Source organism: Marinobacterium sp. MBR-109, from assembly GCF_040547565.1.
Lineage (GTDB): Bacteria > Pseudomonadota > Gammaproteobacteria > Pseudomonadales > Balneatricaceae > Marinobacterium.
The window spans coordinates 1-115,343 of record NZ_JBEPPZ010000011.1 but is presented as its reverse complement, the minus strand read 5'-3'; the positions used below and the strand labels follow the sequence as shown (position 1 = coordinate 115,343).

Sequence of the window (115,343 nt, the reverse complement as noted above, 5' to 3'; positions counted from 1 at the left end):
GCGTTATGCAGATGGCGCTGAGACGGATGGTTTTACCTTTGATGCAACCGCCGGTACATACAGCCTTATCGGTGGTCAGGGCAATGACGAGTATCGCCTTGAAGATGGCTCCAGCCTGCAGGCCGTAACGGATTCGGATGGTGCGGACAAGGCTGTATTTCTCAATGCGGTTGCCCCGGTCACCATTGCCCGAAATGTAGATCGCAGCACCAGTGTCAGTAATCAGGGCAGCTATGACCTGTCTGGCATAGAGGCTCTGACCGGGCATATCTCATTGGGCAACAGCATGGTTGCCGAGCTGGCCCAGAGCCTCAATGGCTGGAGCAATCTGGTTCAGGAATTGCTCAATGATTCGGTACTTTCGGCTGAGCTGCCGCTGCTGGGCCTGTCAGTAAGTGATGTACTGGCCAAGGGGTTCAGTGCGGACCCGCTGAGCACTGCAGATGGCGCTGCAACGGCCTTTCTGAATGACTTGTTGACCATCAGCAACGATACCCTGTCGGGCATTACAGACCTTGGTGCATTGGCAGATGCAGTTGCACTGGAGCTGAATGGCCTTGTCTCCGGTGACTTGTTTACGGTTGAGGCGGGTGTTCATGATTGGGACGAGTTGAGACTCGATCTTTCATTTGATGCGCTCAAGACCCTGACGGCCACTCCTGAACTGGATGAAAGCCTGAGTGCTGATCTTGCTGCAGCCGGTCTGGAGCTGACGGCACTGTCTGATATCGACCTGCAGGCATGGATCAAAGGCGCGGCCACGCTGGGTATTCAACTGGATGAGCTGGATACTCTGGATCCGGTTGATGCAGCCGGCAGCGGTTTTATCCGTATGCAGCCTTTTGCGCTGGGTGTTTCGGCCAGTGCCGACAGCCTGGATGTGAGTGTCGGGCTGAGCGAGGATGTGTTCGGTTCTGCGGCCACCATAAGTGTTACCGAGGGGCAGCTTTCACTGGAAGCTGAAGCGGGCTTCGCAATTGACCAGTCTCTGCTGGACTCACAGCAGCGCGCAGAGGTGGGTTCGGCGCTGACTCTCGACAGCTGGAGCAGCGGTTCCCTGAATGTGGAGTTGCCGCTGAGCGCAACCCTGGGCAGCTATGACCTGTCTTCACTGGGCACGCCGCGTCTGGTGCTGGAAACGGATAAACTCTTTGTCTACCAGCAGGATATCCTGCTGGTTAACATCCCTGATATCAGTTTTGACATCGAGCTGAGTCAGTCACTGGCAGACGATATCCTGACGGCGCTGGATCGCCTCAGGGATAGTGGCGACTTTGTTCTTAACAACGCGTTCTTTACCACCCAGCTGCCGGGCCTGGGAGCCTCTCTGGCCGACCTGTTTTCCGTCGATGATGGCAGTACGAACACGCTGAACCGCATCTTCAATCTGCGTCAGGCCGCACAGGCCTATTTTGACACTACCACACTCAATGCCGGCACTGAGGCCGCCACCGTGGGCGGGCTGGTTGATGCGCTTAACCAGTATCTGCTGTCAGCCGCGGCCATGCCGTTCGATCCTGCTCAGGCGGACTGGAGCGGGGCGATGTTGGCATATACCGATTTTGCCGGTCTGGATTTGAGCGGTTTCGATTTCAGCGGAGCTGATTTGCGTGGCGCCAACTTTGTTGGCGCAGACTTGAGCGATGCCAATTTTGCCGGTGCCAACCTTGAGGGGGCGGTGTTCAGTGATGCTAACGGCAAGGCTGTGGCCCGCAACGCCAACTTCACATCGGCCAGCCTGGTGGATGCCATTTTGTCCGGGCTGGATCTGAGAGGTGCGGTTTTCGCCTCAGCTGATTTGAGCGGCACTGATCTTGCTGCTGCGTCACTGGTGGCGGCCAACTTTACGCGCTCTTTGGTGAGCAGTACGACCCGTCTTCAGAATGCGATTGTGTCGAAATCGGTCGCTGAACTTGAGGCCGCAGACGGCTTTGGCGATATCGTTGAGCTTACACGGGCATCCGTCGATCTGAGCGGTGCTGACCTGTCCGGTTTTGACCTTTCCGGGCTGGATTTGAGCAATGCTGTTCTTGTTGGCGCCAATCTTGCGGCGGCCAACCTTCAGGGCAGTGATCTGCAGGGTGCGGTCCTTACCAACGCGGTGCTTGATAAGGCATTCGTGTACGGTACCCAATTTGATACTGCACTGGGTGTCGCCGCAGACGCGCTGGCATTTGCCGAGAATGTCGATACTTCAGACTTGACCACAAACGATCTGAGCGCAGCGCTTGTGCTGTTGGCACAAGGCTCCAGCCTTGCCGGTTACGATCTTTCCGGTGCCGATCTCAGTGGTCTGGACTTCACCGGTATCGATCTCAGTGGCGCACTGCTGACGGGTGCCAACCTGAGCGGTGCATCGCTGGCCGGTGCCACCCTCAGTGCAACCACCGACTTCACCGGCGCGTCGCTTGAAGGCGTGGTTGACCTGCCTGCGGAACTCAACGGTATTTTCGCACGCGCGTCCCTCGCGGGTGTCGATCTGACCGATACGGTACTGGATGGCCTGAACCTGGCTGGAGCGGATCTGACCGGTGCGGTTCTGACCGGCGCAACGCTGGTCGGTACTGATCTGCGGGCTGCCATTATCAATGATGTGACAGCGGTCGGTGCCGATGCGGCTTCCATCCTTGATGCCGTTACGGCGGCATTGAGCGGTGCGCTATACGACAGTCTGACGGCGATGAACGAAGTCTCTCGGGCGGTCTATGAAGCGGCCATGGCACCGTTCGCACTGGACGAGGTGTTCACTGAGGGTGCCTCCGGTCCACTGTTTGCGTTCCAAGGGGGCCTGAGCTTCTCAGCTGACGGTATGGGCCTGCTGTTCAACCTGCAGGTCAATATCGACAAGCAGGTGGCGCAGGACTTCACCTTGGACAACGCCAGCCTTCCGGTCGAAGCCGGTAACCTGGCCCCCGAATTCGAGCTGGCTGCCACCGCTGTTGCCCGTTTGGTAGCGGCACTGAATACCGATCTTGGCGTCGATATGATCGCCAATGGCGGCGGCTTCGATACTGAAGCCTGGTTACGCCTTAACCGTTTGGATGTCGGTGCGCGTCTGGCATTGACCGGGCTGGATGCCAGCCTGTCACTGGCGGGCATTGCTGAAGCCAAGGTGCATGAGGGCGTGATTGACCTGCGTGCAGCCGCTCAAATCACCTTGGATGACCCAGACAACACGGACGGTCTGAACCGCATTACCGCAGCTGAAATTACCGCTGCCGGCGGCATCACCGAGCTGGCCGAACTGACCGCCACGTCTAACCTACGCGGCAGTCTCTTGCTGGATGCAGAAGGTGCTGGCTTCAGCCTGAACGACTTTGGCATGCCGACGCTTATTTTCCGCGCGCCGGAGCTGATCTCTCAGAACCCTGAGACCGGGGAGTGGGAGCTTGCGACACCCGAAATGTACCTGGATGTCCGCATTACCGAAACACTGAAAAACAGTATTCTCGATCTACTTGGCAGCATCGATGCCAGCGGGAACTCGGCACTGGACAATGCGGTTCTGAATGGCAAGATCCCGGGGTTGGACAAGAGTGTCAACGAGCTGCTGGGCTTTGACAGCGACAGCAGTGATGCGGCCAATATCGATGTGTTCAAGCTTCAGGATGTGGCCGCAGCCTATCTGAACGATTTCAGCTATACCACCGAGTTTCCGTCCCTGTCGGGTCTTGTGGAGGCATTGAATCTCGCGCTGTCGCGTGACCTGAGTATTCCATTCAGCACCAGCCAGATGGACTGGAGCGGATACGATCTGTCCGGCTTCGATTTCAGCAAGCTGGGCATTGATGCCCTGCGCAACTTCGATTTCAGTGGTGCGAACCTGGCCGGTGCCGACTTCCGAGGCCTTGACCTGTCGGGCGTGGACTTCAGCGGTGCCAACCTGGCCGGTGCATTGTTTGATGGCAGCAGCTTGCTGCGCAAGGCCAGTTTTGATGGCGCGATTCTGACCGGTATTGACTGGAGCGGTATCGACCTGCGAGGCCTGAACTTCTCCGGGGCAGATCTGCGTGGGGCGAACTTCAGCGGCTTTGATTTATCACGCATCAATCTGAGCGGCGCCAACCTGAGCGGTGCCAATTTCAGCGGCGCCAACCTGCGCTGGGCCGATCTGGTGGGCTCGAACCTGTCCGGTGCCAATCTGTCCTACGCACTGGCGCTGGATGTGGACTGGTCCAGCTGGTTCAGCAGGGACCTGCGCTTTGATGCCAGCACCAACCTGACCGGTATGGTAGTGGATGTCGATCTGCGCAGCCTGTTTGGCTCGCTGGCTTCCGGCGTAAGTCGCTTGAGCAGCGGACTGGACCTGTCCGGCTGGAGCAGCAAGGACTGGAGCGGCTGGGATCTGTCCGGCATCGACTTCTCCGGTGTCGATCTGAGCGGTTTCAATCTGTCCGGTGCCAACCTGCGGGATGTCGTTTTCAACAGTGCGAATCTGCAGGGTGTGAACCTGTCCAGTGCTCTGGCGCTGGATGTAGACTGGAGCGGTGTGACCGGTACCTTGGCCGATATCAGCGGCCTGTTGTCCCGTATCTCTTCGGGGTCTTTGCCGACTGCCACTACCGGGTCTGCAATCACCTGGAACAGCGGCATCAACCTGAGCGGTTTCGATTTCTCCGGCTGGGACCTGAGTGGGCTGGACTTTAGCGGCATCAATCTGGGTAACCTGAAACTGAGCGGGTCCACATTGACCAATGTGGACTTTACCGGCGCGACCTTTGGTGCGGTGGACTGGACCGGTTCACGCTGGTCTGGCGTGACCCTGCCCAGCGGAACGCTGTCAGGCATTTTCCGCAATGTCGACTTTGGTGATTTCAGCTTTAACAGCAACATTGACTGGTCGCTGAGTGGTGCCGACTTCGTCGGGATCGATCTGACCGGTGTCAGCGGCATTGGGGACTTCCTCACCAATATCAATACTGCCTGGACCTCCAGTGGCAGCTCATCACCAGTGGACTTTGGCTGGGTCGATTTCTCCGGTCTGGATCTGTCTGCCCTGACCTCTTTGAGTGCCGACCTGTTCCAGTTCGGCAGCTTCCGTGGTGCCGATTTCAGTGGCGTCAGTCTGTCGAATATCGGCGTCAACTGGAACTTCTCGGGTCTGGATCTCTCGCTGGGTAACTGGGATGGTTTGACCGTTGGCGGTGGCTACAAGCTTAATCTTGATGGTGCGCGCCTGCTGGGTGCCGCACTGGATATCGGTGATTATATCGGTTCTGCTGCGGGTGCTTTCTATGATGCCCTGACCAGCTTTGGCACCGCGACCGCTGCATTCATCACCAGTCTGGAGATGGATGAGGCGGTACTTGATAACGTATTTGGTGAGCCGCTCGATGGGCCCCGCATTGCGATCAGCCCGATTTTCGATACCAGCGGCAGCGAGGTCATTCTTGGCTTCAATCTGATCAGCAATATTGATCAGCTGCTCAACTTCGGCTTTGACTTCGCGTTGGGTGATGTTCTGACCCTGGGGGCCGAGGGGCTTGGCCGTTTTGTGCTGGCACTGGATCTGGATGCCGGTATTGCCGTTGCCACCCGTACCGGTTCGACCCCAGTGGGTGATATTCCGCTGCCAGAGCCGGGTGATTCGGATATTTTCTTTAACTTGAACCGCTTTGATACTGGGGTTGCGCTGGACCTGTTCAATATTCAGGCCGTGCTCAGTGCCGCTGATTTCGCCAATGCCGGCATCACCGATGGCGACTTCAATGTGCGCGTAGCCGCCAGCATCACAGCGGAAGATCCGAATAACAGTGATGGCAAGGGGCGTATCACTCTGGCCGATCTGGGTACTGCCGGATTTGACGCCGTTTTTGATCTGACGCCTGCGATGTCGCTGGATGGCCGCTTTGTGTTGGGTGGCGATCTGGGTGGTTTCAATGTGTCAGACTGGGGCAACCCGGTACTGACCATTACCTCCAACATCGTCAATGGTACTTTCTCGCCTGAATACTTCTTTGATGTCAGCATTGATGCGACAACCGTACGCACCAATCTTGAAGAACTCTTTGCTCAGGTGGCGACAGTCGGCGGTGTGCTGGATGGTTCCGGTTTCCTTGATGCCATACTGCCGTTCCTGGATACCAGTCTGGGCGATATGCTCAAGAGTGAAGATGGTCGCACCCTGGGTGATGTACTGTCCTTCCAGCGTGTCAGCCTGGATGCTTCCGGCAACGAAGTGCGTACCAGTGTGCTGGACGATTACTATGCCAGTGCCGGTGATCACACCTACAGTGGTCTGGTGAGTTGGCTGCGTGACTTCCTGGGTGCGACGGGTGTCTATTCCGATCTGGAGGCCCTGCTGCCAAGTCAGTACGGTGAGTCAGAGCAAGGGCCGTTTACCATTGGCGGCGGCTTGTTTATCGATGATCAAAACGAGATTCAGCACCTCAGTATTGATGCTACCGGCGGCAGCTATACCCTGAACTTTACTCAGGGCGGTGTGGATTACACCACCGCGGATATCGCCTTTGATGCAGATGCAACCACTGTCCAGACGGCACTGAGGGCTGTATTGGGTCCGATGTTTGCAGACGTCACCAATCTGACCGTAACCGATGAGGGCAACGGCATACTGGCGATTGCATTTGCCGGTCAATGGGCGGCTACCAATGTTTCCCAGCTGCGTGTGGACAGCAGTAACCTCACCGGTCAGGCGAAGGTTCTCACGGCCCAGCAGGGCGGCAGCCGTGGTCTGTCACTCGATCTTGGGCTGAACCTCGGAAAGATGCTGTCGTTGCCGTTCAACCTGGGAAGCGGGCTGGACGAATTGGGCTTTGCGCTCAAGGGGGACGGCACACTCGATCTTGAGGCGCTGCTGAACCTGGATCTGTCCTTTGGGCTGGCGTTTGACAGTCTGTCTGATCTTGCGGCAGGCAGTAGTTACTTCTTCCAGGCGCGTGACATCTCTGCTCAGGTCATGGCCGGCACTGACAGTTTCAATGCCGGTGTTTCCCTCGGTGTGCTGGATGCCGAAATCGACAACGGCAGTGTTCACTTCGTGGCTGATGCCGGTGTTACCTTCAAGGACAGCGCCGCTGCTGATGCGATGGGCCAGCGCGTATCACTGGCTGACTTTGCTGCAGCGGCAAGTGTATCCGATTTGATCGATGCGGCTGCAACGATCTGGGCAGAGGCGGACTTCCCGCTGAAGGCCAATCTGTTCGGTGGCGATCTCACTAAACTGACCGGTGGCGATCAGCCAAGCATTGAGGTCTATTGGGGCAGTGAAGCGCTGCCGATCGACATGGATCTGATCACGCAGACCGATCCGGTTATCGTGAAGAAAAACCTGACCAATCTGGCCAGCCTGTCCAATATGACACCGGCCATGATGGTGCAGATGCTGGTGAATATCGGCGACTTCCTGAATCAGTTCCGTGACTCTGAGGTGTTCCAGATTCCGATTCCGTTCACGGGAACCGACCTTGGTGATGCCTTTGACTTTGCGTATGGCTGGACCCAGGTGCTTAACGAGAAGCTGCAGGGCGTTCTGAGCTTTGACCTGACCAGTGAAGAGATTGTGTCGCCCCGCCTGACAGACGATCTCGCGTTTGACCTGGTGCTGCAACGTCCGGGTGACCTTGTGCCCAGTCTCTATACCGTAACGCTGCTGCAAGCAGACACGGCCGGTTTTACCCATATCAATGAGCTGGCAGATTATATCAGCGGCCGCATTTCCACAGCGACGAACGGCGCTCTGCAGCTGCAGGACAGCTTGCCACAGTGGGTGAGTGAAACCACCGATACGGACACGACCAATACTGACACCAATAACGACAGCAGTGCCGCTGTAACCGGTACCGCAGCCAATGTCCGTCAGGAACAGGCGGGTGGCGTGCCGGTAAACGCCGAGCTGCGTTTTGAATTGGGAACGGCCACGGGAACACTCTCACTTGCCTACAAAGGGGGTGCCAGCCAGAGTCTGACGTTCACTGCAGACATGAGCGATATTGAAATTGCGACCGCTCTGGCAGGCGCTTTTGCGTCTGCAGCAGGTACTGTTGCAGACAATATTCAGGTGACGGGGAGCCGTGGTGAAGGCTTCCGGATTGAGTTTGGCGGTGCTGTGTCAGGCCGTGCATTTGTGGCCGATGACTTCACTTACAGCATGAACGTGCCCTCGACTGCAACGTCTTCGGTGACTGAGACAGAACTCAGCACCATCGGTGGCAGTGAAGAGCAGGTGCTGGCGTTCAGCGGTTATGCTTCTGGCACCTTCGAGCTGCAGCTGATGGGGCGTACCACCGACCCGATCCGTTACATCGCAGACCCGACCGGTACCCTGCAGGCCAAGATGATCCGTCAGGCACTGGAGAAAATTGCCGGCGTTGGCAATGTTGATGTGACTTTCCCGCAGAAGGACCCGCTTGATCCGACAGGGCAGAAAGCGAATTACGGCTCGGCCCCCAAGTTCCTGATTAAATTCAAGGGTGACCTGGCCAATCAGGACATCCCGGACATGTCGGTGTACTACGGTAACCTGAAAAATGGCACCTATGTGCCGGCCGGCGAGACCCGTGGCGTGACCATCCATGAACTGACACCGGGCCAGAACGCATCGGGTGAAGTGCAGACCCTCAGTGTCAGTGCTGCGACCGGTTCTCCGGCAAGCTTTGACCTGACCTGGAGTTATGGCGGCAGCACGTGGACTACACCGGGCTCACTGTCCAGTGACATGGGCGCATCGACACTGCGTGCGGCGCTGCTGAATGCCACCTCCGGCCCGAACCGCTTGGGTGACATTGAAGGCCTTGATATTCAGGTACGACAGGTGGCCTCCGGCAGCTGGAAAATTAGCTTCGGCGGTATCTTGGCCGGTCAGGACGTGGCCGAACTGGCGGTGACCAACCTGTCCAATGCCACCACACCTGATGTTTCGCTGGGTACGATTCGCGAAGCCTATCTGCGCAACGAAGTTCAGGATATTCTGCTGGGTGCCTCGGTCGGTGAGTATCGTGTTCAGTTGGGCGAAAACGGTACGCTGTCAGACAGTTTTGCCGCTACTGCCTCGGCTGCCGAGCTGCAGGCTGTACTTGAGGGAATGGCTGAAATCGGTGCCGGCAATGTGAAGGTGACCGGAGAGCCTCAGCGCTGGACCGTTGAGTTTACGGGTCGACTGGCAGGGCAGAATTTGCCCCTGATGCAATTGAGTCCGCTTCAGTCCATTGCGCTTGAGCCTTACACGGCGGCCAGTGGCGAAACCGTGACTCAGATGGTTGAGATCAAGTTTGCTGACGAAAGCGCGTATACGGTCAGTGTTGATATCGCCAATATGAGCATTGCCGAAGCGCAACTGGCACTGCAGACCGCACTGGAACAGCTGGATGGTGTCGGTACAGGCAACGTCAGTGTGGTTGCGGTCGATACGCCCGAAGGTGACAGTCAGCGCTGGGATGTGCTCTTTACCGGTGAGTTGGCCGGTAAAACGGTACAGGCACTCAACCTGAATGTGACGCTTGGAATTACCACTGGTGGTGTCACTCAAACCACCACTGAGCAGATTGAAGGACAAGAGATCCGTGCCAGCCTGATACAGGTGGGTACCTCTGAGCAGCGCCTGATGTCCGGTGGCTTGACATGGGGCAAGCTCAATATTCGCCCTGTGAACGTGGATGACTTCACCTACGTCGCCATCATTCCCAGCACGGGTGTTCTGGTGGAAGGCATTCAGGTTGGCAGTGCCGCAACGGGACTCAACGAAGTGCAGCGCCTCACAGTCAGCGATGCGGCTTCGGGCAGCTATACCTTGACGCTTTCGCTTGCCAGTGGTGATACCTTCACAACAGCCGCCATCGCAGCCGGAGCGGATGCCGCAACTGTCCAGACGGCCCTCAATGATGCGCTGGATGTTGCGGGCAGTGTCACCGTTGCTCTGGAAAACGAGCAACAAAGCAACGTATTTGAAATTACCTTCAGCGGTGCCCTGGCCCGGACCGATGTGCCGTTGCTTACGGCTGATTTTGCAGGTTTGCGCGCCTATGAAGGCGCTGAGGCCGTCACGTATACGCTGCAGGAGGGCCGTTCCGAAACGACCGACCAGGTGGGGCGTGATGAAGTACAGCGGCTGACGTTCAATAATGTCAGCGGCGGCATGTACTCGCTGGTGATGCAGCTTGATGGCAGCTACTACACCATGCAGGAGCCGCTTGAAGTGCTGCCGAATGAAGCGGCGTTGGATACCTGGTTGACCAGTCGTGAGATCGATATCACGGGGCTGAGCCTGCATGAGAAACGTGCAATCGAACTTGAAAGTGCACTTCAGCTTGCCTTCAAGAGCGGCGATCGTGCCATCGCGGGTGCGGATGTTACGGTGGTGGCTGTGCCGGGCGAAACGGCCAACGCTTTCAGTTACGACATTCAGTTTTCCGGAGCGCTCGGCGAGCGCAACCTGCCGACTTTACTGACGTTCCACCGCCTGCAGGCGGTCGACACCACTTCCAGTTACGGTAATGGCAGTGAAGCGCTGGGCTTTGGCCTTGGTGGCCGACAGGCTGAAACCGAGATCGGACCCAAGTTCAATACACTGGAAGATTTTGCATCGGTGTTGGCTGATGCGATCAATGAACTGTTGCCCAGTGGTGAAACCTTTAATATCGCGGCCCGTTTTGATCCGGTGGCGATGGACTTCCTGTTTGATGTAAGTCTGTCACCCTCGCTGCCGGCCCTGGAGCTGCCGATTGGTCTGAGTATTGATGACCTTGATCCGCTGGCGTCGCTTGATCTGTCAGGCGTGCTGGCGATCAATGGTGGCGTTGATCTGTTCACAACCATCGGCCTGGATTTCAATCGTCCAGAGGACTTCCAGATCAACGGCGGCGTGTTGATGTCCGCAGAGGTGCTGGGTGCCAAGGCGGGAGGTGTTGATACAGGATTTGCACGCTTCCTGCAGGATCCGGCCAAGCCGTATGACTCCCGTGAGCAGATTCAGGACGGGGTAGATGCGAATGATGACCCCATCATGGTTGACAACCCGGACTACAACCCGGCTGTTGATACCAGCTTCAACGTCAATTTTGATGGTGACAGCTACACCGTTACCATCAGTGCCGCTTCGCAGAATGACAACAGCAACCTGAATGATCTGCTGACGGATATTCGGACTGCGCTCACTGGTGTGGCGGTGCACGCCAACAGTGCCTTGAGTCGTCTGGGCTACCAGAATCTGGCTCAGGCGGTGGATGTGGCGCTGGCTCAGGACGATAACAACAATGCCCAGCTGGCATTGACGTTCTATGGCAAAACAGTTGGCCAGGCGGGTGTTTCGGCCAGCGGAGCCTTCTCCAGTGTCTTTGGTGTTACCAGCCTGACGGCGCCGATCGAGATGTCATCCCTTGGGCTGCCGAACTCGCTGACCTTGAGTAACGGCAGTGCCTTTGACCTGATCATCGATGGTGCTGATGACCTGGTCAGTGGAGGCAACACGGCTGCCACTGCGGATAACCGCATTACCGTCGGTATTGCATCCGGTACGTATAGTCCCGAGTCGCTGGTGACCGCCCTGAACGCTGCATTGGCGGGAATCAGCGGCAATGCGCTTGGGCCATTGCAGGGCAAGGTCAGTGATCTGGGCGAAGCACTGAAATTCAATTTGAGCACTTTGCCAGATGGCTCCCCAGTGCTGACCTTGAATACCCTGGGCCAGCATATTGCCTCGCTTAACTTTGCCGCGCAGGGGCATGACCCGCTGATCCGTCACTTCGGCTTTGTTGCCGATGCGCTCAACAAAGCCGGTGGCGTGTCCATTTTCCTTGAAGATACGCTCATTGGCGCTCGTCTGACGGCCGGTGTTGAACAGTTCCAGGGGAGTGCCTCCATTGGCTTCGTTGATCTCTCCATGGATAACATGCTGGCGCAGATCAATGCTGGCGTGAATGTTCGTCTTCTGGACGGGCCCGATGGTAACCCGGGTGGGCGTGTCTATCTGGATGAACTGATCGATGCTGCCACACTGACGGATAATCTGTTGGGTATGCGTGGTGCCGTAACCGTAACGGCAGGCGGCAGCGAGGTCCTGATTGCAGCCCCTCGCAGCGATGCCCCCGGGGTGATTTCTGAAGATGTGGGCCTGACCATTACGCTTGATGGCGATACGCTGAACGATGGCAAGCCGATAGAACTTGATGTGAAGCTGCTGGCCTCGTCAACACTGAACAACAGCAGCGTAGCGGATCTGGCCAGTGATCTGAACACGGCGGTGGATACGGCGATTGATCGCTGGAATTCGGAGCACAGCGGTAAGCTGACTGCGGCGCAGTTGGCCGATCTGAAATCCCATACTTGGGTCACCGCCGGTGATCTTGTGCTGTACGACATCAGCACCAAAACATCGACCACCACCGTTGCCGGTGCGCTGCAGTTTGTTGCACCTGCCGTGGCCAGTGTTCGTGTTGAGGGCCGACGCCTGATCAACGAATACATGAGCCCGGTGACCTTCAGTGACAGTAACTACACCATCGGCAGCCAGCCGATGGCCAATCTGATCATAGACGGTATCAACCTGGATGCCGGTGGTCTGAGTCTGTTGCCGCCTGATGTCGATCCGCGTATTGAGATCAGTGTACCGATTATTGATGTCTGGAACGGCGTTCTGTCTCTGTCTGAAGCCGTTGATGTGCGTGTGATCGGTGCGGATGCGCTAACCGGTTTTGGTGATCTCTCCTGGGTACAGATTATCGAAGGCCTGCGCATGGCATCGAGCCTGCTCAGTCAGTTCGAGACCTTCAGCTTCCTCGATCAGGATATTCCGGTCATTGATCTCAGCGTCAATGACATGTTTGATATCGCCGTTGAGCTGGCGCGTGCTGTTGAGGAGGTGGGGAACAACCCGGCTACTGGTGTGGGCCAGTTGCAGGAAGTGTTGGCCGACAGCTTTGGCTTGCCGATCTACGATCCATCGCGCCCCGATGTATTTGGTGTCAGCCTGGACTATGACGCGGCATCAAACGCCGTGATGCTGAATATTCCCTATGAGATTGACCTGCTCGACAAGAGCTATCCAATCTCCATTGATCTGGCGACGCTGGGCGAGTTGATTGGTGGTACGGCACTGCAGGACCTGATGGGGTCCGTTGGCAGTATCGTTGACGTGGGCGGCAGTGCGCTGGTGAACCTGAAGTCCTCAGCCATGGTGAATATTGCGCTGGGTCTGGATCTGGCGTCCGGTGCCATGTTTGTGTACGACTATTTCGATGGTGGTACCGCGGATAACCTGGATGACGATACCGGTACTTTTGCTCGCTTGGGCATGGAGGTCAACGGCACCTCGCTGGCGTTTAACGCATCCCTGGGCCTGTTCTCGCTGGATGTGAAAAACGGCACGGCGGATATTCTGGCCCAGGCCGGTCTTTACTTGGGCGATGATCCCGACGGTGTTGCCGGTCAGGGCGACGGCCGACACTATCTTGGTTCGGCCATTTCGGTCAAAACCCTGCAGGAGGGTGAAAGCGTTGCTCTGATCTGGGATGAAACGACCGTTCCGACCGGTTTCAACATCACCGGTCAGGGCACGACGGCGGATAACTGGACGCTGACGGGAGATGCTGATGAGGCTTTCCGCCTGCACTTTACCGTTGCCGGGGTGGACTATTTCACTCAGTCGCTGGTGCGAGGCTATGAGGCCGACACGGTTCAGGCCTATGTAGAGGAAGCGTTGCTGCACGGCCCGACGGCCCTGCGAGGGGCGGTCAGTGTTGAGCAGATCGATGCGGACGACCCTGCCAAAGGCTGGAAAATCGTGGTTAGCGGTGCGGGCTTCGATGGCAAGACACTGGAATTGGGTGTTCAGCAGCTGCGTACCGAGGCCGATGGTGGCCCGCTGGGCGAACTGAATGAGATCCAGTGGGTCAGCATCCCGTCCGGCTCCGGTGGCACGTTCACACTGACGGCCGATATCGACGGTCGTCGCTATACCACAGGCAATATTGCCTGGAACGCCAGTGCTTCAGCCGTGGCAACGGCCCTGCGCACGGCATTGACCAGTGGTGCACATGCCATTGCCGGTGCCGATGTCAGTGTGACGCTGCACAATGCTGCCAAGCCGCAGGATGGCTGGCACATCGAATTTACAGGTACTCTGGCGGGTCGAGGCATCGCCCAGCTCGAGGCCGAAAACAGTGCGTTGACACATGAAGGTGCTGTAGTGGCCGTTCCGGTTGTCGTCAGCAACTCGCCGGGTGTGGTTAACCAAACCCGCGTCATGCTGGTGGCCGCGACCGATGGCACCTTCGATTTGAGTTTCACATACGGCGCGACAACCAAAACGCTGACCAATCTGGCCTGGGATATCACCGCAGAAGAGCTGCAAGCCGCTCTCAATACCGCCATGGGCGGTGGTTACAGTGACATTCTGGCTGTAAATGATACCGATAACGGCGGCTTCCTGATCAGCTTCGATGGCGACCTGCTTACCGGCAAGGGAGTCACCGTCAGCGTTGATGGAACCAACCTTAAGGCATCGCCATTTGGTGCGCTTTATCGTGATGTGGCGGTCGACTTTGAGGGCACGGCCAATGTGCTGTTGCCTGGCTATGTCACTCTGCCCAACGAGATTTTTGCCCTTGGGCGCGAGCTGGGGCTGATCGACACCAGTCTCAGAAATCCGATCTACATCGGCGATATAGAGCTGCAGGTCAACAGCCTGGGCGACCTGATGGACGGGCTGATTGCTGGCGACACCGTCAGCTCCATCATGATCAGCGAGCCGGGGGTATACAACGACGCCTATACCCTGAACTACCGTCTGCCAGATCTTGGCGGCATGTTTGATCTGTTCAAACTGAACAACCCGTTGATCCGTTTGATCCGCGACCCATCCGTGATCATTGATGGCATCGATTATGCGCTCAAAGGCATTCAGCAGTCACTGGATGCCATCGCCTCTCTGCCGCTGCCGTTGATCGGAGATCAGCTGGCCAAGGGCGCGCAGTTTATCAGTGATTTCCGCGGCAGTGTCATTGCCGAGATTCAGGAGTTCATCGACAGCTCACTGGATACCTACGGCGGAATGGAAAACGCTCTGCGTATGACACTGTTCGATGTATTCACTGCGGACAGCAATAACGATGGTTTGATCAATCCGCTGAGCATGGATCAGTGGATTGAGGCTGAAATCAATGAGGTTGATATCGCTGATCGTGGCGGTGATAACCCGTTCCTCAACTACCTCAAGGATTACAACGGGGACGGCATTGTCACGGCTGACGATATCGTGGTTGAGTATCTGGCGTTTGGCTCCCTGTCCCCGGCAGGTGTGGCGGCGGGTACCCGTTTGGGTTACACCCTGGCGGGTCGTACTTCAGATGTGCGCGGTGACAAGAACGGCGGCGATATCATCGCCGGAGATGGCTATGATCCGCTGGCTGAAGCGGGAGCGCTCCAGTTCCGCATGAATCTGGGGCAAAGCCTGCTGTCCCGTGAAGTTGACCTGTCCTTTGATATTGGACTGCCGGGCCTTAATCTGGACGTGGATGGCGGTATCGGGCTGGATCTGGGCTGGGACTTCTTCTTCGGCTTTGGCGTGAATATCCAGGAAGGCCTGTATCTGGTCTCTGAAATGCCGGGGAATGCGGGTCTTGATGATGCCGACTACACCCGGACCAGCTTTGATCTGATTACGCAAAGCGCCACGTTACCGTCTCACAGCTTGCAGGAAACCACGCGTATCAGCCTGGCCAAGCCTGACGCTGCCGCGGGTACGTTTGATATCAGCTTTGCTGCTAACGGCAGTAACTGGACAGCGGCTGGGTTGGACAGCAGTACGCTGGATGCCACCACGCTGCAGCAGTTGCTCAATGAGCAGGTTGAAGCGGGCTATACCGGCATCCAGGTCACGGAGAATGGTGGCAACTGGATTATCGATTTCGGTGGCAACACCCTCATGGGGTCGGTTGTCACGCTGACGAATACGCTTGGGCTGGCCGTTTCAACGCTGAGTCAACCCACGGATCCCTCTACGGTGGCGTCACAGATCTATCTGACGCCTCCGGTCAGCTCTCAGGGCACCTTTGATCTGAGCTTCTCAGCGGGAGGTAACAGTTGGGGACTGACCGGTGTCAGCAACAGTACGACAGCGTCCGAACTGCAGACATTGCTGAATAAGGAAATTTCGGCCGAGTATACCGGCATTACCGTGGTTGAGCAGGGTGATGACTGGCTGATTACCTTTGGTGGCGCTGCCTTGTTGGGGCAGGATGTCACGCTAACGGGACGCGCTGAGGCGATTCAGGACCCCGCGCTTAACCCGTTGATCGAAAACCCCTGGGAGCTGCCGGGCACCAACCCGGCCGTCAACGAGCTGAGTATTGTATTCGATGCGTATCTGGCGGGTAATCCGGCTTCGGTCACCGCAAACATCTTCTTTGTAGCAGGTACTCTCACGGATTATTTGGCCGGTGACACCGTGGTGGATCAAAACGGTAATGATGTCAGCAACTACTCACCCTTTGGTGATGAAGTGGGTGCTCGTACATTCTTCCGTGGCGAGTTCGCCATCGATATGGTTGATCGCAACTCGGATGGTCGCCTGACCTACGCTGAAATGACGGCTGGTAAATTCTCTGACAATTTCCGCCAGAGGTTTACCGGTGCCGCTCAGGCCAACTTCCACATGGAGCTGTCGATTCCGAATACACCGTTGCCGCGTATCATCGGCGACTTCCACATGACCTGGGCGCTCAACACCGACTCAATTCCGGTTGGCTACGGCGATATGTTCTCCGTTCAACCGCAGGTATGGATTACCGATCTGGCATTGGATGTCGGCAGCCTGCTGTCGGATTTCCTGGGGCCGATAATCTCCGAGATCCAGAAGGTTACTCAGCCTCTGCAGCCGGTGATTGATGGCCTGACCATGCCGATTCCGGGACTGTCAGAGCTCGCCGGGCGTGACTACACGATTCTTGATCTGGCTGAACAGCTTGGTAAAGGCAAGGTCAACATTGGCTTGATCAAGAACCTGGTCTATATGCTGGATCTGTTCAATGCGATTCCGACTGATGCACAGGGTCTGATCATTCCCATTGGACGGGTGTTCAGCTTCGGCGGCAATCTTCAGGACAGCAAGAGCAGTAAAAACGCGTCCCTGAGCGGCAACGTCAACAGTACCGATCAGGCAATGAGTTCCAATACGTCTGGTTCAACTGCTGGTACGCAGTCGTTCATGGACAAAATGAAGAATCCGAACAATGCGTTCAAGATTCCGATTCTGACCGATCTGTCGCTGGTGCTGGATTTGATCATGGGCAAACCGGTCGATCTGGTCACCTTCACGCCCCAAAATCTGAGCGTGGATGTTCAGATTGATGTCGGTTCCTGGGTCTATCCCGGGGTGAAGGCCGGTATTCGTGGAGGGGTGGCCATCGATGTGGCCCTGACACTTGGCTTCGATACCTACGGTATTCTTAAATTCTTTGACAGTGAAAACCCACTGCATATTCTCGAAGGCTTCTACGTCAGTGATAACTTCGTCAACGGTGTAGACAAGCCAGAGGTAGTATTGAATGCCTTCCTTGAGATCTACGCTGAGCTGAACGCCCTGGTTCTTCGGGCCGGTGCAGCCGGTGGTATTTCGCTGACCGGCGAGCTTGATTTCTGGGATGAGAACGGCCCGGGTGCCCGTGATGGCAAATTCCGTGCGCTGGAAATTCTTAACCAGTTGCTGTGTGAACCCTTTAATCCGCTCAACCTGGTCGAGGCCAACCTGAGAGCTGATGCCTACGCCCGTGTTTATGTGGACGTCAACACATTGCTGGCAGGCTGGAAGAGCGTCTACAAACAGACGATTTTCAATATCGAACTGTTTGAGATTGTCTGGAAGCCCAAACCCTGCATGCCGATTCTGGCATCAGATGACAACGGCGATGGCACGTTTGTCCTCCATATGGGCACCAACTCACTGCTGCCATCCGACACGGTCGTGGACTTCAATATCGCGGCGATGATGGAAGGCAAGGGCGCAGTGGATCGCCAGTACCGCAATATCGATGATGGTGACGAGAAATTTATTCTTAAACAGATCGGTAACGGTGAGGTCGAAATCACCGCGACGCTTAACGGCACCGAATACACCGTGGTGTACACCGGCGTGAAAAAAATCGTCGGCTTTACCGGTAAGGGTAATGACACGGTAGACGCTTCAGGTCTTAGCAGCATCGATGTGGTGCTGTTGGCAGGTGAGGGTACCGATACGCTGATTGGTAGCCAGATTGATGACGTGCTTATTGGTGGCAGTGGCAGCTCCAGCCTCAAGGGTGGAGAGGGCGATGACCTGTTGATGGTACGTGCCGGAACAACCGCAATGGAAGGCGGCAGCGGAGCTGATGCCTATCGCTTCATCGGCAATTGGGGTGTGGCGACTATCAATGACAAGGATGTGCGTGGCGATGCCAACGTGCTCGACTTCTCTGACCAGAGTGGTGGGCTGGTGTTGGATACCTACACCGGTACGGTCACTCAAGGCAGCAATCGGGTAAGCTGGGACAGCAAGACCGAAATCGGTCTCATTGCCGGTGGCAGTGGCGATGACATTGTGGATATGTCCTACGAGACGACAAAGCTTCATATTCAGGTCGCGGACGTGTATCCCGATATGGCCCTGATTGAAGCCAGCCTGAATACCAATGCCCAGTCTCGCCTGAGCGATACCGACGCGACCGCACTAAATGACGGCATTATCACCGGCATCTCCAGCGGTGCGGTCAACAACGAGGATGCCCCGGTATCCACTTATGGTGACCGGATTCTGCGCTTCGTCGGTTTTGAAAACCTGATTGGTGGTGGACAGAGCGATATCTTTGCGTTCGAGGACAAGGCCGCCATCAGTGGCAGTGTCTATGGTGGCTCTGCCAGTGGTGTAGGCCTGAACGCTTCCTATGAACGGGAAGGGGTGCGCAATACCATCGACTTCTCCGATTACGCGACTGCTGTCAGCATCAATACCAGTGGCAGCGCATACACCCTGCCGACGGGGTTCACGACCATGGCCGGAGCCGCTACGGTGGCATCGAGCAGTCGTATTAATGCCAATGCCGGTAACGTCACGATCCGTGGCTTCCATAACATCATTGGTGGTAAAGGCAACGATGTGCTGGTCGGCGATAACCGCCAGAACCAGATTTTCGGCATGCAGGGTAATGACACACTTGTCAGCATCAGCGGTGGTGATCTGCTGGTGGCGGATACACTGATCGTTGAAGCAACCGGCAATACCATCGAGTCCAAATCCACCGCCCTGGTAACGCGTCCGGCATGGACACAGCTGCCTTCACGTGAATGGACCTGGTTCGATGCCAGCATTCACAGCACCTCCATGAACGGTACCGGTGAAGTACTGATCGGTGGGTTGGGTAATGATGTTCTCATGGGCTCACTGGGTCTCGACAGACTCTATACCGGTGCCGGCAACGATACCCTGGCTGGTGATCTGGCTCGCATGAGCTTTGATTCCACCGGTGCGCTGGTCAGTGCAGAAGTGGATGAAATTACCGATGCCGGTTTTGGTGAGGCAGACTATATCGAAGGCCTCAACGGTGACCATGTGGTAATTGGTGGTGCCGGTGCGGATGAGATTCTGCTGGGCGATGGTGACAACCTGGTGCTGGCGGATGAAGGTTACCTGGTACTGGATCCATTCACCCGTCGTGCTCTGGATGTTGCCACCTGGAACAGTGGTTACGGTGCCGGCGATACAGTCACCTTGGGCACCGGCAGCAACATTGTTCTGGGCGGTGCCGGTGGTGACAGTATTACGGCGACCGACCCGGATGGCGAGCGCAACATCATTTTGGGTGACCACGGGCGCATCCAGTTTTCACTGGCCGAACCTGACGACCACCGCCTCAGCAGTCTGACATCGCAGACCAGTGTGACAACCGGCGGTGACGATATCATCACGTTGGGTACCGGTAATGCGGTTGTCATTGGCGGCCGTGGTGTGGACAGCATTACACTGGCGGCCACCGGAGGCGATGCCAGCGGCAACTCCGAGCGTCTCCTGGCCGGTGATCATGCCGATATCCTGTTCGATGCCTTGGGTGCAATGACCGCATTCCGTTCAACCGACACGACAGCCGCCACGGCAGGGGCCGATCAGATCCGGGTCGGTACGGGCAATGACACGCAGGCTCGCAATCTGGGACGCAACTTCATTATTGGTGGGCTGGGCAACGACAGGGTTCTGGTGTCGGCGCATGTGGATACCGATGGCCGTCTTGTGCGCGGTGAAGCCGAAAGTGAAGATGTGATTCTGGGCGACAATGGCGAAATTCTGCGCAGCGCCTCGACTGTATCACGTCCAAATATGATGCTGAGTGTCATCAGCACTGAAACCGACAAGGGCGGCAACGATCAGATCATTTCCGCCAACGGTAACAAGCTGGTGATCGGCGGCTTCGGCGCCGATACCGTCAACCTGTTTGACGGTACGCACCTGGTGATGGGGGACAACGCAGCCTTCCTGTTTGATGCCGTTGCTGCAAACGGTGTACTGCGTTCGGCAACCACGACCAGCACCGTATTGGGCGGGGCTGACACCATTACCCTGCGCGAAGGCTATAAGCTGGTGGCCGGTGGCATTGGTGCCGACAGCATCAAGATCAATGCGACGACTACGGCTGAAGCCAGTGGCAGCGGCTGGAATACCGGCGGTGAATTTATCGGCGGCACCAGTTATCTGGCAGGTGTGGTCGGTATTGCGGCGGTGTTGCCGTCACCTGCGACCACGTCTGGCCAGATTGAAAACCGAGGTCGTCACGGTCGCTTCATTGCAGGTGATAATGCCGAATTCCTGTTCGACAATCGCGGCGGCTTGACCACCCAGCGTACGCTGGATCAGATCGCGGCGACCGGCGGTGATGACACCATCACCATCGGTGCCGACAACACCACGGCCACGCTGGGGTTTAACCTGATGATGGCGGGTATGGGGTCCGATACGGTCGAGGTTGGGCGAGGCTCACTGAGCGAAAGCGTCGTACTGGGTGACAACGGTGAATACCTGCGTCAGCCGCAGAGCTACCTGCTCAGTGCCGTCCGATCCACTGTGACCGGCGCCGGTGGTATGGATAACATCCTGCTGGGCTCGGGTGCGCACACGGTGATTGCGGGTATGGGGGCTGATACAGTCGACATCCGCTCCAGCGATGCGCGCGCGGCTCTGGACGGCCTCGTCAACCGCCATCTTGTAGCCGGTGATTCCGCTGAACTGACCTTCAGTTCAGATGCGCTGGTCAGCATGGCCAGCCTTGCGACCAACAGTGGTGGTGATGACAGGCTGACGATTGGTGAAGGTGATTTGGCGTTGATAGGCGGCTTTGGTCGTGATCTGGTGAGCATTAACGCCAATACCACGGCTTTCCGCGCGCTGGCGGGCGATAATGCTCGCTTCGAGTTTGCTCCGACCGACCAGGTTGCAGATCAGGCGGAAAGTCTGACGCGCATGGTGACAACCGATCTGCAGGCCGCGACCGGTGGAGATGATGAGATTCGGGTTGGTATTGCCGGTTCAATTACCGGTGATCTGGGTGAAGTGCTGGCGATTGGCGGTATCGGGGCAGACCGTATCAACATCAATGGTGCCCGTGCACGTACCACCATGATCGGTGACAACGGCGAGATACAGCGTCTGGCCGGTCTGACAGAGATGGGAGGTGCTCAGCGCCAGTCCGTCAGCAGCTTTGATGTCACGCTCGGTGCGGATGATATTCTGACAACGGTCGCCGGCGATGCCGTGATCATTGGTGGCAGTGGCAGTGATGATATTCGATCAGGGCGTGGCAATACGCTGGTGGCCGGTGATCATGCCCGCATGCTGTTCAGCGCTGATGGTGCGATTCAGCTGATGACCAGTCTAGGCACCAGCATTGGAGGCAACGACACCATTCAGATCGGTGGCGGCGACCCAACTCTGGCGGATGGAGACAAGGTTGTTATTGGTGGCTTCGGTGCTGACAGCATTACGCTGAGCGCGGATGTGGCTGCTGCCGGTGAAAGCCGAGAGCGGACCATCGCCGGTGACAACGCTAACATCGCATTTGATGTTCAGGGCAGGTTGCTCAGCTTTGCCACTCTGGATGGGGATCAGTCTACCGGGGGGAACGATGCCATTACCCTCACGCTGTCCGGCGATGACCAGAATGCAGGTGCCATAGCCGAGTATCAGGTGGTCGCCGGTGGTGTCGCTGATGACACTATTCGGATTCAGTCCGGTGTCAGAACCGGTGATGTAATATCCGGTGATAACCTGGACTACCGTCGCATGATTGCTGCCGACGGCGTGCGTCAGCACCTGTTCGCTGGTGTCACTCAGCCAACCCTGGGTGGTAATGATCAGATCGTGACCGCGGCGGGTGACAAGCTGGTCTTCGGCGGTGCCGGAAACGACAGCCTCACCGCCTTCACCGGGGCTGCAGATCACTCTGTTGTCTTCGGTGATGCAGGAGATGCCGTGTACGAGGAGTACCTCAACGGAGATGACTTCGAGCGAACTCGCCTGCAGCAGTTGATGACGACATCGCCGCAGTCAGGTGATGTGGATAACATAGTGCTCGGTAGTGGTGATGCGGCGGTGTTCGGTGGGTCGGGTGCGGACCAGATCCGCATCAGCTCGGTTGACCAGAGTCGCCGCCTGATCGCGGGCGACGAAGCGCAGGTCAATTATGACCTGGGCGTTCCAGTATTAATGCAAAGCACCGATACCAGCTCTACCCCCACCGGAGTGGCGGGTAACCAGTTTATTCTGCCGGATACCGGGACCAACTTCCTGATCGGGGGGCTGTCGATTGATACGCTGGTGGGCAGTATTGGTGACAGCCATCGTTTGCTGCCGGGAACCGGCTCGATCAACCTGCTGAGCAAAGTGGTCAGTGTTGTGGTGCTGGGTGATGCCGGTGAAATGGGCATCTTTGCCGACCGTGAATATGCATCCGGTGCCAGCGATGAACTGCTGATCTCGGGTGCCACCCTGGTTCAGGGCGATACCGGGGGTGGTCCAGGGGGTGGCGACAGTTACACCTACTTCGGTGAGGGCAGTGTGACCGAAGAGTTGAGTAACAGCACCTCTGGCCGTATCGCGTACCCGTCACTGACGGGAGGTTTTGCGACCTTCAACAGCGCGGCCAACAGTCAGCAGGGTCAGTACGGCTACCTGACCGTGTTCGAGAACGGCGGCTGGCGCTATGATCTGGGCCATGATGCCAACGGCTTCAGTGAGGCCGTCAATGCACAGGCGCAGGGACTGAAAGACGGCGATCAGCGCGTCGAGTATTTCACCGTCAGCACTACAGATGGCAGCACCACGACGGTGACGATTGACGTGCTGGGGCGTACCGATCTGCCGGGTTCCGTTACAGCGACTCTGACTGAGGACGATGGTCTGGTCAGCACCGTATCCGGTCGTCTGACCGATAGCGAAGACCCGGAGCTGAGAACGCGCTACCTGAGCATGGATACTCAAACGGACTTTGGTCGATTTACATTGACCGATGACGGCCAGTGGCAGTATGTGATCAACAACGGTGCAGCCGCCGTGCAGGCGTTGCGTGCAGGGGAACGGGTGACCGATACCCTGACCGTCACCACGCTCGATGGCAGTTCGGCAACGGTTGCGATTGAGCTGGTGGGTACCAATGACGCTGCCGTGATTGGCGGGGCTGAGCCGACTCAGGCTACAGTCGTGGAAGAGGCGGATAACGCCGCCGTTGATCAGTGGCTGAGTGCCAGTGGACAGCTGTCCATAAGCGATGCCGATGCCGGTGAAGCGACCTTTGCCGGTCAGGTCAGCATACTGACTGCTGATGCGTTGGGAGAACTCACCATTTCTCCGGACGGCAATTGGAATTACGTAGTGCGCAATGGCGCTATTCAGTATCTGACTGCCGGCGAAACCCGCATCGAACGATTTGAAATCAGCAGTGCCGATGGCAGTGCAACGCGTACGCTGGAAATCCGGATTGAAGGACGCAATAACAGTGCGGTGATCTCCGATCCGGGTACCCTGCAGGTGGTCGAAGATCAGCAGACACAGCTTAACGGCGTACTGAGCGTGACCGATGCCGATGCTGGCCAGTCACTGTTTGTGGCTCAGGACAACAGTTCGGCCTACGGTCGCTTTGTGCTGGCAACCGATGGCAACTGGAGTTACAGCCTTGATAATGCCTCGGCAGCCGTGCAGCAGCTGACTTCGAATGACCAGCTGAGCGACAGCTTTACGGTGGTAACGGCTGACGGCAGCAGTCGCAGCTTCAATATCTCGATTCAGGGCAGTGATGACCAGCCTGTGATTACACCGGCATCCGGTGATGGTGCCCTGGCGATCCTGACTGAAGATCAGCAACTGTCCGCTAATGGCGCGCTTACGATTGTTGATGCTGATGCCGGTCAATCCCTGTTCGTGGCTCAGGACAGCAGCTCAAGCTATGGCCGCTTTGTGCTGAGTACGGATGGCAGCTGGAGCTACGCCCTTGATAATACCGCCACGGCCGTGCAGGGGCTGATCTCGGGTCAGCAGGTCACGGACCAGTTCACGGTCGAGACGGCCGATGGCACCACCGAGACCTTCAATTTCACCATCCAGGGCAGCGATGACCAGCCGGTGATCACTCCCAATACGGGTACACTGGCTTCACTGACTGAAGACCAGCAGCTGTCGGCCAGTGGTGTATTGGTGATCAGTGATGCTGATGTAGGTCAGGCTCAATTCGTGGCACAAGACAGCAACTCAAGCTATGGACGCTTTGTCCTGAGCACGGATGGCAGCTGGAGCTATGTACTGGATAACAGCGGTGCAGCCGTGCAGGGGCTGGTATCCGGTGAGCAGGTCACCGATCTGTTCACGGTCGTGACCGCTGATGGCACAACCTCAACCTTCAACTTCACCATTCAGGGCAGTGATGATCAGCCGGTTATCACGCCTGCGGCCGGTGATGGCGCACTGGCAGTGCTGACTGAAGATCAGCAACTGCTGGCCAGTGGTGTGCTGGCGATCAGCGATGCTGATGCGGGTCAGGCCCAGTTTGTTGCACAGGACAGCAGCTCCGCGTTGGGCCGCTTTGTCCTGAGCACCGATGGCAGCTGGAGCTATACCCTTGATAACAGCGCTGCCGCCGTGCAGGGTCTGGTGTCCGGTGAGCAGGTCACGGATCAGTTCACGGTAGAGACGGCTGACGGAACTACTGAAACCTTCAGTTTCACCCTTCAAGGCAGTGATGATCAGCCGGTTATCACGCCTGCGGCCAGTGATGGCGCGCTGGCGGTACTGAGTGAAGATCAGCAACTGCTGGCCAGTGGTGTGCTGGCGATCAGTGACGCCGATGCCGGTCAGGCTCTGTTCGTGGCGCAGGACAACAATTCTGCCTACGGTCGCTTTATCCTTGATGCCAACGGCAACTGGAACTACACCCTGGACAATGACAGCGCTGCAGTGCAGGCACTGGCAGCGGGTGTCAGCGTGACAGACCGCTTCTCGGTTGAGACAGCGGACGGAACCGTACAGGAGTTCGGCTTCACGATTGATGGTCGCAACGATACCCCGGTGATTACACCAGACCCGACCACAGGACCTGTTGCCAGCGTGGTGGAAAGTCTGGTTATGACTCAGAGTGGTCGTTTGCATATCAGTGATGCCGACCAGGGTGAGTCCACTTTTGCGGCACTGAACCAGACCACGGCTTATGGCACGTTGACCGTGGATGCCGCCGGCAACTGGACCTATCAGCTGGACCCGCTCAGTGAGGCACTGGCTGATCTGGCGCGTGATCAGAGTGTGGTGGAAAACTTCACCCTGACGACCGCCGATGGCACTGACGTTCTGATTTCGGTTCGTATTACCGGCTACCTGAACGTGAGTCAGAACCAGGCAGGGTTCGAGCTCAGTGCGGCCCCGACCGTGATCCAGCCTGTTCAGACGACTGCAGGCACTGGTGATGGCACGTCTGATAGCCTGCTGGACATGATGCAGAACGGCAGTATGCCCGTAGAGCAGGACGAGTCATCGGATTCAACACAAACCGTTGCGTTCAGCTTGACCACACTGGGTGATGATCTCTTTATGCCGACGCAGAGTGGTGTTCCGGCTACGTTAGAAACCACACTGGGCGAGAGTGTAGAGACGGCTCCTGGACTGATGGAGTCCGGTGTCAAATTGAATACAGGTTCTAACGTTGGCCTGCCGTCTGAGCCTGAGTCCGAGTCAGTCAATGGCGCCGCTCAGACTGAGAGCGAAAACCTGGTGCCTCAAGCTGATGAACAGGCTGCCGAGACTGCACAATCACTGGTCGGATCTGAGTCGCTGCTCGGAGCGGATGAGGACGAAGATGACGACGACAAGCGCAAGCTAAGCGCTGAGGCTGATGATGCTGGCTCTGAGGGTGCAGACACCGATGGTGGGGCAGACGAAGCCGTGGCAGCGGGCGGTGCTGTTCCTGACGGGGAAGCGCAGGCCGGTGCTGAACCGGAGGCTGCTGCTGAGGGTGAATCGTCCGAGAACGCACCTGAAACTGAACCCTCCAATGAAACCGAAGCTGGTGATACGGAGCAGCCTGAGAGTGCTGGTCTGAACGTTTTGGAAGGGGTGGGTGCAGCATCCAGTCTGCTTGTTGCCCGCTCAGATGCGGCGAAAGCAGGTGGACGTATTCGATGGGACTGGGGGCGGGCCGAGGCCTGAAAACAAGAATGAATGCTGATGTGATTTGCAGAGCAGACAGGTACGACACATTGAAACTGAAATCTGAAACACCGTTTGGCAACGCCTGCGAGGTAAAGCAATGAAGTCTGTCAGAGCAGGCATGAAACCGCTCGTTTCGTTTACTACGACTGTTATCGCAGTCGCGCCCATGTGGCTTTTGGCGCAGGGTGTTAATACCGAGCCTCAGCTCGTGAGCCTGTTTGCTCAGTCAGACAATCAGGGTGCCACCAACCCGGCCACCGATCCGATGCAAATTCCTGATCGCGTGAAAGGGAAGATGGTTTTGCGGGCACCTGCAGCTGCTCCAAAGATTGATCCAGCGATTGAACCGCCACCGGTTGATCTGACCCAAAGAACCTTCGCAGTTGATGCTATACCCGTGCTGGAAGGGGCCGATGTGAATGTTGAGCACCTTGCTCAAGTGATGGAGCCCTGGAGTGGCAAGGCGCTGAGCTTTGATGAGTTTCAGTTGGCAGCCAATGACCTGCTCAGTTTCCTGCGTGAAAATGGTCATCCGGATGCTGTGTTGCGCTTTTCTCAGATGCAGTTTATGGAAAACCAGCAGGTCGCTGTGGCGATCGAGGGCCTGGAGCCAGTCACTCCCTATCAGGATGCTACTCCGAGAATTCAGGTGGCCGGGTTTGATGTCCATGGTGTGACCCTGTTGACTGAAGCTGAAGTTGCGGAGCATATGGCGCAATGGTCAGATCGTGAACTGACTGTTGAAGAGCTGGGAGAGGCGACAGAGTCTCTTGCTCGTCTGTTGCGTGATCGTGGTTATGCACTGGCACAGGCCTGGCTGCCGCCTCAGGAAATCAGCGATGGTGTCGTGCGCGTTGAAGTGCTTGAAGGCGTCGTGGACGAAATGTCCGGTGAAAATGGTCTGACGGTGGCGGGCAATGATGCCCGCCTCAAGACGGACGTAGCATCGGCCTATCTGGCGCAAGCGGTCAAGCCAGGCGAGCCGCTCGATGTGGTCGCTCTGGAAGAGCAGGTCCGGTTGCTGAATGACTTGCCGGGGGTGAAACGCGTTCAGACCGATCTGAAACCGGGTAGTCAGCCGGGAACCACACAGGTAATGGCTCAGGTTGAAGACGATGATCTGGTGAATGTGCTTGTTACGGCTGACAACCACGGCAGCGAATACGCCGGTGCCGAGCGTGTGAGTGCCAATATCAACCTGAACAGTCCGAGTGGTCACGGTGAGCAGCTTTTTCTTAACGTGACTGAAGCTGAGGCGTCCCGCAGCTACAAGGTAGGTGGACATGTACCGGTTGGCTACTCAGGACTCAGACTGGGCCTGTCTTATGCTGCCATGAATGTTGACTTTGACCTGAGCCAGGGCTTTTCTGTCCCGATCAATATTGCCAGCGACTCCTCGGCGGCGTCTGCTTTTGCCAGTTATCCGCTCAAGCGCAGCGCTCAGACCAATATGGATCTGTATGCCAGCCTTGATTTCAAGAATTACCAGAACTCGATTTTGTATGGCGCGGTTGAGAATGATCGTGATATCACATCGGCCAGTCTGGGCTTCAGCGGTGATCATATTGATCGGTTCAGCGGTCAGACTCGCTGGGGACTGACGCTTACGCAGGGCAGTGTAGGCCTGGAAGAGGGCAGCAGTTATCAGTTCAACGATGCCCAGGGCGCCCAAACCGAAGGCAGCTTCACCAAGCTGAACTACTCGTTGCAACGTTACCAGTCACTGCCACTGGAGGGTCTCTTCTTCAATGCATCTCTGAACGGTCAGTGGGCCAGTGGCAACCTCGACAGTTCAGAGAAATTCCAGCTCGGCGGGCCGGATGGCGTGCGTGCCTGGCCTGTGGGTGAAGGGATCGGAGATAACGGCTGGGTTGCCAATCTTGAACTGCGTCAGATTCTGTCGCGGCCTGATTGGGGGCGTGTAGAAGCCTTCGGGTTTTACGATATTGGGGGCATCACTCAATATGCTGACCCCAACCCCGGCATCGTGTACGACGGGCCCAACGACTATACCCTCGATGGCTACGGTGTGGGTGTGAGCCTGACCTATGGGGAGAGTGGAAGTCTGCAGCTTGTGTATGCACACAAGGGCAAAGACAACCCAAACCCGACGCCTGAAGGCACTGACAGCGATGGCAAGAACGACCAGGGCCGTATCTGGCTTACTGGCAAGATTCTGTTTTGAGGAAGAGGTCCGGAATGACCAAGCATAATGAACGGGTGAATACTGCACCCACTTTCAACCCCAGGCTTCTTTCGCTAGCGGTGGCTTCCGTCTGTTTTTCAATGCAGGTGCAGGCTGCGCCCGCAGTGGACGAACTGCCATCCGGTGCTGTTATTCGCCAAGGCCAGGCGGTGATCACACAAGCTGATAATGTGATGAACATCCAGCAGAACAGCTCACGGCTGGTGACAGACTGGAATACCTTCAATATCGGCTCCGATGCGATCGTCAATTTCTTGCAACAACGCTCTGACCTTGCGCTTAACCGAGTCTTGTCTGGTGATCCATCCCAGATTCTGGGCCAGATCAATGCTCAGGGCGGTGTGATCATCGCTAACCCGGCGGGTGTTCTGTTCGGCAGCAGTGCGCGCATCGATGTCGGAAGCCTGGGTGTTCTGGGTCAGATGCCGGACAGCGAAGAGTTCATCAACGGCTCTTTGTTACTGGAAGACCTGGCGGCAGGCGGTAATGTCATCAACCAGGGACAGATCACGACCCGTACGGGTGGCTTCGTTGTATTGGCGGGTAAAACGGTTGAAAACAGTGGCACCATCACGGCAGAAGCAGGACAGGTTGCCTTGCTGGCCGGTGATAATGCACGTCTTGAGCTGACAGCGGATGGTCTGATCGGGGTTGAGATGGATGGCGTCAGTGCCGAAGCGGCCATCGCCAATAGCGGTGCCATTGTCGCGGATGGAGGCAAGGTTCTGATTCAAAGCCGGCATGCCGGTGGTGCACTGTCCGCTGCAATCAATCAGACAGGTATTGTGCGGGCCAATACACTGGCCATGGCCGGTGACGGCACTATCCGCATTGATGCGGGCGAAGGCGCGGCGATGATTGCTGGGACCGTGGAAGCCAAAGGTGATAATGCAGGCGAAGCAGGTGGCCGAATTCTGGTTACTGGCGCTGATGTGGAGATCACTGGCAGCCTCAATGCGGATGGTCAGGCCGGTGGCGGTACGATCCATGTCGGTGGCGGTTGGCAGGGTGATCAAACCGAGATTGCAGAAGCAGGTCGTGTCACGGTGGCGCAGAGTGCCGATATCAGTGCGGATGCCACAACGGACGGTGATGGTGGAGAGGTCGTGTTGTGGTCGGCAGATCAGACGCGGCATGATGGCGCTATCAGTGCCACCGGGGCGGGTGAAGGTCGTGGCGGTGACGTTGAAACTTCCAGCCGTGGTGCACTGGGTGTCAGCGGCAGCGTCGATGTTTCGGCAGAGTCCGGTGAGGGTGGCAACTGGTTACTGGACCCGACCAACCTGACCGTTAATACGGCAGGTGGTACAGCTGATACTGTCAGCAATACGTCTATCGAGTCCAGCTTGAATGGTGGCGCAAGTGTCACGCTTCAAGCGGATCAGGACATCAGCATTGAAGCATCGATCGCCAAAACCACAGGTGCCGCCGCTACACTGACCTTTGATGCCGGCAACGATATCGTGCTGCATACGGGCGTGGATATTACCTCAAGCGGTGTTGGTAACCAGCTCAACCTGATTTTCGGTACCGCACCGAGCGATACCGGCACAATCTCCATCTTTGGCCAGCTGGCGACGAATGGAGGTGATGTAACCTTTAACAAAGAAACCTATCTGCGCCACGAAACCCCTGTCAGTACCAAGGTGACCCAGAGTGTGGGTGCCGGTGTACCTTCCGGCGATGTTCTGTTCGCAAAAGATGTGTATCTGGCTGATGATGGCTACAGCGTCACCATCAATACACAGGGCTCGGATTCCGGCGGTGTCTACAACAATGTTGGTGGCAACATTCAGTTTGACGGCCAGGTGCTGAGCGCAGCCCCGGTCATTTCCTCGACCGATACTACGCTTCAGACCCAGTCACCGCAGAACCTGACACTGGATACGACCGGTTTGACCGGCGTCGGTGTCACGGCAGGCAAAATCATCTTTAATGCGGATATAGGCAGTGTGGCCGATCCGCTGCGCAGCCTGACGTTCAATGGTGCCACGGATATTGATTTTAATGCCTCAACTCTCAACCTGAGCAACACCTCGGGTCCGGTAATTACCGCCAGTACCAACTTCGCGGATAAACCGGTACTGAATCTGCTCAGCAGCAATGCAACCATCAACATCACAGGTGGTGCAGTACCGGGTCTGACGGCAGGTTATACCAGCTATTTGCAGGACAGCTTCGATATTCATGCGGCGTTTGCCGGTGAGCAGACCCTGACCATCAACTCCGACCAGTCGATCAAACTGTCGGGCGTCAGTATTGATGCCGATAATACCGGTATATTCAACCTGCTGTTCAACCCGAACGTGGCGACAGGCTCAGGCCAGGGTGCCGTGGTTATGTCCAACGTGAATATCAGCACAGAGGGTGGTGACATCAGTTTGGGCAGTGCCGGCAACTATGCCGAGGGTGTGGCGGGCGATACCGATGGCAGTGACGGTATTCGCCTTCACAACACGCGTATGGAAACGGCGGGTGGTGACCTTTCCATCTATGGCCGTACAGCCGATAGTACTCAGGCGTCCGACACGTCCGGTGCAGGGGTACGAATTACAGGTGCTGCTACCTATCTGGGCACCGAAACCGGCCAGTTAAGTGTGCGTGGCCAGGTGTTGAACCAGACCGACAGTGGTAATAAAGATGCCATCATCATCGGTGAAGGCGTTTCCGGTACCGCATCGTTGGTGACCACCAGCGGCAACATCCTGATCGATGGTGATGCCAGTGCGGTGGGTGACAGCGTAACCGGTGGTAACCGCTATATTGGTGTGCTGTTGGCCAACAGCGCCCTGGTACAGAGTGACAGCGGCGATATTGTGGTCCGTGGTCAAGGCGGCGGCGGCAACCAGAACTCTGTTGAGCAGAACCACGGTATCCGTCTGCAGGGCAACGGCACCAGCATCCTCAGCAGCAGCGGCGACATTCTGTTGCACGGCACCTCCGGTGGTCGTTTGGATGATGCGGGCGAGAACAGCTTCGGCATTTACGCCACCGGCAACAGCATCTATGTGGGCCGTGATGCCACCAAGAGTGCGGCAACCGGCGATATCATCTTCGTAGCCGACTCGATGGAGTTCGTCAACAGCTCCTCTTCCCGCCTGCAGGTGTCCAGTGATGGTCATTTGGTGATTCGCCCAGAAAACGCTGATACCAAAATCGAATTCGGCAATGCGGGTAGCCGCCCGGAAAACGATGTCAATCGCACCCTCTATCTGGGTGAGGACTGGTTCAACGGCAGTGCCAATTCGGTCTTCCTCAGCGCACCTCAGGTGACCGCCAGTGCCGGTGGCTTGTCTTCACAGCAGAACCTGCTGATCAACGGCAACGCAGGTGGCAACTTCAAGCTCAATATCGGTGGTTTGCCGACCTCAGATATCGTCTATTCAACCGATTCGTCTGTGCTGGGTGCCAATATTCAGGCAGCCATTCAGAATCTGGCCGGTTATGAAGGGACTACGGTGCTAAATCAGGGCAGCGGCAGCTACCTGGTGACGTTCAAGGATGGTTCCTCAGCGGCAGTCGCCATGACCGAGTTGGTGACGGCGGATACGGCCCGCACGGGTTTCACCGATATCACCATCGGTCGCACCGACCTGAGTGGCAATATTACGGTCAATGCACCGACTACGTTCCGTGATGACCTGACTCTGCTGGCCGGTGTCAATAACGACGCCTATGCTGCCAAGGTTGTGGTCAACTCGGCTCTGACACTGGCGCGTCAGCCCAACACGTCGGACGCCGGTAGCCTCACTATCATCACCGATAACGGACTGACTACCTCTGAAGCGTTGGTTGCCAAGGGTGTGATCACGGCAGATGAGTTGCGTTTGCAGGGCGCTGGTGACTTCGTTGCTACGGCCATCAACCGTATCAATACACTGGCAGCGGATGTGTTGGGCGATCTGGTGCTGACCAGCGGTCAGGCACTAGGCGTTGGTCAGATCAGTACGACGCGGGTTGAAAACTACACATCGAACATGACCACCGGAGAGGTTGCCATTGTCCCTGCGGTGACTGATACCACGGTGGGACTGACCGCCAACGAGATTGACCTGCGTGTACTCAGTACCACCCCGGGTGTGATAGCGGATATCACACAAAACGAGAACATCATTGCCAATACAGTGAGCGTGCAGGTTGAAGATGGCACCTTCTTGCAAAGTGGGTCATCCATCATTTCAGCAGCGGGCGGAACAACTGCTGATCTTTATCTGAGCACCGGTGACGGCACAGCCAAGCTGCTGAATGACAACGTAATCGGCACCTTTGCGGGCGCATTCACGGCGGACTCGGGCCTTGAGTTTAACAACGCTCGTGCGCTTGAGATCGGTCGTGTCACTTTGGCGGGCAAAACCGCAGATACTGCCAGCACTCTGGGTCTGATCAGTCAGACGCCTGTAAACCGCGATGGTATTCAGGCACCTGATGCACAGGTTGTACTGAAGACAGCAGGCGCGCTGACTCAGTCGGCGGACCCGGCACAGTCACAAATCAATGCTGGCGTGCTGGCCGCCGATGTGACCGGTGGGGCGATCCTGCTGAACAATGAAACCAACCAGATTGATCTGGCCGCGCTGGCACTGAATACAGCTGACTTCGATATCACCCTGCTCAATGCCGGTGATTTGACCATCGGTGAAGTGACAGGCATTGACGCAGGCTTGATCGCAGCCGGCTCCGTTACCGGCGTAACACCGGGCGCCAACGGCAATATCCGCATCACTACCGGCAACGGTTCGCTGACGGTGGATAAGTCGGTCACGGCAACCGGTACGGGCACCGTCGACCTGCGTGCAGGCGGAGTGGGCTCGGACCTGGTTATCGATCAGAGCGCACCTGAAACCGCACTGATTACCAGCGAAACCGGCGCTATTCAGCTGCTGGCGGGTGGCAGCATCACGACGACCAAGGCTACAGATGGCACCGCGTTGATCCGCTCGACCGGCAGTACCGCTCTGTTGCAGGCTGGCGATGCAATTGGCAGCGATGGTAACCGTATCGAAGTGTCGGTGCCTGCCACTTTTGCGGCAGAAGCGGGCGCGGGCGGTATCTGGTTGCGTCATCTGGACAGTACCGCGCTGGTGTTGGGCGACGCCACGGCACTGAATACCGCTGAAACCTTCGGTGGTACGGTCAGCGAGACAGGCGGTTTCATGTCAGGTTTGACCACTCTGCCGAGCAGCGGTGGCAGTATCACCTTGACCAAAGTCAATGGCGATATCCAGGTGGTGGATACCATCGTCGCTGACGGCAGTGGCTATGTGGATCTGCGGACTGACGGCACGGGCGCTATCCGTATCGATGGTGGCAGCATTGCCTCTGATACCGGTACGCTACAACTGCTATCGGCAGGTGCTATCAGCACCAACACCACGACAGGTACAACCACTGAGCTGACTACCAGCGGTGATGTCTTGCTGGTGGCCAGTGACGGTGCGATCGGCAGCCTGAATAACCGGATCGAAATTGCGGGTGCAACCGGTGTTGCCACCCAAAGCAGCTCTGCAACCGGCAGCCAGTTCCTGAGCCATACCGGTGACATGACTGTTGCAGCCGTCGATGTGGTGAATGCCAATACCCTGGATACAGCGGCGTCTCTGCTGGCCCTGCCAACCAGCTATTTCGGTTTGGTTGCGGGTGCCAGTCAGGTGATTGACGTGTTGGTGACCGGCGCACTGCAGCTGAACGAACAGGTTCAGGTAGCAGGCGGCATTATCAAGCTGAATGCCGACAGCGTTTCTCAGAACACTGATGCAGGCAAGGCGATGACAGCCGGTGCGCTTAAGGTTCAAGCGACCCACAATATCGCGCTGAACAATCCGGAAAACGCCATTGGTACACTGGCGGCGGACTCGGTGAACGGCACCATCAGCTACGTCGACAGCGACGGTCTGACCGTCGGCACGGTTGATGGCCTCAGCGGCATGAACGCTGCGGGCAACATCGATGTGCAGACCCTGGGCGGCGATCTGATCGTTGATCAGGCGATCGGTACGGATACCGGCAACATCGACCTGCGTGCGCTGACCAGCGGTGCCTTGACCACCAATGCGGCGGTTGTGGCGGGTGCTGACGGCAACGTCGATCTGCGAACCACCAACGGTGCCATCACCCTGAACGCCAACGTGACCGCCAGCGGTACTGGCTGGGTGGATGCGCGTGCAGGGGGGGCAACATCTGATCTGACGGTGGGTAACCTCAATACAGACTATGCACAGATCAGCTCTGGCACCGGTAATATCCAGTTGCTCGCCGGTCGTGACCTGCTGACGACGCGGGCTACCGATGATGCCGGTCGTGCAACCATCATCACCAATGACGGCTCTGTCCTGCTTCAGGCCGCGGGCAACATCGGCAGCGACAGCAATCGCATCGAGATCGACGGCGCTGCAGCGCTGGCAGCCAACGCGGACAGCGGCAGCCTGTGGCTGCGCAAGCTGGGCGCGGCCGATGCCCTGCAACTGGGTGGCGTGGAAGCCTTCGTAACGGATGACCTGGACGACGTCGCCGCAGGCGGCAGCTATAACGTCAGCTATGCCGGTTTGACCACGGGCGGTGCGGGTAATATCACCCTGACCACTCAGGGCGGTGACCTCACCCTGATCGAGAATGTGGCAGCGGATACCGCAGGCTACGTCGATCTGCGTACCGCCGGTACCGGTGCCGTTGCACTGAACAGCGGTGCCCAGATCACCTCCGGCACCGGCACGGTACAGTTGCTGGCAGGCGGAGCGATCAGCACCGACAGCACCACGGGCACAACTACCGAAGTGATCACTGACGGCGATGTGCTGCTGCAAAGCGGCGCGGATATCGGCAGCTTGAGTAACCGTATCGAACTGGCCAATGTGGATCAGTTGGCTGCAGACAGCACCGGCAGCCAGTATTTTGCGCACAGCGGTGTGATGACCGTTGATCAAGTGGCGGCTGTGAACACCGCCAACAGCACCGATCATGCGGCAGCCGACCTGAACGGTTTGACGGCTGGCGACGATCAGCGCATTGATCTGGTTGCGGTGGATGCCTTGCAGCTGAACGATCGGGTCGAGATCACTGGTACCACCGGCCTGATCCGCTTCCTGGCCGACAGCATCGATCAGGTGCTGACCACCGGCAAGGCGATGAGTGCAGGCTTCCTGCGGGCTGATGCCACCAACAATATCGCGCTGAACAATCCGGAAAACGCCATCGGTACACTGGCGGCGGACTCGGTGAACGGCACCATCAGCTACGTCGATAGCGACGGTCTGACCGTCGGCACGGTTGATGGCCTCAGCGGCATGAACGCTGCGGGCAACATCGATGTGCAGACCCTGGGCGGCGATCTGATCGTGGCACAGGCGATCGGTACCGATACCGGCAATATCGACCTGCGTGCGCTGAACAACGGTGCCTTGACCACCGATGCGGCGGTTGTGGCGGGTGCTGACGGCAACGTCGACCTGCGTACCACCAACGGTGCCATCACCCTGAACGCCAACGTGACCGCCAGCGGTGATGGCTGGGTGGATGTCCGTTCCGGCGGTGTCTCTGACCTGACCATTGGCGCTGCGACGCTGGTCAGCTCGGCCACTGGCGACATCCAGTTGCTCTCCGGCAATGACCTGATCAGTGGCAAAGTAACCAACGGCGTTGCCTCCATCAGCACCAATGACGGTTCTGTCCTGCTTCAGGCCGCGGGCAACATCGGCAGCGACAGCAACCGCATCGAGATCGATGGCGCTTCGGCGCTGGCGGCCAACGCGGACAGCGGCAGCCTGTGGCTGCGCAAGCTGGGCGCGGCCGATGCCCTGCAGCTGGGTGGCGTGGAAGCATTCGTAACGGATGACCTGGGTGATGTCGCCGCGGGCGGCAGCTATGATGTCAGCTACGCCGGTTTGACCACCGGCAATGCCGGCAACATCACCCTGACCACTCAGGGCGGTGACCTGACCCTGATCGAGAACGTGGCCGCGGATACCGCCGGCTACGTTGACCTGCGTACTGGCGGTACCGGTGCCGTTGCTCTGAACAGCGGTGCTCAGATCACTTCTGGCACTGGAACAATCCAGCTTCTGGCAGGCGGAGTGATCAGCACCGACAGCACCACGGGCACAACCACCGAGCTGAGCACCGGTGGTGATGTGCTGCTGCAAAGCGGTGCTGATATCGGCAGCTTGAGCAACCGCATCGAGCTGGCCAGTGTGGTCAATGTGGCGGCAGACAGCACCGGCAGCCAGTATCTGGCGCACAGCGGTGTGATGACCGTTGATCAGGTGGCGGCCGTGAACACCGCCAACAGCACCGACCACGCGACAGCCGATCTGAACGGTTTGACGGCTGGCGACGATCAGCGCATTGATCTGGTTGCGGTGGATGCCTTGCAGCTGAACGATCGGGTCGAGATCACCGGTACCATCGGTGTCATCCGCTTCCTGGCCGACAGCATCGACCAGGTGCTGACCACCGGCAAGGCGATGAGCGCAGGCTTCCTGCGGGCTGATGCGACCAACAACATTGCGCTGAACAACCCGGAAAACGCCATCGACACATTGGCGGTGGATTCAGCAGCGGGCACCATCAGCTACGTCGACAGTGACGGCCTGACGGTCGGTACAGTCGATACCCTGACCGGTATGAACGCAGCAGGCGACATTGATGTGCAGACCCTGGGCGGCGACCTGGTCGTGGCTCAGGCGATCGGTACGGATACCGGCAACATCGACCTGCGTGCGCTTAACAGCGGTGCCTTGACCACCAATGCGGCCGTTGTCGCCGGTACAGACGGCAATGTTGACCTGCGCACGACTGACGGTGCCATTGCGTTGAATGCCAACGTCACCGCCAGCGGTGCTGGCTGGGTTGATGTTCGCTCCGGTAACGCCGACCTGACCATTGGCGCAGCGGCGCTGGTCAGCTCAACTACGGGCGATATTCAGTTGCTGTCCGGCAATAATCTGATCAGCGCTGCAGCAACCAACAACAGTGCTTCTATCCGTACGGATGGCAGCGTACTGTTGCAGGCAGCGGGCAATATCGGCAGCGACAGCAACCGTATCGAGATCGGCGGCGCTTCGGCGCTGGCGGCCAATGCCGACAGCGGCAGCCTGTGGCTGCGCAAGTTGGGCGCGGCCGATGCCCTGCAGTTGGGGGGTGTAGAGGCGTTCAACACCAGTGACAATACGGGTGGCGCTTTTGCCGTCAGCTATGCCGGTTTGACCACCGGTAATGCGGGCAATATCACCCTGACCACTCAGGGCGGTGACCTGACCCTGGTCGAGAACGTGGCAGCGGATACCGCAGGCTACGTCGATCTGCGTACCGGCGGTACCGGTGCCGTTGCCCTGAACAACGGTGCCCAGATCACGTCTGGCACCGGCACGGTTCAGCTGCTGGCGAGCGGTGCGATCAGCACCGACAGCACCACGGGCACAACCACCGAGCTGAGTACCGGCGGTGATGTGCTGCTGCAAAGCGGCGCTGCTATCGGCAGCCTGAGCAACCGTATCGAGCTGGCCAATGTGGATCAGCTGGCCGCCAACAGCACCGGCAGCCAGTATCTGGCGCACAGCGGTGTGATGACGGTAGATCAGGTCGCGGCACTGAATACCGCCAACAGCACCGACCGTGCGGCGGCAGGTCTGAGCGGTTTGACCGCAGGCAACAACCAGACCATTGATCTGGTTGCGGCCGATGCCCTGCAGTTGAACGATCGGGTGCAGATCAGCGGTACCACCGGCCTGATCCGCTTCCTGGCTGACAGCATCGGTCAGGTGCTGACCAGCGGCAAGGCGATGAGCGCAGGCTTCCTGCGGGCTGATGCCACCAACAATATCGCACTGAACAACCCGGAAAACGCCATCGGTACCTTGGCGGCCGACTCTACAGCCGGCACCCTCAGCTATGTGGACAGCAACGGTCTCACCGTCGGCACGGTCGATGGCCTGAGCGGCCTGAACGCCGCCGGTAACATTGATGTCCAGACCTTGGGTGGCGATCTGATCGTGGCGCAGATGGTCGGTAGTGACAGTGGCAATCTGGCACTGGCAGCCGATTCCGGTCTGTTGCAGCTGGATGCTGACCTTGCCACGTTTGATACGGCCGCGGTGATGATCACGGCGGCTCAGTTGCTGCAGGCGGCAGGGACCTCAATTGATACCGGTACGCTGGTGGCGGGTACGACCGGTGCCATCACAATGGGTGGTGACAACACCGTTGACAGCATCACACTGAGTGCAGACGGAACGTTGACTCACACAGGGCTGCTGACAGTATCCAACAGTGCGGCCCTCAATGCGGGGGGGCAGATGGCACTGGGCGATATTGCCGGTGCCACAGCAGATCTGCTGGCCCAGGCGGGAGGCAATATCACCCTGCAGGGTCTGAGTGAGCTCAATACTGCATGGATCCGCAGCGGGAATGATATCCTGCTTGACCGTCCGATGACGGTACATGCGAATACAGCCAACGCAGCAACACTGGCCGCAGATGGATGGTTCTACAACCGTACCGGTGCAGGCAGTGGTGCAATCGTGGCAAACAACAGCAACTGGTTGATCTATGATCGTACTTCAAACGATTACACGCAGCGCATGGCAGGCTTGCAACCGGATTATCTGGTCTTCGGTACGTTGTACAACAACATGCCGGTTGATCAGGTGACGCGTCCGGGCAATGGCTATTACACAGGTACAACCATTGTTGTGCCGGATAACTACCTGCGTGTTGTAAGTGGTACCAGTACAGAGTCATCTTCGGGCAGCGGCATTCCAACCCAAAACCCAACGGAGCCGGTGATTGCCGTTTCGGAAACCGAGCAGATTTTCCCGCCAGCGTTGCTCAATACAGAGGCAGACGTGGTATACGGAGAATCGGTCATTAGCCTGGCGGGGCAGGATGGCTATGCCCTGTTAACGACGGGGCCTGCTACAGGTGGTAGTCTGAGCATCGAGATGCCGATGATCAGCCTGAATACCGAAGAGGCCTTCAGAGTTCCGCTCGCCGAGCTGGTGGGTGATTCCGAGTTGGTGAGTGTTACTTTCGAGGGCGGAGCGTTGCCGGAGTGGCTGGAACTGGTTGGCAACGGCCTGTCTGCACGCCTGTCCGGTATCATTCCCTACGGCACGGAGCCATTCGTAATTGAAGTTTTGACACGTCAGCCAGTAACAGGTGAGCTGCAGGCGTTGAAGTTGCTCATTACACCTGTAGATCCCGAATCCGAACAAGATGAAAACACGCAGGAATCGATCCGGGCGTGATTTTTAACCAAGGAGTAAGCAATGTCTGAACAAGCGGAGCAGAAAAACATGAATGAACAGCAGGCCCAGCCGGTCATGCCGAAAATCAAGTGGAATGATGACAACATGCAGTCTACTTACGCGAATGTCTGCAATGTCATGGGCACCCGTGAGGAGATCATGGTACTGTTCGGTTCCAACAAGAACTGGCAGGGTAACCAGGAAGAAGTGGAAGTGGCGCTGTCACAGCGCATCCTGCTGACCCCTTATGCTGCCAAGCGTTTGCAGATTATGCTGGACATGGGATTGAAGGAATATGAAAAACGATTCGGTGAAATCAAGCTCTGATACGCCGAATCCGGAAAAATACATGCACTGGTTCAGGCTCCTCCATGAGGAGTCTGACCCGGTGTTTTTTTCGGCCTGGTTCAACCTGATAAATGATGGACTGGGTGGCATTCAGGAAGGTGTTGTCGTACTGGGACCTGCGAATACGGGCCCCTTCGAGCCGAAAGCATCCTGGCCCTATAAAACGCCCTGCAGCGAGCCTTTGATGGCGGTTGCCGAGCAGGCACTTGAGCTGTGCCGACCTGTTATTCAACGTGCCGGCTCCCGTTTGCTGTTTGCGATACCCGTTGTGCAACATAATGATGTACTGGGTATCTTGGCAATATCGCCATCATCTCCGGGTTTGTCAATTCAGCAAAAAAACTGGATTCAATGGGGAATGGGTTGGTTGCTGGGGCATGGATCCGTTCAGGCAGGTGGTGGAGAAGGAGAGCTGAATGAGCGGTTGATTCTGCTGCTGGAACTGCTGATGTCCTCTCTCGACAGTGATGACCTAGAGCATGCTGCTCAAACCGTATTGTCTCAGGCCAGCGTTAGCCTTGGGTGTGATCGCGTTGCGCTGGGCTTTGCTCATAAGAGAGGGATTCGACTGTTTACACTCGCCAATGCGGCCGAGTTTTCTCGCAAGATTGATTTGGTTCAGGACCTGGAAGCGGCAATGGAAGAGGCGGTGGACCAGGGTGAGGCAGTCAGTTGGCCAGGAACTGAAGACAGTCTTGTTATCCGTGATGCACACCAGGCCTTGGCAGAGCGTCAGGGTAACCAAACTCTGCTCTCCATTCCCTTTATTCGTGAGCGTGACCAGTACGGTGTATTGACGTTCGAATGGGCCAGCACGCCTGGAAGCGAAAACCTTGAGCTGGCAGCGGCGGTTGCGCCCATTCTCGGGCAGGTGCTGCTTAAAGGCCGGGTTCAGGATTTGAGTACGCTTGACAGGGCCGGGCGGCTATTCACAGTGCCATTCAGACGGCTGTTTGGTGCCGGCTACCTGGGCACCAAAATGTTGTCTGCCAGTGTGTTGGCGTTGGTGGTGTTTTTCAGTCTGGCAACGGGTGAGTTCAGAATCGATACAGATGCGCGGCTGGAAGGTGCGCTGAACCGCTCATTGGCAGTGCCGTTTGATGCCTATCTGGAACAGTCGATCATCCGCGCCGGTCAGGTTGTTGAAAAGGGGGACTTGCTTGCCAAACTTGATGATCGTGACACGCGTTTGGAACTGGCGAAACTGGAAAGCCAGCAGGCTCAGTATACGCGCCAACTTCAACTGGCACAGGCGAACTGGGACTCGGGCCAGGCTGGAGTCATTTCGGCACAGCTGGCCCAAGTGCAGGCCCAGCTGGATCTGGTGAGCAGCATGCTGCAGCGAACCGAGATCCGTGCCCCATTTGATGCGCTGGTGACCAGTGGCGACCTGTCCCAGGATCTGGGTTTGCCGGTTTCAAAGGGACAGGTACTGTTTGAACTGGCACCGTTAGCCAATTATCGCCTGGTACTGGATGTCCCGGAGATGGATATCGGTTTTCTTCGTGTTGGCCAGACGGGCGAGCTGGTTCTGAAAGCCTTTCCCGATCAACCATCCCGCTTTGAAGTAACACTGATTACACCATTGGCCGAGGCACGGGACGGGCAAAACGTTTTCCGGGTTGAGGCTCAGCTCAATGAAATGAGTGTGGGTATGCGGCCAGGGCTTGAAGGAGTCGGTAAGGTGGGTATTGATGAGCGCAAGCTGATCTGGATCTGGACCCGTGAGCTGCGTCACTGGCTGAGTCTGTCACTCTGGAAATGGTTCGGGGTCTGAGCATGTCGGCATTGTTTTCGGCATCATGGTACCGTACGGCCGAGCTTGTGCCTCGGCTCAGAACTCAGGCACGCATTTTTCGTCATGTATACCGAGGCGAAGTCTGGCGAGTGGTACAAGACCAGAGCAGTGGCAAGTTTCTGCGGCTGAACGCTCAGGCATATCGCATCCTGACCATGATGGATGGGCAGCGAAATCTGGAGCAGATCTGGCAGCTGGCCTGTGAGGTAATGGGTGATGAAGTGCCAGGGCAGGATGAGATTCTGCAGTTGATGACGCAGTTGCATAATGCTGGCGTGTTGATTACGGGCCAGGTGCCGGATCTGGATGAGCTGCAGCAGCGAACCCGCGAATCGCGCCGCAATCGGATCAAGCAGTACCTCTCTAACCCGTTGGCCCTGAGAATACCTCTGGTAGACCCGGACCGTTTTCTTGCCCGGATGGTAGGGTGGATACCGGTCTGGATGAGGCCTGTCATTCTGGCTGTTTGGGCTTTGCTGATCGCATTTGGTGGCTGGTTGGCGTTTGTTCACTGGGAAGGGTTAACCGCTGATGTAGGACAGCTGGTGTTTACACCAGAGTATGTGCTTACTTTGTTACTGGTCTTCCCAATCGTTAAAGCCATTCATGAGTTGGGGCATGGCATTGCCATTAAAATGTTTGGCGGGCAGTGCCATGAGATGGGTGTGATGCTGCTCGTCATGATGCCTATTCCTTATGTGGATGCCAGTCATGCCACAGGCTTCGTCAGCAAATACCAGCGTATGATTGTAGGCGCAGCCGGCATGATGATTGAGCTGGCACTTGCGGCTGTGGCGCTTTGGATCTGGACTTGGACCGAGCCGGGGCTTTTGCGTGTTTTCCTGCATGATGTGGTGATTCTGGCAGGCGTAACCACCGTTATATTCAATATCAACCCTCTGCTGCGTTTTGATGGGTATTACATTCTGTCTGACTGGCTCGAAATACCGGGGCTTGGACGCAAGGCCAATCAATATCTGGGATATCTCTGCAAGCGATACCTGCTTCGTATTCGTCGAGGCCTGCAACCCCCCCGTACGACACCCCGTGAGCCCGTCTGGTTGACGACGTACGCCATCGCCTCCTTCTTCTACCGTATGGTGCTGGTATTTACCATTGTCATGTTCGTGGCCACCCAGTTTTTCATTATTGGGGTTGTTTTGGCGCTCTGGGCCATCTACATGATGCTGTTGTTGCCGCTGATCAAGCTTGTCAAAAATATTCTCAGTGATCCGCTGATTATGGAGCGGCGGCTTCGCCTTTACAGTGTTACCACGTTAATTGGCGGTGGTCTGGTGTGGTGCTTGGCTGTAGCACCAGTCCCTTCTGCAACGCTTGCAGAAGGAGTGGTTTGGATGCCTGAGCAATCCCGTATTCGAGCCCCCCAGGCATGTTTTGTAAGAGAGGTCCTGCAGACTCAGGGGATGGTTCTCGAAGGGCAACCGCTGCTGCGTTGCGAAGACGAAATCCTGCCCACCCGACGTGAAGTGCTTGAGCTGCGTGCGCAAGAGTTGCAGTCTCGGCGGGTGGTTTCGGAGCGTACGGACCAAGTGGAAGCACGGCTCATTGAGGAAGAATTGGTCAGCGTACAGACACAGCTGGAAGATCTGAACAAACGAATTGAGCGTTTTACGCTGACTGCGCCAATCAATGGTCGTTTCGTTGTACCCGGCTCATCTGACCTTGTGGGGCGCTGGTTCCAACGTGGAGAAGTCATTGCCCATATTATCGACCCGGCACGTTACACCATCATGAGTGCAGTGCCTCAGATGAGTATCGACCGCGTCCGCGCAGACAGTCAGCATATCCGGTTGCGCCCGGTCGATAACCTGGACAGAGAAGTGTTTGCCAGCGTACTGCGTGCGGTGCCATCCGCTACCACGCGCCTTCCGAGTATGGCACTGGCGCTGCAAGGTGGTGGGACAATCGGTATTGAGCCGGGTCAGCAGGAGCCTGTTGCACTGGATCCATTATTCCTGCTGGAGCTGAAGGCTGAATCCGATCAGCCAATCAGCATGACCCTGGGAGGACGTGTCTACACCCGTTTTGAACATACACCGGAACCCTTGGCCATGCAGTGGTATCGCATCCTGCGTGATCTTTTCATCCGCAAATTTGGGGTCTGATCATGTTTTCGCTGTTAACTTCAGCTGAACGCTATCCTCAGAAGCTTGACTGGAGTGAATTACCGCTTCTGGAACGTACATGGAACTGGCTGGAGCTGCACTGGACGCGTTACATTCGTCTGTCGAGGCGACGTCAGCTTCGTTTTGCCAAACAGGTGGAACATATTGAGGAGCGGTTCAGACAGTTGGAGGATGCCCAACTCAAGGAGCACCTGCAGGTGATCCGTCTGGGGCTGCGTTGCGAGGGTATAAAGGATGAACAGCTGGCGCCGGCGTTTGCCCTGATCCGGGTAATATCGTCACGCCTGTCGGGAATGAGACATCATGATGTGCAGATCCGGGGCGGCTATGTACTGGTACACGGCTGTATTACCGAGATGGATACCGGAGAAGGCAAGACTCTGACCGCAACACTGGCGGCCATTGTCATGGCATTGGCGGGGCGGCAGGTGCAGGTTGTGACAGTGAATGATTACCTTGCCGGGCGTGATGCCGATGAGATGAGCCCCCTGTACGAGTGGTTTGGGCTAACGGTTGAAACAGTGGCAGAAGATGCCCCGCGAGAGGTGCGCGAGCGAGCCTATCGCCATCCGGTTGTATACTGTACCGGTAAGACGTTGGTGTTTGATTACCTGAAGGACCGACTGGTACTGGGGCAGCAACTGTCTCAGATGGGTATCAGGCTGAAGGATTTCATCCGTAATCGCCCCGGCGGCGAGTTATTGTTGCCCGGCTTACAATTCGCCATTGTCGATGAAATTGACAGTGTGCTGATTGATGAAGCACGCACACCTCTGATTATTTCTGCCAGTGACACAAGTGCGCGTCACGAAGAATATTACGGGCACGCGCTGGAGCTGGCAGAAGCACTGGAACATGAAAAGGACTTCATGATCGATGGTCGTAAGCTGATTGAATTGACGCGTAAGGGGAGAGAGCGCCTGGCAGAGCTGACACAGGAGTTCAGCCCCCTCTGGCACAATCAATTCAGGCGTGAAGAATCGGTAATCCAGGCATTGACCGCACTGCATAACTTTGTCCGTGATGAGCACTACATCGTACGTGACGACAAGGTCATGATCGTTGATGAGCACACGGGGCGGGTCATGCCTGACCGCTCCTGGGAAAAGGGTCTGCACCAGCTTATTGAACTCAAGGAAGGCGTCCCGGTTACGCCGCCACGCATTACATTGGCAAAAATCAGCTTCCAGCTGTTCTTTCGCCGTTATATGGGGCTGGCAGGCATGACCGGGACCGGTCGTGAAGTGGCTTCTGAAATGGGGCATGTGTATAACTTGCTGTCGGTCAGGATTCCACCGCACCGTGAGAGTCAGCGTGTGAATCTTGGCAGCAGGGTGTTCCCTTCTGCTGAACTCAAGTGGCAGGCACTGGTTGAGACCATTGTGGAAAAGAGGGCCAACGGGCAACCCGTACTGGTGGGGACGCGCACCATCAGTGCGGCCGATGAGCTGGCCGGCCGGCTCTCTCAGCAGGGGATTGAACATCAGCTGCTGCATGCAAATCAGGATGTTGAAGAAGCGCTGGTTGTCGCGGATGCTGGCCGGCAGGGCCGTGTTACCATCGCAACCAACATGGCGGGCAGAGGCACGGATATCAAGCTGAGCCCCGATGTCGCTGGCATTGGAGGGTTGCATGTGATTTTGACTGAATTGCATGACAGCGCCCGCGTAGACAGACAGCTTGTGGGGCGTTGTGCGCGTCAGGGTCAGCCCGGAAGCTGGGAGGAGATCCTGTCACTGGAGGACGAGCTTCTCCAGGTGCTGCCAGCGGGGATCATGCATGGCCTGAAGCGGTCACTGCACCATGCCCCCGCCAGCCGTATGGCGCAATGGGTCGCACGCAAGGCCTACCAAATGGCGCAGAAGAAAGTCGAACGTTACCACAAAAGGATCAGGCGCAGCCTGTTAAAAGCTGAATTCCATACCCGCCGTTCCCTGTCATTTACCGGAAAATCGGAGTAGTCATACAGATGTTGAAACTGTGTTCTCGACTGGCCAGCGTATTGTTGGCCTGTTTCTCTGCCGGGCTTCAAGCCGAGCCCATTCAGGCCCTGAGCTGTTATCTCGAACCTTCGGCAGATGTCACGGTGGGAACCACCGCTGAAGGACGTGTGACTCGCATGCTGGTGGATCGGACGGACCATGTCGAGAAAGGCCAATTGCTGGCTGAACTGGAATCTGGACTGGAAACGGCGGCCATCAATACAAAATCCGCGCAGGCCGCATATGCCAACCGCCGCTTGGAGCGTATCAAGGACCTGTCAGCCGCTAAACTGATAACCGAGCAGGAAGTGGATGATATTCGTACAGAAAAGTCGATTGCCAACCTGGAGCTGCGCGAACGCAGAGAGCAGATGAAGCTCAAGAAGATTACGAGTCCGATTGATGGGGTAATTGTTGAGCGTATGGTGAGCGAAGGCGATCTGGTCAAGGGGGGGGAGGTCGCACGGATTGTCAGTCTCGATCCCCTTTACGTTGAAACCGTCATGCCGCTTGAGCTGTTTGGTACCCTTGCCAAAGGTGATCGGTATCAGGTGAGACTGCAGCACCTTGAGAGCGTACATGATGTAATCGTGATCAATGTGGATTCCATTGTCGATGCCGCCAGCAGTACCTTTCGAGTGCGCCTGAAGCTGGACAATCCGGAGTATCGCATTCCTTCTGGTCTCAAATGCCTGCTGCTGTCTGCTGATCAGGCGGAATAGGATCAACTCTCGTTTTCTTCAAGGGAGCGGCTTCAAACTTCCCCCGCCTTTCTGGACGGTCAGCTTTGGTCAGCTTAGGCACGGGATTAGCTGATATTCTGTTTGAAACATGTTTTTTGCCTGACAATCATCGGGTTAAAGCCGCAAGAGTATGTTCAGGCAAACTCCGCACAGCCGCTTGGAGTGTAGTGAATGAGAGTTTTTTTCCTCCGGCTAGTCACCATAACGCTCTTTTGCACGATGCCATTTCAGCTCGCTATGGCGTTTGAAGTGGTATTGACCGATAAAAAAGTCGTACTCGATCAGGGCCAGCTATCACTGCTGGAAGATAAAGACGGTCTTCTCTCCCTGAGTGACGTCCGTCGGCTTCATTCAGAGGGTGAATTTCGACCGATTACGGGTGGAATCGCCGAGGGCTACAGCTCATCTTCATTTTGGGCAATGGTCCGACTGAATCGACCCGATGAGGCGCTTACTCGCTGGGCCATTTCCGTAGGCCCTGCCTATACTGACAGTGTTGAGATATATCTCATCCATCAGGGGCGCTTGATTGACAGGCTCGCAATGGGTGATCAGCGCGTCGACCTGAAGCACGACCTGCATCACCGCCTGCATCTGGCCGGCATTGACCTGCCGCTGGGCCAGACTGATCTGTTCATAAGATTGCAGACATCCAGTACATCCCTGATGCTGATGCAGCTGATTCCCGAATTCCTCATCGATCACTACATCGACATTACCATTTATCAGGAAGGGCTGCTGATCGGCATTCTACTGGCGATTCTGGTCATCAACATGTTGAACAGCGTATGGCTGCGTAACATGCTTTTCTTGCATTTTGTAACCTATGAGGCCTGCCTGATTATTACACTGCTGTTGGCCACAGGCCTGTTCGGCATGTTTTTTCCCCACTTCAGTGCCACTGAGCTAAACGAGTTGATGCAGTATGCTGTGGTTTCATCGGGCTTTTTGGCATTCATTTTTTTCTATGGATTGCTCAGCTTTCCCTCTCGGCTGCGCTGGCTGGTTGATCTGATGTTCATCACCGGCATTGCCCATTGTCTGTGGGCACTCTATATGACCATGCTGGACCAGTTTACCCAAGTCATGACTTACATGAACTGGTTCCTGGTTGTGTACATGGTACTGATGGTTCCCGTGCTGGCGCTGCAATGGAGAGATGTAAACGCTGAACAGAAAATACGTATCGGTGGGTTTTTACTGTTTGGGTTCTTTGTCGTTGCCAATGCCCTGTTTGTCAGCGGTAAAATCGGTGTAACCCGTCATACCGTGCTTGTGGCACCCATCATGATTCTTTCGTTCCAGCTATGTCTGCACTTCATCCTGGTGGCTTCCATCCGTAAATCGGAGCGATTTTTGAGCGAAGCGGCACAAAAAACTCAACTTGCAAGCCAGGAAGCTGAATTCGAGCGACGCCTGCGCCAGTCCAACGAAATGTTTATGGCGATGTTTTCGCATGAGGTTCGTACCCCTCTGACCGTGATTGATGCCTCGGCACAGGCGATGCAGCGAATGGATCGCAAGGCGCTTGGCCAGGAAGGTGAGCATCGCAACAAACGCTACCACCGAATCCGTCAGTCGGTAAGGCGAATATCAGAGCTGCTGCAACTGAGCAATGTATTTGGCCAGGCGACCCCCAGGGACGACCCAAGCCTGGTGTGGGACTATGATCTAATTGCATTGATCCATGAGGTCACGGCCGAGTTTACAGGCAGATACACCCATCGTGTTCATTTTTTTAGCTCAAAAGATGAACTTCGGGTGACAGAAGGTGTGCCACAACAGGCACTGCGTGTGATTATCCGAAACCTGATCGACAATGCACTGAAGTACAGCCCTGCAAGCGCGCCAGTCGATGTTTATGTTGAGCGAGGTCAGTATGTAACCTGCATTACCATTCGAGATCATGGTCCGGGCTTGACGGAGTACGTCCGTGAACATATGTTTGAACGCTATTTCCGGGGCAATGAAGAATCCGATACCCCCGGGCTGGGGTTGGGACTCTATATCGTAAAGGAGCTGGCCGATCGATTTGGAATTGAGCTGCTTTTTACCAGCGGCTGTAATGGAACATCGTTTGCCTGCAGTTTGCCTTCAGGCCATTCAGGGGTTAAAACGTGAGCAAGGCTTATCGGATAGCTGTATTGGAAGATAACCGAGCGTTATGTGAAGAGTTGTTGTTGCTGCTGGAAGAGGAAGGGTATCAAACTGCTGGCTTCAGTCACGCAGGGGCATTTATTGAATCCCATCGCAGCCAGCCATTTACGGTAGTGCTGCTGGACTTGGGGCTGCCTGACAGGGATGGCATCACTGTCGCGGATGAGTTGAGTCGGAAGCGTGATGATATCGGCATTATCATGCTGAGTGCGCGTGACAGTGTGCATGACCGCGTTAAGGGTCTGTTGGTTGGAGCCGATGCCTATCTTGTAAAGCCCTTTGAGTTTGAGGAGCTGACAGCCCATGTGAATGCTCTGATTAGGCGTAAAAGTCTGTATGCATCGCCATCGGGTGAATGGGTTCTCAATGTTCACGCGCAGCTGTTGAGCTTTTCTGAAAATACGGTTGAGCCGTTGAGCCTCAGTGCTCAGGAACTGAGTATATTGAAAGTCCTAGCCATGCATTATCCAGAGTCTGTGTTGCGTATTGAAATGGTAGAGGCTCTGGGTGAGGACTATCGGGTGTACGACGAACGGAGGTTGGAAAAAAACATAAGCCGTCTCCGCAAGCGCTTGAGCGAATACTGGGGTATGGCGCCAATTAAGGCTGTTCGAAACAAAGGATATGTGTTTGAGGCGCCTATACGCGTTATTTCAAACGGGACTTGATGCCTCAAGGGTTCTACCCCGTTTCCACGGACAGTTTTGGACTTGCTATATGGTGCAATTATTAAGTAAATTGCGTTGTATTAACGAAAAACATACGGTCGTATGATTCGGTCGTTCAAAACTACATCTAGCCAGGAAGATTACAATGAAAATTCCACGCAAAGGGACTTACAATTCACCTTCTTTTAAAATGAAAGAGTTAGCGGCCGCTGTGGCTCTTTGTTGTGTAGGGCCTGCATTTGCGGCACCCATTACACTCGAAGGTGATTATATCCGTATCGGTACCAACGACTACGGAACATTGGGCTCAGGTGGTAACACTTCTCCTGGGGTGCTCTACGACTCAACCGGTACAGGTACCTTCAATACCGCCTATGATTACCTGACTCCCGGGTCGCCATGGGAGGGTTTTACGGTCAAGGCGACAACCGGAGGCACTACTTATACTGCGATTAACAATAATGAAACTGGAGATTGGAGTGCGATATCAGGGACGTTGACTGATATCTCCAGTGGTGATTATCGCGGAGTCTCCTGGAGCGGATCCTTTGTCGATGGGAGCACGACGCTATTCGATATCGTCAACGAGGTAGGGTTCAACATCTCGGATACAAAGATTACACTGACGACTACTATAACCGCCAGAGAAGACCTCACTGATCTGTATTTTGCGCGTTATATTGACCCCGATGCCCAGGCGGCTCCTGGGGATAGTTCATCGACCAACAACTTCCAGGGCACTGAAGGTGTACCTACGACAAACCTTGTTTATGCTGAAGCATTGGCAAGTAAGTATGTGATCGGGTTGTACTCGGCGGGAGCAAACGTCAACACCGGCATATCATCTAGCTGGACTGAAGCACCAGAGTTTTTTTATGCCGGCACCAACGATGGTAACGGTGACTATACGATTGGCCTAGGCTATTACGCTCCTACTCTGAATGCGGATGGCTCAATTACCTTCACCTATTACTACATCTTCGGTACCGATATTGCCGCAGCCGTACAGGATAATATCGGCGGCTTGAGTGTGTTGACCTCCTCAACCAACGTAGGCAATTCGCCGGTATTCCCGGGCGCTTACATCATTGATGGAACGCCTGAGTTGCTGACCCTGTTCAGTGACGCAGGGCTGTCAAGCGATAAGGAAATTTCAGATGCGGCAACTCAAACCCTCCCGCTTTTGACCGGTGGTGGGTTCTTCGCGGCCCGTACCGCGCTTTACGGTATAAACGGTGCGGTGATTGCCCGTCAGAAAGCAAACCTGGGCCTCTCTTCCGGCGATCTGATGTTGAGCGACAAGCATTTCTGGATCAAACCGTTCGGCACCTGGACCGAGCAGGATGATCGCAAGGGCGTGTCCGGCTATGACGCCAACACCGGTGGTCTGGTTATCGGTCTGGATAGCTCGATCAGCAATACGACTCGTCTGGGTGTGGCCTTCGCCTATGCCACCACCAACGTGGATGGCAGTTCGGCAATTGCTCCGCATAACTTGGATATCAACAGCTATCAGTTGATCGGCTACGGCTCTCGCTCGCTCGACGAAAACACAGACCTGACCTTCCAGGTCGACTTCGGCCAGAACCAGAACGAGGGCAAGCGTCAGATCGCCTTCACCAGCAGCGTTGCAGACTCCGACTATAAGAGTTACTCGGCCCATCTGGGCATGGGGGTTGTCCGTGGCTACGCCATCAATGACACCAGCCGTGCAACGGCAACCCTTAAGGCTGACTATACCAGGATCAAGGATGAGTCTTACACCGAAACTGGTGCAGGCCTGCTGAACTTGGACGTAGACAGCAACACCACCGAAGCACTGGTTGCGGGTATTGAAGGTCAATTGATCCAGGCCCTGAACCCGACTACTGACCTGACCGCCAAGCTTGGTGTGGGCTACGACCTGATCAATGACCAGGCCAGCATCACCTCGGCCTATGCGGGAGCTCCTGCAGCCCAATTCACGACTTATGGAATCGACCCAAGCCCCTGGATCGCCAACGCCGGTGTCGGGGTTGTCCACACTACTGAAAGTGGCGTTGACGTCAGTGTTAATTATGATGCGGAATACCGCTCTGATTATTTGAGCCACTCGGCATCGTTTAAGCTGCGCTGGGCATTCTGATTAGGTCTGTCATGCAGAAAGCCATGGGGTCATGCCCGTGGCTTTTTTGTTTCAGGGTCTGAAATCACATGAATCGCATTATTCTGATAGTACTGTGGTCCGCAGTATTGCTGCTTCAGGGCTGTTCCCAGGTGCCAACGCCTCAAAGCCGGGCAGACACGGCTGACAGGTTGGTGGGGGGGCATGGTTGGAAAGGATACGCGGTGGATGGCGGCCTATTTCAGCTTCAGGCCTATGGCCCCGCAACCCGTGACCCGGTTCGCCATTTAAGGGTGTATATCGAAGGTGACGGTTTAGCCTGGATCAGCCGCTCACGCCCTTCAAGTAATCCAACACCGATTACACCTATAGGGCTTCAGTTGGCGCTCGCTGACCCGACAGGTCAAGTTGTCTATCTTGCGCGTCCCTGTCAGTACCGATATGGCTTGGCGTGCGCTCCCGAGTATTGGCTGGCACGTCGATTCTCGCCCGAGGTAATTGCGGCGACGGGGCAGGCGATAGATCGGCTCAAACAGCGATATCATGCTCAATCAGTGATATTGGTGGGATATTCAGGCGGTGCGGCGGTTGCGGCGCTGGTAGCTGCGCATCGCTCGGACGTAAGCGCACTGATTACGGTAGCAGGCAATCTGGATACCCAGTTGTGGACACAGCATCATAGTGTCACACCCTTGACCGGCTCTTTGAATCCGGCGGATTATGCACGGCTGCTGCACACTACTCCACAGTGGCACTTCACGGGAGGAAAGGATGCTATCATCCCCCCTTTGATCGTCGGTGCATTTGCCAAACGCTTTGCAGAGCAGGCTCCACTCCATATCCTCACACTGCAAGCGTATGACCATTACTGCTGTTGGGCTGATCAGTGGCCGCAGTTGTTATCCATGACCGGCTTAACCCAATTGTTGGAAGATTATTAGGCGCATGGCTCAAAACGCAACCGTATTCAAGGCACACCTGCAGATCGCGGATATGGACCGGCACCACTATGCCGATTACAGCCATACACTGGCACAACACCCGTCCGAAACCGACCTGCGCATGATGGTACGTCTGCTGGCGTTTATCCTGCGTGCCGAAGAGCGGCTGGAGTTTACCCGCGGTCTTTGCGTGGATGATGAGCCTGATCTGTGGCTTAAAAGCTATTCCGACGAGATCGAACTCTGGATCGATACCGGTTTGCCCAGCGAGAAGCGGATCCGCAAGGCGTGTAACCGCTCACAGCATGTGCTGTTGCTGGTGTATGGAACGGATCAGGCGGTCAATCCCTGGTGGTCAGGGCTGCAGGGGCAGATTGGCCGGTTTGATAATCTTGAGGTGCTGCGCATTCCATCCGAGCAGAGCGATGCTCTGGCGGCATTGGCTGAGCGTGGCATGCACCTGAACTGCACCATTCAGGATGGGCAGGTCTGGATCAGTGGCGATCACGGAGATGTGACCATCGAGCCGCAGAAGTGGCTTTGATCTGATACCACTTCTGCCGGCTCGTCAGGACAGGCTTACTCCGCGTAAGCCTCGACCGGGATGCAACTGCAGAACAGATTACGGTCGCCGTAGACGTTGTCGATCCGGTTGACCGTTGGCCACAGCTTGGATTCCTTCAACCAGCTGGCCGGGAAGGCAGCTTGCTCGCGACTGTAGGGGCGGTTCCAGTCCGGGTCGATCAGATCAGCTTGGGTGTGAGGCGCGTTCTTCAGCGGGTTGTTGTCCGCGTCCAGCTCGCCCGTTTCAACCAGTGCGATCTCCTCACGAATCTTCACCATCGCTTCAATGAAACGGTCCAGTTCAGCCTTGGATTCGGACTCGGTCGGTTCGATCATTAGCGTACCGGGTACCGGGAAGGACATGGTCGGGGCGTGGAAGCCGAAATCCATCAGGCGCTTGGCTACGTCTTCTTCGCTGATGCCGGAGCGTTCCTTCAGCGGGCGCAGGTCGATAATGCACTCGTGTGCCACGCGACCGTTTCGGCCCGAATACAGTACCGGATAATGTGCGCCCAGCTTCTTCGCCAGGTAGTTGGCGTTGAGAATGGCGTACTCGGTCGCCTGACGCAGACCTTCGCCGCCCATCAGGGCAATATACACCCAGCTGATCGGCAGGATGCTGGCGCTGCCCCAGGGAGCGGCGGAGACGGCGCCGTTTTCCGGATTGGGGCCGTCAATGCCGACCACCGGGTGGTTGGCAACAAAAGGTGCCAGGTGTGCCTTGACGCCGATGGGGCCCATGCCGGGGCCGCCGCCGCCGTGCGGGATGCAGAAGGTTTTGTGCAGGTTCATGTGCGACACGTCGGCGCCGATATCGGCCGGGCGGGTAATCGCCACCTGCGCGTTGAGGTTGGCGCCATCCATGTAGACCTGACCACCATTGGTGTGAATGATGTCGCAGATGTCGCGGACACCTTCCTCGTATACGCCATGGGTGGAGGGGTAGGTGATCATCAGGCAGGACAGGTCTTCGGCGTGGGTTTCGGCCTTGTTGCGCAGGTCGTTGATATCCACGTTGCCCTGATCGTCACAGTTGACCAGTACCACCTTCATGTCCGCCAGCGCGGCCGAGGCCGGGTTGGTGCCGTGGGCGGAGGTCGGGATCAGGCAGATGTTGCGATGACCCTGGCCCTGTGACTGGTGGTAGTTGCGAATCGCCATCAGGCCCGCATACTCACCCTGAGCGCCGGAGTTGGGCTGCATGCAGATCGCATCGAAGCCGGTGACGGCCTTGAGCATGGTCTCCAGCGAGTCGATCAGCGTTTTGTACCCTTGCGCCTGCTCGACCGGCACGAAGGGGTGCAGGGCGCCGAACTCGGGCCAGGTGACCGGGATCATCTCGGCGGTGGCATTGAGTTTCATGGTGCAGGAACCCAACGCGATCATGCTGTGGGCCAGCGACAGATCCTTGTTTTCCAGCCGCTTGAGGTAGCGCAGCATTTCGGTTTCGCTGTGGTATTCGTTGAATACCGGATGGGTCAGGAAGGCAGAGGTGCGTTCAAGCCCGTCAGGAATGCTGTCGGAGCCGTTGCTCACCAGTTCCGAATCCAGTGTGTCGAGATCAAGGCCATGGTCAGCGCCCAGCAGAGCGGTCCACAGGGCCTCAATTTCGTTGCGGTCCGTGCGTTCATCCAGGCTGATGCACAGGCGATCATCACCCAGCTTGCGCAGGTTGAACCCTGCCGTTTGAGCCGCATCATACAAGGTATCGCGCTGGCCGCCGGCATCAATGCACAGGGTGTCGAACCAGCTGTCGTGCACCAGCTTCAGTCCTTTCTGCTGCAGGCCTGCCGCGAGCAGGTCGGTCAGACGGTGGATGCGACCGGCAATGGTTTTCAGGCCTTCAGGGCCGTGATAGATGGCGTAAAAGGCGGCCATGTTTGCCAGCAGTACCTGAGCGGTACAGATGTTGGAGGTCGCCTTTTCACGGCGGATGTGCTGCTCGCGGGTCTGCATCGCCATGCGCAGTGCCGGCTTGCCGCGGGTGTCCACCGACACGCCGATGATGCGGCCCGGCACCGAGCGCTTGTACTCGTCGCGGGTGGCGAAGAAGGCTGCGTGCGGGCCACCGTAACCCATGGGGACGCCAAAGCGCTGTGCAGAACCAAACACCACATCGGCACCCATCTCGCCCGGCGACTTCAGCAGCACCAGACTGAGCAGGTCCGCCGCCGCACAGACCAGCGCCTTCTGCGCGTGGGCCTTTTCGATCAGCGCCGAGAAGTCACGCACCACACCGCTGGTGCCGGGGTACTGTACTACTACACCGAAGGCTTCATGCTGATCCAGCAGGGCCTTCACATCACCGACGATCACCTCATAGCCCAGCGGCTCGGCTCGGGTCTGAATCACGCTGATGGTCTGGGGGTGCAGCTCTTCATCGACCAGAAATACATTGGCGCGCTTGGCCTTGCTCATGCGCTTGCACAGCGTCATCGCCTCGGCTGCCGCAGTCGCTTCATCCAGCAGAGAGGCGTTGGCCAGATCCAGCCCGGTCAGGTCCAGCACCATCTGCTGATAGTTCAGAATCGCTTCCAGGCGGCCCTGCGACACTTCCGGCTGATAGGGGGTGTAGGCGGTATACCAGCCCGGATTTTCCAGCACGTTGCGCAGAATGACATTGGGCGTCAGCGTGTCGTGGTAGCCCATGCCGATCAGTGAGCGCTTGATCCGGTTCTGGCCGGCAATCGCTTTCAGTTCGGCCAATACCTGAGCCTCGGTCTTGGGCGCTTCCAGTGCAATAGGCTGTTTGACACGAATGCTGCCGGGCACGGTCTCATCGATCAGCGCCGCAAGGCTGTCAACGCCCAGTTCGGTCAGCATGGCGGCGGCTTCATCAGCGGAAGGGCCGATGTGGCGGCCGATAAAGGCATCCTGCTGTTCAAGGGCATGCAGCGGGCGCAAAGACAGTTCTCTCATGGCAGATCGATCCCGAATTGTTCATTAATTGGGCGCAATTCTAGCAGGGATGACGTACCTCGCGCAGCAGAACTCTCGTAGTAGAGGATAGGGTGGCAGGGAATCGGGATGCGACAACGTGTCACATTATCCCCTCGGAACTTTCTCCCTAGAATGAGCCGCAATTTTGCAGCCTGAAGGGAGTTAAAGGATGAAATTCAGCTATTCCAGTCTGTCGCTGGCGGTGATGGCCGCACTGTCGGTTCCTGTTGTATCCACCCCCGTGTGGGCAGAAGACGTGTTGGAGGTGACAAAACCTCTGCCTGTGTCGGCAGTGATCACCAGCAGCGATACCGAGGCGGTTCAGGCGGCGCCGAGCAGTGATGGCGGCGATCTGCTGCGGTCGATCAACGGGGTGTCCGGTTCGCGCATGGGCGGGCGCGGCATTGATCCGGTGATTCGCGGTCAGAAGCAGAATCAGCTGAATGTGATCCTTGATGGTGCCTTCCTCTACGGCGGCTGCCCCAACCGCATGGACCCGCCGACCACCTACACCGCCGCTGAGAGTTACGACCGGGTAACGGTGATCAAGGGCAATCGCAGTGTGATCTACGGCCCGGGCGGCAGTGGTGGTACTGTGCTGTTCGAGCGTGAGCGCCCGCTGCTGGACGCGGATAAACCCTATCGTGGCAAGCTGTCCGCCGCTTATACCGGCAACAGCGATACCACCAACCTGTCCGCTGATCTCGCGGCCGGTGATGAACAGGGCTATGTGCGCTTTGTCACCGAAAAAGCCGATGCCGGCAACTATGAAGATGGCAACGGTAACGAGGTGCGCTCGTCCTACCAAACCGAAAGCAATGCACTGATGGCGGGCGTTCGTCTGGGTGAGCAGACCTGGCTGGAAGGCAGCTACGAGCAGGTCAATGAAGAGGATGTGCTCTTTCCCGGCGCCGGCATGGATTCACCCTACAGTGATTCAGACACCTGGCGCCTGAAGCTGGACCATACCACTGATGGCGGTTTCATCGAGCGAGTGCGGGCCGAGGTGTATCGGGCTGATGTCGATCATCTGATGGATAACCACAGCCTGCGGCCTCTGACTGCCATGATGGCGATGGACGCGCCGACCAGTTCCGATACCCTCGGTGGCCGCCTGCTGATCGACAGCCGTGTGCGGGGCCATGAGATTCAGTGGGGTGTGGATCATCAGGAAAACAACCGTGATGCGTCTGCCATCATCGCAAGTGGCATGATGACGGGGCGTGTAACCGGTATCCAGTGGCCGGATGTGACCATCAAACAGACCGGTCTGTTCGGTGAGGCCAGGCACTATATGGCAGGTGGTGACCTGCTCAAGGCGGGGGCGCGCTATGATTACGTGCGCGTCGATGCCGGCAGAACCAACGAGGCGTTTACCGGTGGAGGGCTGAATGGCCAAACCCCGAATGACCTCTATGGCAGCAATGCCGATGACAACGCCAGCGAGCACAACCTGAGCGGTTTTGTCAGTTGGACCCATCGCATCAACAGTCAGTACCGACTGGAGTCCACGCTGTCGCGCAGCGTGCGCACCGCCGATGCGACCGAGCGTTATATGGCCACCGGAACCTGGCGCGGCAATCCTTCGCTCGATCCCGAAAAGCACCATCAGCTCGAACTGGTGCTGGCTTCGGAAACGGCCGATCTGAGCTGGTCACTGGCGGGTTACTACAATCGGGTGGATGACTACATCAACCGCCAGAACAACCGCTATGACAATATTGATGCCGCGCTGTATGGCCTTGATTTTGAAATGGCCTGGCAGCTCGACAATAATTGGCAGCTGCGTAACGGCATCGCCTGGGTGAAAGGCGAAAACCGTGACGACAACACCGATCTTTCACAGATCCCGCCGCTGACGGCAACGCTGGCGCTGGATTATCGCCATGATGCACTGAAAGCGGGTATCGAGTGGGAAGTGGCGGCACAACAGAATGATGTATGTTTGTCCGGCAGCGCCTGCGGTGGTCAGGATGTACGCAAGACACCGGGTTACGGTGTGGTCAACCTGAATGCGGGTTATGACTTCAACCCGTCATTGAGCCTGAATACAGGCATCAACAACCTGTTTGACAAGGCTTATGCCCATCACATCAACCGTGAAGATGCTTTCGGCAATACGGCTCAGGTCAATGAGCCCGGCCGTACCGGCTGGATTCGTCTGACGGCACGTTTCTGAATTGACCTCCTCTTTCATTCCGCTTTGGGGCCACGGTGGCCCCTTTTTTGTGTGTGCAGCTACACCTAATCGGTAGTTTCAGTGTCTATAATGAGCTGATAAATTTAACTTTATGCACAAGCGTTATAAAAACAAGACAGTTTGATGGTGCGCCACCGGCCGCCTGAGGAATCAAGGGGACAGCACATGAAAGTGTGGCCAGGGAAAAGCTCGGCAGATCAAACGCTGGATCAGTCACTGATTGCCGTGGTGATGATCGACGAGCAAAACCGGATCAAGCGCTACAATCGAGCTGCCGAAGCGCTTTGGGGCTTCAGCCGTGAGGAGGTGATCAATCGCAACGTATCGATGCTGGTGCCGCAGGAGCATCGTGGTCGGCACGATGATTATGTGGATCATCACCGCAGAACAGGTGAAAACCGAATTGTGGGGACATCACGCGAGGTTGAGGTAGAGCGCAAGGATGGTTCTCGCATCTGGGTGCAACTGGCGCTGTCGCAAGTCAAGGTGGGGCGCAAGAAGTACTACAGTGCTTTCGTGCGTGATGTGACGGCCGAGCGCAGTGCTCGCGAAATGATGCAGCAAACGCTCGAGCAGGCACTGGATGCGGTGGTCTGCATTGATGAACACAATAACATTACGCTGTTCAACAAGGCGGCAGAAGTGCTTTGGGGGTGTTCTCGCGATCAGGTAATGGGGCAGAACGTCAAAATGCTGGTGCCTCAGATCCATCAGCCAAGTCATGATGAATATGTACGCCGCAATCGCGAGGGCGGACAAGATCGTATTGTCGGCACGTCACGTGAGGTTGATATTGAGCGCCTTGATGGGGGCCATCGTTGGGCGAGGTTATCCCTGTCCAAAGTGGTGGTGGATGATCGCGTCACCTACACCGCTTTTCTGCGCGACATTACTGAAGAAGTGGAACGGCGTGAAGAGATGCGCATGCTTAGCCTGGTCGCGGACAAGACCGAAAACTCGGTGGTTATTACCGATGCGGAAGGCTGTATCGAATATGTGAATAACGGTTTCATCCGCATGACCGGCTACACGCTGGAGGAGGTACAGGGTCGCAAGCCTGGCACCTTCCTGCAGGGTGAAGAGACAAGTCCTGAAACTATTGAGCGCATCCGTAAGCATCTGCGTGATCTGGATGTGTTTTACGACGAGATTCTCAACTACAACAAGGCGGGCGAGCCCTACTGGGTGTCGCTGTCGATCTCGCCGGTACTGGATGAGCGCGGTCGCCCGGACAAGTTTATCTCCATTCAGGCTGATATTACCGAAACCAAGCGCGAGGCGCTGGAGTCTGAAGTGCGCCTGAAGGCGATCAGTGAGTCACTGCTGATGGTCGAGTACAGCCCAGAGGGGCGTTTCGTGTCGGCCAATTCCTATTTCACCAAGCGCAGCCGGAACAGTGCCGAGCAGGTGGCCCAAAGTCTCTGGCAGCAGATTGAACCACAACAGCTTGGCCGGCTGCGAGAACAAGGTGAGCTGGCCTGTAAACTGAGTGTTACCCTTGCCAGCGGAGACCCGCTGACACTGGATATGCGTTTCTGTGCGCTGCGTGATTTCAAACACACGATTACCCGCCTGGTTGGTTTTGGTATTGATATATCGGACCGACGGGTAGCGGTCACTCAAACACTGCAGGCGATGAGTTCGGTGGAAGAGGTTAGTGACCGCATCGCCAATATCGTCACCAGCATCAACCAGATTGCAGAACAGACCAATCTTCTGGCGCTGAATGCAGCCATTGAGGCGGCGCGTGCCGGCGAGGCAGGGCGTGGCTTCTCGGTGGTGGCAGACGAGGTGCGAAACCTTGCTCAGCGCTCGGGAGAGTCGGCACGCGAAATTGGTCAGCTGGTGGAAGAAACCCATGACCGAGTGAACGAATTGTCCGGTGCCATGCGTAAGATTGACCAATGAGATTATTCTGATACAAACACATGTTCTACTGTATTAGAATGACTACATGTTTGATACAGGATTGCCCCCAATCAAGGAGTTCCTATGCACGTTGGCCTGTTCGGCTCGATCAAAAACCTGCTCCGCATGCTTGTGGCGCTGTTTCTACTGGTGGTTGTAGCCTTGACCGGCTTCGCCATGTATGGCCTTAAATATGAGGCTTTTCAATTCGATGACAATTTTGACCGCCGCATGGTGCCGCTGTATCAGGTCGAGCGCATTGGAGGCTTGATGGGGGACATCCGCTCACAGCTGCTGTTGAGCATTCAGCATCAACCCAACACTGAATTTGCCAATGCGCACAACCATCCCACAAGCCTGCACACTGATCTGGTGCGAGAGTACGAAGCTCAGATCCGTGAACTCTGGCAAGCGTTCATGTCGGTGCGTCATGGTGAAGAGGCCTCACAACTCGCCAGTGCGTTTGAGGAGCAATTTCAATTGTTTCTTGAGAAGGGCGTGACGCCCACGGTCGCACTGATTGAGCAGGGTAACTATGTCGGTGCCAACTGGCAGATCTTACAGCAGGTCAATCCGCTGTTCGCATCAGCTGACAAGGCACGAGCGGATTTGAGTGATCGCAAGCTTAGAGGTGCACGGGAAGCGCGGGCTGAAATAAGTGCAACCGGTAAGTTGCTGAATCTTGAGCTGCTGGCTGTGGGTATTCTGGGCTTGCTGCTGGCGTTTGGTTTTGCCTTCTTCGTGATCCGTCGCATCAACCGTGGCATGGATAATCTGGGCAGTATTGCTGATAGCATGGCGGCCGGTGATTTCCGTGACCAGTCACTGCCGTTCGCTTCGAATGACGATGAAGTGGGGCGTATCACCCAACGCTTCATCCAGACCCGCAGCAGCCTTGCCCAGCTGGCGCGTGAGATTGGTCAGGTGGGTGAATCTCTGAGTGAGCAGGCCGAACGAGGGGCTGCCATGGCCGAGCAGTCGCGCAGTGGCATTCAGGCACAAAAGGCAGAAACCGATTTGGTTGCAACCGCCATGTATGAGATGAACGCGACCGTACATGACGTGGCCAAGAGCGCGGCGACAGCCGCTGAAAGCGCCACGGCTGCGGATGAATCGGCTCACCATGGTCAGTCGGTGGTAACTGAAAGTGTCGACGGCATGAACCACCTTGCCTCCGAAGTAGAGTCTGCCGCTCAGGTGATAGCGGAGCTGGCCGAAGATGCTCAGGCGATTGGCAAGGTTGTGGATGTGATTCGTGAGATTGCGGAACAGACCAATTTGCTGGCGTTGAATGCGGCTATCGAGGCTGCCCGTGCAGGTGAGCAGGGGCGTGGTTTTGCGGTGGTGGCTGACGAGGTTCGCAGCCTTGCCGGTCGCACCCAGACTTCGACCACTGAAATTCATGACATGATCAGCCATCTGCAGGCTGCAGCGGTCAAAGCGGCCAAAGTGATGCAGCAGGGGCAGCAGCAGGCCAGTGATGGAGTGGAAAAGGCCGCGCGTGCCAATGAGGCGCTGGAGGCGATTATTCAGCAGATCATGCGCATGAACGATATGAACACTCAGATTGCCAGTGCCGCCGAAGAGCAAAGTTCTGTTGCCGATGAGATGAACCAGAATCTCAATCGCATCAACATGGCTGCAGACGAAACGTCGATTGCTGCAGACAGTGTGGCGGCGACCAGTCAGGAAATTGCGGCGCTTGCCATGCAGTTGAAAAAGGCTGTCAGCAAGTTCCAGCACTAAGCCTTTTGTTTTCGAGATACCCAAGGGCCTGTCGGTTGTTTACCGGCAGGCCTTTTTTGATGTTAATCCAGTCGGTGCCAGCGATTCTTGCCCAGTGCCTTGGCACGGTACATGGCATCGTCGGCACGGGTCAGCAGGGCATCCGCGCTGTTGCCGTCCTGTGGATAAAGTGCAATGCCGATTGAAGCGGACACCTGCAGCTGCAGCTGCCCCCGCTTGACCGGGCGACTAAGGCAATCCAGCAGTTTCTCTGCTACCTGCTCTGATGCGTCCGCCGTGGTGACCGTTTCCAGCATTACCACAAATTCATCCCCGCCAATGCGTGCACAGGTGTCCGTGCCCCTGAGCTGCTCGGTAATGCGGCCGGACAGCACCGACAGCAGGTCATCACCTGCATCGTGGCCATGCTGGTCGTTGATCTGCTTGAAACCGTCCAGGTCGATGAACATCAGGGCGAACTGATTGCCTTCACGATGAGCGCGGCGCAGGTTGCGGCCAAGGTGCTCGTTGAGCAGACTGCGGTTGGGCAGGCCTGTCAGCGGGTCGTGCATGGCCAGGAAGCGGATGCGTTCGATCCGCTTGTGCCGTTCCATCGCAATGGCTGCCAGGTGCGCCATGCGTTGCAGCAGCTGACGCTGAGTATCGTCCGGCACCGCCGGGCTCTGTGGATAACAGGCGAACACTCCGATCACTTCATCATAGGCCGCTACGATGGGCTGAGCCCAGCAGGCGGAGATGCCGTAGCGTTGTGCCTGATCGCGCCAGTCATGCCAGTGACTGTCTTGATGGATATCCGGGCAGATCGTGAGCCCTCGGCTGAGATATGCCTGTGCACAGGTGGTCCCTTCTGCTGTCAGACTTAGCCCCTCGCGGCGCTGCAGAAAATGGTTTGGCAGATTCGGGGCGCTTTTGACACTCAGGCGCCGACCGCTTTCGTCAGGCAGGAGTATCGCCGAACTGGCACCCGGGACGAGATTTTCAACCGTATTGCACAGCTGCAGCAGGACTTCCTCCAGCGAGTCACCGGTGGCAATCAGTTCCAGTACACTGCGCTCCAGCCGCAATATGCGTTCACTGGCGCGCAGGTGTTGTTCCCGTCTGACAGCATTGGTGATATCCAAGCACTGTACCAGCGTCAGGTTACTCTGGCTGAGTGGTTTGATCAGGATCGATTGGTACAGGGGCATCTGCTCGCCCCCCGGCGCACGCCGCCATAACGGCAGCAGGCGCTTGTGCAGCTGATGCGACAGGATTCGGCCCATGCGCAGCCGGCATCCGCTTTCAATGGCATCCAGCAGAGCGGGTGGCAGTTGGGCAGAAAACAGGCTTTCAATGGTGTGGCCAATAATATGCTGCTCGGTCAGACCGGTATGGCGGCTGAACCAGCGATTGCAAAAGATGATGCGACACTCACCGTCCAGCAGCAGTACACCGCCATCAAGGCTGTGCAGCAGGTCGGTACAGTCAAGGTTGTCAAGAACATCAGACAGGCAGGTACCCTGGAGTTCGGTCTGGCTCATGGGAAGTCGTCCTTCAGAGCAACTCGGCAAGATAGCTGCGAAGGGCCGTAATAAAGGTATCAGCCGAACGCAGGTCGATAATGAATGCCAGATAACCGCGCAGTGCACTGTGGCGCAGACTGAAGTCGATCTGAACCAGCATCACCAGTGTGTTTTCGTTATCCGAGTCGTACAGGCTCAGAGTACTGGGAAGGTCGGCTGCACTGACGCTGAACGCTTTGGGAATATCGGTCTGTACCTGTTGCTTCAACTGGTTGGCCAGCGTGGCCAGACAGTGGTTGAGCAGGATATTGCCCAGCTCCGCCAGTGTTTCCTGCTCCAGCTCGGTGATCTCATCGGCACTGAGCTCTTCACCGATCATGGCGTTAACCAGTTCCAGGCTGCGTGCTTCCGGAAACAGCAATGCGGCGCGACCGTTGATGAAGCCTTCAAAATCCTGCAACACACCGGCCAGAAACGAGGGCAGATCCTTGCGGAAGGCGGCCTGGGCTTCAGGTACGGAGATGAACTCCACGCGTGGCACCGACAGCAGTACTTCGTCATTGACCAGCTGTGACAATGCGTTAGCGGCACGGCCAACACCCAGGTTCATCAGTTCAACGATCAGATCGTGCTCATCGGGGCTGAACAGGTCCATTCAGGCCTCCTGACAAACAAAGGCAGCAAGCTGCTCGGCGGTGGTGGGCTTGGGCAGGAACGCCATTCCCATCTCACGGGCACGCTGGGCAAGCGCGTCCTGAATATTGGCGGTCACCAGTGCCATTCGCAGCTGCGGGAAGCGGGCACTGAGCGCCTCGGCCAGTTCGAGGCCATCACGGCCGGGCATGTTGAAATCGATCAGGGCGATATCGGCGTTTTCACTCTGCAGCAGGGTTTCAGCTGCATCGGCTGAGTCGGCTTCCAGTAAATTCAGTTCCAGCCCCAGAGATTTCAGCTGACGGCTGAGACTGAGACGGGCAATACGGCTGTCATCAACCAGCAGCAGGTTGATCGGTTTTGTTGTTGTCATGGTGTCAGCGTGTCATCGCAGGAATAAAGCGAAAAGTTTAACAAGTGAAGCAATTTTAGTCAGCTGATTTAGGGAATAACCCTTAAATCAGGTTATGTTACTGCGTGTATTAAAACGTATAGGAAACGGCAAGAGAGCCAAAACTGTGGTTGTCTTGCTGGGCTTCAAACTGACGCGTGCGGTAGATGCGGGCGTAGGAAAGCTTCCACTGTTGCCAGGTGGCGGCAACGCCAAAGGCGGCATCCCCAACAAGAGGCTCCTTGTCGACACTGTGACTGCTGCGCCAGGTATTACCGTCAAGAAAAATATCCTGCAGTACCCAGCGGCCATCGACTGATACAAAGCCGTGAATGCCCCAGTGATGCCGAAAACGGGGGTCGCCCTGCCCTGGCACGCTGTTATCACCCCCAGGGCGCAGTGCCGATGTACCAAAGTCGTGCGGCAGATGCTTGCCGATGCGATATTCAGCTCCGGTGTTCAGGTAGGTTGCCACATTGCCCAGACTGCCGCCAGCATGCAACAGAATCTCATGCTCCCAATCCTTGCCCAGAGAGCGGCGCAGCCAGCGATTCTTGTGTTCATAGATCAGCTGCAGTCCTGGTTCATTGCGCAACTGGTTGTTCCAGCCGTTGAATTTGTCGATGCCACGCAGGTCGTGAATAAAGTCCTGTGACTCCTGTGCCAGTGCGGCGGGTCCCACCATGCCCAGATTCACCTCAAAGGAGTTCATCCGGTTTCGGGTCTGGGTATGGTAGCCAAAGCCCATGTATAGCCAGCCGGCGTAGGGGCGGTCGGTTGGGTCGAGGCTGGTACGTTCGCGGTCCTGCGGCGTGTATATCAGTTGCCCCAGAGTGAAAATCAGGCGGCGACTGACATTCTGCCCCAGTCGTACCGCTTCTGGGTCAAGTGGAGCCAGCAGGCGGTTGGCATCGCGCATCCAGCCAGGGAGGTCGGGGTCGTCGATAAAACTTTCGATTTCAGGTGACACAAAGGACAGCCTTAACCCATTGGTGTATTGCTGGTCGGTATCACTGAACAGGTCGTTTTCGAAATAGAAATTGGCAGTCCAGCTTTGATCCGGGTTGATCGCAGGGACTTCAGCCGGCGATGTCTCGGCGGCTGATGCAGCAGTGGTCAGGCAACCGATGGTCAGTAGACAGAGGGTGTACTTCACTTTCGACGCCACTGACCGTTGCCGTCCTGAATATACTCCCCGGCAGGGGCCATCTCCTGCAGGCGCTGGCCGGTGCGCAGCTCCATTACGTCCAGTGAAACCCCGGCCTTGCTGGCTTTCTGCTGATACAGGGCGCGGCGCTTGCTGTTGATTTCATTGACCATCGCCTTGACATCTGCGCTGGGGCTTGAGGTTACGATGCCGAGGTAGCCGGTGGCTCTTTCGCCTACCATGCCGCTTGACTTGGCCTCATCCAGTGAAAGGGCAAAGGCAGGCATGCTCAGGCTCAGGGCCAGCAGGCCAGCAGTCAGGATTTTGCTCAGTGTGCGCAACATGATTCGTCCCTCAGAATAGTTCGCTGTTTTCATCCAGCATGGAGTCAATTTCCTTGTCGACCTTGACCAGAATCTCATGCTTGATTTTTACGTTGAGATTTATGGTGATCGGCTCTGATGGTGCTGCCACCTGTACAGTCGGGGTGCAGCCGGCTGAGACAAGCAGACCAAGCGCGCAGAATGTTGCGGGCAGCAGTTGTCGGCTGGGCATGGTAGGTTCCTTTTCTTGCTGGGCTGTATGCGATCAGACAGGGAATCGCAGCTTTGGTTTCCATTGAGCAGCAGCTTAGCTTAAACCAGCCTTAACGGAAACGAACTAGCGGCGGAAACGACGGTCGATGGAGTCGGTCACTCGGCCCGTGAGCTGCAGTGTACGCAGCAGAGCGAGCAGGTTTTCCTCAATATTCAGGTTGAGATCGACCGGCCGGCCCTGCTGCCAGCCGGGATTGTACCCCTTGAGCCGGGCGCGCATGTCGGCGTCACCGTTTGGCTGGTAGTCGAGCTTGAGGTCCAGCAGCTCAAAACGCAGGTCGGTCAGAGCCCTCAGTGCCAGCTGGACACCGGGGTTCTGTTGTCCCATCAGCGCGACTTCAGGTGTAGGCTGGTAGCGGATAACGCCGCCTTCAGCACCGCTGCGCAGGTGACCGTTGTGGATGCTGATCTCATTGCCGTTGATACGGATCGGCAGTTCTCCCCCCAGCACCCCGCTGCCATAGAGCCCCTCTTGAGGATACAGCTCCAGAATTCGGCTCAAGTCAAAGGCAGACACGGCAAGGCGGGTTTCAAGATCGGGCTTGAGAGGATCAAAGCCAACCGCCGGTACGGCGATGATGCCATCGAGTGCAGACAGGCTGAAAGCTGTCAGCTGTAGCCAGTAGCGGCTGTTGCCGTAGCCGGTGAGGGCGTAGTCGAGATCCGGCCCATAGATCCGGAGGCCCGTATCGGTATGGCCGATACTGAGGTTTCCACGAGCGCTTAAACGACCATTCGGTGCAAGTTCGAGCCGGCTGTCCAAGTTCAGGTTATGGATATGGGTATTGTCCAGGCTAAGGTTGGCCTGAGTCAGGCCGGGTCGCAGCTCCAGCTGCCACTGGCCTTCGTTTAATCTTAGTTCACCGCGGGCCTGAAGCTGCCCTTGGTGGACATCCGGCCAGACCCTTTGCTGTGGCAGCAGGCGCTTCAGTGTCGGCAGCAGTGAAGCGAGTTGAACCGGCGGCAGATTGAGGCCGACGCGACCATTCAGGCGGGCATCCAGTGTCAGCTCGGTGTCCAGCTGCAGCGGCGGTTCCTGAGTACGCAGGGTGATGGGCCCCTTGATCTGCATGGCGTGTGGCAGCCACTGCAGGTCTGCGCTCAAGCTGATCGGGGGCAGCTCAGGCATATCCTGCCGCTGCAGTACCAACCGGGTTGAAGGTTTCAATTGCAGTCGAATCGAACCATCGAGAAATTGCAGGCGGGCCTGTAGATCCAGATCGCTGTTCGGCACAGCATTGCGGCCTGGCAACCTGAGCCTGGCTGCAATGTCGTGATGACTGTCGAGCCGCAGCAGTGTTTGAACATCGGATGCCAGCTGGGCGGGCAGTTCCAGTCGGCTGTTCAACTTCAGTACGCCACTGAGCGGGCGCACCTCTTCTGGCAGCGCAATCTGAAATGATTCAAGGGCACTGCGCAGGGGCTCGATCTGTACCGTTGTTTCGGCTTCGAATTTCCAGCTGTGTGGGTCAGGAGTCAGTCTCAGATCGCTTTGGACCAGGGGTTGACGAGTATCACTGAAACTCAGTTGCAGCTGATAGTCGGGATCAAAATTGAAATCGAGGTAGCCAAGTGGCTTTTGGTCAAGCTTGATTTGGAAACGTCCCTGCAGCAGCTGTGGTTCCAGATCCACATTGCCGAGCAGGGTCAGGGGTGGCTGCTCCGGCGCCGTGTAGTTCAGTTCCAGCTGGGCAATCACCAGTCGTCTTGAGGGGGCGTAGCTGAACAGCTGCTGTGGGTGAAAGCGGTTCAGAGCGATCGGCTCGGGTTGTCGCTGAATTTGTTCAGCACGGCCCTTGAGCGAATGATCGGCAACGATATCGAGGCGAGCCTGTTGCACACGCAGCTCGGCCAGTTGTCCCTGCAGCAGGTTCATCGGGTCGAACTGCAGTTCGATATTATCGGCACTGAGTGTTACGCGCCGGCCATCGCCGGCCTGGCTGACGCTGAGGTGATCAATCTGAAGTTTTTCCCATGAAGGGTGGCGCATGGTAAATGCCGGTGCAACAAAGCCTTGCTCAGCCAGCCAGCGCTCAACCAGGTACTGGGCGCTCCAGGGCAGGGACAGCCAGGCCATGCCAGCCAGCAACAGTGGCAGCAGAAAGAGCAGGCCCAGCCACTTTTTCATGGCAACTTGCGGACTATGTTAAGGCCGTCGCGCACGGTGAGAAACACGTTTTCCACCCCGGGGTCGGCGGCGATGAAGCGGTTGGTTTCAACCAGAATGTCGTCAATGTCGGATTCTGGCTGTACCACCTTGCCTGACCAGAGCACGTTGTCGAGGATGATTAGCCCACCGGGACGGGTCATCTGTTTAACGCGCTGATAGTAGTTGAGGTAGTTGCGTTTGTCGGCATCAATGAAGGTGAAGTCGAGCTCCAGATCCAGTGTTTCCAGCGTATCCAGAGCGCGGCCGAAGATGACCTCGATCTTGTGACCGTGCTCGCTGCGATCGAAAAACCCCTGGGCAAACTCAATGGCGCGAGGGTTGGTTTCACAGCAGATCAGTTTGCCATCGGCCGGCATGCCTTCTGCGATGGATAGGGCGGAGTAGCCGGTGAACATGCCGATCTCCAGTGCGTTTTTCGGCTGCACCAGTGCAGACAGCAGTTTCAGGGTACGACCAACAAGTCGGCCCGACAGTTTCTGTGGCCAGCCCATGTTGAGGTTGGTCTGATCGATCAGCTCCTGCAGCAGTGGCGGCTCTGAACGGGTGTTAACAAAAGCATAGTCTTCAATGGTTTCATCAACCAGAAAGTCGGGCATGGCGGTGTACCTGAATCACAAACGGCAAAGTGCAATTCTAGCATTACCCCGGTGTACTTTTCCCGGTCAGGGATATTGATACCGAAATGCGGCCTGATCTTTTACAATCTGCGCTGATTTGAAGGAGAGTTCTGATGTACGAAGCTTTGTATCTGTTTCTGGCGACCGGCCTGGTGTCCATGTCGGCGGCGCTGAGTGCCGGTGCGCTGAACAAATTGCCGGAAGAAAGGCGTCCGGCGTTCATGCAAACCCGCAATGGTGCGGTGACGGTAGTGATGGCCGGCAATCTTGGGGCGCTGACGTTGATCGGCGCGCTGGCCTACGGGATTCGGCATCTGGACTGGTGGATTCCCGTCAGCTGTCTGTTCATCACCTTCCCGGTGGTGCATCTGGTGCTGATTCAGCGCCTGCTGGGTGACCTCAAGGCGTTGTTGCTGATGCTGCCGCTGGTGTTGGCGTCCATTGTGGCCCTTTGGTACTTCTGGTAAGGCCATGATTTCCGTTGTGGGGTATGGCTCGCTGCTGTCGGAGCAGTCCGCGCGCGAAACTGTTCCGAATCTAAGCAATTACCGTTTGGTTCGGGTACCGGGCTACCGCCGCGTGTTTGATAAGGTGGGCATCGTGTTCATCAGTCGGCATGGCATGTCATCGGACAGTCTGGAGCTGGCCTCCTGCTCCACCGAAGCGGCAGACGGTATCGACATCATTGCCGCTCAGTTCGAGTGCAGCGAATCTGACTTTCTTGAGCTGTACGAACGCGAGCATCGTTATCGCTGGATCGAGGTGGAAACGTGTCATCTGGACACGGGCGAGCCTTCTCGAGGACGCATGTGCACCGGCTATTCTGATACGGATTACCGCCTCAACAAGTGTGTCACTGAGGCGGAATATCAGCGCCGGGTCGGGCAGTATTACGCGGGTCCGCTTTGGCGGCGCGATATTCTGCCGAATCCGCGCTATCTTGGCTTCTGCCTGCAGTCGGCGGCCACACAGGGCGAGTCGGTATTGCAGAATTTCCTGGATACCAGTTTCACCGCGGATGGCCGCTCCGTGCGGCAGTATCTGGCGGATAACCCCGGCCTGATATCGGCCGAGGTGATCGAATACAGCTACCGCTGATCAGCTCAGCAGCGGCTCCAGCCAGCGAGCAATTCGCAGCAGGTCGTCATCACTGTGCGGCTGCCCGATCAGCTGAATCCCCAGTGGCAGATTGTTGGCATCGGTCAGCCCCGGCAGTGTTACCACCGGCAGCCCCATCGCTTGCCAGGGGCGGCTCATATGGGGAGCTCCGGTCCGTTCATGCCCTTCGGGCGCCACGCCCGGTGCGGCCGGTGCGAGCATGGCATCCACATCCGGGTAGCGTTGAGCCAGCTCGTCACGGATATCCGCCACTGCCTGCAGGGATGCCAGATAATCGGCGCGGGGAGTTGCCAGGCCGGTTGCTATCAGATCCTGCAGTGCCGGACTCAAAAGATCGGGCTGGCCTGACTCAAGCGCAAGGTTGCGAGCCGCCTCATACGCCATGATCAGGCCATGATGCTGTACCAGCTCACCCAGCCAGTCACTGTTGTCGGGCTCTATCACGTCTACCCCCTGACTGCGCAGAATGGTGGCGGCCCGCTCGATGGCGGCCGCCATGTCCGGCTCGACCTCACCGGCGGCATCGCCCCGACACAGAAGGATGCGTTTGGGTTGCAGTGCATCAGCTGTGGTCATCGGCTCTGGCTGTCGCAGCAGAATGGCGCGCAGCAGCTCGATATCTTCGACCTGGCGGCTGAACAGCCCGAGTGAATCCAGAGATTGTCCCAATGGCTGTATGCCGCGCAATGAGAACTCCCCACGGGTACCCACATAACCGACCGTACCGCAGTAGGCTGCCGGCCTGATGACGGATGCAGCGGTCTGTGAGCCCAGTGCCGCCGGCACCATTCCATCGGCGACAGCCGCCGCCGAACCACTGGAAGAGCCGCCCGGCGTTCGCTTCAGATCGCGTGGGTTGGCGGTCTTGCCTGGTTTGAAATAGGCGAATTCGGTTGTGACCGTCTTGCCGATAATAATACCGCCTGCCTGACGCAGGAGTGCAACGCAGCTGGCATCGTCGACCGGCTGACGGCCTTTGTGGATGGGGGACCCCATCTCGGTCGGCATGTCGGCCGTATCGATAATGTCCTTGATGCCGATGGGCAGCCCTTTCAGCAGGCTGGTTTCATAAAATGACTGGTGATTGCGGTAGTGTTCGAGGCAGGATTCGGCGTCAAGGCGGTGCTGCCAGGCACCAACCTCAGGCTCGCGGGCCTCGATTTGAGCGAGGCAAGCCTCCAGCAGCTCCAGCGCTGTGCAGTGACCTTCCTCGATAAGATTCAGGGCCTGTCGCAGGCTAATGGGGGTTGCCAACTTGTTACTGTTCATCTGCGCCACTCCACAGGGTCAATACGGCGGGAAAAGGATCGGGGCATCAGTTTGGCGCCATACGGCTCAGGGGTAAAGCGCCGTTAATCAACCCGTTACAAATTGTTACAGGTTTTTACACCACATGTATCACGCATGGTTGCCTGCAAAGGTAATCAGCATTACTCTTTTCGTCTGCTGCATGCGACTGCGACCAAAGTAGCAACATAACAATAACGAGTGTGCCCCAATGAGTCTCTATCAGAGTATTGAAAAAACCTTCTTTCATAGCCTGACCCGCAAAATCTGCGGCAATGTGCTTTTCCTTGTGCTCCCCAGCCTGATTCTGATCGGTCTTGGCTACTGGCTTCATTTATCGCTGCAGGATCTGCAGACGGCCTTGGCCGATACGCCGGATGCTGGACAGCAGGTTGCGCAGCTTGCGCAGATCACCGGTGTGGCAGCCGGTGCCATGCTGGTGGTTACCCTCGTGGTAGCCGGTTTCGCCCTGTTTTTCATGCGCCATCTTTTTCTGCGACCGATTCACAGCATGACGCGGGTCCTGAGGGCGGTGAAAGACAAGGATGGCGACATCTCGGCAACATTACCGGTGCAGACTCAGGATGAGATTGCGCGCATGGCGGAAAGCTACAATCACTTTTCGGCCAGTCTGAAGCAGATGATTGCCGATACCCGTCAGCGCAGTGTGCGTGTATCGCTCAGTGCCAGCCAGTTGCAGCAGGTGGTGCTGGCCGCGAAGGGGTCGGCCGAAGAACAGGTGTCGAAGGCGCAGGCAGTGTTTCAGGCCAGTCAGGAGTCCACCACGGCGATTGAGGGGATCGCGGCACACACCCAAAGCATTTCCGAACGCAACAGCCACAACCTGGCTGAGGTGAAGGATTCCAGTGCTGAGCTGGTACGGGTCAGTGAGCAGGTGGCGACCATCGAGTCCCAGGTGAAGGAGTTTCAGCAGGTTGTGGGGCAACTGGCGGAAAATTCCGCCAGCATCATCAGCATCCTCTCTCTGGTACAGGGATTCTCCGAGCAGACCAATCTGCTGGCACTGAATGCGTCCATTGAAGCGGCGCGTGCCGGTGAGGCAGGGCGGGGGTTTGCCGTGGTTGCGGATGAAGTGCGTACGCTGTCTCAGAAAGTGAACACAGCCACAGGCGAGATCGACAGCAAGATCAACGCCATGGTGTCGCTTGTGGAAAGTACCCGCAGCGGGGCCGAAGTGATTATGCAGAACGTGTCGGATACGGATGGCTTCATTTCTCAAACCAGTCGTCGTTTCAGCACCATGGTGAGTGACTTTGAAGCACTGAACAGCCAGCTGGGCGAGATCAGCGCTGCCATTGAAGAGCTGTCCTATACCAATCGGCACAGCCATGAACAGGTGTCCGATATAACCCGGTTGGCTGACAGCATTCGTCAGGAAATGGAAGTGTCGAGCCAGCACTCGCAGGAGCTGGACGGTGCAACCGAGGAGATGCAGGAGTTGCTGTCGCGCTTCACCATCGGTTATGGCGGCTTTGAGCAGATCATCACCACAACGCGGGAATGGGCACGGATGGTAGAGGCCGAGCTGGAGAATCTGGCGGCTCAGGGGCAGGACCTGTTCGATACCAATTATGTTCGTACCAACAAGGGGCAGTTGCCGGAGAAGTATGACACCCGTTACACGGATGCCTATGAAGCCCGCCTGCGGCCGCTGTTTGACCGCTGTATTACTGAAAACGATGCCTTCCTGGTGGCTGCGGGGTTTGATTTGAACGGATACTGCCCGGCGAACAATACGCGCGTATCCAAGCCGCTGACGGGTGATTTTGAAGTGGACAATGCCCTGAGTCGTCACCGCCGCATTTTTGCCGGCACGCGCGCCGAGATTCGCCGCGCGTCCCATGACTCGCCGTTTCTGTTGCAGACCTTTATTCGTGACACCGGTGAAATCCTGAATTCGCTATCGGTCCCTCTGTTCGTGAATGGCCGTCGCTGGGGCAGCTTCTGTGTTGCCTTCACGCCAGATCACCTGCTCAACGCGACCCGCGACTGACATTGACGGGCTCATCTGAAAGCGGCATGCCGACATCGGCGTGCCGCTTTTTTTTGGAAAAACCCAAAACTTCATATCTCTATAATCAATATTAAATATTGATTATTTTGTGTTTCTTCAAAATAAAGTTTTGAATAATCGCGTGTTATTCAAAATTAAATATTGATGATGGTATCATGAAAATAAATTGAGTTTATTTTAACCAGCGGCAACTCCATTCACCCCCAGGCAAAACAGGTTGCTGAAAAATAACGAAAAAACGCTAAACAACGGCAAAAACTTGCCGATATAAAATAGCGTGGTCGTTGTTGATTTTTTGACCATGTACCGGCGATACTTACTCGCAGCTTAATTCGGTTGCTGCTTGAGGAGTTGGCCCGTATTTTGCGTGTAATATGGCAATAGAGATGAAAACAGGGTAATTCCCTTCCGCCTGTCCAGCTGGGTTCAGAGCACACAATATGGTGACTGCACATAACATGATCGTCGCACTCGATATCGGCACCTCAAAGGTGGTGTGTCTGGTGGGCGAATTGACTCCACAGGGCACCATCGAAATTATCGGTGTCGGCTCTCAGCCTTCGCGGGGGCTGAAACGCGGTGTGGTGGTCAACATCGAATCGACGGTCAGCTCGATCCAGCGTGCGGTTGAAGAAGCCGAGCTGATGGCTGGCTGTAAGGTTCACGGCGTGACCGTGGGCATTGCCGGCAGCCATATTAACAGTCTCAACTCTCATGGCATCGTGGCGGTACGCGACCGTGAAGTGTCTGACTACGATCTTGAGCGAGTGATTGATGCAGCACGTGCCGTGGCCATTCCGGCAGATCAGAAAATCATCCATATCCTGCCGCAGGAATACCTGATCGATAATCAGGAAGGGATCAAGGAACCGCTGGGAATGTCCGGCGTTCGCCTTGAGGCCAAGGTTCATCTGATTACCGGCGCAATCAACGCGATTCAGAACATCGAAAAGTGTGTACGTCGCTGTGGCCTTGAGGTCGATGCGGTGGTGCTGCAGCAGCTGGCATCCAGTTACTCCGTACTGACCGATGACGAAAAGGATCTGGGGGTCTGTATTGTCGATATCGGCGGTGGCACCACTGATATTGCGGTATTTACCGGCGGTTCCATCCGTCACACGGCCGTGATTCCGATCGCCGGCGATCAGGTCACCAGTGATATCGCCATGGCGCTGCGCACCCCGACCCAGCATGCCGAGCAGATCAAGATCAAATATGCCTGTGCGCTGGCGCAGCTGGCCAGGGCAGACGAAATGATCAAGGTGCCCAGTGTTGGCGACCGCGCGCCGCGCGACCTGTCACGCCAGGCACTGGCTGAGGTGGTCGAGCCGCGTTATGAAGAGCTGTTTACACTGGTGCAGTCGGAGTTGCGCCGCAGCGGTTTCGAGGATCTGGTGGCTGCCGGCATCGTGCTGACCGGGGGGACTGCCAAGATGGAAGGTGCTGTTGAGCTGGCGGAAGAGATTTTTCACATGCCGGTACGGCTGGCCAAGCCGCAGGGTATCCGTGGTCTGGAGGCTCAATTGAGCAACCCCATTTATGCCACCGTCATTGGCCTGCTGCACTACGCACGACAGGATCATGGGCCGGTCAGTCCGGTGCCGGAAATAGAAGAATACGAAGACAGCCTGCGGCCACAACGCAGCGCTGAAGGCAGTCTGTTCTCGCGCATGAAGAACTGGCTGCAGGGCAATTTTTAAGTTTGGGCAAACAGCGGCACCCGGCGACAGAGCGGGGCCGTATCTGGAGGGGATGAATATGTTTGAGCTGGTGGATAGTGTACCTCAGAGTGCTGTAATCAAGGTGGTCGGTGTTGGTGGCGGTGGTGGTAATGCCGTCAACCACATGGTAACCACCGAACTGGAGGGTGTGGATTTCATCTGCGCCAATACCGATGCGCAGGCACTGAACAGCATGGCGGCCAAAACGGCTCTGCATATCGGTGGAGAGCTGACCAAGGGGCTGGGCGCCGGTGCCAACCCCGAAGTGGGGCGTCAGGCTGCGCTGGAAGATCGTGAGCGCATCGCGGCAACCCTGTCCGGTGCCGACATGGTATTCATCACGGCAGGCATGGGTGGCGGTACCGGCACCGGTGCCGCTCCGATTGTGGCGGAAGTGGCTCGCGAAATGGGCATTCTGACCGTGGCGGTCGTGACCAAGCCGTTCCCGTTTGAAGGCCGTCGTCGCAAGAAAATAGCCGAAGAGGGTATCCGTGAACTGCAGGAGCATGTTGATTCGCTGATCATCATCCCCAACGAAAAACTGCTGCCGGTACTGGGCAAGAACTGTACTTTGGTCAGTGCCTTCGGTACGGCCAATGATGTGCTCAAGGGCGCGGTGCAGGGGATCGCGGATCTGATCATCCGCCCCGGCATGATCAACGTGGATTTTGCCGACGTGCGTACCGTGATGTCCGAAATGGGCATGGCGATGATGGGTACCGGTGTCGCCCGCGGTGAGAACCGTGCCCGTGAAGCGGCCGAGGCGGCGATTAACAGCCCGCTGCTGGAAGATATCGACCTGAAAGGCGCCAGCGGCATTCTGGTTAATATTACCGCCGGCCTGGATCTCAGTCTGGGTGAGTTCTCCGAGGTCGGTGATCTGGTCGAAGAGTATGCCTCTGAAAACGCCACTATTGTGGTAGGTACCGTCATCGATCCTGAGCTGTCTGACGAGCTCAAGGTCACTGTTGTCGCTACGGGTCTGGAGCGTGCTCAAGCTGCCGAGTCCCGTGTCGTGAACGGTGATACCAGCGCACCGCGTGCACAGTCTTCGCGTACGGTGAAAACGGCTGATTTCAATCAGCTTGAGCTGCCGACAGTGCTGCGTAATCGTCAGAATGAAGAGAAGTCGCGCCCGGTACAGAATGAGCTGACTGAAGCGCAGGTGGATTCAGTGCCGATGAAAAAGACCGGCACTGACGATATGGATTTTCTGGATATCCCGGCGTTTCTGCGCCGTCAGGCAGACTGATTGCATGATGACCCCCGGCTGACGCCGGGGTGCCCTCCTGAATTCCCGCCCGGCTACCGCCCGGCGGGTTTTTTACATCTCGTGACGCCACTTGAGGTTGTACAGGTCGCGCCTGCGATCCTTCAGGTTGGTGACCGAGCCTTCGTTGCGGATCACGCGGATCTGGTCCAGGTCCAGGTCTGAGAACATGATCATCTCGGTGTTGGGAGTGGTTTCGGCCATTACGGCATCGTGCGGGAAGGCAAAGTCCGAAGGCGAAAAGACGGATGACTGCGCATACTGTACGTCCAGACTTTCAACCGAAGGCAGGTTGCCCACACTGCCGCAGATGACGGTGTAGCACTCGTTCTCGATTGCCCGTGCCTGAGCGCAGTTGCGCACCCGCAGGTAGCCGTTCTTGGTGTCGGTCCAGAAGGGAACGAACAGAATGTCCATGTCTTGATCCGCCAGCAGACGGCCCAGTTCAGGAAACTCCACGTCGTAGCAGATCAGAATGCCTACGCGCCCGGCATCGGTCTCGAATACGCGCAGCTGATCGCCGCCACGGATGACCCAGTCACGGCGTTCATGCGGGGTGATGTGGAGCTTGCGCTGCTCTTCCACCGTGCCATCACGGCGGCACAGGTAGCTGACGTTGTAGAGGTGGTCGCCTTCCAGCAGCGGCATCGAGCCGGTGATGATATTGATGTTGTAGCTCACCGCAAAGTGGGACATCTCATTGCGGAACCGCTCGGTGAAACCGGCCAGAAAACGAATGGCACTGGTCTGGCTGGTCTGATCGGTCAGGCCCATCAACGGGGCGTTGAAAAATTCCGGGAACAGTGCAAAGTCACTCTGATATTCAGACAGCGTATCGACGAAATATTCGACCTGCTTGAGTAGCTCTTCCACTGACTCCACTTCACGCATCTGCCACTGAATAGCACCGATTCGCACCTGGGTTGGGCGGCTGCTGATCACGCTGTCTTCAGGCTCGAACAGAATGTTGTTCCATTCCAGCAGGGTGGCATAGCCCTGAGATTTGGTGTCTTCGGGCAGGTAACTGCCCAGCAGGCGCTTGACCTGAAAGTTGTTGGACAGCTGGAAGGTCAGGATCGGGTCGTAGAGTTCGCGCTGACGCACCTTGCCGATGTACTCGCTGGCCGTCATTTCGCTTGCGTGCTTGTAATAGTTGGGAATGCGTCCGCCCGCCAGGATCGAGCGCAGGTTGTACTGGCGACACAGTTCCTTGCGTGCTTCATACAGGCGGCGGCCCAGGCGGAAGCCGCGGTACTCCGGGTGGATCAGTACATCCAGACCGTACAGCGCATCGCCATCGGGATCGTTGAGGATGGTCATCCGCTTGCCGATCAGGTCTTCATAGGAGTGAGGGTTGCTGAAGCGGTCGTAACGTACCTGTGCCGACAGGGCGATGCCGGCCAGCTCGTCACCGTCAAACACGCAGATCTGACCCTCCGGGAATTCATCGATCAGCTTATTAATGGTGTGCTCGGGCCAGGACCCACCAATATCATCATAGACACGGTCCATCAGCGCTTTCAGGCGGGGATAGTCCTCATGTTCCAGATTGCGGATGACAAGGTGCATGTCTTCGATGTGCATGATCTGTCCTCTTCAGCGGAATTCGTTTGCAGTGTGCGGCAGGGCGGAGGCAGGCGCAAGTCAGCCTTGCCGACGGGCCGCGAGCAGAAACTCTCGGTTGCCATCGCCACCGGTTATCGGGCTCTCACTCCACCAGCAGGGCATGAGGTTATTGTCGCGGCAGCAGGCTTCAATTGTCTGACGTACCTGGTCATAGATGGCGGGGTTACGTACCAGCCCGCCCTTGCCGATATGCTCAGGACCAGCCTCAAACTGAGGCTTGACCAGTGTGATCAACCAGCCCCCGGGGCGCAGCAACGGGGCGAGTGACGGCAGGATCAGGGTTTGTGAAATAAATGAAACATCCATCACCGCCAGCTCGAACCCCATCGCCTCGGGGGTGTGATCACGCAGTGACGGTTCCAGCGCGCGGGCGTTGTAGCCTTCAAGGCACACCACGCGAGGATCCTGGCGCAAACGGGGGTGTAACTGATCGTGGCCGACTTCAATGCCAACGACTTTGGCAGCACCGTGCTGCAGCAGGCAGTCCGTAAAGCCGCCGGTGGACTGGCCTACATCCAGTGCGGTGATGCCTGCCACTGGGGGATTGAGTGATGCCAGTGCATGCTGCAGCTTGAGAGCGCCGCGTGAAACAAACCGGTCCTCGTCGCTGCTTTCCACACGCAAAGGCGTATCAGCCGGCAGTTTGAAGGAAGGCTTGTCCAGGCGTTGCCACTGACCCAGTTCAGCCTCGACGCGGCCCTCCTTGATCAAGCGCTGAGCGCGAGTGCGGGTCTCGGCAATGCCTCGCTCTACCAGTAACAGATCCAGTCGTTGCATGGCGATGATCCTGAGTGAAATCAGGCCATTATACCGAAACCATTCAAATGCGAAGGCCTGTTGTTGCTTTCGTTTTGCAAACGGCTGGCAAAGGATTAACATGAAGCTGTTCTAGTCATTGATCTGGATAGAGAATTTCGGTGTCAAATCAAGACCTGTGTACCAGTCGCAAAGCCGCTGAATTGCTGGGAGTAACTCCCCGGACCATCCAGCTGTGGGCGGACGCCGGCATTTTGCATGGCTGGAAGACACCGGGTGGGCATCGTCGCTTCAGCCTCGGCGCGATTGAGCGTTTGGCCGAAAAGATTCGCAGCGGTGAAGCTGTTACGGCTGCCGCCGCCGCGGTACGTCCTGAGCCAAGCCGCCCGGTCAGGGTGCAGGTGATTGAAGATGAGCCCGCGCTGCAACGCCTTTATGCCCTGACCATACGCAGTTGGGGGCTTCCGGTTGAGTTGCGCCAGTCAGTGGACGGCTATCAGGGGTTGCTGGAGCTGGGGCGATTTGAGCCTGATCTGCTCATTCTGGATCTTAACCTGCCGAATGTGGATGGCTTCAGTGTCATCGAAGCTCTGGCGCGTCAGGAGCTGTTGGAGCAGATGCAACTGATTGTGGTCACGGCATTGGGGATGAGGCAGGTACAGGACCGGATCGACGCGATCAGCAGGGGTATAGAGGTGTTACCCAAACCGATCCCGTTTGCACGCCTGCGCGAAAAGGTCGAACAGATTTTGCTGGGAATGTCGGATGAGGTTTGAAATTCAGTTCCTTTCGCTTTAGAATCGGAAAAAACGGAAGTCGGAATCGGCTTTCATGTTATGGCCTGAAAGGCTGTGCCGGTTAGGTGGGGGCCAATCCGATACAGCTGAATAGGGCCACCCTCCCTCATTTTTTACCCTCGATTCACGTTCTGTCCTGAACGTCATCTTCTGCGTTTCTGATCAGCTGACAATGCCTGTCGGCGAGTTTCAATCCCTGTGTATTGGCTTCTGCGATTGACTGGCGGTATTCACTGCCTTGCATGCTTTATGGCAGTTGGAACCTCTGCTTTTTGTTTTTAAAAAGATAATGTAGCTATAAATTAATACAAATACGGAAAATAAATACGTCGATTTTGATCCAGAATAGTGACTTCTGTTGCATAACGATGAACATGAAGGTGTTGCTATGCGTGTGATTATTCTTGGCAGTGGTGTTATCGGCGTGACCAGTGCCTGGTACCTGGCTCAGGCTGGCCATGAGGTAGTGGTTATTGATCGTCAGCCTGAACCGGCACTGGAAACCAGCCATGCCAATGCTGGCCAGATATCACCGGGATATTCGGCCCCCTGGGCGGCCCCTGGTGTGCCGTTGAAGGCGATCAAGTGGATGTTGCAGGATCTGGCGCCCTTGCGTGTGGCGCCGCGACTGGATCCAACCATGCTGCGCTGGCTGGTCAGTATGCTCTCCAACTGTACCCAAGCGGCCTATGCTCGCAACAAGGCGCGGATGCTGCGTATTGCCGAGTACAGCCGGGACTGTTTAATCGAGCTGCGCCAGGAAACCGGTATCGAGTATGACAACCGGGCTCAGGGGCTGATTCAGTTGTTTCGCAGCCAGAAGCAGCTTGAGGCCTCAGTGGAGGATATCCGCATCCTGGAATCCTGCGGCGTTGCCTATGAAGCGCTGGATCGGGATGGAGTACTGCAGTATGAACCGGCCCTGGCACATGTGCGTGACAAGCTGGTGGGAGGACTGCGTCTGCCCGGTGACGAAACCGGCGACTGCTTTCTGTTTACTCAGGCATTGGCAAAACGCTGTGCAGCGCTGGGGGTCGAGTTCAGATTTGATACAACCATCGAGTCGATTGAGTCCGAGCAGGGGAGAATCAGTGGCATCAAGACCTCAAACGGTGATGTGCGTGGTGATCGCTATCTGGTGGCGCTTGGCAGCTACAGTGCGCCGCTTTTAAAGCCATTGGGGATTCGTTTGCCGATCTATCCGGTAAAAGGGTTCTCCCTGACCATTCCGATCAGTGATGCTTCACGGGCACCGGAGTCTACTGTGATGGATGAAACCTACAAGGTCGCGGTCAGTCGGCTGGGTGATCGAATTCGTGTAGGCGGTACGGCTGAGCTGACCGGTTATGATCTGTCCACACCGCAGAGCCGCCGTGCCAATGTGGAATTTGTGGTCAATGACCTTTTCGGTGGCAGTGGTGACCCGTCGCAGGCCGAACTGTGGACCGGACTGCGGCCGATGACGCCGGACGGCACCCCCATTCTGGGCCCAACGGGTTATCCAGAGCTGTTTTTGAACACCGGGCACGGTACGCTGGGCTGGACCATGTCACTTGGCTCTGCCCGCTATATCACCGATATAATCTGTGGTCAGACGCCGGCAATTGAAACGGAAGGGCTTGGCCTTGATCGTTACGCTGGCTGAAACACAGCATTCTCTGGCAGTAGAGGCAATTTGCGCTATAGTCTGCCGATTCCATTTATCATCAAGTACAGGAAAATAACATGTCCAATCGCAGCATCATCAGCACTGAAAACGCTCCGGCCGCCATCGGCACCTACTCTCAGGCAGTTCGTGTCGGCAACACCGTGTATCTCTCGGGTCAGATTCCACTCGATCCGGCGACCATGGAGATGGTGACCGACTCGTTCGAGGCCCAGGCGGTGCGTGTATTTGAAAACCTGAAAGCCGTGGCGGAAGCGGCCGGTGGTTCACTGGGTGATTTCGCCAAGGTGACGATCCTGTTGTCTGATCTTGAGTACTTTGCGCAGGTGAACGAAGTGATGGCGCGCTACTTCAGTGAGCCATATCCGGCCCGTGCGGCCTATGCTGTCAAGGCGCTGCCCAAGGATGCGGATATCGAAGTGGAAGCGATCATGGTGTTGAAGGACTGACAGCCAGCCGGTGGAGGGCAGGGCATGAGCCGTAAAGTGCGCGCGGATATCCATCTGGATGCGATCGTTCACAACTACCGTCTGGCCAAGGCGCAGGCGCCAACGGCGATGGCGGCCGCCATTGTCAAGGCGAACGCCTATGGCCACGGTGCGGTGCCGGTGGCGCGTGCACTGGCAGCAGTTGCCGATGCCTTTGGTGTCGCCTGTGTTGAAGAGGCAATGGAACTGCGTGAGGTCGGGCTGCGCCAGCCGATCATTCTGCTGGAAGGTTTCTTTGATGCGGACGAGTTGCCATTGATTGCCGAGCACGGTTTCTGGCCTGCGCTGCACAGCGAGCATCAGGTGCGCTGGCTGGAGCAGTTCAGAAGCCCGGCGCGCTTTCCCGTTTGGCTCAAGCTGGATACCGGCATGCACCGTCTGGGTGTGGCACCTGAACAGGTTGAGTCGCTTGTGGCGCGTCTGCACCAGTGTGAAGTGGTGAGTGAGGTGTTGCTGATGACCCACTTTGCCCGTTCCGATGAGCCTGCATTGCCGATGACCCGCGACCAGCTGGGCTGTTTTGATCGAGTTGCGGCGCGGCTTGGTCTGGGAGCAAGCCTGTCGAATTCCGCTGCCGTGATGGCCTGGCCCGAGGCGCATCGGCAGTGGCTGCGCCCCGGTATCATGCTTTACGGGGCAACGCCTTTCGGTGAGCCGCACCCGGTGGCTGACCAGCTGATGGCGGGTATGACGCTCAGCTCAGAGATCATCGCGGTACGCGAGGTGCCGGTGGGTGAGACGGTGGGCTATGGTGCCACGTTCAGTTGTGATCGTGCGCGCCGTATCGGTACCGTGGCCATGGGGTATGGCGATGGTTATCCGCGTCATGCCCGCAACGGTACACCGGTGCTGGTCGAGGGCGTCAGAACCTCACTGGCAGGCAGGGTGTCCATGGACATGCTGACGGTTGATCTGACCGATATCCCACAGGCGGATATCGGCAGTCGGGTCGAGCTTTGGGGGCAGAGGTTGCCGGTGGCTGAGGTGGCGCAATGGTGCGATACCATCCCCTACACGTTGCTGACCTGCCTGACCCCACGCGTACCGCGTTTTTACTCTGACTGATCCAGCAGGCGCACCAGCAGCCGTTTGACCGTTTCCGGTTCAAACGGCTTGTCAGTGAGCGCGTTTACCCCGGCATGCTCGACATGGCTGAGGTGGGTTTCGTTGGCCTCGGATGTCACCATCAGAATCGGCAGGTGTGAGTGAAGCTCAGAGCTGCGAATGAACTCAGCCAGCTCCAACCCGTTTACTTCAGGCATGTTGTAATCGGTGACAACCAGATCCACGGTTTCGCGCTGCAAAAGCTCAATCGCTTCACGCCCATCAGCGGCTTCGAGCAGGTGTACAATGCCCAGATTATGCAGCACGCGGTGGATCATCGTGCGCGCCATGCGGCTGTCATCCACGATCAAAACCCGCAGGCTCTCAACGTCGTAGAATTCCAGTTCCAGCTCATCCTTGCCCAGCAGGTCGAGGGTGGCGTTCAGTGCGGAACCCAGATGCTGGCGGGTAAAGGGCTTGGGCAGTATGGCGACCACACCGGACTGCTTGAATACTTCCAGCTGTGGCTTGCGGGTCTCGCTGGAGACCAGCATGAAGGGCAGCTCTGCCAGCTCCGGCAGGCGACGAATGGCGCCGAGCAGCTCGACGGCGCTGCCATCGTCATAGTGCAAAGCGCTGATCACCAGATCAGGCCGTACTTTCATGATCTTGTCCAGCGCCTCATGCAGGTTGGCGGCGGTATCGATCGCCATCACCTGCTCGTCCTGCAGTTGCTGAATCATGATTTTGCGCTGTACGGCCGAGGGCTCGACCAACAGTATGTTCAGTTCACTGACACCCAGGGTGCTCATCCGTATTGTCCTGCCATTGGTGGGGATTTTTGGACTGAGCGTATCAGCTGTTGCGGGATGATGACAGAGGCAGGGCCTGATCAGCGTCAGGCCCGCAGTGATTACCACATCAGATCGTCAGGAATCTGGTAGTCCGCATAGGGGTCATCCGGCTCAGGGGTGTCGTCCACCGGGCGTGGCAGCACAACATCCTGCAGGCGTGTTTCGATGCGTTCAACGATCTCGGCCGGGATCAGGTGGTAGCCATTATCGAGTACGGCGATACGCAGTTGGCCGCGGGCAAGCTGGTCGATCTGCTTCTGCTCAAGGTAGAGGTGGCGAATGGTGGTGCCATGGACAAAGTTGTAGCGCAACTCGGCCTTGGGTGACAAAGGCAGCCGATGAGTCTCAATCAACTGGCGAACTTCGGCCTGTGCCGCTTTCTGTGCCTGCTCTTGTTGACGTTGACGGTTCAGTTCACGGTCGCGCTCAACCTTTTCCAACCGTGCCGCCTCAACGGCCTCGCGCCGCTGACGCTCTTCATCGGCGCTGGCCTGTCCGCCCCGTTTCTGTTTCGACTGTTTGCGTTTAAGATCCTTGGCTTGCTTGGCCTGTTTTTTGTTTGCCAGGCCTGCGTTGAGTAACTGGTCCTGAAGTGAGCCTGCCATAGTGAACCCTCGGATACCTGATTCATGGTGATAACGGCGCAGGACTATAGCATAGTCTGCCCTGGCGGGCATGAGGGGCGGTGGTCTGAACGGGTCATCAGGGAGTTTTTAAGGAGAGAGTCATGTCGTTGATGTTGTGGTTTTCGTTGCTGCTGATCTGTGTGCTGGGGGCCATGTCGCCCGGTCCCAGCCTGGCGGTGGTGTTGCGTCAGACCGTCAGTAACGGTCGGGGGCATGGCATTGCTGCTGGCTGTGCCCATGCGCTGGGGGTTGGGCTGTGGGCGATGGCAACAGTATGGGGGCTTGGCCTGCTGGTGAGCCGTCATGAAACTCTGTATCAGGTTTTGACCTGGCTGGGGGCTGCCTATCTGATCTGGCTCGGATTCAACGCTCTGCGTCACGCGGCTACGCCAGACCTGCAGGCACAGCGGGGAGGGCAGGACAGTTTTTGGCAGGCAGCCCGGTCGGGTGCGCTGATTTCGTTGCTCAACCCCAAGTTGGCCGTGTTTTTTACCGCGCTGTTCTCTCAGTTTGTGACGGTGAATCAAACATTGGCTGACCAGTGGCTGATGGTTGCGACTGCCACGCTGGTGGACGGTCTCTGGTATACGCTGGTGGCACTGCTGTTTTCTCAAGCCCATCTGTTGGCCTGGCTAAGGCGTCATCTCAAGCGAGTGGAGCAACTGACCGGCGTGGTGCTCATCGGCCTGGCGGTGCGTGTTGTGGTGCCCTGATCCGTTTGCAATCCCCTGCGCGGATGCTTATACTGCGCGCCTGTCTGTTGAGACAGGGCGCAATGCCGCGTTATGGCGGTTCTGCCGGTCCTCTCGCAACGATACACCGTGAACCTGGTCAGGCCCGGAAGGGAGCAGCCACAGCGGTCGACTCGTGTGCCGGGATGTGGCTGGTGGAGCCGCCTCCAATATCTGCTTTCCCTCTCTGTATTTTCACTGTTCCCGGTCCGTAAGCTTACGCCTTTCGGCTTGTCAGTCGGTGCACAATGCCTTTGACTATCTGCTGCAGCATGCTTTTTGGCTGGCCCTGTTCGGGCAGCGGGCGGCAAAGCTTGATCGCTGTCAGTCCGGTGCGTGCGGTGAAGAGTCCGGCACCTATTCCTTGACCGGCGCGTGCAGAAAGGCCTGCGGTCAGTGAGCTGCCCAGCAGGGCTGAACCGGCATCCATTGCCACTTCACTGGCTCCGGCGAATGCCAGATTCTGCAGGATCTGCTTTAACAGCTTGCCTTGAGTCAACAGCCCCGGTGCGACGCCATATACTGCAGCGATTTCGCGGATCATGCGCAGATTTCGCCAGGCGACCAGCAGCATGTCAAAGCTGGCCCAGGGGCTCAGCGCCACCAGCACGCCTGACTCAACACTGTAGCGCTGAACGCAGCGCCGGGCGGTTTGGTCGGCCTGGTTCAGGGCATGTCGGTTCAGATACTGAATGATCTCCCGGTCGTTGTAGCTGCTGTCAAGCTGGGCGATGGCGCCTTGCAGCTCATGCTCCAGTGCGGTGCTGCGGTAGCGCTGCTCCAGCTGATGCAGCAGTGCGGCGCTGTCACCGTGGCTGGCCTGTTGCAGCAAAGAGTTGGCCTGTTGCTGCAGTTTTTGTACCTGCCGCAGCTGTCGGCTGCCTTTGAATCCCCGTCTTATCTCGACACCTATCGCAAGCAGCAGTAGCAGCGTCAACAGGCTGAAAGCGCCTCCCAGCAGGGGATGAATGGATGTACTCCAGCTGATCAGTCGGTACAACTCGGCACCGAAGGCCAAGCTGAGCAGTGTGCCCAGCAAGGGCATTAGCCAACGTCTACCGTGTTTATTGCGCTGCGGTGGCGATGGAGGTGGCTCCAGAAAGGTGTCATCTTCAACAGCCTGGGTCTTGTCCAGCGGGATCTCTCGGGCTGGCTGGTGCGGGGGCTGTTCGGCTGGATCGGCCGCCATCGTCTCGGGTGGCAGCTCGATTGGGCGCTGCCATTTGGGTGTGTCATGCATCAGAACAGATCTCCCAGCAGGTATTCGATCGCCTGATCCAGGCGGATATGGTGCTCGGGCTTCAGTGGGCCTACAGGCAGTGGCCGCGGGGCAAAGTCGACAAAGCGGAAACGGTCACTGTTCCAGTCCTCGGCACGGGGCAGTTCAATGGGCACCTCGCCGGGAAAGAGGGCAATCTCTTCGCCTGTATCCTTGCGATGGCCACGCAGGCAGGAGAGGTGTTGGCCATCAAGTCGAGCCTGCGCGGCTTCAGTGGCACGCAGGGATGACAGCGCAAGACAGCGGGTGTCGACCTGTTCGAAACGCATCTCTCGCTGTGCGGTTTCAATCATCAGGCGCAGGAACTGGTCCAGATTGTGGTGCTGGTTGGCGGTTACATGATCTGCCTTGGTGGCGGCAAACAGTACGCGGTTGATGCGAGGCCTGAACAGTCGTCGCAACAGGCTGTTGTGGCCATACTGGAAGCTGTGCAGCAGGGTTGTCAGCGCCAGCTGCATGTCATTGAAACAGGCTTCGCCGCTGTTGAGTGTTTTCAGGCAGTCAACCAGCACGATCTGGCGGTCAAAGTGGCGGAAGTGGTTTTGGTAGAAAGGACGGACGACCTGTTCACAGTACTCGTTGTAGGCCTGTTGCAGTTGTGTAAACAGGCTGCTTGGGTCCGCGTTCTCGGGCTCTTCGGGCCAGTTCCGGATAATCGGAAACAGGTCAAGCAATGAACTGCCCGCCAGCTCTGCCGGCATGAGCAGGCGGCCAGGCTGCAGCAGACTCAGGTTATGTGGCGGCTCGCGCAGTTGCTGCAACAGTGAGCGGTAGTGCTCAGCCAGTCGTTGTCGTTGACTCTCTGAGGCCGGGGCGAGCCAATCGACCTCGTGTTGGCACGATATCCAGTCAGCGGCTGCCTCTGCGCGCGGGGCTGAAGCAAACAGGGCTTGCTGCTGTTTGCACCACTGCTCGAAACTGAGTGTCAGCATGGGCAGGTCCAGCAGCCATTCTCCAGGGTAATCGATCAGATCCAGATAGAGTGTGGAGTGTTCCCCCAGTGCGCGTCCCAGCCCCGGTTTGCGACGATAACGCAGTGCCAGCCGGATCTCCGACAGTGCTTCGGTTGAGTCAGGCCAGTGCGGTGGAGAGGTCTGAAGCCCCGTGAGGCTTTGTTGCAGCGGAAATGGGGTGGCGGATGCTGTGCTCAGGTCACGGGTGCCGATAATTCGGCCTTCGGAAGCCGCCACAAAAAACGGCAGCGAGCGGCCCTGATCACTCTGCAGCAGGTGGTGTGCCAGGCTGCTGATGAATACGGTCTTGCCGCTGCGGCTCAATCCTGTGACGGCCAGTCGGACACGCTGCTCAAGGCCTCGTTCCATGCTCATCCTGAACTGCTCGGGCCAGTCGGGCAGGCCGCTTTGTCGAATCAATCCACCCAGTTTTTTCGGTATGCTCATGTACGGCTCCGTTTGGGGTATCAGACTATTCTGTCATCCCTGAGCTGAAGTGTGGCTGAAAATCACCGTTTTGGTGGCTTGATTAAGCGCAGGTAAAGCTCCCAAAGGGGATTCCAGTTGTCATAAAAGAAGTCTATAGTCGTCGTCCAGCTACGGAAAAGGACGTCCGTGTAAAGCAGGCTGGAGGTTTCTCACCTCGTTCCTGTCTGTTCTGCCTCTCCTTCTCTGTGTGCTTGTTTCGTTTACCCATCTTGAAAAAGGAATGATGATGATCTCTGTAAATGAACTGCGCCATCCCAAGGAAAAACTCTATCGACTGATCTGCATGGTTGTGGGCGGTCTGATCTGGGTCGGTTTGCTGTTGGGCACCGTTTTTTCGATTCTGTTCATGTTGCTGCCGTTGGCATTGATACTCTGGATCGCGGGTCGCTTCTTTCGCGCAACGCTGTTCGGTAACAGTGTAATGGTCAATGAGCAGCAATATGCCGAGCTGAATGCCATTGTTCAGGATGTAGGCCAGAAGCTTGGCCTGAGTCGAGTGCCGGATACGTTTGTGGTGAATGCGGGCGGCTTGACCAATGCGCTGGCCGTGAAGTTTCTGTCGACACAGTACGTCCTGCTGTTCTCCAGTTTGGTAGACCTGCTTTGGGAGGACAAGAACACGGACCGCGTCCGGATGATTGTTGCACATGAGTTGGCGCACCATGCGGCGGGGCATGTCAATTTCTGGGTTGGTCTGTTGATGAAGCCGGCGATGTTCATTCCGTTCCTGGGCGCGGCCTACAATCGTTCCTGCGAGCTGACCGCAGATCGTATTGCTGCAGCTTGTGTTCCGGTGAATCGTGATGCGGCCGTTACTGCCATGATTACATTGGCTTCCGGCAGTCAGGTTTTGACACCGCACACCAGTGTTGAAGCGTTCAAGCGACAGGAGCAGCAGATTCCGATGGTATTCGGCTTTCTGCAGGAAATTCTCTCTTCCCATCCGCGTATGACCAAGCGAATTCTGGCCATTGAGAAGTTTTACGATACGCGCTCGGTACAGCCTGTAGCTGCCCAGGCAGCCTGAACAAAAAACGGGAGCCGCAATGGCTCCCGTTTTCGTTCATGGCTGGATCAGTTGCGGTTGAAGTACTCGCGCGTCAACTTGAACACCACCGGGCTCAGAAGGGCCAGTGCGACCAGGTTGGGGATCGCCATCATGGCGTTGAGGGTATCGGCAACCAGCCAGACAAAGTCCAGGCTCAGCGTTGCGCCCAGCGGAATGGCCAGAATCCAGAGGATGCGGTAGGGGGTGATCGCCTTGATGCCGAACAGAAACTCTACGCAGCGCTCGCCATAGAACGACCAGCCGATAATGGTGGTAAAGGCGAAGATGGCCAACGCAATGGCGACCAGATAGTTACCCAGGCCGGGCAGGGCTGTTGCAAAGGCCTGGCTGGTCAATGCTGCACCGGATTCGCCGCCGGTCCAGGCGCCGGAGCTGACGATAACCAGACCGGTGATGCTGCAGATCACCAGTGTGTCGAGGAAGGTTCCCAGCATGGCGATCAGGCCCTGGCGTACCGGGTCATGGGTCTGAGCGGCAGCGTGTGCGATGGGAGCCGAGCCGAGGCCTGCCTCGTTGGAGAAGACACCACGAGCAACACCAAAGCGGATGGCCGCCCATACGGCTGCGCCGGCAAAACCACCCTGCGCGGCAATCGGTGAGAAGGCGTGGGTGAAGATCAGATCCAGTGCCTGCGGCAGCAGATGCGCATTGATCGCCAGTACAACCAGTCCAGCGATCAGATAGGAAAGTGCCATGAAAGGCACCAGTGCCCCGGCTACATGACCGATGCGCTTGATGCCGCCCAGAATGACCGCGCCCACCAGTGTCATCATCACCAGCCCGCTGATCCAGGTGGGAATGCTGAAGTTGGCATGCAGTACATCGGCGACCGAGTTGGACTGTACGGTATTACCGATACCAAAACCCGCAGCAGCGCCGAAAATGGCAAAGGCTACACCCATCCACGCCCAGTTCTTGCCCAGGCCGTTCTTGATGTAATACATGGGACCGCCGACATGCTGCCCCTTTTCATCGGTTTCACGGTATTTCACCGCCAGAACGGCCTCGGAATATTTGGTTGCCATACCGATCAGGGCCGTTATCCACATCCAGAACAGTGCACCCGGCCCGCCCAGAAAGATTGCCGTGGCAACCCCGGCGATGTTGCCGGTGCCTACCGTAGCGGACATGGCGGTCATCAGTGCCTGAAAGGGCGGGATTTCACCCTCTTTTTCGTCACCGGCGCTGGCGGTACGCCCGCCCCAGAGCAGCCGGAAACCGGTACCGATCCTGAGGATAGGCACCAGTTTCAGGCCGATGGAGAGGAACAGGCCTACCCCAAGAATGAGTACAAGCATCATGGGGCCCCAGACGACCCCGTTAATTGCCGAGATAAATGATTCGATTGCAGCCATCGTATGATGTCTCCGTATTATAAGCCTGAAGGGGCCTGCGCCTGCTTCAGGTGTGAGTCCTGAATTCTCTGCCGAGCCATATTGCATCGTCTCGTGCAGTGAAAGTACCCAAGGCTGTAGCAGATCTCATGCCACTTAACGTGATAGATGGGTCAAGCCTGGGTCTTTATGTATTATTTTGCGAAAAAATCCCGTTTAAGATTATATAAACAGGAATAATTTCTGATTCAAAAGGTTGCTGTCTGTTCATATGTGAGGCGAAGCGTCAGTCTGTGCGCTACGGCTGTGCTCGGTGCACCGAAAATGCTCAGGATGGTGACCGTATGAACGGCAGTCCAGATGTGGAGGGTGGGGGCCGGCATCAAGCCGATAGGGTCGGGTCATGTTGCGCTCCGATGGTATTGTTATTGTTGGATGCGTTTCATGGAATATATTAGAGGCTTTCTGACGCTCAACAAGGTTTTTTATTCTGTATTACCGTTTTATGTCAGAGTAATTAACTACTGACATCGACCGGCAGTTGAGTCTGTTCTTTCACTTCTTCCATCACGATATAGGATTTGGAATTTTTCACGCCGGGCAGCGTCAGCAGCATGTCACCCAGCAGTTCGCGGTACTGTGACATGTCATGCAGGCGTGCCTTGAGCAGGTAGTCGGCATCACCGGATACCAGGTGGCACTCCAGAATGTAGGGTAGTGTACTGACCGCCCGGTTGAAGCGCTCGAATGCATCGGGTGACTGGTAGGAAAGGGCAATTTCGACAAATACCAGCAGGTTGTAGTTCAGCATTTGAGGATTGACGTTGGCGTGGTAACCCGTGATGAATCCGTCCCGCTCCAGTCGCTTGACGCGCTCCATGCAGGGTGTTGTAGACAGTCCAACTCGATCCGCCAGCTCGGTGTAGGAGATGCGCCCTTCCTGCTGCAATATCGTCAGGATGTTGCGGTCGATACGGTCGATCTTCTTGACCTTCTGCTGTAGTGCCATTGTCTGGTGATTCCATCTATGGATTGACGTATAGGTATAGTTTTAACCTGATTCAGGCATGATGCAACGTATAAATGGCTGTCAGCTGTGTCTGTTCAGCCGTATTGGCAGAGGGGCGTTGAGCATTAAAGCGTGGTAATATCGGCACCCATAAATGAATGAACCGACCGGATGAATGAGGCAGCATGAGCTATCAGGTTCTGGCACGAAAATGGCGCCCTAGACGTTTCAAGGAAATGGTTGGCCAGGAACATGTTCTGAAGGCGCTGGTCAATGCGCTGGATGATGACAGGCTGCATCATGCCTACCTGTTTACCGGTACTCGTGGGGTGGGCAAAACCTCCATCGCGCGCCTTTTTGCCAAGTCGCTCAACTGCGAACAGGGGATCTCCTCCGAGCCCTGTGGCCAATGCAGTGCCTGTGTTGAAATTGCCGAAGGCCGGTTCGTTGATCTGATAGAAGTGGATGCGGCCTCGCGTACCAAGGTGGAGGATACGCGGGAACTGCTTGAAAACGTGCAGTATTCACCAACGCATGGGCGGTTCAAAGTGTACCTGATCGACGAGGTGCACATGCTGTCCAACAGCTCGTTCAATGCGCTGTTGAAAACACTGGAAGAGCCGCCGCCGCATGTGAAGTTCCTGCTGGCAACCACTGATCCGCAAAAACTGCCGATGACGGTGCTGTCCCGTTGCCTCCAGTTCAATCTTAAAAACCTCACCGCCGAGCGTATTCAAAACCATCTTGGTTTTGTGCTTGGGGAAGAGGGTATTGAGTCTGAAAGTGCAGCGCTCTGGCTGCTGGCGCGTTCAGCTGATGGCTCCATGCGTGATGCGCTCAGCCTGACCGATCAGGCGATTGCCTTTGGTGCGGGCACGGTGCGCGAAGCTGATGTGCGCACCATGTTGGGCACCATTGACCAGCGTCTGGTGTACCGGATGCTGGAACAGATCGCCCGTCAGCAGCCGGCACAGGTGCTGGAGGCGGTGCGTGAACTGTCGGAGTTTTCACCCGATTACCTGACTGTGCTGGGTGATATGGTCAGTCTGCTGCATCGTATTGCGCTGGCGCAGGTAATGCCGGCTGCCGTGGACAACAGTCTGGGGGATCGCGAGCAGGTGCTGGAGCTGGCAAGACTGCTGCGTCCGGAAGAGGTTCAGCTGTATTATCAGGTCGCCCTGATGGGGCGCAAGGATCTGCCTCTGGTGCCGGAGCCGCGCGAAGGGCTTGAGATGACGTTGCTGCGCATGCTGGCGTTCCGCCCGGCAGGCAGCGAGCCGCTTTCAGGGCTGAGCCCGGCAGCAGCGACGGGTACTCAAACTGTACCAGAGTCTGTCGTTGTTGCCGCTTCCGAAGCAGTCGAGCCTGTTGCACCGCGGACATCGCCTGCGCCTGCTGTCACAGTGGCCGATCCACAGCCGAGCGCGGAAGCGCCTGCCGAGAGGCAGTCGATGCCTTCCGCACCGATGCCGGAGGACATACCCCCGTGGGATGACTTGCCACCGGACCTGGCTGAGGACTCGCCAAAAAAGCCTGATCCGGCTGCGGTGTCCGATACCCGGCCGGAGCCCGCTTCGATAAGTGCCGCGCAAGCGGAACCGATGGCCCCGGTGCGGACTCCAACTTCACAGTCATCGACTCCGCAGGAGGAGGTCAGGACGCCGGTTGCAGGCCCGGTTGCAGACAATGGCGACTGGTGTGACCTGCTGCCGCAACTGGGGCTCAGTGGCATGGTGGAAAGCCTGGCGCGTAATCTGTCGCTGGAAGTGGGTGATGCCAACCGCATGTTGTTCCACTATACCCCTGAGCAGGATGCACTGCTGAACGAGGATCGCCGCGAGCGCATTCGTGCCGCGGTGCGTGGCGCTCGTGGTGAGCAGGTTCAGGTTGAGTTTGCGCAGGCGCTGCAGACAGTCGAAACCCCCGCTCAGCGTATTGAACGACTGCGTGCCGAGCGTCAGGCTGAAGCGGTTCAGGCAATTGAAACAGACCCGTTGGTACAGACGTTGATCGAACAATTTGGCGCGCGGATCGAGACCGAATCGGTCCGCCCGCTGGACCCGGAACACTGATATTAAAAGAGGAATCCGAACATGATGAAAGGTGGCATGGGGAACCTGATGAAGCAGGCCCAGAAAATGCAGGAAGACATGCAGAAGGCGCAGGAAGAGATTGCGCGTGCTGAAGTTACGGGTGAATCCGGTGCCGGTCTGGTCCGCATCACCATGAACGGACGCCATGATGTGAAAGCGGTTCAGATTGATGAGAGTCTCATGGAAGAAGAGAAAGAGATTCTTGAAGATCTGATCGCCGCAGCCGTTAATGACGCCGTACGCAAGGTTGAACAGAATACTCAGGACAAGATGTCTAAAATCACCAGTGGCATGGGCATGCCACCGGGCTTCAAAATGCCGTTCTGATCATGAGCTTCAGTCCCTTATTGCAAAATCTGATAACGTCGCTGCGCGCTCTGCCCGGTGTTGGGCCCAAGTCGGCACAACGCATGGCACTGCATCTGCTGGAACGTGACCGAGAGGGCGCACGCACCTTGTCCGAGTCTCTGCTGCAGGCGGCTGAAAAGGTTGGTGAGTGTCAACGCTGTCGTAACCTGTCCGAAGAAACATTATGCCCTGTCTGCGAGGATGACAGCCGAGACCATCAGCTGATTTGCGTACTCGAATCGCCGGTGGACCTGATCGCTGTAGAGCAGACGGGAGGGTTCAATGGTGTGTATTTTGTCCTTAAGGGGCACCTGTCCCCCATTGATGGGGTCGGCCCGGAAGATCTGGGGCTTGAGCAGCTGTTTGAGCGAGTGGACAGTGGAGAGGTGCGTGAGCTGATACTGGCGACCAATCCCACGGTAGAGGGCGAGGCCACGGCCCACTTCATCGCCGAACAGCTGCATGACTCGAATGTAAATATCACCCGCATCGCCCATGGCGTCCCGGTCGGGGGCGAGCTTGAGTTCGTCGACGGCGGTACGCTGGCACATGCCTTTGCAGGGCGGCGCTCCCTTAAACGGAGTCAGGATGACTGAATTGATACAGCGTTATGACTGGCGCCGTCTGGAGCAGGCTGCGGCCAATCCGGTCTGGATCAACGATACGGCTACGCTGGCCCGCTACTGTCAGCAGTGGCTGCAGTTGCCGTTGATCGCGCTCGATACTGAATTCATGCGCACCGAGACCTTCTACCCGATACCTGGTCTGATTCAGGTGGCGGATGAGCAGTGCTGTTATCTGATCGACCCGCTGCAGGTTGAGGATATGTCGCCGTTGACAGAAGTGCTGCGCGCACCCAGTGTGCTCAAGGTTCTGCATGCAGGCAATGAAGATATGGAGCTGTTCCGTCACAGTTACGGCGTACTGCCGCAACCGCTCTATGATACGCAGGTGGGGGCCGCCTTTGTGGGCTGGGGGTTCAGTATGGGCCTGCAGCGGATGGTGGCGTATGCGCTGGATATTGAGTTGGGCAAGGGTGAGACCACCTCTGACTGGCTGCAGCGCCCACTGACGGCTGAGCAGGAACACTATGCGGCGCTGGATGTGGCCTATCTGCCGGTTTTGGCCCTGATGCAGCGAGAGCGGCTTGAGGCGCGCGGGCGCCTGGCCTGGGTCATGGAAGAGTGCGAAGGTATTGGTGCCAGCGTGATGGTGGCTGATGAGGCAGACCCGCAGGCCTACTTTCAGCGTTTCAGTCAGGTGTGGCATCTGGATGACGTGCGACGTGCCTTGCTGCGTGACCTGAGTGCCTGGCGGGAGCAGACCTGCCGTGAACGTGACGTTTCCCGTAACCGCTTGCTGCGTAACGAAATGCTGCTGGAGATTGCGGAGCGCATGCCGCAAAACGAGCAGCATCTGGACGCCATTATCAAGCGTGGTCGGATCATGCGTGAGTATGGGCAGGCGATCATGGCGCTGATCGCAGCAGCTCCTGAGTCGGCCCGGAGCAATCCGCCGGCCGAGATCGATCGGCCGTTGCACTATGTCTGGAACAAGCGGCTCAAGCAATTGCGGGCAATCGGCCGCCAGGCGGCTGATGCGCATGATCTGCTGCCTGAAATACTGCTGCGCAAGCGAGATCTGGACGCGCTCATACGCTCGCGTGATGCCGAGGGGCATTACCATCTGCCGCCTTCTCTATCCGGTTGGCGTAAGCCGCTGGTGGGAGATGCCCTGTTGAACCGAATCGAACAGTTTGAAACGAGTTGATGATGATAATTTTGAGTATCTTCAAGAGTCCGCGCAAGGATGAGATGTATCTCTACGTGGACAAGCGCGATCAGCTTGCGCGGGTGCCTGAGCCCCTGCTGGAGATGTTCGGTAAACCGGTTCATGTAATGGATATGCCGATGCTGCCGGGCCGAAAACTGGCGCGTGTCGAGAATACGGAAAAGCTGCTTGATGAGGTCAACGGGAAGGGCTATTTCCTGCAAATGCCGCCTCCGAAGGAAGACTACCTGCTGGATCTGTTCAAGGACTGGCCTCAAACCGGGGTGCGCTGAGCATGGCACAGGAAGTATTCTGGCGCCGCAAGGGCCTTAAAGAGATGACGCCGCATGAGTGGGAGTCGCTCTGTGACGGTTGTGCCCTGTGTTGTCTGCACAAGGTCGAGGATGAAGATACTCAGGAGGTGTTCTACACCACGGTGGTATGTCATCTGCTGGATCTGAATGACTGTCATTGCACCGAATATGAAAAGCGCTGCCAGCTTGTGCCCAGTTGCATCAAGCTCAAGCCCGAGGATGTGGAAAGCTTTGACTGGCTGCCGCCCAGTTGCAGTTATCGCCTGATTCACGAAGGTCAGGAGTTGCCGGACTGGCATCCACTGCTGACGGGTGAGCGCAAGTCAGTGATTCATGCCAATGCGTCGGTATTGAGCGTATATGAAGTGCGTGATAACGAGATCAGTGATGATCAGTTGATCGACTTTGTACTGGATGAGGATTACTGAACCGCGGCGCTTGTCGATAGGGTCGGTTATCCGTTCGGTTCTGCTCAGGCAGCTGGACAAAAAAAGGGGCGCCATCGGCGCCCCTTAGTGTTGCAACTGAAGAGGAAAATCAGTTGTTCTGGTTGGCCATCTGCTGCTTGATCAGATCGCCGATAGTGGTCGGACCCGGAACTTCAACTTCCTGGTTGCGAACTGCACTGATCGCTGCTTTCTCTTCAGCCTGATCTTTGGCGCGGATCGACAGGTTGATGACGCGGTTGCGACGGTCAACAGCTGTGATCTTGGCTTCAACAGTTTCGCCCACTTTCAGAGCGGTAGTGGCGTCGTCGATACGCTCGGCAGCGATCTCGGATACTTTCAGAGTACCTTCGATGCCTTCAGCCAGTTCGATAACAGCGGCTTTCGGCTCAACGCTCTTCACGGTACCGGTTACGATGGTGCCCTTGTCGTTAGCGGCCAGGTATTCAGCGAACGGATCGCTTTCCAGCTGCTTGATGCCCAGAGAGATGCGCTCTTTCTCGGCGTCGATGGACAGGATGACCGCTTCAACTTCGTCACCTTTCTTGAACTGACGCAGTGCAGTTTCAGGATCGGCTTCCCAGGAGATGTCGGACATGTGAACCAGACCGTCGAGATCGTTGTCCAGACCTACGAAGATACCGAAGTCAGTGATGGTCTTGATGGTGCCGCTGACCTTGTCGCCGGCAGCGTGCTGCTCGGAGAAGGAGATCCACGGGTTGATGGTGCACTGCTTGATACCCAAGGAGATACGACGACGCTCTTCGTCAACGTCCAGGATCATCACTTCCACTTCGTCGCCGATGTTAACGATCTTGGACGGGTGGATGTTCTTGTTGGTCCAGGACATTTCAGACACGTGTACCAGACCTTCAACACCATCTTCGATGGAGGCGAAGCAGCCGTAGTCGGTCAGGTTGGTGACGCGTGCAGCAACCTTGGTGCCGGCCGGGTAACGATCCTTGATGTCATCCCACGGATCTTCGCTCAGCTGTTTCAGGCCGAGGGAGATACGGTTGGTTTCCTTGTCAAACTTGATGATCTTGACAGAGATCTCATCGCCCGGGTTCAGCATTTCGCTCGGGTGAGAGATGCGCTTCCACGCCATGTCAGTGATGTGCAGCAGGCCGTCAACACCACCCAGATCGATGAACGCACCGTAGTTGGTGAGGTTCTTGACGTAACCCTTGGCGATCTGACCCTCTTCCAGGGTAGCCAGAAGCTCTTCGCGCTGAGCGCTGTTGGCTTCCTGCAGAACGGCACGACGAGAAACAACGATGTTGTTGCGCTTCGGATCCAGCTTGATCAGTTTGAAGTCAAGCTCTTTGCCTTCCAGGTGGTCAACATCACGCACCGGACGAACATCAACCAGGGAGCCCGGCAGGAAGCCCTGAATGTTGTTGATGCTGACAGTGAAGCCGCCCTTGACCTTGCCGGAGATGTAGCCTTTAACAGTCTCTTCTGCGTCGAATTTCTTCTGCAGAACTTCCCAGGCTTCAGCGCGCTTGGCTTTTTCACGGGACAGACGGGTTTCACCGAAGCCGTCTTCAACCGCTTCCAGTGCAACCTTAACGGAATCACCAACCTGAATTTCCAGCTCGTTGTTGTCGTTCAGGAACTGTGAACGGGGGATAACGGCTTCGGATTTCAGACCAGCGTTGACTGTAACCCAGTCGCTGTCGATGTCGACAACTTCACCCATAACGAGGGTGCCGGGGGTCATGGCAATGTCTTGCAGGGATTCTTCAAACAGATCAGCAAAGCTTTCGCTCATGAAAGTATCCTATATTGTCGCTGCCGGTTAGGTGTGTGGCAGCTTTCCAGCCTGTATGCCAGCTATACAGGGTCGGTTAGCGATAACCATCTCGGCGGACACTGGGCTGGCGATGTGTCCGCGAAATGGGAAAATATAAAGTTGCAAAATTATACAGAGGGTGGCTGACTTTTGCCAGTGGCTGCTCACTATTTATCCGGCAATGATCTCGGGAAGTGAGGCTTCAAGCTGTTCACGCAGGGGCTTTTGGCAGGCGGGAAGCAGTTTGGCCAGATCTTCGGCCAAGGCTGTTGGCAGGGCTGTGCTGTCGGGCTGGTTGAACCAGTCGATCAGCAGGCGCTCTTCAGCACGACTGTTGGCGGCAAGGTCTGTGGCGTTTCCAACGCAGAAGGCAAAGGCGGGCAGGTGGTCGCTGACAATCTTGCCGCGCTGAGGCTGTTCCAGCATCAGGCGGTTGGCGCTGACAAAACGCCGGTACTCCTGCATGCCGGCGGCAGCCATGATTTCAAGGCGGATGTTGCTGAACTGATCAGCCTCAGGCATTCGGGCAAGAATGGCCTTGAGCTGAGCCTTGGTGCGGATCAGTTCATCTTCGAAGGTTTCTGGAGCAAAGTGCTGGTTCAGGCGTTTGTATTCCTGCAACTCAGTAATCTGCTGTTTAAGTGCATCAATTTCGCTCTTTAGAGCATCCTGTTCAGCCAGCAGGTTCTCCTTGTCCTGCATAAGACCGCGGATTACGCGCTCTGTGGGTGTGAGTTTCTTTTCCGCAAAGGTGGCTGGCAGTTGCTGAGCGCCCAGGGTGCCTGTGCTTTCCGTGTATGTATTGCTGGGGACCATTTCGTAGCCGAACTTCTCCAGATCCGCCAGATTCACTTCATGCTGGGACTGCATTTTCTGGTAGGCGAAGTAGCTTGCGACCGCGGCGATTGCCAGCAGCATTGGCGCCAGCACCAACAGCAGAATACTCACCTTGCCCAGTTTCATGCGTTTACTCCACGGCCTTTCGATTCGATATATGGTCCGGCAGGGCGGCGGTGTGGCTCAGAGTCAGGTCGATCAAGTCAAGCAGTACCTCGCCGCTTTCGGCCAGAATCGCTTCTGACTCGGGATTGATCGGGCGGCCCTGTTCATCCTTGGGCAGCGTGTCATCTACCTCGGCAAGTGTCTTCACCGGCGGCAGACCAAGGCTTGCTCGGCGCTCGTTCTCGACGCTGAGCAACCAGTTTTCATTGCTCTCGCGCTCCTGCTGCAACTTGTCCTTGTTGAGTGAGATGTGCGTGACTTTCTTCTGTTTCTCCAGGTGCTCTACCTGCTTGCGCATGAAGATGAAGTCCGGGTCAGTTTCGGTGCGAGCCTGATGTCTTTCAAGCAGCTGCTGCATGAAGGGCGTCAGGCTGGGGAAGCGGCCATGTCGGACCGGGCGTACCTGATCCCAGGGCAGAGCCTTGTCCAGTGCGCTTTCACCAATATCTTCAACCGTATACAGGGAAGGCAGGCGAATATCCGGCTCTACACCTCGGTGCTGAGTACTGTCGCCGGAGATGCGGTAAAACTTGGCATGGGTCAACTTGACTTGACCGTGTTCGATCGGCTGCAGGGTCTGGACGGTACCCTTGCCAAAGGTGCGATTTCCGATAAGAATGCCGCGATTGTAATCCTGTATGGCACCGGCAAAGATTTCGGAGGCTGAAGCGCTCAGGCGGTTGACGATAACCGCCATGGGGCCGTCCCAGGCTACCTTCGGGTCGAAGTCGCCAAGGATATCAACGCGGCCGGAGGCATCTCGGATTTGCACGGTGGGGCCGCGCTGGATGAAAAGGCCTACCAGCTCGTTGGCTTCACGCAGCGAGCCACCGCCGTTGTTGCGAAGATCGACAATCAGCCCGTCGACCTTTTCTTCACGCAACTCCTTGATCAGTTTCTCCACGTCGCGGGTAGTACTTTTATAGTCGGGGTCGCCGCTCTGAAGGGCTTCAAAGTCGATGTAGAAGGTCGGAATTTCGATGACGCCCAGTTTGAACTCTCTGCCGTCACGGTTCAGCTCCAGAACTCGTTTGCGGGCGGCCTGTTCTTCAAGTTTCACCTTGTTGCGCTCGATCTTGACGATCTTGCGTGCCTGACGGTCGACTGCATCGGCGGGGATTACCTCCAGCCGCACCAGGGTACCCTTGGGGCCGCGAATCTTGCTGACGACATCATCCAGACGCATACCCACCACATCTTCAATGGCACCGTCTTCACCCTGTCCGACCCCTACGATGACATCAGCGGGCTTCAGCTGACCGGTCTTGTCAGCGGGGCCGGCAGGCACCAGCCGGACAACCTTGGTCTGGTCATTTTCCGACTGCAGCACCGCTCCGATGCCCTCCAGTGACAGGCTCATGTTGATCTGGAAATTCTCGGACCCCTGTGGTGAAAAATACTGGGTATGGGGGTCGAACTCATGCGTCAGGGCATTGACGAAGCTTTCAAAAACATCATCACTTTTGGCCTGATCGGTGCGCTGTTTCTGGTTCTGGTAACGTCGTAGCAGAACATCCTGTGCCTCTTCGGTGGTCTTGTCGGCCAGTTTCAGGCTCAGCAGTGAGCTTTTCAGCTGCTTGCGCCAGAGCTGCTGCAGTTCTGCTTCGGTTTTGATCCATTCTGCTTTTGAGCGATCACCTTCCAGCACGTCGTCCCGGTTGAAATCCCAGCTGTTACTCTTGTTCTCAAGGGTGGTGATGATGTAGTCCAGCCGCTGCAGGCGCCGTTCTTGATAAAGATTGAATATCTCGAATGCGGCTTGAGTTTCACCCTGCAGAATCTGGTCGTCGAGCTGATGGCGCCATTGCTCAAACTGTTGAATGTCACTGGCCAGGAAGTGGCTGCGCTCAGGGTCAAGAGTTGCCAAGTACTGTTCCAGTACGGCCTCAGACAGCTGGTTGTCGATCTCGACCCGGTTGTAATGCCCCTGCTGCAGCGATGTCACGACATCCAGCATCGTCTGGGTATGGATCGGCTCGGGAGCAAGGTTGGCCTGCGCAGGGGCGATGCCCAGCGAGAGTGTCAGTGCCGTGACGAGTGTCAGAGAATGAAGCTTGAGCATGAGGGGCGGATCTCCGGATCATGTGGCTGGAGCTGAACTCCACCGCTGGAAAACATCCTGGATCAGGCGGTGGCTCCTTCTGTGACAGGCACTCTGGGCTCCGAGTTCCGTCAGCTACAGCTTTGTGAGTGTAGTCATGGTGCTGGGTAATGTAAAATCATTGCTTTACACCTGTATGTACGGAGAGTGTGAGGATGCAGATCTGGAAATCTCTGGTCGTGACGTTGGCGTTTGCCGGCCTGCTGGCCGGGTGCGGTGAAGACCCGGAAAAGGAACGCTTTCGTCAGGAGCTGATCGACAAGGCGCTGAACGATGAAACGCGCAAGGCCGGAACCGAGTTTCTGGCCAGCAATCGTGAACGTGAAGCGGTCGAGGTGACCGAGTCGGGGCTGCAGATCGAACATCTGCGCAAGGGGGACGGGGCCAGACCAGCCGGGCGCGATACGGTGGTTGTTCACTATGAGGGTACGCGGGTGGACGGAGGCGTGTTCGACAGCTCATACGCGCGAGAAAAGCCGGCTACCTTTCCACTGAGCCGAGTGATCAGTGGCTGGCGTGAGGGGCTGATGCTGATGCAGGAAGGCGGTGAAGCGATGCTCTATCTGCCCCCAGAGCTGGCATACGGTGCCACCAGCCCGTCACCGGATATTCCGGCCAATTCCACGCTGATTTTTCGGGTGGAGCTGATAGAGGTGATCAAGGGTGAGGACACACAATGAAACAGCAGGCTGAATTCAATCAGGATCTGATCCGGTTTCTGGATCAGGCGACCACGCCGTTTCATGCCGTGGAGCAGATGGTGCAACGCTTGCTCCAGGCCGGTTTTCGCGAGTTGAGCGAGGCCGAGCGCTGGCAACCGGAATCGGGAGAAGGCTACTTCATCCGCCGCAACGGGTCTTCGATCATTGCCTGGCGTCAGCCTGAGCAGGAGGCTGCCGTTACCCAGGGCTGGCGCCTTGTCGGAGCGCATACCGACTCTCCCTGCCTGAAGGTCAAGCCCAACCCTGAGCTGCACCGCAAGGGCTACTTCCAACTCGGTGTCGAGGTGTATGGCGGGGTGTTGCTCAATCCCTGGTTTGACCGGGATCTTTCGCTGGCCGGGCGTGTGACCTATCGCAGTGTTGATGGTGATGTGTGCAGCGCGCTTCTGGATCTGCGTCGGCCGGTTGCGGTGGTGCCGAGTCTTGCTATTCACCTTGATCGAGAAGCCAACTCCAGCCGCACCATCAATGCACAGACTTTTTTGCCGGTACTGCTGGGGCAGTCAGATGACAAACCGGATTTCCGCCAGCTGCTGGCCGATTGGCTCATGGCTGAAGGGGCGGATAACCTGGCTCAGGTGCTGGACTATGAGCTCTGCTTTTATGATACCCAGGGAGCTGAGCTGATAGGGCTTGAGCAGGAGTTCATTGCCTCTGCGCGGCTGGATAACCTGCTCAGTTGCTATACCGGCCTGCAGGCGTTGATCGATGCCCCGGCTTCAGGTGTCGGGCAGGTGCTGGTCTGTAATGACCATGAAGAAGTGGGTAGCCTCAGTGCCTGTGGGGCGCAGGGGCCGATGCTGGGGCAGTGGCTGGAGCGCCTTATGCCGGATGTGGATAACCGCAATCGGGCACTGGCCCGGTCCATGCTGATATCCGCCGATAATGCCCATGGCGTGCATCCCAACTTTGCGGACAGACACGATGATAACCACGGCCCGCTGCTCAATCGCGGTCCGGTTATCAAGATCAATGCCAACCAGCGCTACGCGACCAACAGCGAAACCAGCTCAATCTTCCGCCACCTGGCGGCTCAGGCAGGGGTGCCGGTGCAGAGTTTTGTGGTGCGCTCCGATATGGCCTGCGGCAGTACCATAGGGCCGATCACAGCCGGAGAACTGGGCGTGCGCACGCTGGATGTCGGCGTGCCCCAGTTTGCCATGCACTCGATCCGTGAACTGGCGGGCAGTGCCGATGCACACGGGCTTTACCGTGTGCTGCAGCGCTTCATGGCAGAGCCTGGGCTGTAATCATGGTCAAAGCCGGGTGTTGGCCTCGCTGAAGCTGTTCAATTGTGCCAGCAGGGCAGGGAGCTGTTGCATGATATCGGCCTGGGCCTCGCTGGCACTGGGCTTGTCCTCGCTGCGACAGGCGGATTCGACCTGTTGCAGTTGCGCGGCCAGTTGATCACAGCCGATGGTGCGGGCGCTGCCCTTGACGCGGTGTGAGGCTGAGCGTGCTGCCTCCAGGTCGTCTGCGTCCAATGCCTGCTGCAGAATCTGCAACTCGGCGCGCAGCGTGTTTGCAAATTCGCGTACCAGCAAGGCGGCTGACTCGGCATCACCGACCTGCTCAATCAGGTTGTCACTGTCGAACCATTCGGGCACGCTGGGCTTGAGTTCATCAGCAGGCGGGGCTGCATGTGCCGCCAGGGTGCGTGCAATCACCTTTTGCAGATCCGCGAGTCGCACCGGCTTTGCCAAATAGTCATTCATGCCGGCGGCCAGGCATTTTTCACGATCACCGGCCAGTGCGTCGGCGGTGACGGCGATAATCGGAATATCCCTTTGGGGGCCGGGCAGATCACGGATGCTGCGGGTAGCTTCATAGCCATCCATGTTGGGCATGTGCAAGTCCATCAAAATCAGGTCGAAATGTGCACCTGACTGCATTGCCTGAATGACCTCAAGTCCATCACTGCACAGGTGCCAGGTCGCACCGGCACGCTGCATCAGAATCTCCATCATCTTTTGGTTGATCGGATGGTCTTCCGCGATCAGGATCGACAGCCCGTCTGTTATTGGCTCTGCAGTGTGCTCCGGTTCCGCGGGGGTGGTATCGGCTGTGGCTGTCGCTGTTTCCGGCTGAACAATTCGACTCAGAGTATCCACCAGTTGCAGGGGGGACAGCGGTGGCTGCAGCTGAGCGGTGACGGGGATAAAGGCCTGAGCCAGGTCGCGCTTTGACAGGCCGATCAATTCACCGTTCCCACCCCGCTGTTGGATCCAGCTGCGCAGGCTCTCGGGGGCCAGTTTGAAGCGGCGATCATCGGCGAGCAGCATGGAGTACCGGCCTGTATCGGGTTCTTCTTCCAGTGGTCGGAAATGACAGTCTATCAGGTCGAAATGTGGGCTGAGCAGGTTGTACAGATATTCAAACAGCTGGTGTGAATTGGTGACGCAGAGCAGTTGCTGCTCAGACAGCGCATCGAGCTGCGCCAGTCGGCTGTTCAGCGTGACGGGGTTGGCAGGCTGCAGCGGCAGCTCGACAATGAAGCGCGAGCCGGTGCCGGGAGAGCTTTTGACATCGATGCGACCCTGCATCGCAGTGACGAGATTGCGGGTGATGGCAAGCCCCAGCCCGGTACCCTGGTAGTGGCGGGTGATGGAGTGGTCAACCTGACGGAAGGCCTCAAAGATGATCGGAAGATCACGGCTGTCTATGCCGATGCCTGTATCCTCGACGCTGATCAGCAGGTGGGTGCCGTTTACAGCCCCGGCAGTGCGCTGGCTGACATTGAGTACGACATGACCCGTTTCGGTAAATTTGATCGCGTTGCTGACCAGGTTATTGAGAATCTGGTGCAGGCGTACCGGGTCGCCGATGATGTTCAGGGGAACATCGGGGCCATAGTTCAGATACAGGTCGAGGCCTTTTGCAGCCGCATTGACGGACGCGGCGGTCAGTACCGAGTGGATCGATTCGCACAGGTTGAGCGGCTCCTGCACCAGTGTCAGCATGCCCGCCTCGATTTTGGAGAAGTCGAGTACATCGTTGATCAGCCGTAGCAGGGTATCGGCGGCAAGGGACGCTGACTGTACGTAACCGGTCTGATGGTTATCCAGCTCCGTTGCTTCCAGCGAGTCCAGCATGCCGACGACCGCATTGAGCGGGGTGCGGATTTCATGACTCATGGTGGCCAGAAAATCGCTCTTGAGGCGGTTGGCATGTTCCGCCTCATCCCGGGCCAGCAGCATGCGCCGTTCCGACTCTCGCTGTGCCCGCTCAATGCGGAAGGCGTACATGATGGCGGTAATGGCATCCGTTAGCGGGCTGAGCCACTCCACCAGATCCTGGTCGTAGGCGTCTGCCCGGTTTGCCAAGCCGTACATGCCCAGTACTTCGCCGCGGAACTTGAGCGGAATGCCCAGAAAGGAGTCGAGATCCGGGTGTCCGGCCGGGCAGGAGCCTGCGCGATGGGTCGGATCGTGGTGGTTGGAAATGACCACTTCGCCGGTCAGCAGGGTATGCCCGAACAGGTTGTCGAGGCTGTGGAAGTCGATGCCCTGCTCGATGTTATCCACATACAGGTTATGGGAGGACTGATCCCAGGCCAGATTGGTGATGGCATAACAGCGCATGAACGGTTTGCCATCCTGCTCCATGCGTTCGCTGATAAAGCCCATGGGAGAGCTGGTCAGCTCCTTGAGTGTTTCCAGCAGCTCGCCGAAACGTCGCTTCGGGTCCTTGTACAGCAGAAAATTGTTGTTCACCCGCGATACCGCTGCCAGAACCAGATGGTTGCGCGCTTCCCGTGCCTGTTGTTTCAGGCGGTCAGAGACATCACGAAACATGAGCACACCGGTCGGCGAGTGTCGCTTGTGGCGGCGTTCGGTTTGAATGGGGGACAGGGTGCCTTCAAGCAGGACCTGGCGGCCATCACTATGGCGGCACTTGAGTTCGCTGAAGTGATGGCTGTCATTGCCTTGCAGGGCCTTGATGGATGCCGGGTCGGCTGTCTCAAACAGGTCAGCCAGTGAAGTGCCGGCGAGCACTGCACTGTCCTGACCCAGCAATCTGGCCCCGCTTTGGTTGATGCGCAGTATTTGGCCCTGACGCAACAGCATGATGCCTTCTGCCGTGTTGTCGAATACCAGCTCCATGTGCTCGCCGTGGATGTCACGCTCGCGCCGCAAACTGCGATAAAGTCGAAGCAGCAGGGCCGAGGTCAGCATGAACAGCAGAGTTGTCAGGCTGGTGATCAGCAGCATCAACTGCCAGTCTTGGCCTTGGTCTGTCATCCGTGTCTCCCTTGTGTTGTCAGATAGCGTGCGTACTGCTGGTCCTTGCCTGCAACATGACGGTACCAGGCCTGCAGCAGTTGCTGATGTGCCATCAATGCCTTGGATTTCTTTTTCTGTCTAATCTTGTTGGCCAGCATCTGTGTGCGCTGAAGAATCATGCCATGCTCTGCCTGATGTGCGGAGAGGTGGTCAAAGTGATGCTCACGCTGATGCTGGTATTCCTGACCGAACATTTCGGCACTGACCTGCTCAAGATCGTTGGTCATCTGTGCAGCTGTGTCTTCGCTGCCAAAGCTGATTTCACGGCGTATGGCGTCCAGTTGGTGCAGAATTTCGGTTAGCTGTTGCTGTTTCTGCTGCAGAAAGGGGTCATTGCTGTTGCTCGGTACCAGTTCGGAAAGCGCCTGCCTGAGCCTGTCGGTATCGTTTTGCTCAGGTGGTATCTGTGTGTCCGGGGCATTTGTTTCAGGGCTGGCCGGTATTGTTGGCTCGGGCGTCGGTTGAATCCGGGTTGCAGGTTCCGCGGCTGGCTGTTCATGGGCCGGCGTGCGGGAGGTGGAAGGTGTGCCGGTCTGAGCAGTGGGCTGCCTGGGGTGCAAACGGCCATTGGCGGGCTTGTTGACGCCTACAGCCGTATTGACGCCCGTGGGAATGGAGCGGTAAACATTGGTATCCGCCAGGGTGATTTTTCGGCGCCGGGCTGCATCAATCTTGTCACTGAGTAATGCCACGCTGAGCGGTTTGCTGACGAAGCCGTTACAGTCCAGTCCCACCGCATTCATCACATTGTTGCGATAGTTGTAATCGGTGAACATCAATACACAGAGGTCGCGTGGCACCTCGGCAATATCGCCGCAACGGATCGCCTGCAGCAGCTCCAGGCCGTTGCCGGGCTGCATGTCGATATCGGTGAGGATCAAGTCGATGGCGGGCTCTCGGGTCAGGATCTCGATCGCCTCGCGACCACTCAGCGCCGAGAACACCTGTTCACAGCCCAGATGCTCAAGCACCTTGCGGCAGAACTCATCGATGATGGGCTGGTCGTCAACGACCAGCACCTTGAGCGCTGAGAGAGCCTTCATGTCTGTCTCTTGGGAAGATTGCCTTCAGAGTCAGAGCATTGCACAGATCTCCCGGGTTGTATATCACAGCAGCGCCAGACTCATCTGGTGGTACAGAGGGATACCGATAATCACGTTGAACGGGAAGGTGAAGCCCAGCGATGCCAGCATGGCCAGGCCGATATTGGCGTCTGGAATGGCGGCTCGAATGGCTGCCGGCGCGGCGATGTAGGATGCACTGGCGGTCAGGCTGGCCAGGATCAGCGCGCTGCCGGCCGGCAGTTCAAGCGCTACGGCTGCGCCAAGACCAAACAGTGACAGCAGCAGCGGTGCGCAGCAGGCAAAGGCAAGCAGGCGCCAGTGCTTAAGCGGAATCGGGCGCAGGGTTTCGGCTGCCGTAAGACCCATTTCCAGCAGGAACAGCGCCAGCACTGCCTTGAAGGCATTGGTGAACAGGTCCGTCACCGAGGCACCTTCCATCGGGCCATAGAGGTAACCGATGATCACGCCACCGGCCAGCAGGATGACACCTCGGTTGGTCAGAGTCTCATGCAGCAGGCTGATGCGTGAGCCGGTGTTGCTGTCGGCGGCAAACTTGCGATACAGCGCCAGGCCCACCATGATCGCGGGCAGCTCAAGCAGTACCAGGTAGAGTGTAACCTCCGGGCCGATCAGGAGCTGATGGGTTTCGGCAAAGGCCAGCGCGACGGCAAAGGTACCGGCACTTACCGAGCCGTAATGTGCGCTGATGCTGGCACTGTCGGCCAGCGACAGACCGATCAGCCTGCGAAGCAGCGGAAATAGCAGCAGCGGGATGAGGGCGCCGATGATCATAATCAACAGCATCTCCGGTACCAGCTGCCAGCTGAGATTGCCGTGCAGACCCATGCCGCCCTTGAGGCCGATGGTCAGCATCAGCAGCAGGCTGAGGGTGTCGTAGGCGGCCTTGGGAATGGTCAGGTCGGATTTGACCAGCCCGGCGACGACGCCGAGCAGAAAAAACATCACAACAATATCAGGCATGATTGGCTCCGTATCTGAATCTGGCGCGAATTGTGCCGTTGAAAGAGTATTGAATCTAATTAATTCTTGGTGAACTATGTATAGATAATTATCTATACATAGGTGTATTCGTGCGGCTCAGGCATTTGACGTTTCGACTGCTGGAAGTATACGTGGCTGTTGTGCGCACCGGCTCGGTGACGGCGGCAGCTCAGCAGCTTCACCTTAGTCAGCCGACGGTGTCCCAGCAACTTAAAAGGCTGACTGAAACGGTGGGTGAGCCCTTGTTGAGGGCGGGTAACAAGGGGTTGGAGCTGACCGATGTGGGGCGTGAATTATACCGATCAGCTCAGGATGTCACCGGTCGATTTGAGGATTTTGCCGATTACCTGGCAGAGCTTAGAGGTGGGTATCGCGGGCGTTTCAGTATTGCACTGGTGAACACGGCACAGTATGTGCTGCCGCGTTTGCTTGGCCCTTACAGTCAGGCGTTTCCAGAGGTCGAATTGACACTTGAGATCGGTAACCGTCAGCAATTGCTGCAGCGTTTTGAGCAACAGCTGGATGATGTCTATGTGTTCAGTCATCCGCCAGCACTGGAGCAGGCTGTTGCTGCACGGTTTCTGCGCAATCCACTGGTCATGATTGCCCCGCAACAGCATCCGCTGGCGCAAAAGGAACGGTTGTCCATTCATGATCTCAAGCATGAGCGGTTCCTGTTGCGTGAACCCGGCTCGGCCACTCGTATGCTGTTTGAGAGCTGGCTGCATGCGCAGGGCGTGCAGTTATCCGATACGCTGCAGATGGCCAGTAATGAAGCGATTCGCGTGGGTGTCGCCTCAGGCATGGGGCTCGCGGTGGTGTCACGTCATGTGCTGCCGCTTCAGCACCCGGGCATTGAGGTGTTGCCGTTGCAGCAGTTTCCGCTCGACAGTCACTGGCATTTCATTATTCGACGTGATCGACGCGTGCCCCACGCTGCGCGGGGGTTTCTCGATTATGCTGCCGGCTCACTGGAGCAGTGGTTGCCGGCAGAGTACGTCTGCAACGAGATCGAGCGGCTGTTCAGTCAAACTCGGGAAGAGTGGGCGTAACAACGGGTTTGTCAGCGGCCTGCCAGGCCTCAATGCCACCGGTGATGGAGGTAACGTGCAGGTATCCCATCTCGGCCAGACTTTTGGCGCTGAGGGCAGCGCGACCGCTGTTCTTGCAATAGATGACGATATTGAGATCGCGAGCGTTGAGCGACTCGTCGTTGCTGAACTTGAATTCCAGCAAACCGCGCGGAATGTTGACGGCACCTGAAAGGTGGCCGCTCTGGTATTCATCCGGCTCGCGCACATCAACCAGAAGATCGGCGGCTCTAATGGTTTCGTCAGCATGTTCGACGCTGACTTCGGTGATACTTTCCTTGGCGGCCATTACCAAATCATGGGCAGTTTTCATGCAGGGCTCCTGAGTCGGGTTTCGCAATGAGATACTATTTATATTAGATTTAAATAATACATGTTGCGATCAACAATGCCAAAGCCGGTACCAGCCATTTTGTTCGCTGATTTCCAGTGGCGTTTGGTACAGCACTGACAGATTGGCGCCAGTCAGTACCTCCTCCTTGGGGCCGTCCGCAACCACGGCGCCTTGTGACAGTAATACCACACGCTCAATTTCAGGAATAATCTCGTCCACATGGTGGGTTGCGATCAGCATGGAGTCATTTTGCTGGCAAAATTGCCGCATCTGCCTCAGCATCAGTGCTGCAGCGCCCATGTCGAGGCCGTTCGCGGGCTCGTCCAGAATCAGGGCTTCGGGCTGATGAATCAGTGCCCGGGCCAGCAGCAGCCGACGTTTCTGGCCGGTGGAGAGGCGCTGAAACATCTGCTGCTCCTGGTCAATCAGTCCGATCTGCTGTAACAGGTCGATGGCTCTCTGACGCTGTTCTGCAGTAGCCTGCAGATGATCATGCTGCCCGATCGCGCCGAACAACCCGGACAGGATGACATCCAGTGCACGGGTATAGGGCGTGTAATCTTCCTGCAATTCATGCGAGACGAAACCGATACGGCTGCGCAGCTCCCACAGGTTGACGCTTTCGCTGCCATAGAGCCGCACATGGCTGCCGTCGCGCACCACGGGGTACAGTTCACGGCTGATCAGTTTCAGCAGCGTGCTCTTGCCGGCTCCGTTCGGGCCGAGAATGGCAACGCGCTCGCCGCGCCCCACCTGCAGGGAAAAGTGCTGCAGTACAGGTGTCTGTTGCTGGTAAACGGTTACATCCTGAATATCAATCATGCGGGCTCACTTGCGCTGCTTGGCTTCGATCCACTGTGCCATATATTGCGTGCTTTTCAGAGTGTGGTGACGCAGCATGGCACCGGTAAAGTTGTCCAGTCGGTGTTGTTCAAGGTCGGCTCTGAGTAGGTGAAGGCGTGATATCAGCGCATCGGCGTGGCGCTGGAACTGAAAATGGCGGTCGTGTAGCTCAAAGCCCTGCTGCTGGCACTCCCTCCATTGTATGGCGTTCTGATGTAGTGCAACGGCGGCTGTCGAAAAAGCTTCGGCATCATCTGCAACGGGGGCTGGCCAGGTGTCGGTATCAGCCATTCCTTCGGCACCCACGGAGGTGGTCACGGAAGGTGTGCCGCAGGCCAGTGCGTCTACCAGCTTGCCTTTCAGGCCGGCGCCAAAGCGCAGCGGTGCCAGGTTGATTCGCGCCTTGCGCATCACTTCGTGGGCGTCTTCTGCCCAGCCCTTTACCAGAAAGCCCTGTGTCGGGTTGTGCAGTGCCGTTGCCTTGGGGGGAGGGTAGGCGCCGTATATATGCAGTTCTGCCTGCGGTAACTGTTGTCTAACAAGTGGCCAGATGGATTGTTTCAGCCACAGGACGGCATCCCAATTAGGGGCGTGACGGAAGTTGCCGATGGCCAGGAAGTGTTCGCGCTGCTCGAATGTCGGCAGCTGTTCTGTCGTCTGTCTGTTCAGTGGTGGCAGCATGAAAGGGCTGTAGTGCAGCAAAGCAGGGTCGACCTTGAACGCTGAGGTCAGCAGGTCGATTTCGGCCCGGGAAATCATAAGGGTCAGATCGCTGCGCAAAATGGCGGCGACCTCGCGTTTGGCATGATCCGAGAACAGCAGGGCAGGGCCGACCGTCAGGCTGACTTCGCCGCTGTGTTTGCAGGCCTGATGACGCGCATGACGCAGGCAGGAAAGGTCTTCGGTATCCAGCAGGCGAATGGCCTCGGGGCAATGTTTTTCCACCCGCCAGCCGAACTGCTCCTCCATCATGAAGCGATCAAACATAACCAGGTCGGGCTGCAGTGCACGGATGAAATCATCAAAGCTGGAGCAGTTCAGCGCGATATTGACTTCGTTGATACCGCGAGCGGGCAAGTTTGCGCGGTGGATGCTTTTTTCGGCAGGGCTGGCAAAGGTCACTGTCCAGCCCTGACCCCGGAAGGCATCAAGCAGGGCCAGCATGCGGTAGCCTGCGGCACTGGAAGCGGGCTCAGGCCAGACATAGCCGATTACAAGAACATTCATGGGCAATCAAACACCTGTGCAACGATCGAACTGGATGTGAGTGCCCATATTACCACTGGATGAAGCCGCTACCCCATCAGCGCCAGAATGAGTGTCAGGGTAATAAAGGAAAATGCGGTGGTGACCAGCAACATACCGGCACACTGGCGACCATACCCGTAGTTGCCGCCTATGATCGGGAATACACTCAGCATCGGCATGGCTGCGGCGAGTATGACGGCCTTTTCAAGCTGCGGGTCAAAGTCGCTCCACAGCATAACCAGCAACAGCATCAGCAACGGGTGCAGTAACAGTTTGCCTGCAGCGACCAGGCTGATGCTGCCAAGGCTGTCATTGACGCGCGTACCGACCAGAGAGCCGCCGATTACAAACAGCGCCGTGCCTACTGAAGCCATGGCGAGCATCTCCAGGCTGCGGTCCAGTGCTGACGGTACCGGCAGCTGCAGGCTGGCACAGATCAAGCCGGCCAGAATGGCAATGATCAGGGGGCTGCGCAGAATGCGCATGAAGATGCGGCGCCAAACCTGCAGCAAGGGCTCGCCAGTACCGGCGTCACGCTTGCCGTACTCGATCAGAATAAGGGCCAGCGGCAAAATCAGGATGTTTTCGACCAGCAGTGCCATGGTGAAGGGCTGGGTGGGGGCTGAACCGAATACTTGCAGCAACACGGGGTAGCCAATAAAGGCGCTGTTGGATGCTGACATCCCCATGCCGCGAACACTGGCCTCGGCCAGGTCGACCCTGAAAAAAAGCCGGTTGAGGGCGATACCGCCCAGCAATGCACCAAGGGAGCCAAGGGCATAAATGGTCAGGAAGTCGAACTGGATGACTTCGCTTACCTGCATCTGTGACAGGGTACCGAAAATCAGGGCGGGCAACGTAAAGTAGAGTACGAATCGCCCCAGCAAGGGCATTGCTTCCTGAGGCATCAGGCCGGATTTGACCGCCAGATAGCCGAAGCCAATGATGATGAAAATCGGTGCGGTAATGGATAAAACGTCCGTCATGGTATCGGCTCCTCCATAAGAGGCGGCCAGTATACAGATTTATCGTGACGGTGATATGTGGGGAAAACGGGATAAATGAAGGATGGTCGGAGTGGAGGGATTCGAACCCCCGACCCTCTGGTCCCAAACCAGATGCGCTACCAAACTGCGCTACACTCCGACTTCGGTGGCTCCTCGAGCTGGACTCGAACCAGCGACCAATAGATTAACAGTCTACTGCTCTACCAACTGAGCTATCGAGGAAAACCGATTTACAGATCAGGAGGTTGGCTCCTCGAGCTGGACTCGAACCAGCGACCAATAGATTAACAGTCTACTGCTCTACCAACTGAGCTATCGAGGAACACCTGAACTGTGGGGGCGTATATTAGTGATGAGGTCCTGTAGCGTCAAGCTTTGGTGTTAATTATTTTCCTGTTGTATCAATACCCTAATGTCAGAAGGGGATTTGGCTGATCTGAAACAAGAGTTTCAAGCAGACTGTACTCCAGTACAGTTGCCCATTGTGCGTAATAGGTCTTTATTTGTAGGCAATCAAAACAAAAGACAGGGTTGCGGTCATGAGTACATCAATTGGTTCAGTATCATTCATTCAGGGTCAGGTCGTTGCCGTTGCAGCAGATGGCACCGAACGTGTGTTGGCCTTGGGTGATCAGGTCATGTCGGATGAGGTCGTACGGACTTCGCCGGATGCACGTATCGAAATTTCAATGGACGGTGGCGAGCTGGTCAGCATTGGCAACGGTGACAGTTGGGTGGCCGATGCGGCTTCACTTCCCGCTGCTGAAGGCGCAGTGGGTACTGTTTCGATGGTATCAGGCCAGGTGGTGGCCATGGCCGCTGATGGTACCGAGCGAGTACTGATGGCGGGTGACGTGATTCTGGCCGATGAAGTAATTCGCACAGGCCCGGACGCACGCGTCGAAATTGCCATGCAAACCGGCGAGCCGGTAACCCTTCAGGGCGGACAAAGCTGGTTGGTCAGCCTTGATACCTATACCCCGGTTGACCAGTTCGATGTCGATTCAGCTACTGCAGATGTAACTGCCCTGCAGCAGGCGATTCTGGCCGGTCAGGACCCTACCGAGATTCTTGAGCCTACTGCTGCCGGTGCCCCCGCTGCCGGAGCACCTGGTGCCGGTAATGAAGGCGCCGACTTTGTAACGCTGCAGCGTACCGGTGCTGAAACAACTCCCGAGGCAGGATATGACACGATTGGGCTGTCTTCGACCGTGTTGACCCCGGAAGGGGAAGAGCCGGTGTTACTGGCGGACGAGCCGGAAGTTCCTCCTGTAGTAACGGTTGAGGTGGAAGTTGAAGTCGAAACGCCCACAAATCCTGATGACCCCAATGTGCCAGAAGTGCCCAATGAGGCGTATCCGATTCTTGTCAGTGGCAACAGCGTCAGTATTCTGGAAGGCTCCGACGTTGAAAACCTCAAACAGGTCACATTCAATCTGGTGCTGGATAAGGTGTACGATCAGGACGTAACCATCACCTACCAGTTGAATGGTGGTACTGCTGTTCACGGCGAGGACTGGCTTGATGGGCCAAGTCCGGATCACACGTATACAGTTACTATTCCGGCCGGCGAGACTAGCTTTCCCGTTACTGTTTACATTGTGCAGGACAAGCTTGACGAGGCCGATACCGAGAACCTTGGTATTCAGTTGTTGAGTGCTGAAAACGCTACCATTAATCCTGATGCCAGCAGCGGCACTATCACCATTTTTGATGACGATACGACGCCGGTGGCACGAGATGATGTTAACTCGGTAACCGAAGATGATTTTTCTGGTCAGCAGGAGCTGGTTTCTGTTTCCGGCAACGTTATTGGTGGGGCTGGTGCTTCGGCTGGTGACGTTGCTGATACTGATGAAGATGGCGATACGCCTGTAGTAACCGTTTTCAGCAATGGTACCGATACGGTTGCAGCGGGTGCCGTTTTGGTTGGCTCTTATGGCACTTTGACTATTGCTGCAGATGGCAGTTACACGTACGAACTGACCGATAACTCCAGCGATGCCGTTCAAGGGCTGGATGAGGGTGAAACTTTGAGCGATCAGTTCACGTATACAATTACTGATGGCTACAACGAACCACAAACAGCAACACTGTCTATTACGATCAAGGGCGAGGCTGATGGTCCTCAAGTCGATGTGGTGGCAGCCAACAGCTTCACCGAAGGCGAAGCCGCCGTGGGTGATGTTGCCTTCACCTATACCGGCAGCGATCCGGATACGGCCTTTGCTGACCTTGAGTTCACCCTGACCAACAACCCGTATCTGCAGATCGGCACTCCGGCAACAGAAAGCGATGCCGG

General features: G+C 56.9%; 65 protein-coding genes, 3 tRNA genes and 1 other RNA gene (1 of these 69 running past the window's edge). 38 read left to right on the top strand and 31 right to left on the bottom strand.

What is annotated here, in order from left to right:
- The 13 genes from ABIE60_RS13700 to ABIE60_RS13640 form a co-directional block, all read left to right on the top strand.
- Positions 1 to 26,656: the 3' portion of a VCBS domain-containing protein gene (locus ABIE60_RS13700; protein ID WP_354470085.1), read on the top strand. The gene continues 998 nt to the left of window position 1, outside the view; 26,656 of the gene's 27,654 nt are visible here — the last part of the coding sequence; its start codon lies off the left edge, out of view; its stop codon occupies positions 26,654 to 26,656.
- A gap of 121 nt (positions 26,657 to 26,777) precedes the next feature.
- Positions 26,778 to 28,844: a ShlB/FhaC/HecB family hemolysin secretion/activation protein gene (locus ABIE60_RS13695; protein WP_354470084.1), complete on the top strand. Its 2,067-nt coding sequence runs from the start codon at positions 26,778 to 26,780 to the stop codon at positions 28,842 to 28,844.
- 14 nt (positions 28,845 to 28,858) lie between these two features.
- Positions 28,859 to 40,102 (top strand): two-partner secretion domain-containing protein, encoded by an 11,244-nt coding sequence (locus ABIE60_RS13690; RefSeq protein ID WP_354470083.1) that lies wholly within the window; start codon positions 28,859 to 28,861, stop codon positions 40,100 to 40,102.
- Positions 40,103 to 40,123: 21 nt separating this feature from the next.
- Positions 40,124 to 40,429 (top strand): DUF3467 domain-containing protein, encoded by a 306-nt coding sequence (locus ABIE60_RS13685; protein WP_354470082.1) that lies wholly within the window; start codon positions 40,124 to 40,126, stop codon positions 40,427 to 40,429.
- 22 nt (positions 40,430 to 40,451) lie between these two features.
- Complete coding sequence (locus ABIE60_RS13680; RefSeq protein ID WP_354470081.1) at positions 40,452 to 42,227, top strand: GAF domain-containing protein; 1,776 nt, start codon at positions 40,452 to 40,454, stop codon at positions 42,225 to 42,227.
- Between the two features lie 2 nt (positions 42,228 to 42,229).
- Complete coding sequence (locus tag ABIE60_RS13675) at positions 42,230 to 44,374, top strand: PqqD family peptide modification chaperone (RefSeq protein WP_354470080.1); 2,145 nt, start codon at positions 42,230 to 42,232, stop codon at positions 44,372 to 44,374.
- 2 nt (positions 44,375 to 44,376) lie between these two features.
- Positions 44,377 to 46,356: a preprotein translocase subunit SecA gene (locus tag ABIE60_RS13670; protein ID WP_354470079.1), complete on the top strand. Its 1,980-nt coding sequence runs from the start codon at positions 44,377 to 44,379 to the stop codon at positions 46,354 to 46,356.
- An 8-nt stretch (positions 46,357 to 46,364) separates the two neighbouring features.
- The gene (locus ABIE60_RS13665; protein ID WP_354470078.1) at positions 46,365 to 47,099 is read left to right on the top strand and encodes an efflux RND transporter periplasmic adaptor subunit; all 735 of its coding nucleotides are present in this window, start codon (positions 46,365 to 46,367) and stop codon (positions 47,097 to 47,099) included.
- A 240-nt stretch (positions 47,100 to 47,339) separates the two neighbouring features.
- Positions 47,340 to 49,241, top strand: coding sequence for a sensor histidine kinase (locus ABIE60_RS13660; RefSeq protein WP_354470077.1), 1,902 nt, complete (start codon positions 47,340 to 47,342; stop codon positions 49,239 to 49,241).
- Positions 49,238 to 49,945: a response regulator transcription factor gene (locus tag ABIE60_RS13655; protein ID WP_354470076.1), complete on the top strand. Its 708-nt coding sequence runs from the start codon at positions 49,238 to 49,240 to the stop codon at positions 49,943 to 49,945. The genes ABIE60_RS13660 and ABIE60_RS13655 overlap by 4 nt, the downstream gene beginning before the upstream one ends.
- A gap of 145 nt (positions 49,946 to 50,090) precedes the next feature.
- Complete coding sequence (locus ABIE60_RS13650; protein ID WP_354470075.1) at positions 50,091 to 52,070, top strand: autotransporter family protein; 1,980 nt, start codon at positions 50,091 to 50,093, stop codon at positions 52,068 to 52,070.
- A gap of 68 nt (positions 52,071 to 52,138) precedes the next feature.
- On the top strand, positions 52,139 to 52,990 hold the full coding sequence (locus ABIE60_RS13645; RefSeq protein ID WP_354470074.1) for an alpha/beta hydrolase: 852 nt from the start codon (positions 52,139 to 52,141) through the stop codon (positions 52,988 to 52,990).
- A 4-nt stretch (positions 52,991 to 52,994) separates the two neighbouring features.
- The gene (locus tag ABIE60_RS13640; RefSeq protein ID WP_354470073.1) at positions 52,995 to 53,534 is read left to right on the top strand and encodes a YaeQ family protein; all 540 of its coding nucleotides are present in this window, start codon (positions 52,995 to 52,997) and stop codon (positions 53,532 to 53,534) included.
- Positions 53,535 to 53,569: 35 nt separating this feature from the next.
- On the opposite strand, the gene gcvP is transcribed toward ABIE60_RS13640, so the two are convergent.
- Positions 53,570 to 56,473 carry an aminomethyl-transferring glycine dehydrogenase gene (gcvP, locus tag ABIE60_RS13635; RefSeq protein WP_354470072.1) on the bottom strand — a complete coding sequence of 968 codons (2,904 nt, stop codon included), beginning with the start codon at positions 56,471 to 56,473 and terminating at the stop codon, positions 53,570 to 53,572.
- A gap of 190 nt (positions 56,474 to 56,663) precedes the next feature.
- Between gcvP and ABIE60_RS13630 the strand changes: the two genes are divergently transcribed.
- The 3 genes from ABIE60_RS13630 to ABIE60_RS13620 all read left to right on the top strand — a co-directional run bounded on the left by ABIE60_RS13630 (position 56,664) and on the right by ABIE60_RS13620 (position 62,348).
- Positions 56,664 to 58,673, top strand: a complete 2,010-nt coding sequence (locus ABIE60_RS13630) for a TonB-dependent copper receptor (protein WP_354470071.1) — start codon at positions 56,664 to 56,666, stop codon at positions 58,671 to 58,673.
- A gap of 186 nt (positions 58,674 to 58,859) precedes the next feature.
- On the top strand, positions 58,860 to 60,602 hold the full coding sequence (locus ABIE60_RS13625; protein WP_354470070.1) for a PAS domain S-box protein: 1,743 nt from the start codon (positions 58,860 to 58,862) through the stop codon (positions 60,600 to 60,602).
- Positions 60,603 to 60,686: 84 nt separating this feature from the next.
- A complete protein-coding gene (locus ABIE60_RS13620; RefSeq protein ID WP_354470069.1) occupies positions 60,687 to 62,348 on the top strand; it encodes a methyl-accepting chemotaxis protein in 1,662 nt (553 codons plus the stop codon).
- A 62-nt stretch (positions 62,349 to 62,410) separates the two neighbouring features.
- On the opposite strand, the gene ABIE60_RS13615 is transcribed toward ABIE60_RS13620, so the two are convergent.
- The 8 genes from ABIE60_RS13615 to ABIE60_RS13580 all read right to left on the bottom strand — a co-directional run bounded on the left by ABIE60_RS13615 (position 62,411) and on the right by ABIE60_RS13580 (position 69,404).
- A complete protein-coding gene (locus tag ABIE60_RS13615; RefSeq protein WP_354470068.1) occupies positions 62,411 to 63,868 on the bottom strand; it encodes a diguanylate cyclase domain-containing protein in 1,458 nt (485 codons plus the stop codon).
- Between the two features lie 13 nt (positions 63,869 to 63,881).
- The gene (locus tag ABIE60_RS13610; RefSeq protein ID WP_354470067.1) at positions 63,882 to 64,505 is read right to left on the bottom strand and encodes a chemotaxis protein CheC; all 624 of its coding nucleotides are present in this window, start codon (positions 64,503 to 64,505) and stop codon (positions 63,882 to 63,884) included.
- Positions 64,506 to 64,877, bottom strand: a complete 372-nt coding sequence (locus tag ABIE60_RS13605) for a response regulator (protein WP_354470066.1) — start codon at positions 64,875 to 64,877, stop codon at positions 64,506 to 64,508. It abuts the gene before it with no gap.
- A gap of 109 nt (positions 64,878 to 64,986) precedes the next feature.
- Positions 64,987 to 66,063, bottom strand: a complete 1,077-nt coding sequence (locus ABIE60_RS13600; RefSeq protein WP_354470065.1) for a lipid A deacylase LpxR family protein — start codon at positions 66,061 to 66,063, stop codon at positions 64,987 to 64,989.
- Positions 66,048 to 66,386 (bottom strand): YdbL family probable chaperone protein, encoded by a 339-nt coding sequence (locus tag ABIE60_RS13595; protein WP_354470064.1) that lies wholly within the window; start codon positions 66,384 to 66,386, stop codon positions 66,048 to 66,050. The genes ABIE60_RS13600 and ABIE60_RS13595 overlap by 16 nt, the downstream gene beginning before the upstream one ends.
- 10 nt (positions 66,387 to 66,396) lie before the next feature.
- Complete coding sequence (locus ABIE60_RS13590) at positions 66,397 to 66,597, bottom strand: YnbE family lipoprotein (RefSeq protein ID WP_354470063.1); 201 nt, start codon at positions 66,595 to 66,597, stop codon at positions 66,397 to 66,399.
- A 105-nt stretch (positions 66,598 to 66,702) separates the two neighbouring features.
- Positions 66,703 to 68,766 (bottom strand): intermembrane phospholipid transport protein YdbH family protein, encoded by a 2,064-nt coding sequence (locus ABIE60_RS13585; protein WP_354470062.1) that lies wholly within the window; start codon positions 68,764 to 68,766, stop codon positions 66,703 to 66,705.
- The gene (locus ABIE60_RS13580) at positions 68,763 to 69,404 is read right to left on the bottom strand and encodes an O-methyltransferase (RefSeq protein ID WP_354470061.1); all 642 of its coding nucleotides are present in this window, start codon (positions 69,402 to 69,404) and stop codon (positions 68,763 to 68,765) included. Before ABIE60_RS13580 ends, ABIE60_RS13585 begins: the two co-directional genes overlap by 4 nt.
- Before the next feature lie 134 nt (positions 69,405 to 69,538).
- On the opposite strand from ABIE60_RS13580, the gene ABIE60_RS13575 reads away from it, so the two are divergent.
- Together ABIE60_RS13575 and ABIE60_RS13570 are read left to right on the top strand one after the other, a co-directional pair.
- Positions 69,539 to 69,892 (top strand): hypothetical protein, encoded by a 354-nt coding sequence (locus ABIE60_RS13575; RefSeq protein ID WP_354470060.1) that lies wholly within the window; start codon positions 69,539 to 69,541, stop codon positions 69,890 to 69,892.
- Positions 69,893 to 69,896: 4 nt separating this feature from the next.
- Positions 69,897 to 70,523 (top strand): gamma-glutamylcyclotransferase, encoded by a 627-nt coding sequence (locus tag ABIE60_RS13570; RefSeq protein WP_354470059.1) that lies wholly within the window; start codon positions 69,897 to 69,899, stop codon positions 70,521 to 70,523.
- On the opposite strand, the gene ABIE60_RS13565 is transcribed toward ABIE60_RS13570, so the two are convergent.
- Positions 70,524 to 71,813: an amidase gene (locus ABIE60_RS13565; RefSeq protein ID WP_354470058.1), complete on the bottom strand. Its 1,290-nt coding sequence runs from the start codon at positions 71,811 to 71,813 to the stop codon at positions 70,524 to 70,526.
- 229 nt (positions 71,814 to 72,042) lie between these two features.
- Here ABIE60_RS13565 and ABIE60_RS13560 point away from each other — a divergent pair, with 229 nt between their 5' ends.
- The 3 genes from ABIE60_RS13560 (at position 72,043) to ftsZ (ending at position 76,839) form a co-directional block, all read left to right on the top strand.
- Positions 72,043 to 73,845 carry a methyl-accepting chemotaxis protein gene (locus ABIE60_RS13560; protein WP_354470057.1) on the top strand — a complete coding sequence of 601 codons (1,803 nt, stop codon included), beginning with the start codon at positions 72,043 to 72,045 and terminating at the stop codon, positions 73,843 to 73,845.
- 461 nt (positions 73,846 to 74,306) lie between these two features.
- Positions 74,307 to 75,566: a cell division protein FtsA gene (gene ftsA, locus ABIE60_RS13555; protein ID WP_354470056.1), complete on the top strand. Its 1,260-nt coding sequence runs from the start codon at positions 74,307 to 74,309 to the stop codon at positions 75,564 to 75,566.
- A gap of 58 nt (positions 75,567 to 75,624) precedes the next feature.
- Positions 75,625 to 76,839: a cell division protein FtsZ gene (ftsZ, locus tag ABIE60_RS13550; RefSeq protein ID WP_354470055.1), complete on the top strand. Its 1,215-nt coding sequence runs from the start codon at positions 75,625 to 75,627 to the stop codon at positions 76,837 to 76,839.
- Between the two features lie 72 nt (positions 76,840 to 76,911).
- Here ftsZ and ABIE60_RS13545 read toward each other — a convergent pair whose 3' ends face one another.
- The gene (locus tag ABIE60_RS13545; protein WP_354470054.1) at positions 76,912 to 78,441 is read right to left on the bottom strand and encodes a GNAT family N-acetyltransferase; all 1,530 of its coding nucleotides are present in this window, start codon (positions 78,439 to 78,441) and stop codon (positions 76,912 to 76,914) included.
- A gap of 60 nt (positions 78,442 to 78,501) precedes the next feature.
- A complete protein-coding gene (locus ABIE60_RS13540; protein WP_354470053.1) occupies positions 78,502 to 79,260 on the bottom strand; it encodes a TlyA family RNA methyltransferase in 759 nt (252 codons plus the stop codon).
- Positions 79,261 to 79,400: 140 nt separating this feature from the next.
- Between ABIE60_RS13540 and ABIE60_RS13535 the strand changes: the two genes are divergently transcribed.
- The 4 genes from ABIE60_RS13535 (at position 79,401) to alr (ending at position 83,255) form a co-directional block, all read left to right on the top strand.
- Positions 79,401 to 80,015: a response regulator gene (locus tag ABIE60_RS13535; protein ID WP_354470052.1), complete on the top strand. Its 615-nt coding sequence runs from the start codon at positions 79,401 to 79,403 to the stop codon at positions 80,013 to 80,015.
- 409 nt (positions 80,016 to 80,424) lie between these two features.
- Positions 80,425 to 81,681: a D-amino acid dehydrogenase gene (locus ABIE60_RS13530; RefSeq protein ID WP_354470051.1), complete on the top strand. Its 1,257-nt coding sequence runs from the start codon at positions 80,425 to 80,427 to the stop codon at positions 81,679 to 81,681.
- An 80-nt stretch (positions 81,682 to 81,761) separates the two neighbouring features.
- Entirely contained in the window at positions 81,762 to 82,151 is a 390-nt protein-coding gene (ridA, locus tag ABIE60_RS13525; protein WP_091824937.1) for a deaminase RidA, read from the top strand.
- A gap of 24 nt (positions 82,152 to 82,175) precedes the next feature.
- Complete coding sequence (alr, locus tag ABIE60_RS13520) at positions 82,176 to 83,255, top strand: alanine racemase (RefSeq protein ID WP_354470050.1); 1,080 nt, start codon at positions 82,176 to 82,178, stop codon at positions 83,253 to 83,255.
- Here alr and ABIE60_RS13515 read toward each other — a convergent pair.
- Both ABIE60_RS13515 and ABIE60_RS13510 read right to left on the bottom strand, forming a co-directional pair.
- Positions 83,243 to 84,046, bottom strand: a complete 804-nt coding sequence (locus ABIE60_RS13515) for a response regulator (protein ID WP_354470049.1) — start codon at positions 84,044 to 84,046, stop codon at positions 83,243 to 83,245. The genes alr and ABIE60_RS13515 overlap by 13 nt on opposite strands.
- A 101-nt stretch (positions 84,047 to 84,147) precedes the next feature.
- Complete coding sequence (locus ABIE60_RS13510) at positions 84,148 to 84,693, bottom strand: DUF2058 domain-containing protein (protein ID WP_354470048.1); 546 nt, start codon at positions 84,691 to 84,693, stop codon at positions 84,148 to 84,150.
- A 122-nt stretch (positions 84,694 to 84,815) separates the two neighbouring features.
- Between ABIE60_RS13510 and ABIE60_RS13505 the strand changes: the two genes are divergently transcribed.
- Both ABIE60_RS13505 and ffs read left to right on the top strand, forming a co-directional pair.
- The gene (locus tag ABIE60_RS13505) at positions 84,816 to 85,427 is read left to right on the top strand and encodes a LysE family translocator (RefSeq protein WP_354470047.1); all 612 of its coding nucleotides are present in this window, start codon (positions 84,816 to 84,818) and stop codon (positions 85,425 to 85,427) included.
- A gap of 82 nt (positions 85,428 to 85,509) precedes the next feature.
- An RNA gene (gene ffs, locus ABIE60_RS13500) (signal recognition particle sRNA small type) lies at positions 85,510 to 85,606 on the top strand.
- A gap of 56 nt (positions 85,607 to 85,662) precedes the next feature.
- Here ffs and ABIE60_RS13495 read toward each other — a convergent pair.
- Together ABIE60_RS13495 and ABIE60_RS13490 are read right to left on the bottom strand one after the other, a co-directional pair.
- Positions 85,663 to 86,685 carry a TIGR01620 family protein gene (locus ABIE60_RS13495; protein WP_354470046.1) on the bottom strand — a complete coding sequence of 341 codons (1,023 nt, stop codon included), beginning with the start codon at positions 86,683 to 86,685 and terminating at the stop codon, positions 85,663 to 85,665.
- Positions 86,685 to 88,124 carry a YcjX family GTP-binding protein gene (locus tag ABIE60_RS13490; protein WP_354470045.1) on the bottom strand — a complete coding sequence of 480 codons (1,440 nt, stop codon included), beginning with the start codon at positions 88,122 to 88,124 and terminating at the stop codon, positions 86,685 to 86,687. Before ABIE60_RS13490 ends, ABIE60_RS13495 begins: the two co-directional genes overlap by 1 nt.
- A gap of 268 nt (positions 88,125 to 88,392) precedes the next feature.
- Between ABIE60_RS13490 and ABIE60_RS13485 the strand changes: the two genes are divergently transcribed.
- Entirely contained in the window at positions 88,393 to 89,193 is an 801-nt protein-coding gene (locus ABIE60_RS13485; protein ID WP_354470044.1) for a M48 family metallopeptidase, read from the top strand.
- Positions 89,194 to 89,240: 47 nt separating this feature from the next.
- Here the strand turns inward: ABIE60_RS13485 and ABIE60_RS13480 are convergent, their stop codons facing one another.
- Entirely contained in the window at positions 89,241 to 90,590 is a 1,350-nt protein-coding gene (locus ABIE60_RS13480; RefSeq protein ID WP_354470043.1) for an alanine/glycine:cation symporter family protein, read from the bottom strand.
- Positions 90,591 to 91,086: 496 nt separating this feature from the next.
- On the bottom strand, positions 91,087 to 91,578 hold the full coding sequence (locus ABIE60_RS13475) for an Lrp/AsnC ligand binding domain-containing protein (protein ID WP_354470042.1): 492 nt from the start codon (positions 91,576 to 91,578) through the stop codon (positions 91,087 to 91,089).
- Between the two features lie 185 nt (positions 91,579 to 91,763).
- On the opposite strand from ABIE60_RS13475, the gene dnaX reads away from it, so the two are divergent.
- The 6 genes from dnaX to ABIE60_RS13445 are packed head-to-tail and all read left to right on the top strand — an operon-like array spanning position 91,764 to position 96,531.
- Positions 91,764 to 93,650, top strand: coding sequence for a DNA polymerase III subunit gamma/tau (gene dnaX, locus ABIE60_RS13470; RefSeq protein ID WP_354470041.1), 1,887 nt, complete (start codon positions 91,764 to 91,766; stop codon positions 93,648 to 93,650).
- Between the two features lie 21 nt (positions 93,651 to 93,671).
- Positions 93,672 to 93,998 carry a YbaB/EbfC family nucleoid-associated protein gene (locus ABIE60_RS13465; RefSeq protein ID WP_354470040.1) on the top strand — a complete coding sequence of 109 codons (327 nt, stop codon included), beginning with the start codon at positions 93,672 to 93,674 and terminating at the stop codon, positions 93,996 to 93,998.
- 2 nt (positions 93,999 to 94,000) lie between these two features.
- Positions 94,001 to 94,615, top strand: coding sequence for a recombination mediator RecR (gene recR / locus ABIE60_RS13460; protein ID WP_354470039.1), 615 nt, complete (start codon positions 94,001 to 94,003; stop codon positions 94,613 to 94,615).
- Entirely contained in the window at positions 94,608 to 95,789 is a 1,182-nt protein-coding gene (gene rnd, locus ABIE60_RS13455) for a ribonuclease D (RefSeq protein WP_354470038.1), read from the top strand. Before recR ends, rnd begins: the two co-directional genes overlap by 8 nt.
- A gap of 2 nt (positions 95,790 to 95,791) precedes the next feature.
- Positions 95,792 to 96,082, top strand: a complete 291-nt coding sequence (locus ABIE60_RS13450) for a YcgL domain-containing protein (protein ID WP_354470037.1) — start codon at positions 95,792 to 95,794, stop codon at positions 96,080 to 96,082.
- Between the two features lie 2 nt (positions 96,083 to 96,084).
- Positions 96,085 to 96,531 (top strand): YcgN family cysteine cluster protein, encoded by a 447-nt coding sequence (locus tag ABIE60_RS13445; RefSeq protein ID WP_354470036.1) that lies wholly within the window; start codon positions 96,085 to 96,087, stop codon positions 96,529 to 96,531.
- A 109-nt stretch (positions 96,532 to 96,640) separates the two neighbouring features.
- On the opposite strand, the gene rpsA is transcribed toward ABIE60_RS13445, so the two are convergent.
- From rpsA to ABIE60_RS13430, 3 genes are all read right to left on the bottom strand, one after another.
- Positions 96,641 to 98,323 (bottom strand): 30S ribosomal protein S1, encoded by a 1,683-nt coding sequence (gene rpsA, locus ABIE60_RS13440; protein ID WP_206835201.1) that lies wholly within the window; start codon positions 98,321 to 98,323, stop codon positions 96,641 to 96,643.
- Between the two features lie 192 nt (positions 98,324 to 98,515).
- Positions 98,516 to 99,307, bottom strand: coding sequence for a hypothetical protein (locus tag ABIE60_RS13435; RefSeq protein WP_354470035.1), 792 nt, complete (start codon positions 99,305 to 99,307; stop codon positions 98,516 to 98,518).
- Positions 99,308 to 99,311: 4 nt separating this feature from the next.
- Positions 99,312 to 101,408 carry a carboxy terminal-processing peptidase gene (locus ABIE60_RS13430; protein ID WP_354470034.1) on the bottom strand — a complete coding sequence of 699 codons (2,097 nt, stop codon included), beginning with the start codon at positions 101,406 to 101,408 and terminating at the stop codon, positions 99,312 to 99,314.
- Positions 101,409 to 101,602: 194 nt separating this feature from the next.
- Between ABIE60_RS13430 and ABIE60_RS13425 the strand changes: the two genes are divergently transcribed.
- Entirely contained in the window at positions 101,603 to 102,127 is a 525-nt protein-coding gene (locus tag ABIE60_RS13425) for an FKBP-type peptidyl-prolyl cis-trans isomerase (protein ID WP_354470033.1), read from the top strand.
- Positions 102,124 to 103,419 carry a M18 family aminopeptidase gene (locus tag ABIE60_RS13420; RefSeq protein ID WP_354470032.1) on the top strand — a complete coding sequence of 432 codons (1,296 nt, stop codon included), beginning with the start codon at positions 102,124 to 102,126 and terminating at the stop codon, positions 103,417 to 103,419. The genes ABIE60_RS13425 and ABIE60_RS13420 overlap by 4 nt, the downstream gene beginning before the upstream one ends.
- Positions 103,420 to 103,425: 6 nt before the next feature.
- Here the strand turns inward: ABIE60_RS13420 and ABIE60_RS13415 are convergent, their stop codons facing one another.
- The 3 genes from ABIE60_RS13415 to ABIE60_RS13405 form a co-directional block, all read right to left on the bottom strand.
- Positions 103,426 to 106,410, bottom strand: coding sequence for an ATP-binding protein (locus ABIE60_RS13415; protein WP_354470031.1), 2,985 nt, complete (start codon positions 106,408 to 106,410; stop codon positions 103,426 to 103,428).
- Positions 106,407 to 107,495, bottom strand: coding sequence for a response regulator (locus tag ABIE60_RS13410; protein ID WP_354470030.1), 1,089 nt, complete (start codon positions 107,493 to 107,495; stop codon positions 106,407 to 106,409). The genes ABIE60_RS13415 and ABIE60_RS13410 overlap by 4 nt, the downstream gene beginning before the upstream one ends.
- 63 nt (positions 107,496 to 107,558) lie before the next feature.
- Positions 107,559 to 108,497 carry a sodium-dependent bicarbonate transport family permease gene (locus tag ABIE60_RS13405; protein ID WP_354470029.1) on the bottom strand — a complete coding sequence of 313 codons (939 nt, stop codon included), beginning with the start codon at positions 108,495 to 108,497 and terminating at the stop codon, positions 107,559 to 107,561.
- A gap of 125 nt (positions 108,498 to 108,622) precedes the next feature.
- Between ABIE60_RS13405 and ABIE60_RS13400 the strand changes: the two genes are divergently transcribed.
- On the top strand, positions 108,623 to 109,570 hold the full coding sequence (locus ABIE60_RS13400; protein WP_354470028.1) for a LysR family transcriptional regulator: 948 nt from the start codon (positions 108,623 to 108,625) through the stop codon (positions 109,568 to 109,570).
- Here ABIE60_RS13400 and ABIE60_RS13395 read toward each other — a convergent pair.
- From ABIE60_RS13395 to ABIE60_RS13365, 7 genes are all read right to left on the bottom strand, one after another.
- Complete coding sequence (locus tag ABIE60_RS13395; protein WP_354470027.1) at positions 109,542 to 109,922, bottom strand: rhodanese-like domain-containing protein; 381 nt, start codon at positions 109,920 to 109,922, stop codon at positions 109,542 to 109,544. The genes ABIE60_RS13400 and ABIE60_RS13395 overlap by 29 nt on opposite strands.
- A gap of 69 nt (positions 109,923 to 109,991) precedes the next feature.
- Complete coding sequence (locus ABIE60_RS13390; RefSeq protein ID WP_354470026.1) at positions 109,992 to 110,765, bottom strand: ABC transporter ATP-binding protein; 774 nt, start codon at positions 110,763 to 110,765, stop codon at positions 109,992 to 109,994.
- Positions 110,766 to 110,771: 6 nt separating this feature from the next.
- Positions 110,772 to 112,013 carry a glycosyltransferase gene (locus tag ABIE60_RS13385; RefSeq protein WP_354470025.1) on the bottom strand — a complete coding sequence of 414 codons (1,242 nt, stop codon included), beginning with the start codon at positions 112,011 to 112,013 and terminating at the stop codon, positions 110,772 to 110,774.
- Positions 112,014 to 112,081: 68 nt separating this feature from the next.
- Positions 112,082 to 113,020 (bottom strand): AEC family transporter, encoded by a 939-nt coding sequence (locus ABIE60_RS13380; RefSeq protein WP_354470024.1) that lies wholly within the window; start codon positions 113,018 to 113,020, stop codon positions 112,082 to 112,084.
- A gap of 83 nt (positions 113,021 to 113,103) precedes the next feature.
- Positions 113,104 to 113,180, bottom strand: a tRNA-Pro gene (locus ABIE60_RS13375).
- A gap of 7 nt (positions 113,181 to 113,187) precedes the next feature.
- Positions 113,188 to 113,263, bottom strand: a tRNA-Asn gene (locus tag ABIE60_RS13370).
- Between the two features lie 24 nt (positions 113,264 to 113,287).
- Positions 113,288 to 113,363 (bottom strand) — tRNA-Asn (locus ABIE60_RS13365).
- A gap of 217 nt (positions 113,364 to 113,580) precedes the next feature.
- Here ABIE60_RS13365 and ABIE60_RS13360 point away from each other — a divergent pair.
- The coding region (locus ABIE60_RS13360; RefSeq protein ID WP_354470023.1) for a retention module-containing protein at positions 113,581 to 115,343 on the top strand (1,763 nt) is incomplete at its 3' end.

Coding starts and splice junctions, on each gene's coding strand:
- ABIE60_RS13590 (WP_354470063.1), bottom strand. CDS start 66,597: ATGCCCAGCCGACAACTGCTGCCCGCAACATTCTGCGCGCTTGGTCTG.
- ABIE60_RS13450 (WP_354470037.1), top strand. CDS start 95,792: ATGATAATTTTGAGTATCTTCAAGAGTCCGCGCAAGGATGAGATGTAT.
- ABIE60_RS13415 (WP_354470031.1), bottom strand. CDS start 106,410: ATGACAGACCAAGGCCAAGACTGGCAGTTGATGCTGCTGATCACCAGC.
- ABIE60_RS13495 (WP_354470046.1), bottom strand. CDS start 86,685: ATGCATGACACACCCAAATGGCAGCGCCCAATCGAGCTGCCACCCGAG.
- ABIE60_RS13435 (WP_354470035.1), bottom strand. CDS start 99,307: ATGAAACTGGGCAAGGTGAGTATTCTGCTGTTGGTGCTGGCGCCAATG.
- ABIE60_RS13675 (WP_354470080.1), top strand. CDS start 42,230: ATGTCGGCATTGTTTTCGGCATCATGGTACCGTACGGCCGAGCTTGTG.
- ABIE60_RS13670 (WP_354470079.1), top strand. CDS start 44,377: ATGTTTTCGCTGTTAACTTCAGCTGAACGCTATCCTCAGAAGCTTGAC.
- ABIE60_RS13575 (WP_354470060.1), top strand. CDS start 69,539: ATGTACGAAGCTTTGTATCTGTTTCTGGCGACCGGCCTGGTGTCCATG.
- ABIE60_RS13385 (WP_354470025.1), bottom strand. CDS start 112,013: ATGAATGTTCTTGTAATCGGCTATGTCTGGCCTGAGCCCGCTTCCAGT.
- ABIE60_RS13615 (WP_354470068.1), bottom strand. CDS start 63,868: ATGAGCCAGACCGAACTCCAGGGTACCTGCCTGTCTGATGTTCTTGAC.
- ABIE60_RS13620 (WP_354470069.1), top strand. CDS start 60,687: ATGCACGTTGGCCTGTTCGGCTCGATCAAAAACCTGCTCCGCATGCTT.
- alr (WP_354470050.1), top strand. CDS start 82,176: ATGAGCCGTAAAGTGCGCGCGGATATCCATCTGGATGCGATCGTTCAC.
- recR (WP_354470039.1), top strand. CDS start 94,001: ATGAGCTTCAGTCCCTTATTGCAAAATCTGATAACGTCGCTGCGCGCT.
- ABIE60_RS13405 (WP_354470029.1), bottom strand. CDS start 108,497: ATGCCTGATATTGTTGTGATGTTTTTTCTGCTCGGCGTCGTCGCCGGG.
- ABIE60_RS13605 (WP_354470066.1), bottom strand. CDS start 64,877: ATGACAACAACAAAACCGATCAACCTGCTGCTGGTTGATGACAGCCGT.
- ABIE60_RS13530 (WP_354470051.1), top strand. CDS start 80,425: ATGCGTGTGATTATTCTTGGCAGTGGTGTTATCGGCGTGACCAGTGCC.
- ABIE60_RS13515 (WP_354470049.1), bottom strand. CDS start 84,046: ATGAGCACCCTGGGTGTCAGTGAACTGAACATACTGTTGGTCGAGCCC.
- dnaX (WP_354470041.1), top strand. CDS start 91,764: ATGAGCTATCAGGTTCTGGCACGAAAATGGCGCCCTAGACGTTTCAAG.
- ABIE60_RS13380 (WP_354470024.1), bottom strand. CDS start 113,020: ATGACGGACGTTTTATCCATTACCGCACCGATTTTCATCATCATTGGC.
- ABIE60_RS13625 (WP_354470070.1), top strand. CDS start 58,860: ATGAAAGTGTGGCCAGGGAAAAGCTCGGCAGATCAAACGCTGGATCAG.
- ABIE60_RS13585 (WP_354470062.1), bottom strand. CDS start 68,766: ATGAAAAAGTGGCTGGGCCTGCTCTTTCTGCTGCCACTGTTGCTGGCT.
- ABIE60_RS13420 (WP_354470032.1), top strand. CDS start 102,124: ATGAAACAGCAGGCTGAATTCAATCAGGATCTGATCCGGTTTCTGGAT.
- ABIE60_RS13690 (WP_354470083.1), top strand. CDS start 28,859: ATGACCAAGCATAATGAACGGGTGAATACTGCACCCACTTTCAACCCC.
- ABIE60_RS13630 (WP_354470071.1), top strand. CDS start 56,664: ATGAAATTCAGCTATTCCAGTCTGTCGCTGGCGGTGATGGCCGCACTG.
- rnd (WP_354470038.1), top strand. CDS start 94,608: ATGACTGAATTGATACAGCGTTATGACTGGCGCCGTCTGGAGCAGGCT.
- ABIE60_RS13410 (WP_354470030.1), bottom strand. CDS start 107,495: ATGAAGGCTCTCTCAGCGCTCAAGGTGCTGGTCGTTGACGACCAGCCC.
- rpsA (WP_206835201.1), bottom strand. CDS start 98,323: ATGAGCGAAAGCTTTGCTGATCTGTTTGAAGAATCCCTGCAAGACATT.
- ridA (WP_091824937.1), top strand. CDS start 81,762: ATGTCCAATCGCAGCATCATCAGCACTGAAAACGCTCCGGCCGCCATC.
- ftsA (WP_354470056.1), top strand. CDS start 74,307: ATGGTGACTGCACATAACATGATCGTCGCACTCGATATCGGCACCTCA.
- ABIE60_RS13645 (WP_354470074.1), top strand. CDS start 52,139: ATGAATCGCATTATTCTGATAGTACTGTGGTCCGCAGTATTGCTGCTT.
- ABIE60_RS13650 (WP_354470075.1), top strand. CDS start 50,091: ATGAAAATTCCACGCAAAGGGACTTACAATTCACCTTCTTTTAAAATG.
- ABIE60_RS13480 (WP_354470043.1), bottom strand. CDS start 90,590: ATGGCTGCAATCGAATCATTTATCTCGGCAATTAACGGGGTCGTCTGG.
- ABIE60_RS13680 (WP_354470081.1), top strand. CDS start 40,452: ATGCACTGGTTCAGGCTCCTCCATGAGGAGTCTGACCCGGTGTTTTTT.
- ABIE60_RS13570 (WP_354470059.1), top strand. CDS start 69,897: ATGATTTCCGTTGTGGGGTATGGCTCGCTGCTGTCGGAGCAGTCCGCG.
- ABIE60_RS13475 (WP_354470042.1), bottom strand. CDS start 91,578: ATGGCACTACAGCAGAAGGTCAAGAAGATCGACCGTATCGACCGCAAC.
- ABIE60_RS13660 (WP_354470077.1), top strand. CDS start 47,340: ATGCCATTTCAGCTCGCTATGGCGTTTGAAGTGGTATTGACCGATAAA.
- ABIE60_RS13540 (WP_354470053.1), bottom strand. CDS start 79,260: ATGCAACGACTGGATCTGTTACTGGTAGAGCGAGGCATTGCCGAGACC.
- ABIE60_RS13490 (WP_354470045.1), bottom strand. CDS start 88,124: ATGAGCATACCGAAAAAACTGGGTGGATTGATTCGACAAAGCGGCCTG.
- ABIE60_RS13560 (WP_354470057.1), top strand. CDS start 72,043: ATGAGTCTCTATCAGAGTATTGAAAAAACCTTCTTTCATAGCCTGACC.
- ABIE60_RS13485 (WP_354470044.1), top strand. CDS start 88,393: ATGATCTCTGTAAATGAACTGCGCCATCCCAAGGAAAAACTCTATCGA.
- ABIE60_RS13510 (WP_354470048.1), bottom strand. CDS start 84,693: ATGGCAGGCTCACTTCAGGACCAGTTACTCAACGCAGGCCTGGCAAAC.
- ABIE60_RS13465 (WP_354470040.1), top strand. CDS start 93,672: ATGATGAAAGGTGGCATGGGGAACCTGATGAAGCAGGCCCAGAAAATG.
- ABIE60_RS13695 (WP_354470084.1), top strand. CDS start 26,778: ATGAAACCGCTCGTTTCGTTTACTACGACTGTTATCGCAGTCGCGCCC.
- ABIE60_RS13395 (WP_354470027.1), bottom strand. CDS start 109,922: ATGAAAACTGCCCATGATTTGGTAATGGCCGCCAAGGAAAGTATCACC.
- ABIE60_RS13425 (WP_354470033.1), top strand. CDS start 101,603: ATGCAGATCTGGAAATCTCTGGTCGTGACGTTGGCGTTTGCCGGCCTG.
- ABIE60_RS13390 (WP_354470026.1), bottom strand. CDS start 110,765: ATGATTGATATTCAGGATGTAACCGTTTACCAGCAACAGACACCTGTA.
- ABIE60_RS13445 (WP_354470036.1), top strand. CDS start 96,085: ATGGCACAGGAAGTATTCTGGCGCCGCAAGGGCCTTAAAGAGATGACG.
- gcvP (WP_354470072.1), bottom strand. CDS start 56,473: ATGAGAGAACTGTCTTTGCGCCCGCTGCATGCCCTTGAACAGCAGGAT.
- ABIE60_RS13610 (WP_354470067.1), bottom strand. CDS start 64,505: ATGGACCTGTTCAGCCCCGATGAGCACGATCTGATCGTTGAACTGATG.
- ABIE60_RS13580 (WP_354470061.1), bottom strand. CDS start 69,404: ATGCCCGACTTTCTGGTTGATGAAACCATTGAAGACTATGCTTTTGTT.
- ABIE60_RS13505 (WP_354470047.1), top strand. CDS start 84,816: ATGTCGTTGATGTTGTGGTTTTCGTTGCTGCTGATCTGTGTGCTGGGG.
- ABIE60_RS13545 (WP_354470054.1), bottom strand. CDS start 78,441: ATGCACATCGAAGACATGCACCTTGTCATCCGCAATCTGGAACATGAG.
- ABIE60_RS13640 (WP_354470073.1), top strand. CDS start 52,995: ATGGCTCAAAACGCAACCGTATTCAAGGCACACCTGCAGATCGCGGAT.
- ABIE60_RS13595 (WP_354470064.1), bottom strand. CDS start 66,386: ATGTTGCGCACACTGAGCAAAATCCTGACTGCTGGCCTGCTGGCCCTG.
- ABIE60_RS13685 (WP_354470082.1), top strand. CDS start 40,124: ATGTCTGAACAAGCGGAGCAGAAAAACATGAATGAACAGCAGGCCCAG.
- ABIE60_RS13665 (WP_354470078.1), top strand. CDS start 46,365: ATGTTGAAACTGTGTTCTCGACTGGCCAGCGTATTGTTGGCCTGTTTC.
- ABIE60_RS13565 (WP_354470058.1), bottom strand. CDS start 71,813: ATGAACAGTAACAAGTTGGCAACCCCCATTAGCCTGCGACAGGCCCTG.
- ABIE60_RS13430 (WP_354470034.1), bottom strand. CDS start 101,408: ATGCTCAAGCTTCATTCTCTGACACTCGTCACGGCACTGACACTCTCG.
- ftsZ (WP_354470055.1), top strand. CDS start 75,625: ATGTTTGAGCTGGTGGATAGTGTACCTCAGAGTGCTGTAATCAAGGTG.